The sequence below is a fragment of the Pantoea ananatis LMG 2665 genome, from assembly GCF_000710035.2.
In the GTDB taxonomy this organism is placed as follows: domain Bacteria; phylum Pseudomonadota; class Gammaproteobacteria; order Enterobacterales; family Enterobacteriaceae; genus Pantoea; species Pantoea ananatis.
On the sequence record NZ_JMJJ01000006.1, the window covers coordinates 287,833 to 401,993 of the forward strand.

At 55.1% G+C, this 114,161-nt stretch carries 109 protein-coding genes, 1 tRNA gene, 1 pseudogene and 1 riboswitch (1 of these 112 running past the window's edge); of the genes and pseudogenes, 42 read left to right on the forward strand and 69 right to left on the reverse strand.

Going from position 1 to position 114,161, the window contains the following annotated elements; all coding sequences use genetic code 11:
* From EL29_RS14835 to EL29_RS14845, 3 genes are all read right to left on the reverse strand, one after another.
* Nucleotides 1-1,008, reverse strand: partial view of an LLM class flavin-dependent oxidoreductase gene (locus tag EL29_RS14835; protein WP_033766210.1) — the 5' portion only. 306 nt of this gene lie to the left of the window's left edge; 1,008 of the gene's 1,314 nt are visible here — the first part of the coding sequence; its start codon is at nt 1,006-1,008; its stop codon lies off the left edge, out of view.
* A 76-nt stretch (nt 1,009-1,084) separates the two neighbouring features.
* Nucleotides 1,085-2,239, reverse strand: a complete 1,155-nt coding sequence (locus EL29_RS14840) for an amidohydrolase (RefSeq protein ID WP_019104824.1) — start codon at nt 2,237-2,239, stop codon at nt 1,085-1,087.
* A 26-nt stretch (nt 2,240-2,265) separates the two neighbouring features.
* Nucleotides 2,266-3,267, reverse strand: a complete 1,002-nt coding sequence (locus tag EL29_RS14845) for an LLM class flavin-dependent oxidoreductase (RefSeq protein ID WP_019104825.1) — start codon at nt 3,265-3,267, stop codon at nt 2,266-2,268.
* Between the two features lie 295 nt (nt 3,268-3,562).
* Between EL29_RS14845 and EL29_RS14850 the strand changes: the two genes are divergently transcribed.
* The 3 genes from EL29_RS14850 (at nt 3,563) to EL29_RS14860 (ending at nt 5,581) form a co-directional block, all read left to right on the forward strand.
* A complete protein-coding gene (locus EL29_RS14850; protein WP_028715800.1) occupies nt 3,563-3,802 on the forward strand; it encodes a hypothetical protein in 240 nt (79 codons plus the stop codon).
* A 53-nt stretch (nt 3,803-3,855) separates the two neighbouring features.
* Nucleotides 3,856-5,022, forward strand: a complete 1,167-nt coding sequence (locus tag EL29_RS14855; RefSeq protein ID WP_013027197.1) for an amidohydrolase — start codon at nt 3,856-3,858, stop codon at nt 5,020-5,022.
* 76 nt (nt 5,023-5,098) lie between these two features.
* On the forward strand, nt 5,099-5,581 hold the full coding sequence (locus tag EL29_RS14860; RefSeq protein ID WP_014594608.1) for a YlaC family protein: 483 nt from the start codon (nt 5,099-5,101) through the stop codon (nt 5,579-5,581).
* On the opposite strand, the gene EL29_RS14865 is transcribed toward EL29_RS14860, so the two are convergent.
* Together EL29_RS14865 and EL29_RS14870 are read right to left on the reverse strand one after the other, a co-directional pair.
* Nucleotides 5,578-6,981: an aminotransferase-like domain-containing protein gene (locus tag EL29_RS14865; protein WP_024471042.1), complete on the reverse strand. Its 1,404-nt coding sequence runs from the start codon at nt 6,979-6,981 to the stop codon at nt 5,578-5,580. The two genes, EL29_RS14860 and EL29_RS14865, sit on opposite strands and share 4 nt — an antisense overlap.
* Nucleotides 6,982-7,051: 70 nt before the next feature.
* The gene (locus EL29_RS14870) at nt 7,052-9,148 is read right to left on the reverse strand and encodes a putative bifunctional diguanylate cyclase/phosphodiesterase (protein WP_022623167.1); all 2,097 of its coding nucleotides are present in this window, start codon (nt 9,146-9,148) and stop codon (nt 7,052-7,054) included.
* A gap of 694 nt (nt 9,149-9,842) precedes the next feature.
* Between EL29_RS14870 and EL29_RS14875 the strand changes: the two genes are divergently transcribed.
* From EL29_RS14875 to EL29_RS14895, 5 genes are read left to right on the forward strand one after another with little or no spacing between them, the layout of a single operon-like run.
* The gene (locus tag EL29_RS14875) at nt 9,843-10,409 is read left to right on the forward strand and encodes a spore coat protein U domain-containing protein (protein WP_014594610.1); all 567 of its coding nucleotides are present in this window, start codon (nt 9,843-9,845) and stop codon (nt 10,407-10,409) included.
* Nucleotides 10,410-10,433: 24 nt separating this feature from the next.
* Nucleotides 10,434-10,955 (forward strand): Csu type fimbrial protein, encoded by a 522-nt coding sequence (locus EL29_RS14880; protein WP_013027201.1) that lies wholly within the window; start codon nt 10,434-10,436, stop codon nt 10,953-10,955.
* A 23-nt stretch (nt 10,956-10,978) separates the two neighbouring features.
* Nucleotides 10,979-11,677, forward strand: a complete 699-nt coding sequence (locus EL29_RS14885) for a fimbrial biogenesis chaperone (protein WP_028715801.1) — start codon at nt 10,979-10,981, stop codon at nt 11,675-11,677.
* A gap of 6 nt (nt 11,678-11,683) precedes the next feature.
* Nucleotides 11,684-14,128, forward strand: coding sequence for a fimbria/pilus outer membrane usher protein (locus EL29_RS14890; RefSeq protein WP_028715802.1), 2,445 nt, complete (start codon nt 11,684-11,686; stop codon nt 14,126-14,128).
* Nucleotides 14,125-15,096 carry a Csu type fimbrial protein gene (locus EL29_RS14895; protein WP_014605046.1) on the forward strand — a complete coding sequence of 324 codons (972 nt, stop codon included), beginning with the start codon at nt 14,125-14,127 and terminating at the stop codon, nt 15,094-15,096. Before EL29_RS14890 ends, EL29_RS14895 begins: the two co-directional genes overlap by 4 nt.
* Here the strand turns inward: EL29_RS14895 and tcuC are convergent.
* The 3 genes from tcuC to exbB all read right to left on the reverse strand — a co-directional run bounded on the left by tcuC (nt 15,093) and on the right by exbB (nt 17,888).
* The gene (gene tcuC, locus EL29_RS14900) at nt 15,093-16,415 is read right to left on the reverse strand and encodes an MFS transporter (RefSeq protein WP_015699511.1); all 1,323 of its coding nucleotides are present in this window, start codon (nt 16,413-16,415) and stop codon (nt 15,093-15,095) included. The two genes, EL29_RS14895 and tcuC, sit on opposite strands and share 4 nt — an antisense overlap.
* A 319-nt stretch (nt 16,416-16,734) precedes the next feature.
* Complete coding sequence (gene exbD, locus EL29_RS14905; RefSeq protein WP_013027206.1) at nt 16,735-17,157, reverse strand: TonB system transport protein ExbD; 423 nt, start codon at nt 17,155-17,157, stop codon at nt 16,735-16,737.
* 5 nt (nt 17,158-17,162) lie between these two features.
* Nucleotides 17,163-17,888 carry a tol-pal system-associated acyl-CoA thioesterase gene (exbB, locus tag EL29_RS14910; RefSeq protein ID WP_014594615.1) on the reverse strand — a complete coding sequence of 242 codons (726 nt, stop codon included), beginning with the start codon at nt 17,886-17,888 and terminating at the stop codon, nt 17,163-17,165.
* A gap of 415 nt (nt 17,889-18,303) precedes the next feature.
* Here exbB and EL29_RS14915 point away from each other — a divergent pair, with 415 nt between their 5' ends.
* The 3 genes from EL29_RS14915 (at nt 18,304) to EL29_RS14925 (ending at nt 21,751) form a co-directional block, all read left to right on the forward strand.
* Nucleotides 18,304-19,800, forward strand: a complete 1,497-nt coding sequence (locus tag EL29_RS14915) for a PTS transporter subunit EIIC (protein ID WP_013027208.1) — start codon at nt 18,304-18,306, stop codon at nt 19,798-19,800.
* Nucleotides 19,801-19,872: 72 nt separating this feature from the next.
* On the forward strand, nt 19,873-20,889 hold the full coding sequence (locus EL29_RS14920) for a Mal regulon transcriptional regulator MalI (RefSeq protein ID WP_013027209.1): 1,017 nt from the start codon (nt 19,873-19,875) through the stop codon (nt 20,887-20,889).
* 244 nt (nt 20,890-21,133) lie between these two features.
* Entirely contained in the window at nt 21,134-21,751 is a 618-nt protein-coding gene (locus EL29_RS14925) for a hypothetical protein (RefSeq protein ID WP_231858597.1), read from the forward strand.
* A gap of 41 nt (nt 21,752-21,792) precedes the next feature.
* Here the strand turns inward: EL29_RS14925 and EL29_RS14930 are convergent, their stop codons facing one another.
* Both EL29_RS14930 and EL29_RS14935 read right to left on the reverse strand, forming a co-directional pair.
* Entirely contained in the window at nt 21,793-23,169 is a 1,377-nt protein-coding gene (locus EL29_RS14930; protein WP_014605042.1) for an MFS transporter, read from the reverse strand.
* Between the two features lie 284 nt (nt 23,170-23,453).
* A complete protein-coding gene (locus tag EL29_RS14935) occupies nt 23,454-25,346 on the reverse strand; it encodes a bifunctional sugar phosphate isomerase/epimerase/4-hydroxyphenylpyruvate dioxygenase family protein (protein WP_014594619.1) in 1,893 nt (630 codons plus the stop codon).
* Nucleotides 25,347-25,574: 228 nt separating this feature from the next.
* On the opposite strand from EL29_RS14935, the gene pcaH reads away from it, so the two are divergent.
* From pcaH to EL29_RS14950, 3 genes are read left to right on the forward strand one after another with little or no spacing between them, the layout of a single operon-like run.
* Nucleotides 25,575-26,315, forward strand: coding sequence for a protocatechuate 3,4-dioxygenase subunit beta (gene pcaH, locus EL29_RS14940; RefSeq protein ID WP_024471045.1), 741 nt, complete (start codon nt 25,575-25,577; stop codon nt 26,313-26,315).
* Nucleotides 26,312-26,932 carry a protocatechuate 3,4-dioxygenase subunit alpha gene (gene pcaG, locus EL29_RS14945; protein ID WP_013027214.1) on the forward strand — a complete coding sequence of 207 codons (621 nt, stop codon included), beginning with the start codon at nt 26,312-26,314 and terminating at the stop codon, nt 26,930-26,932. Before pcaH ends, pcaG begins: the two co-directional genes overlap by 4 nt.
* A 60-nt stretch (nt 26,933-26,992) precedes the next feature.
* Nucleotides 26,993-27,925, forward strand: a complete 933-nt coding sequence (locus EL29_RS14950) for a LysR substrate-binding domain-containing protein (RefSeq protein WP_028715803.1) — start codon at nt 26,993-26,995, stop codon at nt 27,923-27,925.
* A 9-nt stretch (nt 27,926-27,934) separates the two neighbouring features.
* Here EL29_RS14950 and pcaDC read toward each other — a convergent pair whose 3' ends face one another.
* Genes pcaDC through EL29_RS14975 form a run of 5 tightly spaced genes read right to left on the reverse strand, consistent with a single transcriptional unit; the run spans nt 27,935 to nt 32,984 of the window.
* Nucleotides 27,935-29,077 (reverse strand): bifunctional 3-oxoadipate enol-lactonase/4-carboxymuconolactone decarboxylase PcaDC, encoded by a 1,143-nt coding sequence (gene pcaDC / locus EL29_RS23135; protein ID WP_028715804.1) that lies wholly within the window; start codon nt 29,075-29,077, stop codon nt 27,935-27,937.
* Nucleotides 29,074-30,414 (reverse strand): 3-carboxy-cis,cis-muconate cycloisomerase, encoded by a 1,341-nt coding sequence (locus EL29_RS14960; RefSeq protein WP_014605040.1) that lies wholly within the window; start codon nt 30,412-30,414, stop codon nt 29,074-29,076. The genes pcaDC and EL29_RS14960 overlap by 4 nt, the downstream gene beginning before the upstream one ends.
* Before the next feature lie 3 nt (nt 30,415-30,417).
* Complete coding sequence (gene pcaF / locus EL29_RS14965) at nt 30,418-31,620, reverse strand: 3-oxoadipyl-CoA thiolase (RefSeq protein WP_028715805.1); 1,203 nt, start codon at nt 31,618-31,620, stop codon at nt 30,418-30,420.
* A gap of 10 nt (nt 31,621-31,630) precedes the next feature.
* Nucleotides 31,631-32,284 carry a 3-oxoacid CoA-transferase subunit B gene (locus EL29_RS14970; protein ID WP_013027219.1) on the reverse strand — a complete coding sequence of 218 codons (654 nt, stop codon included), beginning with the start codon at nt 32,282-32,284 and terminating at the stop codon, nt 31,631-31,633.
* Between the two features lie 10 nt (nt 32,285-32,294).
* A complete protein-coding gene (locus tag EL29_RS14975; RefSeq protein ID WP_014594624.1) occupies nt 32,295-32,984 on the reverse strand; it encodes a 3-oxoacid CoA-transferase subunit A in 690 nt (229 codons plus the stop codon).
* Nucleotides 32,985-33,170: 186 nt separating this feature from the next.
* Here EL29_RS14975 and EL29_RS14980 point away from each other — a divergent pair, with 186 nt between their 5' ends.
* From EL29_RS14980 to EL29_RS14990, 3 genes are all read left to right on the forward strand, one after another.
* Nucleotides 33,171-33,977 (forward strand): IclR family transcriptional regulator domain-containing protein, encoded by an 807-nt coding sequence (locus tag EL29_RS14980; protein WP_013027221.1) that lies wholly within the window; start codon nt 33,171-33,173, stop codon nt 33,975-33,977.
* Nucleotides 33,978-34,054: 77 nt separating this feature from the next.
* Nucleotides 34,055-35,245 carry a cystathionine beta-lyase gene (gene metC, locus EL29_RS14985; protein WP_013027222.1) on the forward strand — a complete coding sequence of 397 codons (1,191 nt, stop codon included), beginning with the start codon at nt 34,055-34,057 and terminating at the stop codon, nt 35,243-35,245.
* 217 nt (nt 35,246-35,462) lie between these two features.
* Nucleotides 35,463-36,125, forward strand: a complete 663-nt coding sequence (locus tag EL29_RS14990) for a DedA family protein (protein ID WP_013027223.1) — start codon at nt 35,463-35,465, stop codon at nt 36,123-36,125.
* A 12-nt stretch (nt 36,126-36,137) separates the two neighbouring features.
* On the opposite strand, the gene EL29_RS14995 is transcribed toward EL29_RS14990, so the two are convergent.
* Nucleotides 36,138-37,046: an AraC family transcriptional regulator gene (locus EL29_RS14995; protein ID WP_014605038.1), complete on the reverse strand. Its 909-nt coding sequence runs from the start codon at nt 37,044-37,046 to the stop codon at nt 36,138-36,140.
* Nucleotides 37,047-37,238: 192 nt separating this feature from the next.
* On the opposite strand from EL29_RS14995, the gene dkgA reads away from it, so the two are divergent.
* Both dkgA and EL29_RS15005 read left to right on the forward strand, forming a co-directional pair.
* The gene (gene dkgA / locus EL29_RS15000) at nt 37,239-38,066 is read left to right on the forward strand and encodes a 2,5-didehydrogluconate reductase DkgA (RefSeq protein WP_014594626.1); all 828 of its coding nucleotides are present in this window, start codon (nt 37,239-37,241) and stop codon (nt 38,064-38,066) included.
* A 503-nt stretch (nt 38,067-38,569) separates the two neighbouring features.
* Nucleotides 38,570-39,505, forward strand: a complete 936-nt coding sequence (locus EL29_RS15005; protein ID WP_014594627.1) for a flagellin N-terminal helical domain-containing protein — start codon at nt 38,570-38,572, stop codon at nt 39,503-39,505.
* A gap of 56 nt (nt 39,506-39,561) precedes the next feature.
* On the opposite strand, the gene ftsP is transcribed toward EL29_RS15005, so the two are convergent.
* From ftsP to parC, 3 genes are all read right to left on the reverse strand, one after another.
* Complete coding sequence (gene ftsP, locus EL29_RS15010; RefSeq protein WP_013027227.1) at nt 39,562-40,992, reverse strand: cell division protein FtsP; 1,431 nt, start codon at nt 40,990-40,992, stop codon at nt 39,562-39,564.
* A gap of 145 nt (nt 40,993-41,137) precedes the next feature.
* Entirely contained in the window at nt 41,138-41,875 is a 738-nt protein-coding gene (locus EL29_RS15015; RefSeq protein ID WP_014594628.1) for a 1-acylglycerol-3-phosphate O-acyltransferase, read from the reverse strand.
* Between the two features lie 44 nt (nt 41,876-41,919).
* On the reverse strand, nt 41,920-44,193 hold the full coding sequence (parC, locus tag EL29_RS15020; protein ID WP_022623174.1) for a DNA topoisomerase IV subunit A: 2,274 nt from the start codon (nt 44,191-44,193) through the stop codon (nt 41,920-41,922).
* Nucleotides 44,194-44,585: 392 nt separating this feature from the next.
* Here parC and EL29_RS15025 point away from each other — a divergent pair, with 392 nt between their 5' ends.
* The 6 genes from EL29_RS15025 to EL29_RS15050 all read left to right on the forward strand — a co-directional run bounded on the left by EL29_RS15025 (nt 44,586) and on the right by EL29_RS15050 (nt 49,885).
* The gene (locus EL29_RS15025; RefSeq protein WP_014594630.1) at nt 44,586-46,148 is read left to right on the forward strand and encodes a BglG family transcription antiterminator; all 1,563 of its coding nucleotides are present in this window, start codon (nt 44,586-44,588) and stop codon (nt 46,146-46,148) included.
* Nucleotides 46,149-46,166: 18 nt separating this feature from the next.
* Nucleotides 46,167-46,637 carry a PTS sugar transporter subunit IIA gene (locus EL29_RS15030; RefSeq protein ID WP_014594631.1) on the forward strand — a complete coding sequence of 157 codons (471 nt, stop codon included), beginning with the start codon at nt 46,167-46,169 and terminating at the stop codon, nt 46,635-46,637.
* 22 nt (nt 46,638-46,659) lie between these two features.
* On the forward strand, nt 46,660-46,974 hold the full coding sequence (locus EL29_RS15035) for a PTS fructose transporter subunit IIB (protein WP_013027232.1): 315 nt from the start codon (nt 46,660-46,662) through the stop codon (nt 46,972-46,974).
* 11 nt (nt 46,975-46,985) lie between these two features.
* The gene (locus EL29_RS15040; protein ID WP_028715806.1) at nt 46,986-48,077 is read left to right on the forward strand and encodes a PTS fructose transporter subunit IIC; all 1,092 of its coding nucleotides are present in this window, start codon (nt 46,986-46,988) and stop codon (nt 48,075-48,077) included.
* 9 nt (nt 48,078-48,086) lie between these two features.
* Nucleotides 48,087-48,938 (forward strand): class II fructose-bisphosphate aldolase, encoded by an 852-nt coding sequence (locus EL29_RS15045; RefSeq protein WP_028715807.1) that lies wholly within the window; start codon nt 48,087-48,089, stop codon nt 48,936-48,938.
* A gap of 86 nt (nt 48,939-49,024) precedes the next feature.
* Nucleotides 49,025-49,885 carry a ketose-bisphosphate aldolase gene (locus tag EL29_RS15050; RefSeq protein ID WP_028715808.1) on the forward strand — a complete coding sequence of 287 codons (861 nt, stop codon included), beginning with the start codon at nt 49,025-49,027 and terminating at the stop codon, nt 49,883-49,885.
* 327 nt (nt 49,886-50,212) lie between these two features.
* On the opposite strand, the gene EL29_RS15055 is transcribed toward EL29_RS15050, so the two are convergent.
* Complete coding sequence (locus EL29_RS15055) at nt 50,213-51,025, reverse strand: transporter substrate-binding domain-containing protein (protein ID WP_028715809.1); 813 nt, start codon at nt 51,023-51,025, stop codon at nt 50,213-50,215.
* 113 nt (nt 51,026-51,138) lie between these two features.
* Between EL29_RS15055 and EL29_RS15060 the strand changes: the two genes are divergently transcribed.
* Both EL29_RS15060 and EL29_RS15065 read left to right on the forward strand, forming a co-directional pair.
* Entirely contained in the window at nt 51,139-51,720 is a 582-nt protein-coding gene (locus EL29_RS15060) for an NAD(P)H-dependent oxidoreductase (protein ID WP_015699497.1), read from the forward strand.
* Between the two features lie 31 nt (nt 51,721-51,751).
* Nucleotides 51,752-52,060 carry a putative quinol monooxygenase gene (locus EL29_RS15065; RefSeq protein ID WP_013027237.1) on the forward strand — a complete coding sequence of 103 codons (309 nt, stop codon included), beginning with the start codon at nt 51,752-51,754 and terminating at the stop codon, nt 52,058-52,060.
* 60 nt (nt 52,061-52,120) lie between these two features.
* On the opposite strand, the gene parE is transcribed toward EL29_RS15065, so the two are convergent.
* From parE to nudF, 5 genes are read right to left on the reverse strand one after another with little or no spacing between them, the layout of a single operon-like run.
* Entirely contained in the window at nt 52,121-54,016 is a 1,896-nt protein-coding gene (parE, locus tag EL29_RS15070) for a DNA topoisomerase IV subunit B (protein WP_014594634.1), read from the reverse strand.
* A gap of 48 nt (nt 54,017-54,064) precedes the next feature.
* Nucleotides 54,065-54,646, reverse strand: coding sequence for an esterase YqiA (yqiA, locus tag EL29_RS15075; protein ID WP_013027239.1), 582 nt, complete (start codon nt 54,644-54,646; stop codon nt 54,065-54,067).
* Between the two features lie 3 nt (nt 54,647-54,649).
* A complete protein-coding gene (gene cpdA / locus EL29_RS15080; RefSeq protein ID WP_028715810.1) occupies nt 54,650-55,477 on the reverse strand; it encodes a 3',5'-cyclic-AMP phosphodiesterase in 828 nt (275 codons plus the stop codon).
* A gap of 42 nt (nt 55,478-55,519) precedes the next feature.
* On the reverse strand, nt 55,520-55,945 hold the full coding sequence (locus EL29_RS15085; RefSeq protein WP_014605031.1) for a DUF1249 family protein: 426 nt from the start codon (nt 55,943-55,945) through the stop codon (nt 55,520-55,522).
* On the reverse strand, nt 55,942-56,577 hold the full coding sequence (gene nudF, locus EL29_RS15090; protein WP_028715811.1) for an ADP-ribose diphosphatase: 636 nt from the start codon (nt 56,575-56,577) through the stop codon (nt 55,942-55,944). The genes EL29_RS15085 and nudF overlap by 4 nt, the downstream gene beginning before the upstream one ends.
* Nucleotides 56,578-56,788: 211 nt before the next feature.
* Here nudF and tolC point away from each other — a divergent pair, with 211 nt between their 5' ends.
* The 3 genes from tolC (at nt 56,789) to EL29_RS15105 (ending at nt 60,241) form a co-directional block, all read left to right on the forward strand.
* Entirely contained in the window at nt 56,789-58,258 is a 1,470-nt protein-coding gene (gene tolC, locus EL29_RS15095) for an outer membrane channel protein TolC (protein ID WP_014605030.1), read from the forward strand.
* A 142-nt stretch (nt 58,259-58,400) separates the two neighbouring features.
* Nucleotides 58,401-59,072, forward strand: a complete 672-nt coding sequence (locus EL29_RS15100; protein ID WP_013027244.1) for a DUF1190 family protein — start codon at nt 58,401-58,403, stop codon at nt 59,070-59,072.
* Between the two features lie 8 nt (nt 59,073-59,080).
* Nucleotides 59,081-60,241 (forward strand): glutathionylspermidine synthase family protein, encoded by a 1,161-nt coding sequence (locus EL29_RS15105; protein ID WP_014594637.1) that lies wholly within the window; start codon nt 59,081-59,083, stop codon nt 60,239-60,241.
* A gap of 38 nt (nt 60,242-60,279) precedes the next feature.
* On the opposite strand, the gene ygiD is transcribed toward EL29_RS15105, so the two are convergent.
* Nucleotides 60,280-61,062, reverse strand: a complete 783-nt coding sequence (gene ygiD / locus EL29_RS15110; RefSeq protein ID WP_019104845.1) for a 4,5-DOPA-extradiol-dioxygenase — start codon at nt 61,060-61,062, stop codon at nt 60,280-60,282.
* A gap of 183 nt (nt 61,063-61,245) precedes the next feature.
* Nucleotides 61,246-61,902 (reverse strand): 3,4-dihydroxy-2-butanone-4-phosphate synthase, encoded by a 657-nt coding sequence (gene ribB / locus EL29_RS15115; protein WP_013027247.1) that lies wholly within the window; start codon nt 61,900-61,902, stop codon nt 61,246-61,248.
* Nucleotides 61,903-62,014: 112 nt separating this feature from the next.
* A riboswitch (FMN riboswitch) is annotated at nt 62,015-62,163 on the reverse strand.
* A 171-nt stretch (nt 62,164-62,334) separates the two neighbouring features.
* On the opposite strand from ribB, the gene ubiK reads away from it, so the two are divergent.
* Nucleotides 62,335-62,667 carry a ubiquinone biosynthesis accessory factor UbiK gene (gene ubiK, locus EL29_RS15120; protein ID WP_013027248.1) on the forward strand — a complete coding sequence of 111 codons (333 nt, stop codon included), beginning with the start codon at nt 62,335-62,337 and terminating at the stop codon, nt 62,665-62,667.
* A 36-nt stretch (nt 62,668-62,703) separates the two neighbouring features.
* Here ubiK and hldE read toward each other — a convergent pair whose 3' ends face one another.
* From hldE to EL29_RS15135, 3 genes are all read right to left on the reverse strand, one after another.
* A complete protein-coding gene (hldE, locus tag EL29_RS15125; protein ID WP_014605027.1) occupies nt 62,704-64,128 on the reverse strand; it encodes a bifunctional D-glycero-beta-D-manno-heptose-7-phosphate kinase/D-glycero-beta-D-manno-heptose 1-phosphate adenylyltransferase HldE in 1,425 nt (474 codons plus the stop codon).
* Nucleotides 64,129-64,198: 70 nt separating this feature from the next.
* On the reverse strand, nt 64,199-67,051 hold the full coding sequence (gene glnE / locus EL29_RS15130) for a bifunctional [glutamate--ammonia ligase]-adenylyl-L-tyrosine phosphorylase/[glutamate--ammonia-ligase] adenylyltransferase (protein ID WP_014594639.1): 2,853 nt from the start codon (nt 67,049-67,051) through the stop codon (nt 64,199-64,201).
* A 29-nt stretch (nt 67,052-67,080) separates the two neighbouring features.
* A complete protein-coding gene (locus EL29_RS15135) occupies nt 67,081-68,391 on the reverse strand; it encodes a CYTH domain-containing protein (protein ID WP_028715812.1) in 1,311 nt (436 codons plus the stop codon).
* A 266-nt stretch (nt 68,392-68,657) separates the two neighbouring features.
* On the opposite strand from EL29_RS15135, the gene EL29_RS15140 reads away from it, so the two are divergent.
* Together EL29_RS15140 and EL29_RS15145 are read left to right on the forward strand one after the other, a co-directional pair.
* Nucleotides 68,658-69,278, forward strand: a complete 621-nt coding sequence (locus EL29_RS15140; protein ID WP_013027252.1) for a TIGR04211 family SH3 domain-containing protein — start codon at nt 68,658-68,660, stop codon at nt 69,276-69,278.
* Nucleotides 69,279-69,434: 156 nt separating this feature from the next.
* Nucleotides 69,435-70,652, forward strand: a complete 1,218-nt coding sequence (locus EL29_RS15145; RefSeq protein ID WP_028715813.1) for a multifunctional CCA addition/repair protein — start codon at nt 69,435-69,437, stop codon at nt 70,650-70,652.
* A gap of 34 nt (nt 70,653-70,686) precedes the next feature.
* Here the strand turns inward: EL29_RS15145 and bacA are convergent, their stop codons facing one another.
* Nucleotides 70,687-71,505 (reverse strand): undecaprenyl-diphosphate phosphatase, encoded by an 819-nt coding sequence (gene bacA / locus EL29_RS15150; protein WP_028715814.1) that lies wholly within the window; start codon nt 71,503-71,505, stop codon nt 70,687-70,689.
* A gap of 194 nt (nt 71,506-71,699) precedes the next feature.
* On the reverse strand, nt 71,700-72,059 hold the full coding sequence (gene folB, locus EL29_RS15155) for a bifunctional dihydroneopterin aldolase/7,8-dihydroneopterin epimerase (protein ID WP_013027255.1): 360 nt from the start codon (nt 72,057-72,059) through the stop codon (nt 71,700-71,702).
* Between the two features lie 108 nt (nt 72,060-72,167).
* Between folB and plsY the strand changes: the two genes are divergently transcribed.
* Nucleotides 72,168-72,767 carry a glycerol-3-phosphate 1-O-acyltransferase PlsY gene (gene plsY, locus EL29_RS15160; protein WP_013027256.1) on the forward strand — a complete coding sequence of 200 codons (600 nt, stop codon included), beginning with the start codon at nt 72,168-72,170 and terminating at the stop codon, nt 72,765-72,767.
* Between the two features lie 35 nt (nt 72,768-72,802).
* Here the strand turns inward: plsY and tsaD are convergent, their stop codons facing one another.
* Entirely contained in the window at nt 72,803-73,816 is a 1,014-nt protein-coding gene (gene tsaD, locus EL29_RS15165) for a tRNA (adenosine(37)-N6)-threonylcarbamoyltransferase complex transferase subunit TsaD (RefSeq protein WP_013027257.1), read from the reverse strand.
* Between the two features lie 278 nt (nt 73,817-74,094).
* Between tsaD and rpsU the strand changes: the two genes are divergently transcribed.
* The 3 genes from rpsU (at nt 74,095) to rpoD (ending at nt 78,580) form a co-directional block, all read left to right on the forward strand.
* A complete protein-coding gene (rpsU, locus tag EL29_RS15170) occupies nt 74,095-74,310 on the forward strand; it encodes a 30S ribosomal protein S21 (RefSeq protein WP_001144069.1) in 216 nt (71 codons plus the stop codon).
* Between the two features lie 116 nt (nt 74,311-74,426).
* On the forward strand, nt 74,427-76,172 hold the full coding sequence (gene dnaG, locus EL29_RS15175) for a DNA primase (RefSeq protein ID WP_014594644.1): 1,746 nt from the start codon (nt 74,427-74,429) through the stop codon (nt 76,170-76,172).
* A gap of 563 nt (nt 76,173-76,735) precedes the next feature.
* On the forward strand, nt 76,736-78,580 hold the full coding sequence (gene rpoD / locus EL29_RS15180; protein ID WP_013027259.1) for an RNA polymerase sigma factor RpoD: 1,845 nt from the start codon (nt 76,736-76,738) through the stop codon (nt 78,578-78,580).
* A gap of 72 nt (nt 78,581-78,652) precedes the next feature.
* Here the strand turns inward: rpoD and mug are convergent, their stop codons facing one another.
* Complete coding sequence (gene mug, locus EL29_RS15185; protein ID WP_028715815.1) at nt 78,653-79,168, reverse strand: G/U mismatch-specific DNA glycosylase; 516 nt, start codon at nt 79,166-79,168, stop codon at nt 78,653-78,655.
* 299 nt (nt 79,169-79,467) lie between these two features.
* On the opposite strand from mug, the gene EL29_RS15190 reads away from it, so the two are divergent.
* A tRNA-Ile gene (locus tag EL29_RS15190) sits at nt 79,468-79,543 on the forward strand.
* Nucleotides 79,544-79,848: 305 nt separating this feature from the next.
* Entirely contained in the window at nt 79,849-80,481 is a 633-nt protein-coding gene (locus EL29_RS15195) for a DUF6338 family protein (RefSeq protein ID WP_085980261.1), read from the forward strand.
* 1,135 nt (nt 80,482-81,616) lie between these two features.
* On the opposite strand, the gene EL29_RS15200 is transcribed toward EL29_RS15195, so the two are convergent.
* Both EL29_RS15200 and EL29_RS15205 read right to left on the reverse strand, forming a co-directional pair.
* Complete coding sequence (locus tag EL29_RS15200) at nt 81,617-81,919, reverse strand: DUF1889 family protein (protein ID WP_019104854.1); 303 nt, start codon at nt 81,917-81,919, stop codon at nt 81,617-81,619.
* 803 nt (nt 81,920-82,722) lie between these two features.
* On the reverse strand, nt 82,723-82,914 hold the full coding sequence (locus EL29_RS15205; protein ID WP_019104856.1) for a toxin-antitoxin system HicB family antitoxin: 192 nt from the start codon (nt 82,912-82,914) through the stop codon (nt 82,723-82,725).
* Nucleotides 82,915-83,051: 137 nt separating this feature from the next.
* Between EL29_RS15205 and EL29_RS15210 the strand changes: the two genes are divergently transcribed.
* On the forward strand, nt 83,052-83,582 hold the full coding sequence (locus EL29_RS15210; RefSeq protein ID WP_019104857.1) for a hypothetical protein: 531 nt from the start codon (nt 83,052-83,054) through the stop codon (nt 83,580-83,582).
* Between the two features lie 421 nt (nt 83,583-84,003).
* Here the strand turns inward: EL29_RS15210 and EL29_RS15215 are convergent, their stop codons facing one another.
* The 26 genes and pseudogenes from EL29_RS15215 to EL29_RS15335 form a co-directional block, all read right to left on the reverse strand.
* Nucleotides 84,004-84,225 (reverse strand): ogr/Delta-like zinc finger family protein, encoded by a 222-nt coding sequence (locus EL29_RS15215; protein WP_014604972.1) that lies wholly within the window; start codon nt 84,223-84,225, stop codon nt 84,004-84,006.
* Between the two features lie 73 nt (nt 84,226-84,298).
* On the reverse strand, nt 84,299-85,456 hold the full coding sequence (locus tag EL29_RS15220) for a contractile injection system protein, VgrG/Pvc8 family (protein WP_028715817.1): 1,158 nt from the start codon (nt 85,454-85,456) through the stop codon (nt 84,299-84,301).
* Between the two features lies 1 nt (nt 85,457).
* Nucleotides 85,458-85,961: a phage tail protein gene (locus EL29_RS15225; protein ID WP_028715818.1), complete on the reverse strand. Its 504-nt coding sequence runs from the start codon at nt 85,959-85,961 to the stop codon at nt 85,458-85,460.
* Nucleotides 85,962-85,967: 6 nt separating this feature from the next.
* Nucleotides 85,968-88,034, reverse strand: a complete 2,067-nt coding sequence (locus EL29_RS15230; protein WP_028715819.1) for a phage tail tape measure protein — start codon at nt 88,032-88,034, stop codon at nt 85,968-85,970.
* Nucleotides 88,027-88,149 carry a GpE family phage tail protein gene (locus EL29_RS15235; protein ID WP_013027268.1) on the reverse strand — a complete coding sequence of 41 codons (123 nt, stop codon included), beginning with the start codon at nt 88,147-88,149 and terminating at the stop codon, nt 88,027-88,029. The genes EL29_RS15230 and EL29_RS15235 overlap by 8 nt, the downstream gene beginning before the upstream one ends.
* 32 nt (nt 88,150-88,181) lie before the next feature.
* Entirely contained in the window at nt 88,182-88,478 is a 297-nt protein-coding gene (locus EL29_RS15240; protein ID WP_013027270.1) for a phage tail assembly protein, read from the reverse strand.
* Between the two features lie 54 nt (nt 88,479-88,532).
* Nucleotides 88,533-89,045 (reverse strand): phage major tail tube protein, encoded by a 513-nt coding sequence (locus tag EL29_RS15245; protein WP_013027271.1) that lies wholly within the window; start codon nt 89,043-89,045, stop codon nt 88,533-88,535.
* Between the two features lie 12 nt (nt 89,046-89,057).
* Complete coding sequence (locus EL29_RS15250; RefSeq protein WP_014594650.1) at nt 89,058-90,227, reverse strand: phage tail sheath protein; 1,170 nt, start codon at nt 90,225-90,227, stop codon at nt 89,058-89,060.
* Between the two features lie 101 nt (nt 90,228-90,328).
* Nucleotides 90,329-90,562 (reverse strand): YciI family protein, encoded by a 234-nt coding sequence (locus tag EL29_RS15255; RefSeq protein WP_028715820.1) that lies wholly within the window; start codon nt 90,560-90,562, stop codon nt 90,329-90,331.
* A gap of 357 nt (nt 90,563-90,919) precedes the next feature.
* A complete protein-coding gene (locus EL29_RS15260) occupies nt 90,920-91,459 on the reverse strand; it encodes a tail fiber assembly protein (RefSeq protein ID WP_019104863.1) in 540 nt (179 codons plus the stop codon).
* Between the two features lie 1,208 nt (nt 91,460-92,667).
* Nucleotides 92,668-93,294 (reverse strand): annotated as a pseudogene (locus tag EL29_RS23140) (phage tail protein); the annotation flags it as partial.
* A gap of 69 nt (nt 93,295-93,363) precedes the next feature.
* The gene (locus tag EL29_RS15270; protein WP_019104865.1) at nt 93,364-93,897 is read right to left on the reverse strand and encodes a phage tail protein I; all 534 of its coding nucleotides are present in this window, start codon (nt 93,895-93,897) and stop codon (nt 93,364-93,366) included.
* A complete protein-coding gene (locus tag EL29_RS15275) occupies nt 93,890-94,798 on the reverse strand; it encodes a baseplate assembly protein (RefSeq protein ID WP_013027277.1) in 909 nt (302 codons plus the stop codon). Before EL29_RS15275 ends, EL29_RS15270 begins: the two co-directional genes overlap by 8 nt.
* A gap of 3 nt (nt 94,799-94,801) precedes the next feature.
* Nucleotides 94,802-95,152: a GPW/gp25 family protein gene (locus EL29_RS15280; protein ID WP_013027278.1), complete on the reverse strand. Its 351-nt coding sequence runs from the start codon at nt 95,150-95,152 to the stop codon at nt 94,802-94,804.
* A complete protein-coding gene (locus tag EL29_RS15285; protein WP_013027279.1) occupies nt 95,149-95,733 on the reverse strand; it encodes a phage baseplate assembly protein V in 585 nt (194 codons plus the stop codon). The genes EL29_RS15280 and EL29_RS15285 overlap by 4 nt, the downstream gene beginning before the upstream one ends.
* Before the next feature lie 92 nt (nt 95,734-95,825).
* Nucleotides 95,826-96,296, reverse strand: coding sequence for a phage tail protein (locus tag EL29_RS15290; RefSeq protein WP_028715821.1), 471 nt, complete (start codon nt 96,294-96,296; stop codon nt 95,826-95,828).
* Complete coding sequence (gene lysC / locus EL29_RS23145; protein WP_227008744.1) at nt 96,226-96,501, reverse strand: Rz1-like lysis system protein LysC; 276 nt, start codon at nt 96,499-96,501, stop codon at nt 96,226-96,228. The genes EL29_RS15290 and lysC overlap by 71 nt, the downstream gene beginning before the upstream one ends.
* On the reverse strand, nt 96,383-96,817 hold the full coding sequence (lysB, locus tag EL29_RS15295; protein ID WP_015699480.1) for an Rz-like lysis system protein LysB: 435 nt from the start codon (nt 96,815-96,817) through the stop codon (nt 96,383-96,385). Before lysB ends, lysC begins: the two co-directional genes overlap by 119 nt.
* Nucleotides 96,814-97,323 (reverse strand): lysozyme, encoded by a 510-nt coding sequence (locus EL29_RS15300; protein ID WP_028715822.1) that lies wholly within the window; start codon nt 97,321-97,323, stop codon nt 96,814-96,816. The genes lysB and EL29_RS15300 overlap by 4 nt, the downstream gene beginning before the upstream one ends.
* Nucleotides 97,307-97,531, reverse strand: coding sequence for an HP1 family phage holin (locus EL29_RS15305; RefSeq protein ID WP_014604962.1), 225 nt, complete (start codon nt 97,529-97,531; stop codon nt 97,307-97,309). The genes EL29_RS15300 and EL29_RS15305 overlap by 17 nt, the downstream gene beginning before the upstream one ends.
* A gap of 5 nt (nt 97,532-97,536) precedes the next feature.
* A complete protein-coding gene (locus EL29_RS15310; protein WP_014604961.1) occupies nt 97,537-97,740 on the reverse strand; it encodes a tail protein X in 204 nt (67 codons plus the stop codon).
* Between the two features lie 692 nt (nt 97,741-98,432).
* Nucleotides 98,433-98,627, reverse strand: a complete 195-nt coding sequence (locus tag EL29_RS15315) for a hypothetical protein (RefSeq protein WP_015699478.1) — start codon at nt 98,625-98,627, stop codon at nt 98,433-98,435.
* 237 nt (nt 98,628-98,864) lie between these two features.
* Complete coding sequence (locus tag EL29_RS15320) at nt 98,865-100,928, reverse strand: replication endonuclease (RefSeq protein WP_028715823.1); 2,064 nt, start codon at nt 100,926-100,928, stop codon at nt 98,865-98,867.
* The gene (locus EL29_RS15325; protein ID WP_014594660.1) at nt 100,925-101,152 is read right to left on the reverse strand and encodes a TraR/DksA C4-type zinc finger protein; all 228 of its coding nucleotides are present in this window, start codon (nt 101,150-101,152) and stop codon (nt 100,925-100,927) included. The genes EL29_RS15320 and EL29_RS15325 overlap by 4 nt, the downstream gene beginning before the upstream one ends.
* Nucleotides 101,152-101,370, reverse strand: coding sequence for a DUF2732 family protein (locus EL29_RS15330; protein ID WP_028715824.1), 219 nt, complete (start codon nt 101,368-101,370; stop codon nt 101,152-101,154). Before EL29_RS15330 ends, EL29_RS15325 begins: the two co-directional genes overlap by 1 nt.
* 66 nt (nt 101,371-101,436) lie before the next feature.
* Entirely contained in the window at nt 101,437-101,805 is a 369-nt protein-coding gene (locus tag EL29_RS15335; protein ID WP_014604958.1) for a hypothetical protein, read from the reverse strand.
* Between the two features lie 423 nt (nt 101,806-102,228).
* On the opposite strand from EL29_RS15335, the gene EL29_RS15340 reads away from it, so the two are divergent.
* On the forward strand, nt 102,229-102,813 hold the full coding sequence (locus tag EL29_RS15340; protein ID WP_014594661.1) for a phage repressor protein CI: 585 nt from the start codon (nt 102,229-102,231) through the stop codon (nt 102,811-102,813).
* A gap of 206 nt (nt 102,814-103,019) precedes the next feature.
* On the opposite strand, the gene EL29_RS15345 is transcribed toward EL29_RS15340, so the two are convergent.
* From EL29_RS15345 to EL29_RS23150, 7 genes are all read right to left on the reverse strand, one after another.
* Nucleotides 103,020-103,877 (reverse strand): ketose-bisphosphate aldolase, encoded by an 858-nt coding sequence (locus EL29_RS15345; protein WP_014594662.1) that lies wholly within the window; start codon nt 103,875-103,877, stop codon nt 103,020-103,022.
* Nucleotides 103,878-103,880: 3 nt separating this feature from the next.
* A complete protein-coding gene (locus EL29_RS15350) occupies nt 103,881-105,290 on the reverse strand; it encodes a PTS fructose transporter subunit IIC (RefSeq protein WP_028715825.1) in 1,410 nt (469 codons plus the stop codon).
* A 20-nt stretch (nt 105,291-105,310) separates the two neighbouring features.
* Nucleotides 105,311-105,784: a PTS sugar transporter subunit IIA gene (locus tag EL29_RS15355; protein WP_014594664.1), complete on the reverse strand. Its 474-nt coding sequence runs from the start codon at nt 105,782-105,784 to the stop codon at nt 105,311-105,313.
* A complete protein-coding gene (locus EL29_RS15360) occupies nt 105,777-107,282 on the reverse strand; it encodes a BglG family transcription antiterminator (protein ID WP_235193335.1) in 1,506 nt (501 codons plus the stop codon). The genes EL29_RS15355 and EL29_RS15360 overlap by 8 nt, the downstream gene beginning before the upstream one ends.
* Before the next feature lie 212 nt (nt 107,283-107,494).
* Nucleotides 107,495-108,973: a SulP family inorganic anion transporter gene (locus tag EL29_RS15365; protein WP_013027296.1), complete on the reverse strand. Its 1,479-nt coding sequence runs from the start codon at nt 108,971-108,973 to the stop codon at nt 107,495-107,497.
* 455 nt (nt 108,974-109,428) lie between these two features.
* A complete protein-coding gene (locus EL29_RS15370; RefSeq protein ID WP_013027297.1) occupies nt 109,429-110,973 on the reverse strand; it encodes a methyl-accepting chemotaxis protein in 1,545 nt (514 codons plus the stop codon).
* Nucleotides 110,974-111,171: 198 nt separating this feature from the next.
* On the reverse strand, nt 111,172-111,525 hold the full coding sequence (locus tag EL29_RS23150) for a hypothetical protein (protein WP_232285064.1): 354 nt from the start codon (nt 111,523-111,525) through the stop codon (nt 111,172-111,174).
* Nucleotides 111,526-112,025: 500 nt separating this feature from the next.
* Here EL29_RS23150 and EL29_RS15380 point away from each other — a divergent pair, with 500 nt between their 5' ends.
* The gene (locus EL29_RS15380) at nt 112,026-113,954 is read left to right on the forward strand and encodes a methyl-accepting chemotaxis protein (protein WP_014594668.1); all 1,929 of its coding nucleotides are present in this window, start codon (nt 112,026-112,028) and stop codon (nt 113,952-113,954) included.
* The last annotated feature ends 207 nt before the right edge of the window (nt 113,955-114,161 follow it).

A 114,161-nucleotide genomic window follows, 5' to 3' on the forward strand; every position in this document is an offset into this window, starting at 1 on the left:
CTCGTCGGTGGTACTGCGGAAACTGTTCTGGCCAATATCACCGAGATCGGGAAAAGGCGCATCGAGTGGATACTGTGAAAAATCGTGATGGTCGAAGAAGCGACCGAGATAGTTGAGCGCATCCTGGATGGAAACCAGCGCGGCGGTGGTTTGATATTGCTGCTCCACCTCCTCTGCATCTCTGCCGACAATCACGCTTACGCCCTGAAAAATATGCAGATCCTGTGGCTGACGGCCGTTTTTCACCAATTGCGCTTTAACATCCCGGTAAAAAGCCTGGGCTTCTTCTCGCGTTGGCTGATGCGTAAAAATGGCATCGGCATGACGCGCCGCCAGCTTTTTGCCGTCCTCCGAGGCACCTGCCTGAAAAATGACCGGTCGGCCCTGCGGCGTGCGGGAAATATTGAGCGGTCCCTGCACCTGAAAGAAGTCGCCGTGATGGTTAAGCGTGTGCAGCTTCGCGGGATCGAAAAACTGACCACTCTCTTTATTGCGAACAAAGGCATCCTGTTCCCATGAATCCCACAGCCCTTTCACCACCTGCAGATATTCGTCGGCAATACGGTAACGCAAGGCATGTTCAGGGTGCTGCTGGCGAGAAAAGTTCTTCGCCGACCCTTCCAGCGGAGAAGTGACCACGTTCCAGCCCGCACGTCCGCCGCTCAGGTGATCCAGGCTGGCGAACTGGCGCGCCACGGTAAAGGGCTCGCTATATGAGGTGGAGACGGTGCCTACCAGCCCCAGATGTTCGGTGACGCCAGCCAGAGCCGACAGCAGCGTTAAGGGTTCGAACCGGTTCAGAAAGTGGGGAATCGATTTTTCGTTGATAAATAAGCCGTCGGCGACAAACAGAAAATCCAGTTTGCCCTGCTCCGCTTTACGCGCGATTTTTTTCGCGTAGTCAAGGTTAATGCTGGCATCTGCCTGGGCTGCCGGGTGGCGCCAGGCCGACATGTTTCCAGAGGCGCCATGCAGAATGGTGCCCAGTCGAAGCTGTCTTGTGGTCATGATGTGCTCTCTTTTGTGCATCAGGATGCCAGGCAGCTGTCCGGGACAGCCACACAGGCACTTCAGGCGGTTGAAATCAATTCAGGGCGGGTTCACGACATCGGTCGTGAAGATGGTGCAATGCCTGCCGGGCGAGTTGCGCAAAATAGTGAGCGGCGGGCGCTATCGAAGCTTCGTCGGGGGTGAAACCGGCATGATGCAGGCCAAAGTCGCTGGCGCTGCCAATGCTGACAAACGCGCCCGGCACCTGCTGGAGGTAGAAGGCGAAATCTTCCCCACCCAGGTGTAGATCGGCAGTCTGAACCCGATAGCCTACCTGGCGAGCCACCTCACTGCTGAACTGCGCCCAGTCCGCGTCGTTAACCAGTACGGGCGGTCCGGCATGCCAGTGCAGACTGGCCTGAGCGCCATTCGCCAGGGCGATGTTCTCCACCAGCGTGCGAACACGTTTTTCCAGTTCCGCCCGCAGTTGCAGATCGTGGGTGCGGGCCGTACCGCCAAACTCCACCGTTTCCGGCAGCACGTTCCAGGTCTTGCCGCCGTCAACGCGGGTGATACTGAGCACCAGGCTATCGAGCGCATTAAAGCTGCGACTGGTCAGCGCCTGCAGTGCCTGAATGATCTGGCTGGCGACCACGATGGCATCAACGCCCTGCTCGGGATGCGCAGCGTGCGCGCCCTTACCTGTCACGTGGATAACAAACTTGTCGGCATTGGCATAAAACGCCCCACCACGCGTGGCGAAGGTCCCGCTCGGCAAGCCTGGCTCGTTATGCATGCCAAAAATGGCCTGTACCTGATCCAGCACGCCAGCCTGAATAAACTGCCTGGCACCGCACGCAATCTCTTCGGCTGGCTGAAATAAAATACGCACCCGTCCACGAAGCTGATGTTGCTGAGCCTGCAGTTCGAGCGCCGCCCCAAGCATCACGGCACTGTGTAAATCGTGGCCGCAGGCGTGCATGACTCCCGGCTGGCGAGAGTGAAAACTGACGCCGCTGGCCTCGTGGATAGGCAGCGCATCAATATCGGCACGCAGTGCAATCAGGTTTTCACCGCTGCCGATTTCCGCGACCACGCCGGTTTCCAGTGGATAATCCAGCAAGCGAATGCCGGCATTCTGAAGCCACTGGCGTAACCGCGCGGTCGTCGCAAACTCCTGGCCGGAGAGTTCAGGCCAGGTATGTAATTCACGTCGCCATTCAATTAACTGTGCTTCGTTCAGACTCATGGTTTACCTCGGCTAACACATCGTGCTCAGGCGGCGACCCACTGATGGGTGGCCAGTAGCTCCAGCGATCGGTAACGCGCGCGGGGATCGGCAATCGGCGTGTCGATAACAAACTCGTCAATGCTAAAGTTGCGCTGCAGGGCCTCCAGTTGGGCGTGGACCTGTGAAGCGGTGCCTTTCAACAGGGACGGCGTACGAGGCTCAATCAGGTAGTCCGTAAAGCCGCCCTGACGAACATAACGCTCCGCCTGTTCCAGGCTGGCGACGTTCACGCCTGGCCCGTTTTTGACCTGCACGTGAAAATGCCTGAGATCGGCCACCAGCAGCTCGGCCTCGGCGGGCGAGTCAGCTACGACCACCTGCACCGCCACCAGCGCCCGTTTGCCCTGAGCCTGTTGTGAATAGGCCCGCAGAGATCGCGCCAGAAGCTGACGATCGCCGTTGATATGCGCGGCAAACACGAACTGCCAGCCCAGCCGGGCCGCCAGCCGTGCACTCTCTTCGCTCCCGCCTAACAGAAACCGCTGAGCCGGACGGGCCGGTAACGGCGTCGCGCGCACGGCTTCGTCATCGTCCCGCGGTCCTGTCTCAGGCTTCAGCCAGCTGTCCAGTTGCCTAAGCTGTTCGTCAAAACTGCCCTTTTCGTCCTGGTGGACCCCAAGCTGCAGTGCCCGAGTTGAAAGCGGCAGGCCGCCCGGTGCTTTACCGATGCCCAGATCGATCCTTCCCGGCGCCAGCGACGCCAGTAAATTAAAGTTTTCTGCCACTTTGTAGGGGCTGTAGTGCTGCAGCATCACCCCGCCAGAGCCGATACGAATATGTTGAGTTTGCGCCACCAGCCAGGCAATCAACACCTCAGGTGACGGGCTCGCCAGCTGCTCAATATTGTGGTGTTCAGCCAGCCAAAAGCGGTGATAGCCCCATTTTTCAGCCTGTTTCGCCAGCTGCAACGTGCGCTGGAGCGACGCCGCCGGTGTTTCACCTTCCGCTACGGGGGCTTTGTCTAACAGACTTAACTGATATGCCATTCACCTGTCCTCACTCATTTCCGTTATGGGCCAGTGTGGCGATGAGGATATATTTCGTAAAACAATAAATATGAGAATATGAAGTTAAAAAACGGCAATAGAATTTAAATAATAAAGTAATTAACCGAGGAGATTATTATTTCCGCGCGTAAAACATGATCGCGGAGAAGAGTAAAAAATCGCTCAATCACCATTTGCGTATTTTAACTAAGCTTTGATTAATTCCTTATTTTATCCGCGAAAGATCTCGCCTGATGATGATTCATCAAACTCACGATCTCAAGGCAAGAAAAGCATGGCAAAATTCAGCATGTTATTACACCGTCTCTTTTCAGGTAAACAGGGTTCAGACTGCCAGCACAGCGCAGTAAAAGCGCAGACGGCGCGGGCGGGCTCAGCCTCTGACAGCGCGTTATCCCCCCGCCATCATGTGTCGCGAGATAATAATCAACCTGCCGGTGCGCCGGTTTTATTTACCCATGAAAACGCCCCGACGTTATTACGCGATTACCCCTGGCAACCGAATCATCTTTAATCACCCGTCAGCAGCCTCAGATAAGGCGTTGGCCTGTTTAAATAAGGAGACTCATGACGTCATTATTAACGGAACAGCTGGTGCAGTGGCGTCGGGAATTGCACCAGCATCCCGAACTCTCTCATCAGGAGTTTGCCACCACGGAACGTATTACACGCTGGTTAAAGCAGGGTGACATTCGTTTGCTGCCCCTGCCGTTGAAGACCGGCGTGGTGGCGGAAATCGGCCAGGGAGAACCGTTGATCGCCTTTCGCGCCGACATTGATGCCCTTCCCATCGATGAAGGGGTGAACGTACCCTGGCAATCCCAGCGGTCAGGCGTAATGCACGCCTGCGGGCACGATATTCATACCGCGGTGATGCTCGGCGTGGCACATCAGCTTAAGCAACGCGAAGCCACGCTGCCGGGCCGCGTGCGGCTTCTTTTTCAGCCCGCAGAAGAGACGTTTGAAGGGGCCAGCCAGCTGCTTGCCGCAGGCGCGCTGAACGGCGTAAAGGCCATCTTCGGCATGCATAACGCGCCCGATTTGCCGCTGGGCACGCTGCGAACCCGGCCAGGCGCGTTTTACGCCAACGTTGACCGCTTTACGATTCGGGTGCATGGCAAGGGCGCCCATGCCGCACGGCCTCAGGAGGGTATTGACGCTATCGTCATTGCAAGCCACATCGTCACCGCCCTACAGACGCTGCCTGCGCGGGTGTTTAGCGCTCTGGACACAGTCGTTTTGAGCGTCACGCGTTTTACGGCGGGGAACACCTGGAATGTCCTCCCGCAGCAGGTAGAGCTGGAAGGCACGGTCCGCACCCATAATGCAGCGCTACGTCAGCAGATACCTGAGCGTATGACCACGCTGATTCAGGGCCTCGCAGCAGGCTTCGGCGCGCGGGCAGAACTGGAGTGGATAGCAGGGCCGCCTGCCCTGATCAATACGCCAGAATGGGCAGAGGTTGCGCTGGACCAGGCCGCCCAAAGCGGCTATTGCGCGGAAGAGGCTGCAACGCCGCTGATGGGCGGGGAAGATTTTGCTTTTTATCTGCAGCAGGTACCGGGCGCCTTTGTGAATATCGGCAGTGCCAGCGCGTTTGGCCTGCATCATCCAGCTTTTAATCCCGATGAGGCACTGTTGCGGCCTGCTGTCGACTATTTCACCCAGTTGGCACCGCGCGCCCTGAACATCGTGGCGGCACAGTCCGTGCGTGAAAGCGAAACTGTTATATAAAAAATGGCGTCATCTGTGTCTGAACGGCTTGACTGTTATCTGTTCTAATTGCTATCAGTTGAAAGTGAGGGGAACGATGGACGCCATTAAACAGATCTTGATCGACGAAATTAATACGCTCAACCGTGAAGAACGCCGCGATAACCTGCCGCGTTTCAGCTTCTCTTTTTTGAAAAAGCATCCCGGGCTGTGGGCGGTGATGTACCTGTGCTACGGCCTGTGCGTGGCTCTGATTTTTTCCACTGAGATGCTGGGCTGGCCGGCGTTTTGGTTTGCCACCGCTTTTGTGCTGGTGATGAGCTTTCTGATGTTGCTGGACATCAATCCCAAATACCGCTTCGAAGATATCGATGCGCTGGACCTGCGGGTTTGCTACAACGGCGAATGGTATTACGTGCAGCCGGTGCCTGAACAGGCGGTCTCGCGCATTATGTCTTTACCAGATGCGCCAGAGCGCGTGAAAACAGGGATTGATCGTTTGCTGAAACAGAAAGGCGAAGTGGACTTTTACGACGTTTACTACCTGACATGGGGACATCGCCAGGCCGCGCAGGTTTAATCGCCGGCCATTTCCGCCATAATTTCACCCAGCGTAACGACTGCCGCCTCGGCCCGTGAATCCCAGGGCCAGGCGGTATTGAGCCGGAAACAGTGGCTGAACTGTTCACCTGCAGCAAACATCTGCCCCGGCGCAATACTGATGCCTTTCGCCAGCGCCCGCTGGTAAAGCTGCGTGGTGTTGATGCTGTCCGGCAGCGTGACCCATAAAAAATATCCCCCCGCCGCGTCACTTACCGTTGACTGCGCAGGCAGAACCTTTATCAGTGCCTGGCGGGCCAGCTGCTGGCGCTTGACCAGGCTTTGCCGCAGCCGTTTCAGATGATTATCGTAGCGGCGGGTTGCCAGAAAATCGGCCAGCGCCAGCTGCATCGGTGCGCTGGTAGAAAGCGTGCTCATCAGCTGCAGACGTTGAATGCGCTGTGCATGCTGACCTGCCGCCACCCAACCCACCCGAAATCCCGCCACCAGTGATTTTGAAAATGATCCACAGTGCAGCACGTTGCCCTCGCGGTCCCAGGCTTTGGCCGGCAGGGGCGGTGCGCGTTCGTCCCACAGCTCTGCGTACACATCGTCTTCAATAAGCGGCACCTGATGACGGGCCAGTAACGCCACCAGCTGCTGTTTACGCGCGGGCGTCAAGGTAACGCCTAACGGATTTTGCAGGGTCGTCATCAGCCAGCAGGCCTTCACCGGCCAGCGCTGAAGCGCATCCTCAAGCTGCTGTAAATCAATGCCGTTCTGGGCATCGCTCGGAATAGCCAGCGCCTTGAGCTTAAGCCGTTCAATCGCCTGGAGTGCGCCATAAAAGCTGGGCTGCTCAATCACGACATAGTCGCCGGGTTCGGTCAGGGACTGCAGACTGAGGTTCAGCGCCTCCAGCGCACCGCTGGTGATGACGATTTCATCGGGCGATAAGGTCATGCCCTGGCGGGCGTAGCGCTGGGCCAGCAGCTGGCGCAGCGTCGCATTGCCAGGCGGCAGGTTATGTAACGCATCGGTAGGCGTCAGCTGGTGGGAAACGTTCGCCAGCGAGCGCATAAGCTGGCGCTGGGGAAACAAAGCCGGATCGGGAAACGCTGAACCAAACGGCACGATGGCCGGATCGCGCGTGGCCTGCAGGATGTCGAAGACAAAGTCGTTGATATCTACCCGCTCGCTAATGGCCACGCTGAGCGGCGCGGCCGCCAGCGCCCGCGGCGCCACGTAATAGCCGGACTGCGGACGCGAGACGATCCATCCCTGACTTTCCAGCAATTCATAGGCATGCAGCACGGTCATCAGGCTCACCCCCTGCCGGGCGACCTGCTGGCGCAGCGAAGGCAGTCGGGTGCCTGGGGGCCAGATACCGGCTTCTATTTGCTGCTGAATGTCGTCCATTAATCGCTGATATTTCGCCACGGCATGTTGCTCCTGATGCTGAGGCGTCACTTTAGCATGTTGAACATCTGTAACAAAAAAAGCCGTGGCGCTAACACTCCAGTTCAGCGGGTTTGTCTGTTTCTGCGCGGGCAAACACGTCCATCTCTTCAATCCGCTCCGGTGGAAGGGGGCGACCGAGCAGATATCCCTGCAGAGTGTTGCAGCCAAGATCGGTAAGAAACGCCTGCTGTTCAGGCGTTTCGACGCCTTCGGCTACCACTTTTAAATGCAGTGACTGCGCCAGCGCAACGATCGCCGACACAATGGTGGCATCTTCTGACTGATGCTGAAGTTCGTTCACGAAGGCCCGATCGATTTTCAGCTCGCTGGCCGGCAGACGTTTGAGATACAGCAGGCTGGAATAGCCAGTACCAAAGTCATCGATCGACGCTTTGACGCCCAGTTCGGTGAGTTCGGTCAGAATGCGCACACTATCATCAGGATTGCGCATGGCCGTGGTTTCGGTCACCTCCAGCGTTAGCTGCGCGGCCGGAATATGGTGCAGCGCCAGCGCCTGCTTAACGGTATCGACCAGGTTACTCTGCTCAAACTGCATCGCCGACAGGTTTACCGCCACCGACCACTCAGGATGGCCCTGCAGGTGCCACTGGTGCAGTTGGCGGCAGGCCTCATTAATTACCCAGTTACCAATATTGACTATCATGCCGGTTTTTTCCGCCATCGGCAGAAAGCAGTCCGGCGACAGTAAGCCGTGCCTTGGATGCTGCCAGCGCAGCAGCGCCTCGAAGCCCAGAATCGGGCCATGCGGGGCACAGAATTTTGGCTGGTAATACAGGCGCAGCTCATCGTTATCCAGCGCATGCCACAGGTCGTTATTAAGCTGTAGCTGGCTCTGCGCCAGGATATTCATGGACGGCTGGAAGAAGGTGTAACCGTTTCGACCGTTGTTTTTAGTGTGATACATCGCAGCATCGGCATTAAACATTAGCTCGCGTTCATCCTCGCCATCGCCGGGATACACCACGATACCAATGCTTAACGACACCACCAGATCGTAACGGGAAATGGAGAACGGGCGATCGATGGCTTTCACCAGTTGATCGGCCACCGCTGCCGCATCGTTCGGTTCGGTAATTTCAATCAGCAGAACAAACTCATCGCCACCCAGCCGCGCCAGGGTGTAGTAGCCTTTCATCTGCTCACTCATCCTTTCCGTCACGCTGATCAGCAGACTGTCGCCAATATGGTGACCAAAAGCATCGTTTACCGCTTTAAACCCATCAAGATCCATGAACATCAGGGCAAACTGACTGCACTCCCGGTTGGCTTTGTTAATGGCCTGTTCAAGACGATCTTCCAACAGAATACGGTTGGGCAGTCGGGTCAGGTTATCGTGCAGCGCCAGCTGTGCCAGCTCACGATTGGCTTCCGCCAGCGAACTGGCCAGGATCGACGTTCGGGCCTGCATACGCGCATCCAGCATGGAAACCAGTAGCGTAATGCCGAGAATGGCAAGGGTCACCACGGTCACAACCATGGCTAACCAGTTGCTGTTAACGCCAGCGTCCATGCTATGGCTGCCCGCAGGGAATTCAGCCGCCATCATGCCGGTGTAGTGCATGCCGGCAATCGCGGCGCCCATCACCACCGAGGCGCACACTCGCAGAGTCGCGACGCGTCCCTCATGCCCTTCCCGTAGTTTAAATGCCAGCCACAGTGCGGCAACGGAGGCAGCCAGCGCAATGATCACCGATATCAGCACCCAGCCCCAGTTCCAGACGATCCCCTGCGACAGCATCAGCGCGGCCATGCCGGTATAGTGCATGGCTACAATGCCGGAGCCCAGCACGATGGCTCCGCCGGCTAAGCGCGGCAGAGGCAACTCCCCGTGACAGACCAGCCACAGCGCGAATATTGAGGCGCACACCGCAATACCGGCAGACAGTGCCGTCAGCCGGGCGTCGTAACTCATCATCATGTCCAGATCCATAGACAGCATGCCGATGAAGTGCATTGCCCAGATGCCGATGCCCATGGCAAAGCCGCCGCCAAGCAGCCATACGAGCGCCACTTTACCGGTTGAGGTTGCCACGCGTCCCGCCATATCCAGCGCAGTAAATGAAGCCAGCATCGCCACCAATACCGAAATGACGACAATAAATGCGTTATAAGAGGCCACTAACATAGGGTTTTCCGAACAGCGCCGAATACGCAGCTGTAATAATGGAGTTGAAAAAGATCTTTTGCCTTGTTTACCGTTTATCGGCGCAGAAAAATACTAACTTAGGCTTTTTTAATAGAAGATATCGATGCTTCCGAGCGTCAGGATCAATCAATCCTCTTTACAGGCAAAATACATGATAGTCATGCAGCGCGATTTTGCCCGGACGGCTGGGGTGCCGCTTTCCCTTCTCCGCTATCCGCCCATGCGTCTCAGTGACATAGAGCCACCTAAAAACGAGACTTTTTCAACAAGTTAACAGGCGAAAACACCCCAATATTATCCTTGACGTTCGCCCGTAACCGAAGCGTTTCGGTGAGCGTTTCAGACCGGTGCGAAAACATATCATCGAAACCGAAAGTGGGATAGAGGGCCGGCAGTTTCGCCTTTTTTATTTTCATGCATTAACGGGCGAGGCAGATGAAGGGGGCTGATGTAACAAAATAATAAAAATTTTTACGCGGAGTTTCGCCACAGCGCATAAGCTGATGTATAGTAAAAAAAACTAATATAAAACGATCAACCCGATGACGCGGTTATCGTCAAAACACTGGCAGGATGCTAATAACTTACAGCAAGATTCTAATTTTTCTGGTTTTTCTGTATTACGCCATCAGGTGAAAAAGCACTGATCCTCAATAATCGGTAAGGAATGGTTATGAAATTCAAGCTTTTTCTGTTCGTTGTCGGGTTGACTACGGCGCTGCCTTCCGCGACGTTTGCTGCCACCACCACGGGTGCGATTAACGCGACGCTAACATTAACCACGGGTTGTCTGGTGAACGGGCAGTCCGCCACCACTGGCGTAAATTTCGGTTCGTTAAACTTTGGCAGCAGTGCCGCGACCTTCGATACCCTGAATGCCACCTTAGTGGGCGCGGCGGGTAACGGTATCTACGTGCGCTGCACAACCGGTCAAACCTTTAACGTCCAGGTGACCAGCAGCAATGCGGCACCGGGAACCGTCTACGGCACCGTGTCATCCGCTCCACGCTACCTGGTGCTGGGGGCGGATAATACCCAGGGTATCGCTTATACCCTCTATAGCGACGCCTCCTTTAGCACCGCCATCGCAAATAACACCAATATTGCCCCCAGCGGCACCACCGATCCGACGCTTGGTACCAATTACGCCATCTACGGGCGCGTCGTGGGCGGCGGTTTTAACCCTGTGATACCGGCCGGGACTTACACCGATACGATTAACGTCGCCGTGAACTATTGAGTGCTCGTGTTTGAGTAGCTACAGATGACGGCAAAGTGGTCACCTGTTTCGGTCACCGTTGGCGGGCTGCTGCTGTGGGTGAGTGGTAATGGGTGGGGCATCACGACCAGCTCCACCACATTCCAGGTGTCAGCGTCAATCGTTGCGGGTTGCGTGGTCTCAGGCACGAATACGGGGATCTTTGGCACGCTTAATTTTGGTACCCAGTCGGGGCTGGCCACGAACAGCGTTAGCGCCAGCTATGTACAAAGTTCCACGATTAACCTTGCCTGCACACCGGGCACCACGCTGAGCATGACCATCAATGGCGGCAGTAACTATACCTCGACCCGTAATCTGAAGCTGGCTAACAACACCAACACGGTTCCCTATTACCTCTACAGCAATGCTGCACGTACCACGCCGATTCCGGTGAACACGGCAGTGCCGTTGAGCTACAGCAATGCGAATAACATCACGTTACCAATATATGGCTCGCTGCAGTTACCCGGCCCGACGCGCGCCGGGGTTTATTCGGACACCCTCAGCGTCACGCTGACCTGGTGATAAAAGGACAAAGGAGCTTTACCATGCCATCCCTGCGCGCCCTGTTTTTTCTGTTCACATTTCTGCTGTTGCCTCAGGCTCAGGGCGCTAACTCCGTCATGATTTGGCCCATCGATCCGGCGATTAACCCGGAGGAAAAAGCCAGCGAGCTGTGGCTGGAAAACCGTGGCAGCAGCACCACCCTGATGCAGGTGCGCATCTTCGCCTGGCAGCAGACGCACAATCAGGAGCAGTATCAGACCCAGCAGCAGGTTGTCGCCAGCCCGCCGCTGATACGCATCGAACCCGGGCAAAAGCAGCTCGTTCGCCTGATTAAACAAGTTCCGCCCGTGGCAGGAAAAGAGATGGCCTACCGCGTCGTGCTGGATGAGATCCCCACCCCACGGTCGGTCGGCGATAATCAGGCCGGACTGAATTTTCAGATGCGCTATTCAGTTCCCCTGTTTGTCTACGGCAACGGACTGGTTCGCGATGACGCCAAATCTGTACTGAGCTGGCGCCAGGTCAACACTGGCGGTCAGCGTTATCTGGAGCTGACTAATCGCGGTAACGGCCACGCACGTCTCAGTAATGTCACCGTGGGCGGTCAGCGACTCGGAAACGGACTTTACGGTTATGTGCTGGCTAACAGCACCCAGCGTTTTCCTCTGAGAGCCGCGGTCAGCGGTGAACTGCGCGCAGAAACCAACCACGGGCAGTGGCGCAGCGCTGCGGCTCAGTAAAGTGTAATGATGTCGTTTTCGCCGCATCCCGTTGCGCTGGCTATCGCGGGGCTGTGCTGCCTGACACCCGGTTCTGTCTGGGCTGAAACCTTTACGTCGCTCCCGCCGCCGCCCGCCGTGGACAACAGCGCCGCCGGTCAGCGCTACATGTTAGAGCTGGTGGTGAATCAGCAGGCACGGGGCGATATCGTGCCGGCAGAGCAACAAAACGGTCACTTTCTGGTGCGAGCAGGCGATCTGCAGCGTGCGGGGATCCCGCCGGAAAAGTATCAGGGACAACAACAGGTTGATGTTAATCAGCTCGCAGAGGTGAAAGTGGACTATGACGATCGTCGCCAGCGCCTGCTGCTGACGGTACCGCCCGGCTGGCTGCCCGAACAGACGATTGGTGAGAGCAACACCGGACCGCGCTTTCCCGGACGCGTCAGCCCTGGGGCGCTGATAAATTACGATCTCTACGCCACGCGCACCGACGTTGCGGGTACACGTCTGGCGGCCTGGAACGAACTGCGCCTGTTTGGTGATGCCGGACACATCTCCAGCAACGGCGTCTGGCAACAGCAGCTGGAAGGACAAAATCGCTACCAGGATGATGGCTATATCCGCTACGACACCTGGTGGAGCAATGAAAACGAAAACGCCATCCTGAGCTGGCGGGTCGGCGACCTCACGACCGATGCGCTGGCATGGACCAGCAGCGTCCGGCTTGGCGGCATTCAGGTTGCGCGGGACTTCAGCGTACGTCCGGATCTGGTGACCTATCCCCTGCCCGCGTTTTCCGGTCAGGCGGCGGTGCCCTCAACGGTCGATCTGTTTGTTAACGGCTACCGCTCCACTCAGGCCAACGTTCAGCCCGGTCCCTGGTCGCTCACGAACGTGCCCTTTGTAAACGGCGCGGGCAACGCGGTGATTACCACCACGGATGCCGTCGGGCGTCAGGTGGTCACCACGCTGCCGTTTTATGTTTCCAGTAATCTGCTTAAGCCGGGCCTGTCCGATTACGCCTTTTCCGCCGGTGCGATGCGGCAAAACTACGGCATTAAAAACGCGGATTACGGTGCGGCGGCGATGAGCGGCTCATGGCGCTATGGCATGACAGACTGGCTCACCCTGGAAACCCATGGGGAGGGCAGTAACCACTTGGGCATGGGCGGAGCAGGCGCGCAGTTTAAAGTGGGCAGTTGGGGCGTGATCAATGGCGCAGCCGCGCAGAGTCAAATGGACGGGCAGTCTGGCGCGCAGTACAGCTGGGGCTATCAGTACAACAACAGTCGCTTTAGCCTGGGTACGCAGCACCAGGTGCGCAATGCCGGCTTTGGTAATCTGGCCCTGCTGAGCAACCAGCGCAACGGCGGTTCGGATTACCGTTACAGCCTGGCGCGGCGAACGGCGCAGTACAGCGCCAGCATATCGCTCAACCGTTATGGCAGCCTGGGTGCAGCCTATATTGATATTTCCGGCGGCGATAACCAGCGCACCAGCCTGTGGAACCTCTCCTGGAGTAAAAACCTGTGGGGCAATGCCAGCCTGTACGTTTCCGCCAGCCGTGACAGGCAACAGGGCGAATGGAGCGGCGCCGTCTCGCTGGTCATTCCGTTTGGTGAAAACAGCAATGCCTCACTGAGCGTTGAGCGCGATCAGCAAGGTCGACACAATCAACGGGCTTATCTGTCCCGCGCCATGCCCAGCGACGGCGGTTTTGCCTGGGACGCCTCCTGGGCCAACCAGGGCGGGAATAGCGGTGATTACCGGCAGGGCAGCCTGCGCTACCGTAACAATAAAATCGATACGTCTGGCGGATTCTACGGGGATGATGACAACACTACTCAGTGGGCAGATTTATCCGGCGCGCTGGTGTTAATGGATAACCAGGCCTTTGCCGCAAACACGATCAATGATGCCTTTGTGGTGGTGAAAACCAACTACCCGGACGTCAATGTCCGCTATGAAAACCAGTCGATGGGACGTACCGACAGCAAGGGCTATCTGCTGGTGCCCTCCATCAGCAGCTATTACGCGGCCAAATACGATATCGATACGCTCGACCTGCCCGCCGACATGACCACGCCCAAAGTCGAGCAGCGTTTTGCCGTGAAGCGCCAGAGTGGATTTTTGCTGAATTTTCCGGTTGAGCGTTTACGCGCCGCCAGCGTGATTCTGTATGACAGCCATAACCAGCCGTTGCCGGTATCCAGCCAGGTGATCCGTCCCGGCCAGGCAACGGGCTACGTTGGCTGGGACGGTATCGCCTGGCTGGACGATCTCAGCGAACACAACCCAATTAAGGTCATCGCGCCTGACGGCCGAACCTGTAAAACCGAACTGACCCTGGCGGGTGGCCAGCCGCAGGCATTGAAAACCTACGGTCCGCTGACCTGTCCCCTGCCGCCGCTGCCCGACGGCGCACCGGTACCCAACCCTGAAAACGCGACAGCCGGAATAACACCATGAAAAACCTGATGCTGCTTTGCCTGCTGCTGCTACCCTCGCTGGGCTATGCCGCCTGTACCCTTCCCGCGTCCAGCGCCAGCTTTGGCACACAAACCACGTTTGTTGCCAATACCAGCGTCAGCACGACCTCCACCAACGCTAACGTTAACTGCGGATCAGGCACGGCCCTGACTCTGCTGAGTAACAATCAGATTACGTTTCAGCTGACCAGCGCCAGCAACACCAACGGCACGCGCGGCACGCTCAAGCGAAGCGGCGATACCGGTAGCGACAATATTCCGGTGCGGCTGTGTACCGACAGCGCCTGCGCTAATGAGCTGACCATTGGCGGATCGGCTTTTGTGTATAACTCGGCCACATTGATCAACCTGGCGGGATTACTCGGCAGCCTGAACTTCGCGATTCCGGTGTATTTACGCACCGTCGCCGGGCAAACCGTGGCGGCGGGCAGCTATACGCTCACCCTGAACATGACCGTCACCTATAACATCTGCACCTCTGTTTCCGCCCTAGGCGCTTGTCTGACCCCGCAGACCGGCAGCGGCGTGATCCCCATTACCGTGACCGTCGTTCTGAGCAATGACTGTACAGCGATTACCGCCCCCAACATTAGCTTTGGCAGCGCGCCGCTGGTCGCCAGCTTTGGGGCAATTTCGCAAACCATCAGTGTGTTATGCAGTAAAGGCAGTACCTATACCGTGGGCTTAAGCAATGGCAACAACGCATCAGGCAGCGTGCGGAATATGGCGAGCGGAACCAATCGTTTGAGTTACGAAATCTATAAAGGAACCAGTAGCGATCGCTGGGGGCCGAGTGGCACAGAACGGGTGGGCAGTGCGGCGGCCAATACCGTCAGCACCGATGGACTGACGCGCAGCTATAACTACACTGCGCGCGTCCTCACCACGCAAAACACGCCGCCTGCGGGAAACTACAGCGACAGCGTGGTGGTGGATATTGCGTTTTAAAGGGATGTGCTGACCGGCGTGCTGCCGTGACGAGCGCGATACTGCTTAACCATGCGACCAATGAGCAGCGTACCAAACAGGCCACAGACGGCCGCAAAGGTCAGCCACGCGCCCGGCATCGCCTTGTCACCTGTGGCGTGAATCAGATAGCTGGATACTGCTGGCGTAAAGCCGCCAAACAGCGCCGTTGCCAGGCTGTAGGCCATAGAGAAGCCCGCGGCGCGCACTTCCGCTGGCATAATTTCCGCCAGATAAACCACCATGGCGCCGTTATAGCTTGCGTAGAGGAAGGAGAGCCATAATTCCGCCTCGACCAGATGCGCGAAGCTGGGCGAGCCCACCATCCAGTGCAGCACCGGCCAGGCGGTGGCAATCATCAGCACGGTAAACGTCAGCAGCAGCGGGCGACGACCAATGCGATCGGAGAGCGCGCCCATCACCGGTAGCCAGAACAGGTTCGAAATCCCGACAAACAGCGTCACCATAAACGCCTGGGTGTCGCTCATCATCAACACCGTTTTGCCGAAGGTGGGCGTAAAGGCGGTAATCATATAGAACATCACGGTGGTAGTGACGACCATCAGCATACCTGCCAGCACCAGCGCCCAGTTGCTGGCCACCGAACGCATAATTTCGGTCATGGCCGGGTGGTGTTTACGCTGACTGAAGGCTTCGGTTTCTTCCAGCATACGGCGGATATAAAACAGGAAGGGCACGATCAGGCAGCCCACCACGAAGGGAATGCGCCAGCCCCACTCGGTGACGTCATCATGAGAAAGCAGATGGTTCAGACCCAGTCCCAGCAGCGCAGCGAATATCACCGCAATCTGCTGACTTCCGGATTGCCAGCTGACAAAGAAGCCTTTGCGGCCTTTCGGTGCGACTTCGGCCAGATAGACCGACACGCCACCCAGTTCCACACCGGCTGAAAAGCCCTGCAGCAAACGCCCCAGCAGAATCAGAACCGGTGCCGCCGCGCCCAGCGTGGCATAACCCGGTACCAGTGCAATCGTGAGCGTGCCCAGCGCCATCAGGCCAAGCGTTAACAGTAGCCCTTTGCGACGACCATGGTGGTCGATGTAAGCCCCCAGAATAATGGCCCCCAGCGGACGCATCAGGAAGCCTGCACCGAAGGTCATCAACGTCAGCATCAGGGAAGAGAACGGATCGTCACCGGGAAAGAAGGTTTTGGCGATGGCCGTGGCGTAGTAGCCAAACACCATGAAATCGTACATCTCAAGGAAGTTACCACTGGTAACGTTGAAAATGGTTCTGGCCGCGCTGGCTGGCGGCTTTTGTAAAGTTTCACTCGGGTTCATCACGGCTTCCTTGGTTTTTTATCCGTTTTAGCCTGCGACAAGCCAGATTAATGTGACACCGATCACCATTGCAGTTTACAAGTCTATAAGTTTCCGTAACAAGAAATTAACAGGAGAGTTACAGCAGCATCTTTGCCTGTTATCAGGCGGAATGAGCAGAAGAAGATTCTGTGAAAACAGACATAAAAAAAGCGCGGCGGAATGCGCGCTTTTTAGCCGTGATAGCGTATTGACGAGGCGCGTTTACCACGCCTGAAGGCCCCGAATGTTGGCTGAATGCGTTGAGCGTTAAGCGGGAAAGCCCGACCGGCTCCAATCGCTATTTCTTGACCGTTTCCATTCCCATCAAGCCGATTTTTAAATACCCGGCCGTGCGCAGTTCGTCCATCACGCTCATCAGGGTTTCATAATCGACAGACTTGTCCGCCTGGAAGAAGATCGTGGTGTCCTTGTTGCCTTCCGTCTGCTGGGTCAGCACGTTGATCAACGACGCTTTATTCACCACCTCGTTACCCACGTACAACTGCTTGTCGGCTTTGATCGAAAGGTAAACCGGTTTTTCCGGACGCGGTTGGGGCGCACTGGTGGAAGCCGGAAGGTTAACACGGACATCAACGGTCGCCAGCGGCGCTGCAACCATAAAGATGATCAACAACACCAGCATCACGTCGATAAACGGCGTGACGTTGATTTCGTGCATTTCGCCATCTGTTTCGGCCTGGTCGTTTAATCGCATCGCCATAACGCTTACCCCAGACGCAGTTTTTGTGCGGCTGCCGGGCGGTTAACGTCAGGCTGGGCCAGGTTTCCCAGGTCGATATCGCGGCTTTGCAGCAGCATGATTTGCGCGGCCACATCGCCCAGCGAGGCTTTGTAGTTGGCGATCATGCGGGCAAACACGTTGTAGATCACCACGGCCGGAATGGCGGCGACCAGGCCAATAGCGGTAGCCAGCAAGGCTTCGGCAATGCCGGGGGCAACCACGGCAAGATTCGTGGTTTGCGTTTTGGCGATACCAATGAAGCTGTTCATGATGCCCCAGACGGTTCCGAACAGGCCGACAAACGGCGCGACCGAACCAATCGTGGCCAGGAAACCGTTACCGCGGCCTGCGTGACGGCAGAAGGCAGCCACCCGACGTTCAAGACGGAAAGCGGTACGCTCTTTGATCCCAGCGGTATCTTCAACGCCAGCAGAAAGTTCCAGCTCATTTTGCGCATCGTTAAGAAGTACCGCACTGTGGCTGGCGGTTTTGAACTGCTGGGCAGCGCGCGCGGCATCATTCAGGTTGCGGGCTTCACCTAACGCCAGCTGCTCGCGCTTGAGGCGACGTTTGGCCGCGCTCAGCTCAGCATATTTACCGAAGAAAATTGCCCAGGTCACGACCGAGGCCAATAACAGACCAATCATGACCACCTTTACCACGATATCGGCATGCTGGTACATGCCCCATACGGAAAGGTCTGCTTGCATTAAGTCACTGGCTACCACGCTGCTTCTCCAACTTCATCTACTACATGGGTGCGGAATGAAGTGCCGATGATAGCAAAAAACAATCGAATTGATAGTGGTTCTCATTAGTATTTACAATCTTGCAGCCACTGATGACGGTGAGCCAGCACCTGAATAAGCCGCGTCTGCCTTGCCGTTTCTCTAGTCCAATCCTGACGGGATGCCTGGCGTCGATCGTTTCGCCCCTGCTGGCGGCATCCCGCCCTTAAACGGTTAATTAGCGATCGCTCTCATAAAATAACTTTTTCGTTTCGATGAATGTGAAAATTATGTTGCAGCTAAAAACCGCCTACAGCAGGATAAGTAGAACGTTCTACTAAAACGTTCTACTTACAATAAAAACGCCAATAGGGGCGCAACATCGGGAAAACTCGGTATGACACTGCTATCAGGGTTGGTTAAATCGTTATCGAAGTTATCAATGATTGGTCGGGCGCTCATGCTGCCTATTTCGTTGCTGCCTGCCGCTGGCTTACTCCTGGCATTTGGTAATAAGTTCGAGTTACCGCTGATGATGAACGCCGGTGGGGTGATTTTTGATAACCTGCCGATGCTGTTTGCGATTGGCTCGGCTGTGGGACTGGCCGCCGAATCCGGGATAGCCGCACTTTCCGCCGCGGTTTCCGTCTTTGTCACCAACATCACCATTGGCACCATGCTGCATATCACTCCGGAAATGGCGGCCCAGGGAGGAAAATATGCCATGGTCGTCGGCATTCCGACGCTACAGATGGGCGTATTCGGCGGCCTTATCTGCGGCATCCTCGCCGCCTGGTGCTACAACCGCTTCCATACCCTGCAGCTCCCTGAGTTCCTGGGTTTCTTCTCGGGTAAGCGTTTTGTTGCCATTGCGACGGCATTTTTATCCTTTCTGCTCGGCCTGCTGATGCCCTATGTCTGGCAACATATTCAGGCGGGCATCGATGCACTTTCGGTGATCGTCAACGGCGATAATCAGGCGGCCTCCACCTTTATTTTTGGGCTGGTGGAGCGCGCCCTGATCCCGCTTGGCCTGCACCACATCTGGTATCCCTCGTTCTGGTACTCCTTCGGTGATTACGTCACCAAAACCGGCCAGGTGATTCATGGCGATCAAACCATCTGGTTCAAAATGCTGGAGGAAGGCGTGAAATCCTTTAGCAGCAACGGCTACCAAAATGCGGGCAAGTTTATGCAAGGTGAGTATCCGCTTATGCTTTTCGCCCTGCCTGCCGCCTGTCTGGCGATGTACCACGAAGCCCATACCAGGAATAAAAAGATCGCGTTCGGTATCCTGTTTTCAGCGGCGTTGACCTGCTTTTTGACCGGCATCACCGAGCCAGTGGAGTTTACCTTTATCTTTGTCGCGCCCCTGCTGTATGTCTTTAATGCCATCATGGCGGGCCTGGCCTATATGACCATGTATTTACTGCATGCCCATATCGCTAAATCTTTTTCCGCCGGATTGATTGACTACATTAGCTTTGGCATTGTGCCCTCGCTCAACGGTTACCAGACTCACTATCTCAGCGCGGTTATCGTGGGCGTACCGATGGCATTGATTTACTATTTCACCTTCCGCTTCGTTATTCGTCGGTTTAATGTAAAAACACCGGGACGAACGGACGTCACGGCGACGACCGATGATAAAACCGATGCAGAGCTGGCTAGCGAAATCATCGTCCTGCTGGGAGGTGAGAAAAACATCCGCTCGGTGGGCGCCTGTATCACGCGCTTACGGCTTGAAGTCGTCAACAGCCATGACGTTGACCGTGAAGGGCTGAATAATCTTGGCGCACGCGGCGTGGTTTTTGTCGGCGATAACGGTATACAAATTATTTTTGGCGCCAGAGCGCAATTTATTGCCCAGACGCTGTCCGGGATGACAGGCTGATGCAGGCCTGGCTTTCTGACGATGGCGGGCAAGGCGATAGCAGGCTGAGCAGGTGAATTTCAGGGAGCAGGTTTGAAGAGAGTCAGCATTACTGATGTGGCTAAACACGCCGGCGTGTCGGTTTCGACCGTCTCGCTGGTGCTGCGTCAAAAAGGAAAAATATCCGATGCCACCATCAGGAAAGTTCACGCCGCCATTGATGCGCTCGACTACGTTCAGAATGTGGCAGCCGCCAACCTGCGCGCCAGCACCTCTAACCTTATCGGTCTGATTCTGCGTGATTTCAGCGACAGTTTCTCCGTGAAGGTCATGGCAAGCCTTGTGCAGCAGCTGGAAAAGCAGGGCTATATGGTGTTTTTGGGGCAGCCCACTGACGACGGCGAATCGCTGACGCGCTGCCTGCTCTCCTTTAAACAGCAGGGCGTCGCTGGCGTTGTCTGTCTGGCGTCAGACAGACGAAATGCCAGCCTGCCGTCGCAGCTTCTCCACTGCCCTTTACCCCTGGTGGTGGTGTCCCAGTCGCTGCTGGCGGAGAAGTGTAATCTGGTCATGCGTGACAACCACCAGGCCGCCCACCTGGCGACCCGCTATCTGATTGAACGCGGTCACCGCAATATTGCCTATATTGGGGGAATTGAAGGGGACCTGATCCGTCAGCAGCGCTTACTGGGGTTTCGCAGCGCCCTGACTCAACACGGGCTGGCCGTAAGGGAAGGATTTACGCCATCCTGCCGTGACGATACCCACTCAGCCGCCTTTGCCACGCGTCAGTTACTGGAGCAAAACAACACCATTACCGCGCTGCTCTGTCACTCTCCGGATGCGATAATCGGGGCGATGTCAGGTATTCATCACACCGGTCGCACCGTGGGTAAAGACGTGTTTCTGACCCAACAGGTCGCTCTGATGGGCTTTGAGGACATGCTGCACGTGAACCTCACCTCGCCCTCTTTTACCTATGTTTCCTCCGCCAGTGAAGAAACCGGCCGCCAGGCGGCTGAGCTTATCCTGCGTCAGCTACAAGACCCTGAGCGCCCAAGGCAGCGTATTTTATTATCGGGCCAATTAATTACACGAGAGTCAGCATAAATCGGCATTTTGATTGTCAGAGAAGCGAGTATGTGAAAAATCGCTTTCGGGCGCAGCGGTAAGCCTCTGCGAACGGTGGGTGCGCAAACATAACGATAAACAGCCTATGAGCAACACAATCATAACCAGCCTAACGTCACTTTTACGTCGGAAACGACAGCAGCGCTTATTACGGGATCGCCGTATAGGCTTTAACCGTGCACGCGCGCAAGATCACGCATCACGCGCAGCGCACGCTTCGATATTGCCTGGTCCTGACGGCCATCGCGCTGACGCCACAGGGCCGCTTACTGCGCCCGCCCGTTCTGCAGACGGCTCGTCACCGCTTCCCATCACGACGCCAGACCGGACGATGCTGCTGTGGCTATCCCGCTGCCTGTTATTTGTGTCGCTGCTGCTGCCGGGTTCAAACATGATTTCATCCTGCTCTGGTGCCTGTTATGCGGCGACCAACACGCTGATCACCCTGCACTTTTTCAGGCGCTGTTATGAGTCAGGTAAACCCTCATCCGGCATCGTGAAGTGTTTCAGTCGCCAGTTGCGCAGCGTGGCCCTGATTCGTTTTATCCACGCCTCACGCAATGCGGCGCCGCCGGGCAGACTAAAGCGTTTTCACTACGGTCATCAGTCGGATAAAACGCGAAGGCGCAACGTGCGCCCGCCGTTCCGTGCGGCTCCCGAATCAGACTCAGCCATCCATGTCAGCCCGGCAGAGCCCTCTCTGTTTTCACCGGATGCCTTGCTCAGGTCGCCGCAGGCGCAATCGTTACCGCCCTGTACCACTCCGCACTACAACGCCGCTCCTCCGTTGATCACGCCGCCGCAGAACCCGCTGGCGGCATCCCCGGGCTGTCAGCCCTGAGCAGGCGACACGTCCACAAAGCCTGGCCCAGTGGCGGGTGATTAGCGGATATCGCCAGGGCTTATCCCCCAGCGGGAAGGCGTGCTTCTTTCGCCCGCCCGGCGCTGCTGACTGCGCCCCTTGGCCGTTATCATCGCCACCGTTAACAGGGCCGGGATGGCCAGCACGGCGAAAATAGTGGCGAACCCCCAGCCCAGCGCCAGCATCTCTGCCCCCACCAGCGCGCTGAGAATGGCCCCGATGCGCCCTACGCCGTGCATCCAGCTGGAGCCCGTTGCACGCGCCTCGGTGGGATAAAAGCTGGCCGAAAGCGCATTCATTCCCGTGTTAGCGCCACCGATGCAGAAGCCGATCATCATGGCGCAACCGCCCAGCAGCACCGGGTGCGCCAGCGAAAATCCCATCCCCACCGTGAACAGCGCGCCCGCGCCGTAAATCATCGACAGCGCCCGGTGCGATTCAATCCTGTCCATCAGCCAGCCCGAAAACAGCGAACCGCAGGTTCCGCCCGCCTGGAACAGAGCCGTGATAATGGCGGCCTGCACCACGTCAAAACCGTTATCCTTGATCAGCATGGGGAGCCAGCTGCCCAGGGTATAGAATAAAAACAGTGCGGTAAAATAGGCGCCCCACAGCATCAGGCTGCCAAACCGGTACTGGTCATTGAGTACGACTTTTACCGGCTGCGCCCTGGCCTTGCTGACCGGCGGCAGTTCGACGCTGCACTGCTGCAGATCCAGATCTGGTGCCAGCTTAGCCAGAATACGGTGAATTTTTTTGCTGGCGGCACGCCTTACCACTAAAAAGCACACCGATTCCGGCAGCGCCCAGAGCAGTAACGGCACGAACAGCATTGGCAGGATCCCGCCCAGCATCAGGACAGAATGCCAGCCGAAGTGCGGCATCAGCCAGGAGGCGGCAAAGCCACCCAGCGCTGCGCCAAACGTGAAGCCACAAAACACCACGGTGATAAGGAATGCCCGTCGTCTGGCAGGAGCAAACTCGGCCACCAGCGTGCCCACGTTGGGCATCGCCGCGCCTAATCCCAGACCGGTCAGAAAACGGAACAGGATCATCTGTTCCATATTTTGCGAAAAGGCGGTTATCAGCGTCCAGGCGCCAAAAAAGAACACGCTGTTAATAATCACGACTTTGCGACCCAGCCTGTCTGACAGCGGGCCGGAGAGCATTGCGCCCAGCGCCAGCCCCACCAGGGCAGCGCTGATGATCAGCCCCAGTTCGCGATTGGTGATGCCCCAGTCCGCTTTCAGTTCAGGTGCAATGAACCCCATGATGGCAATATCAAACCCATCGAGGGCGATGATGCAGAAGCCAAAAAGCACCACCATTTTTTGCCACATCCCCAGCGGGCGGCTGTCGATTAACGCCCGAACATCAATTGCTTTGCTTTCCGCCACGGTGACTCTCCGGTGAAATACGTAATGTGGGGTTACTATATGCAGGCGCTGTAATGCGTTAAACGGCGATAATCGAAATTTTGTGCGTTTATCGCACGATTATGCGCGAATTAAACGCCAACCCTGCGTTAATAGATTGTTAAAAAAGACAATTTTTCTGGCAGCATGGGTTCCGTTATCGGCAAAGGATTGTGAGCGGGATCGGGCGGATTTGAGCGGGCGAGAACAGGCAGAAAAGCGGTCTGAGCAGGATAGCGGGCCAGCGAAACTGGCCCATTAACGTCTTACCGCATGGCGGTCAGCCGCACGGGAGCATTGGCCGCGCCAAAGCCACGATAGCCGCCACGTCGTTCCAGCAGCTCAAAGAAGAAGCGGCCCTTTTCATAGGGAAGCGTATAGACGTGCAGCAGCTCCCCGCCCTGTTCGTCTCGATCGTACAGCACATCGTAACGCTGGAGCTGCGCCAGAAAATCGGCGTCGAGATCGAAACGCGCCATCAGGTCCTGATAATAGTTATCGGGAATGTGCAAGGTTTTCAGCCCACGTTCGCGCGCGGCCTTTACCGCACTGAACAGATCGTCACAGCCAAAGGCGACGTGCTGCAAACCTGCGCCCTGATAGGTCGTTAAAGCGCGGGCTATCTGGGTTTCCCGACTGACCGACATGTTTAGCGGCAGGCGAATCGCATCGTTGGGGCTTCGCAGCACGCGGCTACGCACCAGCCCCAGCGGATCGGGCAGTTCCCACTCGGTATCCTGCACAAAACCCGGCACGCTACGCAGGAACATAATCCAGTTATCGCGCGTATCATCCGGCAGGGCAATCGCCAGATGGTCGATGGTCTGCATCGCAGGCTGGGGCGCGGCGCGGTGCGTTAAGTGGAAGTCGCTGTGGTAGCCGTCCTGACCGGCAGGCTCATCTTCCACCAGATAAATCAGGCTGCCGTCAGGCGCACATAACGCCGGGATCTGGCGTTCGTTGGGGCCGGTTTCCCCCTGCCAGATGGCGTAACCGTAATCCTGCGCGCGCGTGATCAGCTTATCGACCCCGCGAACCCGCCAGGCCACCGCACACAGCGAAATACCGTGCTGATGATAATACCCGCTGGCCTGGCTCTCCGGCTGCGCATTCAGAATCACATGCACCTTGCCGTTACGATACAGCGACACCTGCTTGGAGCGATGATCGCCCGCATGAACCAGCCCAAGCTGCGTCAGCCACTGTCCGAGTGCCAAAGCGTCATTGTGGCTGACGGCAAACTCGATGAACTCCAGCGACAACAGCGGCGGCTGGGGCGCAGAGTGGAACAGCCCTTCCCCGGCCAGGGAGGCCAGCGCGCTCGGCAGCAGCGGCTGTCCAACCAGCCAGTCACGGGTTTGCTCCTCCAGCCACAGCAGCGATCGATAACCATCCTGCGCGGTAGGCACCACCGGTGAGGCGCGGAATCCATCGTTGAAAATTTCCAGCGACCAGGCATCCCGGTAGCCATGCGCCGACAGTTGCGTCATAAACTGAGTCAGATTGAATTCGCCCTGGCCGGGAAAACAGCGGAAGTGGCGACTCCACGACAGCACATCCATTTTTAGCAGCGGTGCATCCGCCAGCTGTACGAACACAATTTTCTCCGTCGGGACCGCTTCCAGCCCGTCCAGGCTGTCGCCGCGCGACAGAATATGAAAACTGTCGAGCACGATCCCCAGCGCGGGATGGTTGACGGCCTTGACGCGGGCCCAGGCGTCGCGCCACAGGCTGACGTGTCGTCCCCAGGCCAGCGCCTCATAACCGAGAGTAATACCGTGCTCAGCCGCCAGCTCTGCCAGAGCGGTGAGATCGCTGACCTGTGTGGCGAAGTCGTCACTGCAGTCCGGTGAGACATTGCTGCAGACCAGCATCCGCTGACAGCCCAGCTGTTGCATGACCTCAAACTTGCGCGCCGCGCGCGCCAGGTTTTGCGCCAGCCTGTCACGGGGGCCGCCTTCGAAGTCGCGGAAAGGTTGAAACAGCAAGATTTCCAGCCCGAGCGCTTCACACAGCTGGCGGATTTCCACGGGTGAGCCGGGATAATAGACCAGATCGTTATCGAAAATTTCAACGCCATCGAAGCCTGCGGCGGCAATTGCTCGCAGTTTTTCCGGCAGCGTGCCCGATACCGAGACCGTTGCGACAGAACGTTTCATTGTTGCCTCCTGATAAGCGGTCACGGGGTGACCTTAAAGCAGCCGGTCAGCAGCGAGGCATTCTGCTAACGGAGATTGGCAATTGTTATGAACCAGTTGGAACATTTCGTCAATGTGTAACTGGTCATGATTTTTGGTTATGACAAAGCCGACGATTTTTCACTTTTCTTTTACAAGTTGCGCTTCCTACACTTCCCGCTCTGTACCGAAAATAATAAGGATGCCTGGATGAAAAATGACTGGCCCGCCCGCGAACTGGTTCATCGTGACTATCGTGATCACCCACCGGCGCTTGCGCCTTTGTATAAAACAAGTCTGCTGCGCTCGCCACGCAATGCACTGATTTCTTTGCAGAATTCGCTATCCGAAATCACGGCACCGGTGTTCACCCAGCAGGAACTCGGACCACGAGACAGTGACCTTATCCTCAATTACGCCAAAGAGGGTTTACCCATCGGCGAACGGATTATTGTGCATGGCTACGTGCGGGATGCATTTGGTCAGCCGGTGCGCAACGCGCTGGTTGAGGTATGGCAGGCCAATGCCGGGGGGCGCTATCGTCACAAAAAAGATCAGTATCTTGCGCCCATCGATCCAAATTTTGGCGGGTGCGGTCGCATGCTGACCGACGATAACGGCTACTACTGCTTCCGCACCATTAAGCCCGGTCCCTACCCGTGGCGGAATCAGGTGAGTGACTGGCGTCCGGCGCATATTCATTTCTCACTCTCTGGCGAAGCCTTTGCCCAGCGCCTGATTACCCAGATGTATTTCGAGGGCGATCCGCTGATCGGCCGCTGTCCCATTGTTCAGTCAGTCGGCAGCGAAGCGGCCGTGCGCACGCTGATTGCCGAGCTGGATACCCACTCTGCCGTGCCACTGGACTGCTTGGCCTACCGCTTTGACCTGGTCCTGCGCGGGCACCGCGCAACCTGGTTCGAAAACCGCACTCAGGGGGCGGCATCATGAAACGCTATCTTGCCGAAACGGCGTCACAAACCGCCGGACCTTATGTGCACATTGGTCTGGCGCCCCATGCGGCGGGCTTCGACATTTTTGAAAACAACTTCAGTGAGGTGCTGACCCAGCCGGAAACGCGCGGCGAGCGCATTGTGGTAGAAGGCTGCGTTTACGACGGTTCCGGCACGCCGGTGCGCGACGTGCTGATTGAAGTGTGGCAGGCGAATGCCGAAGGGCGTTACAACCATCCCGCCGATCGGCAGCACGATAAGCCGCTGGACCCGGCGTTTCGTGGCTGGGGACGGACCTGCTCCGACTTCGACAGCGGGATCTGGCGTATCAAAACGATCAAACCCGGTAGCGTGACCGGGCGCGACGGTCGCCCCATGGCGCCGCATCTTAACCTGTGGATTGTGGCGCGCGGCATTAACATCGGACTGAACACCCGGCTCTACTTCGCCGATGAACAGGCGGCAAATGACGCCGATCCGGTGCTGAATGTGATCGAATGGGAGAAGCGACGTCGCACCTTGCTGGCGCGGCGTGAACAGCGCGGCGACGAGACGGTCTACCGGTTCGATATCTGGCTGCAGGGTGAAAACGAAACCGTGTTCTTTGATGTCTGAACCTTAATCTGCCCACGACAATGTCCTTGCCGCTTCGGCGGCAAATTCATAACATGAGTCATGGATAGGGTTTCCCGGTTTAGTCAGCGCGTGCGCGTGCGCCATCTTCACGCTTTTGTGGCCACTGCACAGCAGGGGACGCTGGGGCGCGCCGCGCTCCATCTGGGGATTACCCAGCCCGCCCTGTCCAAGACCCTCAACGAACTCGAATACCTTGCCGGTGAGCCGCTGTTGCTGCGCAGCCGCCAGGGGACGGAACTCACCGCCAGCGGCACGCGATTCCTGCACGATGCCATCCGTATTCTTGATGCGCTGAATATTGTGGACCAGGTGATGCGTCCCGGCAGTGTGCCGCAGCCCGGACCGATGCACATCGGCGCACTGCCTACCGCCATTGTCAGCGTGGTGGCGCCGGTACTAGCTGGCCTGCAGCAGCACTATCCGGGCTGGCGCATTCAGGTCAGCACGCTGGCGAATGATGCGTTGCTGATGGGGATAAAATCAGGGCAGATGGCGCTGGGGATTGGGCGCATGGCCGAACCCGTATTGATGGATGGCCTGAACTTCGAGCTGCTGTATCTGGAAACCCTGCGTCTGGTTGTGGCCCCACATCATCCTCTGCTGCATGCTGGCGTAACGCTGGCTGAAGCCCTGAGCTGGCCGCTGATCCTGTCTCCACGCGGTACGGTGCCGCGCCAGAATGCCGAATCGCTGATGACAAGCCATGGCCTGAGATTACCGGATGGCGCAGTGGAAACCCTGTCAACCACGCTGGCGCGCCGTCTGACGCTGAGTCACGGCTACGTCTGGCTGGTGCCCTACGGCGCGGTGCGCGACGACCTGACCAGCAACCAGCTACGCACGTTGCCGCTTCCCAGCCAGGGGATGGCTGAGGCGGTCGGCATCCTGACCCGCCAGCAGCACGCGCCACCACCCGAGCAGCTGCAGCTGGTGGCGGCCTTGCGGCAACGGGTGCTGGACGTGCCTGTCTGACAGCGCAGTTTACTGGGCGCTGTCCTGCTCATCGAAAACGCTCTGCGCCAGATGGAACGCGGCGTTGGATGCTGGCAGGCCGCAGTAGAGCGCAGCGTGCATCAGCAACTCTTTGATTTCATCCCGGCTGACGCCGTTATTGAACGCGGCCCGCAGGTGCATCTTCAGCTCCGCTTCGCGGTTGAGCGCAATCAGCATGCCGATGGTGATCAGGCTGCGCGTGTGGCGAGTCAGGCCGGGACGGGTCCAGATCTCGCCCCAGGCGTAGCGGCTGATAAAGTTCTGGAATTCGTCATTCAGCGGCGACAGGTTTTCGAGCGTCCGCTCAACGTGGGCGTCGCCGAGCACCGCCCGGCGTACGGTCATGCCCTGCTGGTAGCGCTGCTGCTGGGTCAGCTGTGCGTCAATAAAAGGCTGCAGCGCGCGGTTAAACGCCAGCCAGACCTCGACGCTGGACAAGTGCGAGGCGGGCAGCACGACACGCTGCGCACCCGGGATCTGTTCAACCATGCTGTCTGCATCGGCCAGGGTCGTAACCCTGTCGTCACGCCCGGCAATCACCAGCACGGGTAACGAAATCGCCGCCAGTTCGTGGCGCAAATCGGCTGTCGCCAGGGCTTCACAACAGTCAGCGTAGCTGTCGGCGTCACAGGCGCTGAGCTGGGATACCAGATGGTTTACCGTCGCAGGCGCACGTTCACAGAAGGCCGGGGTAAACCAGCGTGCCGCCGCGCCCTCTGCAATGGCGGCCATGCCGTACTGACGAGCCTGCGCGGCCCGCTCTCGCCAGGCGGCCGACTCGCCGATCTTTGCCGCGCTGTTGGCGATCGTGAGCGTGATCAGGCGTTGCGGATGAAAACGCGCCAGCCAGAGTCCGGTCAGCCCGCCCATTGAAATGCCGCAGAAGTGCACCCTGTCGATGCCCAGTTGGTCCAGCAGCGACAGGACCGCCATCCCCAGCTGTTCCAGCGAGCGGGTTTGTCCGTTCGGTGCCGAAGCACCGTGGCCGGGAACGTCGTAACGTAAAAGGCGATACGTCCCTATCAGCGCATCACGCTGCGGCTGCCACATCTCGGACGTTGTGCCTAAGGAGTTACTGAATAAAATCACCGGGGCATCGTCTGGCCCCTCAAGTATGTAATGCAGCATCATGTGGCCCTCGCAGCCGCTAAAACCTGGTGAATAAAGCGTGACGCGCTGCCCGTGGCGTTCGCCGGATCGAGCAGCCTCTCCAGTTCGGGCCGACTCAGGTGCGCGGCAACGGTTTCATCCGCGCACAGGACGGTCAGCAAACGCTGCTGCGTCGCCAGCGCCCGACGGCAGCACTGTTCAATATGATGATGGGCCTGCTGCCGTCCCAGCGCGTCTGCCAGCGCCAGCGTGACCGCTTCCGCCATGATGAGCCCCTGTGTCAGGCCGAGATTGCGTTGCATGGCTTCTTCATGGACTTCCAGTCCGTCGATCAGCTCTGTGCTGTGTACCAGCGCCGCGCCGCTGAGCATAATCAGCTGCGGCAGGCTCTGCCACTCGGCCTGCCAGCCGCCCAGCGCACGCTCGTGCTCCTGAACCTGACCGGCATACAGACCTGACATCAGGGCCGGCACCCGGTTGGCCGCGCTGAGAATCGCCGCGCTGAGCACCGGGTTACGTTTGTGCGGCATGGTAGAAGATCCCCCGCGCCCCGGCGCCAGGGGTTCACTGACTTCGCCGACTTCGCTCTGCATCAGAAGCGACATGTCCCGGGCCAGCTTGCCCAGCGTACCGGTAAGACCGGCATACCAGCCCGCCAGCTCGGTGATTCTGTCGCGCTGCGCATGCCAGGGCGTAGCGCTTCGCGGCAGCGCCAGCACATCAGACAACGCCTGCTCGACGCGTTCGCCCTTTTCCCCCAGGGATGCCAGCGTGCCCGCCGCCCCGCCAAACTGCAGCGCCAGCACCCGCGGCCGCATGGCCGCCAGTCGCGCACGAAAACGCACCAGCGCATCCAGCGTGCCCGCCAGCTTCAGGCCTAACGTCACCGGCAGCGCGTGCTGCAGCCAGGTCCGGCCGACCATCAGCGTCGTGCTGTGCCGCTCGCACTGAATCGTCAGGGCGGCAATCAGCCGATCCAGCAGCGAAGCCGTGTCGTTAAGCGCGGTGCGCAGTTGCAGCATCAGTCCGCTGTCGATCGCATCCTGACTGGTTGCGCCCCAGTGCACATAGCGCGCGGCCTCGGGCGACGTCGCCGCAACCACGGCAGTGAGCTGTTTAACCAGCGGAATCGCCAGGTTGCCCGCCAGGCCCGCCGCCTGCGTCAGCGCCGCCGTATCGATCGCCTGCGCCTGGCAACAGGCCTGAATACAGTGAGCGGCGGCGTGATCGATCACGCCTGCCGTGGCCAGCGCCTGTGCCAGCCCGGCTTCGAAATCCAGCATTCCCTGTAACAACGCCGTATCGCTAAAGCAGTCGTCAAGGGGAGAGGCCATAAACATGGCGCGGTAAAGAGACATTGGTTATACCCGTTCCAGAATGAGTGCGATGCCTTGCCCCACGCCCACGCACATGGTGCACAGCGCGTAACGGCCGCCCGTGCGCCGCAGCTGATACGCTGCGGTCATGGCCAGCCTGCCGCCTGACGCGCCCAGCGGATGTCCCAGCGCAATCGCGCCGCCGTTGGGATTCACATGGGCAGCATCATCGGCCAGTCCCAGTGCGCGCGTCACCGCCAGCGCCTGGGCAGCGAAAGCCTCATTTAATTCGATCACGTCCATTTGCGCCAGCGTCAGGCCACTTTGAGCCAGCACTTTACGCACGGCAGGCACCGGGCCATAACCCATAATGCGCGGCTCCACACCACAGGCCGCCATCGCCACCACCCGCACCAGCGGCGTGAGTCCATGTTCTGCCGCCGCGCGCTCGCTTGCCAGCAGCAAGGCGCAGGCCCCATCGTTAATGCCCGATGCGTTACCCGCCGTCACGCTGCCGTCCGGGCTGACCACGCCTTTTAAGCCCGCCAGCGCCGCCAGCGAGGTGCTGCGCGGATGCTCGTCACAGGTGACGTTCAGGGCTTCGCCTTTGCGCTGCGGGATGCTCACCGCCATCAGTTCGTCACTAAACAGCCCCATTTCCTGCGCCCGTGCGGTACGCAACTGACTACGTAGGGCAAAAGCATCCTGATCGGCGCGGCTGATAGCGAAATCACGCGCTACGTTTTCTGCCGTTTCCGGCATGGTTTCGACACCAAAGCGGGCGCGCATCTGCGGGTTGATGAAGCGCCATCCCATCGTCGTGTCTTCCATTTTCAGGGAACGGCTAAACGCGCTGTCTGCTTTGCCGGTCACAAAGGGCGCGCGCGACATGCTCTCCACGCCGCCCGCTATCATTATTTCGGCCTCACCGCATTTGATCGCCCGGGCGGCCGTGCCGATGGCATCCAGCCCCGAGCCGCACAAACGGTTGAGCGTGGTGCCCGGCACGCTGGACGGCAGCCCGGCCAGTAACAGCGCCATGCGCGCCACGTTACGGTTGTCTTCTCCCGCCTGATTTGCGCAGCCGTAAATCACATCGTCAATAGCCTGCGCCACCGAAGCCGGCTGGCGGGCTAACAGCGCCGCTAAGGGTAAAGCAGCCAGATCGTCAGCACGCAGGCTGGCAAGCGCGCCCGCGTAACGGCCAAAGGGCGTACGGAGTGCATCGCAGATAAACGCCTGTTGCATCAGCTTCTCCTCAGGCGGTAGCCAGTTCAGGTTGCAATAAACGCACCGGCGTTAACGCCTGCAGCGCATCAAAACTCAGCCCGGGGCAGCACTCCACCACCAGCGGGCCCTGTGGGGTAATATCGATCACGGCCATATCGGTATAGAGGCGACTGACGCAGCCCAGACCGGTAAGCGGATAGCTGCACTGTTTGACCAGCTTGCACTCCCCTTTTTTGGTCAGGTAATCCATCATCACATAGACTTTGCGCGCGCCGATGGCGAGATCCATCGCCCCGCCTACCGCAGGAATCGCGTCTTGCGCCCCAGTGCTCCAGTTAGCCAGATCGCCGCCGACAGACACCTGATAGGCCCCCATCACGCAGATATCCAGATGCCCGCCGCGCATCATGGCAAACGAGTCGCCGTGGTGGAAAAAACAGCCGCCAGGCAGCAGCGTTACCTGCTCTTTCCCGGCGTTGATCAGCTCTGGATCCTCCTCTCCGGCGACGGGAGCGGGCCCCATGCCGAGGAGCCCATTCTCGCTGTGCAGGAAGATCTCTTTATCTGCAGGCAGATAGTTGGCAATGCGGGTGGGCAGGCCGATGCCCAAATTGACGTAGGCGCCCTCAGGAATATCGCGCGCCACGCGCTGTGCCAGTTGGTCTCGGGTGAGTTTTTGCATAGCCTACTCCTCAGGCGGAAAGGGTCAGGGTCACGGGATTAGCCACGGCCACCAGCCGCTGCACAAAAATACCCGGCGTGACGACGTTTTCAGGATCGAGCTGGCCGAGCGGCACCAGTTCTGCCACCTGCGCAATCGTGGTCGTAGCGGCCATGGCCATCACCGGACCAAAATTTCGTGCCGCTTTGCGGTAAACAAGGTTGCCCCAGCGGTCGCCCTGATGCGCTTTGATCAGGGCAAAATCAGCCTTGAGCGGCTTTTCAAATACGTAATGACGACCGTCGATTTCACGGGTTTCTTTGCCCTCCGCCAGCGGTGTACCAAAGGCGGTTGGCGTGAAAATCCCCCCCAGCCCGCTCCCTGCCGCCTGCATTCTGGCGGCAAGGTTGCCCTGCGGCACCAGCTCCAGTGCAATTTCTCCCCGGCGATAGCGTTCGTCGAACACCCAGGAATCGACCTGGCGGGGAAAAGAGCAAATCATCTTCTCAACACAGCCGGCCTTCAGCAGCGCGGCCAGGCCACTTTCGCCGTTGCCCGCGTTGTTGCTGATCACCGTCAGCCCGCGCACGCCATGGTCAATCAGCGCATCAATCAGCTCCAGGGGCTGGCCTGCGGGTCCAAATCCGCCAATCATGATGCTGGCCCCGTCCGGTATCACCGCAACGGCCTCTGCCAGCGTTGCCACACTTTTATCGATCATCTGCTCTTCCTTTCGCCCGGCACAGGCCGGCTTGTCGTGAATAGCCAAAAAGTAGATCGCTCTGTGACAGCAAACAATACCGATAATCGAAATAGTGTGCGATTATCGGTCACTGACGGGATAAAACAGGACATTGTGATCGCGCACACAGGCGTGCGTGCATCAAGCCACTGACAGGAGAAAACCATGACGGATGAACAACAACGACTGCGCGGTAACAGCGATCCCTGGAAAGGCGATCCCAATTTTATGGCCTCCCTGGCGCGGGGACTGGAAGTGCTACAGGCGTTTACGCCACAGCGCCGCCTGATGTCCGTGTCGCAAATCAGTCAGCGTACGGGCATTCCCCGTGCGGCCGTGCGGCGCTGTCTGTATACGCTGAGCAAGCTGGGGTTTGTGTATGCGGAGGATGGCAAAAACTTTGAACTGCGTCCGCGCGTGCTCTCTCTCGGCCACAACTGGTTAGGCGCAACGCCGCTTGCCAGCGCCTCGCAGCCGGTTTTGCGTCAGCTCAGCCAGACGCTGAACGAGTCCTGTTCGATGGCGGTACTGGACGGGGACGACATTCTCTACATCGCCCGTGCGTCGGCATCGCGCATTATGACGATTGACCTGCACATCGGCAGCCGCCTGCCTGCCAGCACCACCTCCATGGGAAGAGTGCTGTTAAGCGGCCTGGCCAGTGAACCGCTTAACGATTACCTGGCGCGCTTGACCCAGCTGCGTTATACCAGTCATACGCTGGTAAGCAGCAGCGCGCTGCGTGAAGAACTGGCACGCGTCAGGCAGCAGGGCTACGCCATTAACGATCAGGAACTGGAAATCGGGCTGCGATCTCTCGCCGTGCCGCTCAGCGCGCCGGGGGGCCGAATAGTGGCCGCGCTCAACGTGGGCGTGCATGCCGGGCAGGTTTCTGCCGATACGCTGCGCCAGCACCATTTGCCGCTGCTGCAGGAGGCGGCCCGGGAAATCTCTCTGCTGCTGCGTCAATAATCTGTTTTGCCCCTCAACGTCGCTACAAAATTCGTGGTAACGTGAAGGCTGAGTTGCAAGCGGCAAAGTAGAGAGTTATGACCACGAAAAAAATTGATACCACCCTCGTCAGCGCTGGACGCAACAAGCGTTATACCCAAGGCTCGGTGAATGCGGTCATTCAGCGAGCCTCTTCACTGGTTTTCGATAGCGTTGCAGAGAAAAAACGGGCCACCGCAGGGCGCGCGAAAGGCGAACTGTTTTACGGCCGTCGCGGCACCCTGACGCATTTCGCCTTGCAGGATGCCATGACGGAGCTGGAAGGCGGCGCGGGCTGTGTTCTCTATCCTTGCGGCGCGGCAGCCGTCTCCAATGCCATCCTCGCGTTTGTCGAAGCGGGCGACCACATTTTAATGAGCGGCGCCGTTTACGAACCGACTCAGGACTTCTGCACAAAAATACTCAGCAAGCTCCAGGTCTCGACCACCTGGTTTGATCACTGTATTGGTCACGACATCGCCGCGCTGGTTCAGCCTAACACCCGCGTGGTTTTCCTGGAATCTCCTGCCTCCATCACCATGGAAGTGCAGGACGTGCCGGCTATCGTTGCGGCGATACGCGCTAAAGCGCCAGACGCCATCATTATGATCGACAACACCTGGGCGGCAGGCGTGCTGTTCAGCCCACTGGCCCTGGGCGTGGATATTTCTATTCAGGCTGGAACGAAATACCTGATCGGCCACAGTGACGCCATGATTGGCACCGCTGTCGCCAACGCCCGCTGCTGGGACCAACTGCGCGAAAACAGCTACCTGATGGGCCAGATGGTGGATGCCGATACGGCTTACATGGCAAGCCGTGGCTTACGTACGCTGGGCGTGCGCCTGCGCCAGCATGAAGAGAGTGCGCTGCAGGTCGCAGAGTGGCTTTCTGCGCGCCCTGAAGTGGCGCGGGTTAACCATCCGGCGCTGCCCTCGTGCCGCGGGCATGCATTCTGGCAGCGTGACTTCACCGGCAGCAGCGGTTTATTTTCATTCGTGCTGCGGCAAAAACTGAGCCGTGAACAGCTGGCGAATTATCTCGACCATTTTCATCACTTCAGCATGGCTTATTCCTGGGGTGGATATGAGTCACTGATTTTAGCCAACCAGCCCGAAGAGTTAGCGGCCATTCGCCCGGCCGGTGGCGTTGACTTTGAGGGGACGCTGATACGGCTCCACATTGGTCTTGAGCATGTCGATGACCTGCTGGTCGATCTTGAGGCAGGCTTTGATCGCCTGACGCGCTAAAATAGTAAACATGATATAAACCAGGCGCCGACCGTCGTGATATTACACCCGGTCATGGCTGGTTAGCTGTTAACATTCGATCTATAAAAAAGTGTTCAGTCAGCAGAAGAACCGCAACATTTTACCCCTTCACCGCGCAATGCTGTGGTGGGAAGTAAGAGGTCAGCCAGGTCTGAACAGAACAATTGAGTTTCATTTTGACGTAATGGGATAGCTAATGGGTGTTTTACACGAGATTGTGCACGCGCTTTGGCATCAGGACTTTGCCGCGCTGGCCAATCCAGAAGTGGTCTGGATCGTTTACAGCGTAATGTTTATGACGCTATTCCTGGAAAATGGTTTGTTACCTGCCTCTTTTTTGCCTGGCGACAGCCTCTTGCTACTGGCCGGTGCCATGGTGGCTAAAGGCGTGATGGACTTTTTCCCGACGCTGGTGATACTCACGGTCGCCGCCAGTCTGGGCTGCTGGCTGAGTTATCTGCAGGGGCGCTGGCTGGGCAACACGAAGCTGGTGAAGAGCTGGCTGATGCAGCTGCCGGCGCAATATCATCAACGCGCCTGGAATATGTTCAACCGCCATGGTCTGATGGCGCTTCTGGTTGGCCGCTTCCTGGCGTTTATTCGTACCCTGTTGCCTACCATGGCGGGCATTTCCGGACTGTCTAATGCCCGTTTCCAGCTGTTTAACTGGCTCAGCGGCCTGCTCTGGGTCGGCATCGTGGTCACGCTGGGTTACGGTATCAGCCAGGTGCCCTTTATCAAACGTCATGAAGATCAGGTCATGGCGATCCTGATGATACTGCCGATGGTGTTACTGGTGGTCGGCCTGGTCGGCAGCGTCATCGTGATCTGGAAAAAACGTCGCCAGAAACACGCCTGACAGCGGGTTGCGTCAGGCGGGCGGTTCGGCCACCGTCTGGCGCACCCGATTCACTTCCTCTCCCGGCGTCACGCCAAAATAGCGTTTAAACTCACGCGAAAATTGCGACGGACTTTCATAGCCAACCCGCACGGCCGCCACGCTGGCTTTCAGGCCATCGTGCAACATCAGCAACCGCGCCTGATGCAGACGATAACGTTTAAGGTACTGTAACGGCGACGTCTGCGTGACGGCCTTAAAGTTATGGTGAAACGCCGACACGCTCATGTTCACTTCCGCCGCCAGCGCATCCACGCTGAGGTTATCGGCATAGTGATTCTCAATGCGGCGCAGCGCGCGAGCGATCTGGCTGAACTGCGTCTGCCGACTCACCAGCGAGAGCAGCGCGCCGCCTATCGGCCCGGTCAGCACGTAATAAATAATCTCCCGCACAATATGCGGCCCCAGCACGCGCGCATCGCGCGGCTGCGTCATCACATCCAGCAGGCGTTCTGCGGCACACAACATGGGCTCGGTTAACCAGCCGGAGTGAATACCGGAGGTGAGCGGCTGTGGCTGAAACCCTTCGTCGTCACCTATATCCATCAGCAGATCCTGCAGACTGGCCGTGTCCACGCGTAAACACATTCCGGCCAACGGCTGCTCCGGTGAGGCCCAGGTTTCGCATTCGACCGGCAAGGGCACGGTCAGCATTAAATATTTTGTGGCGTCGTACTGAAAAACCGTACTGCCGAGATAGCCGGTTTTACCGCCCTGAAACAGAATGACGATGCCCGGCTGATACATGATGGGCGTGCGCGGACGATACTGATCGGCGTAGATCAGAGAAACGTTTTCTACCGGACAGCGCTGGTGACGGCCATGTGTCATCAGCGTGACCACCTGCTGAGCCAGACGTTGGCACAATGCGTCGTGAGGCATAATCACTCCAGAAAATAAAACAGCAGTTTGCCGCGCGCCTGGTTAATTCGCCAGCAAAATGGAGAATCAGGCAAGAAGTTTACAGGATCAGGCAGGGTTATCCTGTGCGGTTCACAGGCAGCCTGAAAATTGTTAGCTAGACTTAAGCACAGCGAGGATTCACTGGTTTACTGCAAATGTAAGGAGCATGTTATGGCAGACCAACCCATTATCAAACTGCACGATGGTAACATGATGCCGCAACTGGGACTTGGCGTGTGGCAAGCCAGCGTCGAAGATGCCCGTCATGCCGTGCTGAAAGCGCTGGAGGTCGGCTATCGCTCAATTGATACCGCCGCCGCGTATAAAAATGAAGAAGCCATAGGTCAGGCGCTACAGGAAACGGAGGTCGCGCGTGACGATATCTTTGTCACGACCAAGCTGTGGAACAGCGACCAGCAAAACGTTCAGCAGGCGCTGGAAACCAGCCTGGAAAAACTCAAGCTGGATCAGGTTGACCTCTATTTGATGCACTGGCCGTGTCCTGAGAATGATCACTACGTTGAAGCCTGGAAACACATGATCGCACTGCAGCAGCAGGGCCTGGTGAAGAGCATCGGCGTGTGCAACTTTAATCAGCCGCACCTGAAGCGACTGCTGGAAGAGACGGGCGTGACTCCGGTCATCAACCAGATTGAGCTGCATCCCATGCTGCAACAGCGCACGCTCCATGCCTGGAACGCCATGCACCAGATTCAGACTGAATCCTGGAGTCCGCTGGCCCAGGGCGGTGAAGGCGTATTCGATCAGGACATCATCAAATCGCTGGCGAAAAAATACGGTAAAACCCCGGCGCAAATCGTCATCCGCTGGCACCTGGACAGCGGCCTGGTGGTGATCCCTAAATCCGTCACGCCTGCGCGCATTGAAGAAAATTTCAAGGTGTTTGATTTCCGTCTGGATAAGACAGAAATGAGCGAGATTGCGAAGCTGGACAGCGGTAATCGCCTGGGGCCTGACCCGGATACGTTCAACGGCTGACCATCGCCTGCCTCGACTTAACAAGAGAGTGGGTACGCATCGCCTCTCCCGGCTGGGGGAGGCTTTTTTTATGGCTGCGCGGGAGCGGGGAGTTTTAAGATTTTTTAAAATCTGTGTCAAAGGACATCATTGATGATCAGCCTGCGTCAGGCGCATTCGTCTTCTCCGGCACAAGATGAGCGGCTCGCCAGCACATCGCCACATCCTGCGCCTCGTTAAGTCAAATCCCCCCTCTAAAACCTTGCCTTATCCGCCAGCAATACGGTTATCTGTGCCGTTTAAAAACGGGCTCAGCCTGCTGGTGGCCCTGTTCCCTGTTAGCGCGACACGCTTTGCAACACACCGCCGGGCTGACTGACTGTGCCGGTCTGATAACCGGGGTGATAATGATTAACGTTATGATCTTTTAGCCTGGCTCTGCTGCCTGCCCGCCCCCGTTCAAGGGATCGCGGCATTAAGGCGCAGTGAAGTAAAGCGTAACGTTATCAACCCAGGAGCCTGTCATGTCGGTTATCAATACCAATATCCTGTCATTGATCGTTCAGAATGACCTTTTCCTTTCGCAAAACGCGATGTCGACGGCCATTGAACGCCTCTCTTCCGGACTCCGCATTAACAGCGCTAAAGATGATGCTGCCGGGATGGCGATAGCTAACCGTCTGACCTCAAGGATCAACGGAATGACGGTTGCCACCCGAAACGCCGGTGAGGGTATTTCGCTGTCACAAACCGCTGAGGGCGCGCTCGATGAAATAAACAACAACCTGCAACGTATACGCGACCTGACGGTACAGGCACAAAATGGAAGCAACTCCGCTGCGGATATCGACTCGATTCAGACCGAAGTGAACCAGCGAATGGAGGAAATTAACCGCATTACGGCGCAAACGGATTTCAATGGCATTAAGGTGCTGAATACCGGATCGGGTGCGTCCGAGTATCGCTTTCAGGTCGGTGCGGAAGACGGTGAAACCATCAGCATCGATATTGACTCGAGTGACCGGTACAACCTGCTAAAAGCGGGAACAACCGGCACCACGCTCAACGTCCGGCAGATGACATCAGGTGACACCGTTAACGGGGCCGCACGTACGGTTGCCGCAGAGGGTTTTGACGTTCTGAAAGGCGCAGTGACTGGCGGAGCGAACGGGACAGCGACGGGGAACTCGCCTCTGACTGATATTGACCGGGCGATTCAGTTCGTTGACACGCAACGCAGCATGATGGGGGCAGACCAGAACCGCTTTCAGTCCGCTATCGCCAACCTGGGGAGCATGGTAACCAATCTCACTGCCGCACGGAGCCGGATAGAGGATGTTGATTACGCGACAGAAGTATCGGCGCTGTCACAGGCGCAGATTTTACAGCAGGCCGGCGTAGCGATGCTGGCTCAGGCCAACCAGATGCCCCAGTTGATGCTGCAGCTTCTTCGGTTTTAATCTCCGAAGGGCACGGGCAGGAGAGGCTCTCCTGCCCTGTTGAAGCACGAGTGCCGCTAAGACAGCGTGGGTTGCGTCAGCAGCTGACCTGCCGTGCCGCGATCCGCCAGTTCCAGCGTCTGGCTGTGATAGACAAACGGAAAATGCTCAGAAGAACTTTGCGTAAAGCTCACCAGCAGCTCTACATCCCCGTCCACCCAGACCGTGTCCTTCCAGCCGCGATCTTCGCCCATCGGCTGAGCGCCGTTTACGCTCTTAATCAGGAACATGACGCCCTGGATGTGGAAAGATTGCGGACGATCGGCGCGAATAATCCAGCGTTCGAACGTGCCCTGCTGTGCGGTAGAATCAATGCGGTTCATATCCCAGACGGCACCATTGATGCCCGGCAGGCTGTCGCCAATGCGGAACTCACGCGTGCGTACCGAGGCGCCATCCAGAATCTGATCGGCCAGCAAACGCATCGGCAGGTTATCCGTCACCAGCGGCAGCAGGCCGGTAGGCCGCAGCGTAAGCACCAGCGTTGAGGTCAGGATCGTAGAGGGCTCAAAGAAACCGCGCAAACGATCCATAATGCCCGCCGCCGTGCCTGCCGTGATGGAGACTTCATCCCCTTGCGACATATCCACTAAGACTTCACGCCGTTCGCCCGGCGCCAGAGTTAAGCGCTGTACGGCGACGGGTGACGGCAGAAAGCCCTGATCGCTGGCAATCACCGTGAAGGGCCGGTTGTCACTGAGGCTCAGTTCATAACGCCGCGCATTGGAGGCGTTAAGCAACCGCAGACGGACCCAGCCACGTGATACCTCGACAAAAGGGTTACGCACACCGTTAACCAGCAGCGTATCGCCGAGAAAACCGCCGTCGCCCGGTGGGTCATAAACCGGCGTGGCAAAGTTATCCAGCCGTTTATCCTGAATAATCAGGGGGAAATCATCCACGCCATAGTGTTTCGGCAAAGGTAGCTGCTTGCTGATGTCATCCTCAATCAGCCACATGCCCGCCAGGCCGTTGTAGACGTGCGGGGCCATGCGATTTGGCGTGTTGGCGTGATACCAGCAGGTCGCGGCACTCTGGCGAATGGGTAAAACCGGCGCCCAGTCGACCCCGGCTGACATCATGCGCGGCGCGCCGCCCATCAGTGCGCCCGGCACCTGCAGGCCACTGACCGTCATTGAAACGGGTTCATTGAGGCGGTTGCTGTAAATCAGTTTGACATCATCACCGCTGTACACGCGCACCGTGGGGCCGAGGTACATGCCGTTGATGCCCCAGACCGGGACTTTATTGTTATCGCCGTTAAACGACCAGTGGCTGCGCTGCAGGGTCAGAAACAGCGGCTGACCGCGGCGAGATTCCAGTAGCGGCGGGACAGGCAGGGGCGTATCACCGCCCGCAGAAGCGGCACGCGCCGCATGAGGCACAAGCGCGGCACTGAGCGCCGCACCGGCAGAAAGCTGGATAAACTGACGTCTGCTGAAAGACATTGAATTTCAGACCTTTTACGCGTGGCGCTGAACCGCCAACTCTGTTTTTATTGCTGTCATTGCTGTGCTGCGTGCACGGCGAGCAACGTCATGCTGACTCGCCGTGGGGCATCCATGCAGAATAGTCCGATAAAGGGCTTATCGGTTAGATTTTACCGTTTTTTTCGCGTTCTTCGACTTCGGCGTTCAGCTCTTCCAGCTTGGCCGCCATCAATTCCCGGCAGTGAGTCGCCAGCTTGCGCACCGAAGAGGATTCAAATTGTTTCACGTCCACCGGCGGCAGCATTTCCACAATCACCAGTCCGTTTTTCAGGCGGTTGAGGTTAATCTTGCCGTGAGTATTCGATACTACAATCGGAATGATCGGCACGCCTGCGGCAACGGCGGCATGAAATGCCCCGGTTTTAAAGGGTAACAACCCACGACCACGGCTGCGCGTGCCCTCCGGGAACATCCAGAAGGAGATGCGTTTTTTATTAAACTGATCCACCAGCTCACCGATCGTCCCGTGTGCTTTGGCGCGGTTGTCACGATCGATCAGCAGGTTGCCGGTCAGCCAGTAAAGCTGACCAAAAAAAGGTATCCACAACAGGCTTTTTTTACCGACGGTGACCGTTGTTGGCTGCACAATCTTGGCTGCGGTGACCATATCGTAGTTGTTCTGGTGGTTAGCGATGTAAATCGCGTTGCCGTAGTTATCCGCGCCTTCGGGGCGACGAAGCTCAACTTTAAGCCCAAACAGCGTCGATAATTTGCCAAACAGGTGACCAAAGGTCGCAACGTGGCGCGGATTACGTGGCGAGAACAGGCACCAGATACAGCCAAAAAAACTCAGCAATATTGAATAAATCACTACGATAATAGTGCGTAATATCAGTAACATATTTTCCTCAATGTGACACGGCTGGCCGGGGCCAGCCGGGTGAATTACGCGTCGCTGTCCGCGCTGCCGGGACGTGCCGGCGCATCCAGTTCGACCCGATCAATTTTTTGCAGGCCGCGCGGCAGCAGTGTGCCACGACGGCCGCGATCGGCACGGAACTTCTGCAACTCTTCACTGCGTAACAGCAGCTTGCGTTTGCCAACGTGCAGCGTAATCGCACTGCCCGGTGGCAGGATCATCAGCCAGGCCAGTTTATCCGCTCCCGACGCGGCATCCGCAGACGGAATCGAGATAATCTTGTTGCCCTTGCCCTTTGACATCTGCGGCAGTTCGCCGACCGGGAACATCAACATCCTGCCCGCCTGCGTAATGGCCAGCAGCATGTCATCTTCGTGATGGACAGCCATGGGCGTCATCACGCGGGCATTTTCAGGCAGCGTCAGCAGCGTTTTACCCGCACGGTTGCGCGAAATCAGATCGTTGAAGGTACAGATGAAACCGTATCCGGCATCAGACGCCATCAGCAAACGCTGCTCTTCCGGCTCCATCAGCACCTGCTCCATAACGGCACCCGGCGGTGGCGTCAGCTTACCGGTCAGCGGCTCGCCCTGCCCGCGTGCCGACGGCAGCGAGGTGGGATCCAGCGTATAGCTGCGTCCGGTGGAATCGATAAAGGCCACAGGTTGGTTACTCTTGCCGCGCGCCGCCGCCAGATAGCTGTCGCCCGCTTTGTAGCTCAGCCCTGCCGGGTCGATGTCATGTCCTTTAGCACTGCGCACCCAGCCCATCTGCGACAGCACAATGGTGACAGGCTCGGACGGCACCAGCTCGGTTTCACTCAGCGCTTTCGCTTCTTCACGCTCACGCAGCGGTGAACGGCGGTCGTCGCCAAAATTGTTGCTGTCTGCCTGCAGCTCTTTTTTCAGCAGCGTATTCATTTTGCGTTCGGACGCCAGAATCGCCTGCAGCTGATCGCGCTCTTTTTCCAGCTCGCTCTGCTCGCCGCGAATCTTCATCTCTTCCAGCTTGGCCAAATGACGCAGCTTGAGTTCAAGGATCGCTTCAGCCTGGGTTTCGCTAATGTCAAAGCGCGACATCAGTACCGGTTTCGGCTCGTCCTCGGTACGGATGATATGAATCACTTCATCAATATTGAGGAACGCCACCAGCAAACCGTCAAGGATATGCAAACGGCGCAGCACGCGATCTAAACGGTAGTTCAGACGGCGGCGCACGGTGTCACGACGGAACACTAACCATTCAGACAGGATCTCCAGCAGGTTTTTCACCGCCGGACGGTTATCCAGGCCGATCATATTGAGGTTGATGCGGTAGCTTTTTTCCAGATCGGTGGTGGCGAACAGGTGGTTCATGACCTGCTCAAGATCGACGCGATTGGATCGCGGCACGATCACCAGCCGGGTGGGGTTTTCATGATCGGATTCGTCACGAAGATCCTCTACCATCGGCAGCTTTTTGTTGCGCATCTGGTTGGCGATCTGCTCCAGCACGCGCGCGCCGGATACCTGATGCGGCAGCGCGGTAATCACCACTTCGCCGTCTTCTTTTTTCCACACCGCGCGCTGACGCACCGAACCGCGTCCGTTCTGATAGATTTTGCGAATCTCGTCACGAGGCGTGATGATCTCGGCTTCAGTCGGGAAATCCGGGCCCTGCACGATTTCCAGCAGCGCATCCAGGCTGGTTTTCGGATCGTCAATCAGGGCGATAGCGGCCTGCGCCACTTCACGCAGGTTGTGCGGCGGAATATCCGTTGCCATGCCCACCGCAATGCCGGTGGTGCCGTTCAGCAGGATGTTCGGCAGCCGCGCCGGCAGCATCTTGGGCTCCTGCATCGTGCCGTCAAAGTTCGGCACCCAGTCAGCCGTGCCCTGCCCCAGCTCGCCCAGCAGCACTTCGGCATACTTTGACAGGCGCGACTCGGTGTAACGCATGGCGGCGAAAGATTTAGGATCGTCCGGCGCGCCCCAGTTTCCCTGACCATCGACCAGCGGATAGCGGTAGGAGAACGGCTGTGCCATCAGCACCATGGCTTCATAGCAGGCACTGTCGCCATGAGGATGGTATTTACCCAGCACGTCACCGACGGTACGGGCGGATTTTTTAAATTTGGCGGTGGCGTTCAGCCCCAGCTCTGACATGGCATAGACAATGCGGCGCTGCACGGGCTTTAAACCGTCGCCAATATAAGGCAGCGCGCGGTCCATGATGACGTACATGGAGTAATTTAAGTACGCATTCTCAGTAAACGTATGCAGGGCAAGACGCTCTGCACCATCCTGCGTCAATTCGCTCATTAAGTCCTCATCCTCACATCGTGACCCGCAACGGCGGATCACCCGGCGGTTGTTTGGCGAGGATAGTACCTTATTCGTGGGTGTTAGTCACAGGCCAGACGCAGTCAGGCCTGGGGTTTTTTCCCGGTTGACCGATCGCCGAAAATCCACCTCAGGACAAAATGCCGAATGTCTTATTTCTAATAGTTTGTGACCGCGCTCGCAATTAATTACGGGCGACGTTATAGCGTATTAATCCTGTCCCGTTTCGGGGACAACATTTAGTATTGTTGATTCGCCTTCCACGCCCTACATTCGATATTAACGCTGTTACACACTTTTATTTTTTTCCAGGTTGGATTTAACGAATTGCCACTTAAGCACCGCTAACGAAATAATAGACAGGTGACTGAATGCAGAATCTGACTTCACGACAACACCGGTTACTGAAATTACTGCTCCAGGCGGGTACGCCGCTGGCTTTAACGCAATTAGCCCAGCAGTTAACCGTTTCTGAAAAAAGTATTTATCGCGATTTGCAAAGCCTGGAAATCTGGCTGGGCGCCTGGCAGGCACAGTTGATCAAGCTGCCCGGTCGCAGCGTGATACTGCAAACCGAGGATATCGCGCAACGCCTGCGATTACAGCAGCATCTGGCCAGTGAAGAGAACTGGTCTGAAGGTTTAAGCAACAATGCACGCCGGGTGAAAATTCTGTCACAGCTGCTGAGGGATGCGCCGCGTGAAACCTCAATCAGTAAGTTATCTGAACGCTATTTCATTAGTCACGCTTCTATCGTCAACGATTTAAAGGTCATTGAAGAGTGGCTACAACCGCTGGCGCTGGCGCTGGTCAGAAGTCAGAGCGGTACGCATGTCGAAGGCAGTGAGCAGGCATTACGTCAGGCGATGGTATCGCTGATTAACGATGTTATGCAGCATAACGGTGGCAGTAACACGGCGCTACCGCGGCTGGACCCGGGCAGTTACCAGGCGCTGATCCACTATTTTGGCGAGGAGGATGTGGCGTTTGTGCAGACCTTACTGCAGCAGATGGAGCAGCAGCTTGGCTATCCTCTGAGCGATGCGTACTACATCAATCTGTCCACCCACATCCTGATTATGATCCACCGCATGTCGCAGGGTAAGGCTTTATCTCTGCCCTTAGCGCTGAGCGCTCAGGAAATGGATAATCGCATTCTGAAGATTGCCCGCCAAATGGTGCGACAGGTTGAACAACGTTTAGACCAGTCAGTGCCGGCGGATGAAGTCGGATTTATTTATCAGTACATTATTTCGTCGGGCATTGTAGTTGAAGAACGCGGCAGCGATATGTTGCCGCAATATCAATTATCGAATGAAGCGTCGCGTAATATTACGGTTGAATTAATTCGCTGCTTCTCAGAACTGATTCAACAGGACCTCACTGCCGATCCTTTATTATTTGAAGGTTTACTTTTCCATATTAAGCCATTACTTAACCGGCTGAAATATCATATTAGCATTCGTAATCCATTGCTCGATGATATTAAAACGGAGCTGAGTGAAATTTTTACGCTGACTCAGCGGGCCATGCAGCTTACCGCCGCGCGTTTTCATTACGGGTCGATTGCGGACGACGAAGTGGGCTATTTATGTGTCCATTTTCAGGCCGCGCTGGAACGGCAAATCGCCCATAAACGCATTTTGCTGGTCTGTTCCAGCGGCGTCGGCACCTCGCATCTCCTGAAGAGCCGTATTCTGCGCGCGTTCCCGGACTGGATTATTGCGGGCGTCATTTCGGCCAGTAACCTCGGCGATTTTTGCCAACAGGAGCCGGTTGATCTGGTGATCTCGACTATTCACCTCGACACCTCGCTGTTTCCTACCGTGTATGTGACCGCGTTTTTCAATGACGACGATATTCGCCGTGTGACTGACGCCATGATTGGCAGCCAACTGCCGAAGGCCGTTAACAGCGCCCTGGCAGAACATTAACTGAATGAGGTCTGACTGATGGATATTTCTCGCATTCTTACGCCACGCCGCGTCAATCTCAACCTGCAAGCCAGCAGTAAAGAGGAGGCCATCATTGAACTGACCGATTTGCTGTTCAGTGACGGTGCGATTAGCGATAAACAGGCCTTTATCAAGGATGTCTGGCTACGCGAGGCAGAGGGTTCGACAGGGTTTGAAAATCACATTGCCATTCCCCACGGGAAATCGTCAGCCGTGAAACAGACCACGTTAGCCATTGGGCGCAGCCAGCAGGATATTCCCTGGGAAACGCTGGATGGCAGCCAGGTGCGCTGCATCATCCTGTTTGCCGTTCGCCTTGAAGATCAAAATACCCCCCATATTCGCCTGCTGTCCCAGGTGGCCAGTGCGCTGGCCGATGATGAGGTGATTGCGCAGTTGCTGGTGGAAAACGACCCCAGCGAAATCATTCGGCTGTTCAGTCAGTACGCCGAAACCGACCTCTGTTAATCCTACACGTCTGAGGTAGACCATGAACATTGTCTGTGTTGCCGCCTGCACGGCGGGTATCGCGCATACCTACATTGCGCGCGAAAAACTGATCAAGGGAGCCCATGCCCTTGGCCACACCATCCACGTGGAAACGCAGGGCACCATTGGTACTGAAAACGCCCTCGATACGGAAACCATCGCCGCCGCCGATGTCGTCATTCTGGCGGTGGATGTCAAGATCAACGGTGAGGAACGCTTTCGCGGCAAACCGATCGTCAGGGTGAAAACTGAAGTGGTGATCAAGTCGCCGATTAAGTTCCTGGAAAAAGTGGCGGATTCACTGGCGCGTGCCTGAGGAGATCCACAATGAACGATAACAAAAGACAGTACGGACAGGAGATCAAAGGTCATCTGTTGACGGGGATCTCCTGGATGATCCCGCTGATTGTCGCCGCCGGGATCTGTATCGCGCTGGGCCAGGTCATCGGTGGTCCGGACGTAGGCAAACATCCCGGCACGATTGCCTGGATGCTGAACCAGATGGGCGGCTGGGGCATGGGATTGATCGTGCCGTTGATTAGCGCCGCCATCGCCTACTCGATTGCCGACAGGCCGGGCTTTGCGCCTGGCTTAATCGTGGGCTTTATTTGCGGCCAGATCGGCACGGGTTTTATCGGCGGCATCCTTGGCGGCTTCCTGGTGGGTTATACGGTGATTCTGTTGCGCCGCAGCATTCGGCTGCCGCAGTCGATGCAGGGCCTGATGCCGATCATGGTGTTACCGGTGCTGAGCACCATTATCGCCGGGCTTTTGATGATGACCTTCATCGGCCAGCCCATCGTCTGGTTGCAGAAGGCGCTGATTGCGCTGTTGGAATCCATGCAGGGCGGTTCGAAGTTCGTTATGGGCGCCATTCTGGGGGCGATGGCCACCTTCGACTTTGGCGGGCCGGTCAATAAAACCATGTCGCTGTTCGCGGATGGCATGCTGGTCGACGGCATTTACGGACCGGAAGCAGTCAAATTTGTCGGTTCGATGATCCCGCCCTTTGGTATCACCCTTTCCTGGCTGTTAACCCGCCATAAGTACACCCGCGCGGAAAAAGAGGCGCTGAAGGCGGCCTTTCCCATGGGGATCTGCATGATCACTGAAGGTGTGATCCCGATTGCCGCCCGCGATCTGCTTCGTGTCGTCGGCAGCTGTGTGGTGGCTTCCGCCGTCGCCGGCGGGCTGATTATGGTCTGGGGCGTCGAAGCGCCTGTGCCTCACGGCGGCATGTTCGTAGTGCCCCTCTTCACCAAACCCTGGCTGTTCTGCCTGGCGCTCGGTATCGGCAGCACGATCTGTGGCGTGATGCTATCGCTGCTGAAAAAGCCGGTGACCGAAGCCGACGAAGAGTTTGACGACGTGGAAGACCACAGCGTTCGTGAAGACGACATTAAATTCACACTGGAATAAGGAGTGCGTATGTACGCGGCAATGAACGACCTGATCGCACGGGCTGCCCGTAACCAGTATGCGGTACTGGCCATCAACTGTTTCAATCTGGAGAGCGCACGTGCGGCAGTGAAGGCGGCGGAGGAGCAACGCGCGCCCCTGATCCTGAATGTTTATCAGGGTCACAGCCGCCATTTCCCGCCCGCTGTCGCCGTGCCCTTGGTTCAGGCGCTGGCAGCGAATGCCAGCGTGCCGATCGCGCTGGCGCTTGACCACGGAAAAGCCTTTCCGCTGATTGGACAGGCCTTTCGCGCCGGGTTTACCGGACTGATGATCGATGCCTCCTCCGAGCCGCTGGCAGAAAATATCCGCCAGACGGCAAAAGTGGTCGAGATGGCGCATACCGCCGGGGTTTGTGTGGAGGGCGAACTGGGGCATATCGCCGATGCCCCAACCTATGCGCTGGCAGACGCTGCGGTGAAAATGACCCAGGTGGCGGACGTGGTGCCCTTTCTGCAACAAACGGGCATCGATCTGTTAGCGGTGTCGGTTGGGACCGCGCACGGGCTCTATCCCGCTGGCGTCAAACCGCAAATCGACTTTCAGCGTCTGGCTGCGCTGCATGGGGTTTCGCCGGTTCCCCTGGCGCTGCACGGCGGCAGCGGCACGCCAGCCGACGATATTCGACGCGTCAGTCAGCACGGCGTCGCCAAGATTAACGTTGGCGCGGCGGTCTTTGATGCAGGCAAGCAGGCGCTCCATCAGGCGCTTAAGCAGCATCCCGCTGCTGAGCTGCCTGATCTGCTGGCGCTGATGGAGGCCGCCTGCTGCGAAGTCGTACATGACTATCTGAGCTGTTCCGGCTCCGCTAATCAGATCTGATTTTTTTCTGCTGTAACCCGGTGCGCGTCTCTGAACGTCAGCGCAGGGCATCCCTTTGTCGTAAAACAAGCTGAGGAAGATTTAACATGTTGATTTCAATGAAAGAGATGTTAAGCCCCACCCGCCAACACCGCTTTGCTATAGGCGCATTTAACGTGGCCGACAGCTGTTTTATCCGCGCGGTGGTGGAAGAAGCCGAAGCCACAAAAACTCCGGCCATTATCTCTATTCATCCCAGCGAACTGGCGTTCGTGACGGATGCGTTTTTTGGCTATGTTCGGGAGCGCACCCTGAAAAGTACCGTGCCCTTTACCCTGCATCTGGATCATGGTGCTTCGGTTGCCCACGTGCTGCGCGCTATTCAGTGTGGCTTTACATCGGTCATGATTGACGGCTCGCTGCTGCCCTATGAAGAAAACGTGGCGCTGACCAAAGAGGTAGTGAAGCTGGCGCACGCGGTGGGCGTATCTGTCGAGGGCGAACTGGGGACCATTGGCGATACCGGCACCTCGGTAGAGGGCGGCGTCAGTAAAGTGATTTACACCGATCCCGCGCAGGCGGAAGACTTTGTGCAGCGCACCGGCGTGGATACTTTAGCGGTGGCAATAGGCACGGCGCACGGTATCTATCCCAAAGATATGAAGCCCGAACTGCAAATGCATATTCTGCGGGATATCTCGCAACGCGTTTCCATTCCGCTGGTCTTGCACGGCGGTTCGGCGAATCCCGATGCCGAAGTGGCGGAGGCGGTTACGCTGGGCGTCGGTAAAATCAATATCTCCAGCGATATGAAATATGCCTATTTCCAGAAGGTGCGCGAAGTCTTAACCCGCGAAACCTGGTGGGATCCAAACTTGATTTATCCTGAAGCGATTGAGGCGGCCAAGGCGGTCATTCGCTACAAAATGAACTTGTTTGGCGGACTGGGAAAAGCCTCGCTGTATTGAGTACTTAAGGGTAAAAATGTGTGGTTGGTGTTCCGTGCGGTTCCCACCGCCACGGTATCGGATCTGACATCCTCGCACCGCTAACGCGGTGCCTTCGCGGCGTTCGTCAGCCTGACGAACCAGCGGAGACGGTACTTCCTGTACCGGCTCCGCTTTTTGCCCGCGTCCTGCGGGCAAATTCTGGCTTCCTCGCTTTGCTCAGCGCTGCGAATTGTCTGTTCCGCTCCCGTGGCGGTGGGCACAGTGACGCATGTGCGCCGTTTCGGACGGCTATCTGCAGTTTTGAAGCCCGGCGTTAACACATCAGATAAACCCCCTGCTTTCTCCTTACTTCATCACACCCATCCACTGCTGGGCGATCTGCGCATATTCCCCGGTCGCGGTGCTCAGGTGCAGCCACTGATCGATATACTGCTTCCAGCTCATATCATCACGCGGAATCATGTAAGCTTTTTCACCGTACTGCAGCGGTTTATCCGGGTTGAGCGCACACAGGGAAGGAAAGCGTTTTTGCTGATACAGCGCCTCTGAGGCATCGGTGATCATCACATCGGCTTTATTGTCCACCAGCTGCTGGAAGATGGTCACATTATCGTGAAACAGCGTTAACGCAGCCTGAGGTAAGTGGCTGTGAACAAACGCCTCGTTCGTGCCCCCTGCTGGCTCAACCAGACGCACGCTGGGCTGGTTCATCTGTTCGACCGTCTGGTACTTCGCCTTATCGGCGCATCGCACCAGCGGAATTTTACCGTCCACGCCTAACGGCTGCGCAAACCAGGCCGTTTGCTGGCGCTTCAGCGTGACCGATACGCCACCCAAGGCGATATCGCACTGCTTCGCGATAAAGTCCTGCATCAGGGTTTTCCAGGTGGTGGGTACCCATTGCACCTTCGCCCCCAGTGACGCGGCCAGGGATTCAGCCATGCTGATATCCAGCCCTTCATAGCTGCCATCCGCTTTCAGGAAGCTGTAAGGTTTGTAGTCCCCGGTAGTACAGACTTTCAGAGTTTTGGTGTTAAGAACGCTGTCCAGACGCGACTGGGCCTGAGCGCCGCCAGCCACCAGCAGTAACGTGATTACGAGTGTTTTTTTCATCATTGTATTTTTTTCGGCAGTGAGTTTGCGCTGGTATGGTGACATAACCTCGGGGGTTATTGCGCTATTCGCAAAAGTGTTGTGATCATTCTCGCATTTTTCTCCCGCCCGCCACGGCCTAAGCTACCCCCCATTGACGCATACGGGAGACAAGCTTAATGAGTAACATTTTAATTATCGATGGCGGTAAAACCTTCGCCCATTCGAAAGGCGAGCTGAATCATACGCTGACCGAGGTGGCCGCCAGCCAGCTGCGTGATCTGGGCCATGAGGTCACGATCACCGTTGCCGACCACGCGTATGTTGTGGCCGATGAGGTGCAAAAATATCTCGACAGTGACGTGGTGATTTATCAAATGCCGGGCTGGTGGATGGGTGAACCCTGGACCGTGAAACGTTACATCGATGAGGTTTTCACCGACGGCCACGGTAAGCTGTATGCCAGCGATGGCCGCACCCGTGCCGACGGCGCAAAAAAATATGGCTCAGGCGGACTGATTCAGGGCAAAAAATATATGCTGTCCCTGACCTGGAACGCACCACTGGAGGCCTTTACCGACCCTGAGCAGTTCTTTGAAGGCGTGGGCGTTGACGGACTTTATCTGCATTTCCATAAGGCGAATCAGTTCCTGGGCATGGAAGCATTGCCGACCTTTATCTGCAACGACGTGATGAAACAGCCGGATGTTCCACGTGATATTGCACGTTATCGCACGCACCTCCGCGAGATTTTTGCTTAAATAGATGTTCACCCAGAAAGAGGAAACGTGAATGTTAACCGTCGTTGCTGAAATTTGTGTTAAGCCAGGCTGTCGCCAGAAAGTACTGGATGCGTTTCACCAGGTGATCCCTACCGTGCTGGAAGAAGAAGGCTGCCATCAGTACAGCCCTCTGGTCGATCACCAGGCGCAGGTGCCCTGGAAACACAATTCACCTGATTCGATTTTTATGCTGGAGCAGTGGGAAACCCTGCGCCATCTTGATCAGCATCAGCAGATGCCGCATATGGAAGCCCATCGTACGGCGATTAAAGACTATGTGACTGACGTGAAAATTCTGGTGCTGGAGCCGGGTAAATAATCCTGGCGGAACACGCACAAAAAAAGCCCCGTTCAGGGGCTTTTTCCATCAGGCTGCGGATTACACTTCAATATCCGCTTTATCGCCTTTTTCCTGCAGCCAGTTACGACGATCTTCGGATCGCTTTTTCGCCAGCAGCATATCCATTACCCGCAAAGTCTGTTCAATGTCATCGTCACTGACGGTGAGCTGCACCAGACGGCGCGTGTTGGGATCGAGCGTGGTTTCGCGCAGCTGCAGCGGGTTCATTTCACCCAGCCCTTTAAAGCGCTGCACGTTTGGCTTGCCCTTCTTGCGCTTCAACTGCTCCAGTACGCCCTCTTTCTCGTCTTCATCCAGCGCGTAATACACTTCTTTGCCCAGATCGATGCGATACAGCGGCGGCATGGCGACATAGACGTGGCCATTTTTTACCAGGGTGCGGAAGTGCTTCACAAACAGCGCACACAGCAATGTGGCGATGTGCAGCCCATCCGAGTCCGCATCAGCAAGGATACAGATTTTGCCGTAGCGCAGCTGTGAGAGATCTTCGCTATCGGGATCGATACCGATCGCCACCGAAATATCGTGCACCTCCTGCGAGGCCAGCACTTCATCGGACGAGACTTCCCACGTATTGAGGATCTTACCTTTAAGCGGCATGATCGCCTGATATTCGCGATCGCGCGCCTGCTTGGCCGATCCGCCCGCCGAATCCCCTTCCACCAGGAAGAGTTCGGTTTTATTCAGATCCTGCGCGGTGCAGTCTGCCAGCTTACCTGGTAGTGCCGGGCCGCTGGTCAGTTTTTTACGCACCACTTTTTTGGCTGCGCGCATACGGCGCTGGGCGCTGGAGATCGCCAGCTCCGCCAGCTGTTCTGCCGCCTGCACGTTCTGATTCAGCCACAGGCTAAAGGCATCTTTTACTACGGCAGACACAAAGGCGGCGCACTGGCGCGAGGATAAACGCTCTTTTGTCTGGCCTGCAAACTGCGGATCCTGCATTTTCACTGACAGCACATAGGCGCAGCGATCCCAGATATCCTCTGCGGACAGTTTGACGCCGCGCGGCAGAATATTGCGGTATTCACAAAACTCACGCATGGCATCCAGCAATCCCTGACGCAGACCGTTGACATGGGTACCGCCCTGCATGGTGGGAATCAGGTTCACATAGCTTTCGGTCAGCAGCTCACCGCCTTCCGGCAGCCACAGTAATGCCCAGTCCACCGCTTCGATATCACCGGCAAAGGTTCCGACGAAGGGCTTCTCTGGCAGGGTTGGCAGGCCGTTGACGGCTTCGCACAGGTAATCCGTCAGACCATCTTCGTAGCACCAGCGCTGTTCGGTATTGTTCAGCTTGTCTTTGAAGACAATTTCCACCCCTGGACACAGCACGGCTTTCGCCTTAAGCAGGTGTGATAAGCGGGACACCGAGAAGCGCGGGCTGTCAAAGAAGTGCTCATCCGGCCAGAAATGGACGCTGGTGCCGGTGTTGCGCTTCGCAACCGTGCCCGTGACGGTCAGATCCTGCACTTTTTCACCGTTTTCGAAGGCGATACTGTAGATCTCACCATTACGCCGCACGTTGACCTCAACACGTTTAGAGAGGGCATTGACCACCGAAATGCCGACGCCGTGCAGGCCACCGGAAAACTGGTAGTTTTTATTAGAGAATTTCCCCCCCGCGTGCAGCCGGCACAGGATGAGCTCAACGGCCGGGACGCCTTCTTCCGGATGGATATCCACCGGCATGCCGCGTCCGTCGTCAGTCACTTCTAACGACTGATCGGCATGTAAAATCACTTCTACGCGCCTGGCATGGCCCGCCAGTGCCTCATCGACACTGTTATCAATCACTTCCTGACCCAAGTGGTTAGGGCGCGTCGTATCGGTATACATTCCCGGGCGACGGCGAACCGGCTCAAGGCCAGTCAGGACCTCAATGTCACCCGCATTATAGCTTGATTGACTCATGGTAACTGTCTGATTAGAAGAAGAAAATGGTTGCGATTTCCGCGTTACTCAAGCGTGATTCAGGCCCAGAAAGTCCAGAATTTGCGGGAAATGGCGTTCGAATCCAGTAAATGCATGATTTCCGCCCTCTTCCACCGTATGACGGCACGCGCTGTAGTAGTCGAGCGCCTGGCGGTAATCGAGCACTTCATCGCCGGTTTGTTGCAGCAACCACAACAAATCAGGTGCTTCCAGCGGTTCAATCTGCATCACTTTCAGATCGTAAATGTGGCGAGACTCTAACACATATTGCTGACCGGTGTAGGGATTCTGATTCTCCCCTAAAAAATCCACCAGCAACTCGAACGGCCGCACGGCAGGGTTGACGACCACTGCAGGCAACATAAAGCACTGGGACAGCCACGTCGCGTAGTAACCGCCCAGCGAGGAGCCCACCAGGCCCATTTCACGCCCGCTGTGACTTAACACGATGTCTTCCAGCATCGCCGCGGCCTCGGCCGGAAAAGTGGGAAGCTGCGGCACAATCATCTCTATGTCGGGATGATTGTGACTCAGCCACTGTTTGAACAGCGTCGCTTTCGCTGAGCGCGGGGAGCTGTTAAAGCCGTGCAGGTAAAGCAGCGCCTTCATCCGTCAGTATCCTTCGGCATCAAGATCGGGGCAAAACGCCTGAGTGCTGAGCCGGTTCACTTCTGTATCAAGCTGACCGTCATTGTGCAGCGTAAACCAGCGCCAGCCTGGCGCAAGGGTATCAATGGTAAAGCTGGTGCAGTGCGGTTTGAACTGCACGCAGGTGGAAGGCGTGGCCAGCACGCGGCGACCGTGCCACTCCACATCCATTTCCTGATGGATATGGCCGCACACCAGTGTCTTTGCCAGCGGATAGTGCTGTAACACGGCATCAAGCTGATGGGGATTGCGCAAACTGTGTTGATCAAGCCAGGTGCAGCCTGAAGCAAGCGGATGGTGGTGCAGCAGCACCAGCGTATGACGCAGGGGAAAGCGCGCGAGGGCGTTATCAAGCCAGTCGAGCTGATAGTCGCTTAACATGCCATGAGGCACGCCGAAGACCTGACTGTCCAGCAGCACGACCTGCCAGTGTTCGCCCACCAGCACATGCTTGTGCGCGTTGATGCCGGCTCTGGCCAGCGTATCCACCATTGCGGGCTGGAAATCATGATTACCCGGCAGCCAGACGCAGGGTTTTGGCAGGCGCGAAATGCCCTCAACAAAATGCTGATAGGCTTCGACCGAGTGATCCTGAGAGAGATCGCCGGTGGCCACAATGAGATCATAGTCGCGCTGTTGTGCGATGATCGCATCCAGCACGGCGTCATAACTCGACCAGGTATTCACTCCCAGCAGCGATTCGTGTTTTCCTGCGAACAAATGCGTGTCCGTCACTTGCAGAATCCGCACCCCAGATTCTGTTGCCGCAGGAAGAGTTAGCAGGCTATCCAAAGCGTTTCCTTCGTCTCTACGCCGTTCAATGCATTATACGTATCAGCAAGCCGGTACTGCCATGGCGCCATGCGTCAGACAGTAGCGTAACCAGTCAGCGAGGAACTGATTGATTTGATGCTTTTCATCACGCTGATTCATCTTTTTATTCGGGTAATCATAACGCGCTTTAAACCGATAGATCTGCTGTGTTGAACACACTTCAGCGACCATGGCGTCATGATACAGCCTGACAGACATGGAAGGCAGGCTCCAGTAACTCACCGCCGGTGCCGTCTGGCGAATTTCAACCAGAGTAGTGTAACGTGTTGATTCTTCTATTGTTAACTGATAGCGGGCGCCGCTCACCTGATAGCTAACCGATGCGCCTGCCTCGTCATCGCGCGGGAGCAGACGGCGTAACTGGGCGAAATTGGTTTCGCACAGCCGCATCATCTCGGGGAAATCAGGGATATAGCGCTGTTTCATTTTTGCGTCCACTCTTCTCGAAGTTCTTTATGGTGCAGTGCCAGCCATTGCAAGGTGATGACAGATGCCGCGTTATCAATAATCCCCTGTTCCACCCAGTGGTAAGCCTGTTCACGGCTTACGACATGCACAAGAATATCCTCATTCTCTTCCTCCAGGCCATGGCATCCTGTTGCCAGGCCGGCATCCACTTCTCCCACCATAACTGATAAACGTTCGCTGGTGCCGCCCGGGCTGGCAAGATAGTTCAACACGGGCTTCACCCGGCCAACGGTCAGACCGGCTTCTTCTGATGCTTCACGGCGTCCCACCTGTTCCGGAGTTTCACCGGGTTCAATAATGCCCGCAATCATTTCCAGCAGCCAGGGCGTGGGGCTGCAGTCGAAGGCCGGAATGCGGATCTGCTCAATCAGCACCACTTCATCACGGATGGGATCATAAGGTAGCAGGACGGCAGCATGGCCGCGCTCAAAAACTTCACGCGTCACTTCTCCGCTCATGCCGCCTTTAAACAGACGATGGCGAAAACGGTAGCGAACGATGGAAAAAAAACCGTCGTAGGCCGTTTCACGTGCAATAATTTCTACATCATTTTTTGTGAAAGTCACAGGTGATGTTTTATTGTCCTTCATCGTTTGGTTCCTTTTGCAGATTGGGATGACACAGATAAAACACAAGCCCGGGCACTATCTAAACAGTCATTACAGAGTTATTTACCTGAAACACGCAAATATGGCACGTTCAGCCACCTTATCTCACAGTTGCCCTCTGCTAGAATCTGCGATAATTTTTGGCTTACCGGCGGCACTATCATTGCGATTTGCTGCAACAAAAGGAATGCAAATGAAAAAACTGCTCCCATTATTTATTGGGCTGAGCCTGGGCGGTTTCAGCGTCGCCAGTCAGGCAGAAAACCTGCTTCAGGTTTACCAACAAGCGCGTTTAAGCAACCCGGACCTGCGGAGCTCCGCTGCCACTCGCGATGCTGCGTTTGAGAAAATCAACGAAGCGCGCAGCCCTTTATTACCACAACTGGGTTTGGGTGCAGATTACAGCTATGCAAATGGCTATCGTGATAGTAGCGGTATTCATTCCAACACGACCAGTGGCACACTGCAATTGACGCAAACCATTTTCGACATGTCAAAATGGCGCGCGCTGACCCTGCAGGAAAAAACCGCAGGTATTCAGGACGTCACCTATCAGGTTGCCCAGCAGGATTTGATTCTGAATACCGCGACGGCCTATTTCAACGTGCTGAAAGCCATTGATACGCTTTCTTACGTCGAAGCACAGAAGATGTCCATCTACCGCGAGCTGGATCAAACCACTCAACGCTTTAACGTGGGCCTGGTGGCCATTACCGACGTGCAGAACGCCCGCGCCCAGTATGACAGCGTGCTGGCCAATGAAGTCACGGCGCGTAACAATCTGGATAACTCGGTGGAGTCTCTGCGTCAGATCACCGGCATGGACTATCTGGCACTGGCCTCACTGAACATCGATCGCTTTAAAACCACCAAACCTGATGACGTTAACGCGCTGCTCAAGCAGGCAGAAAGCCGTAACCTTAATCTGCTTTCTGCCCGCCTAAATCAGGATTTAGCTCGTGAACAGATTCGTTCTGCGGAATCAGGCCACCTGCCAACGCTCGATCTGACCGCGTCTACCGGTCTGTCTAACAGCAAATACGGCGGAAGCCGCGCTGAACAGAGTGCAAACTCAACAGACTCGATTACAGGAAACAGTAAAGTCGGCCTGAGCTTCACGCTTCCGCTTTACAGCGGTGGCAGCGTGACCTCACAGGTGAAGCAGGCGCAATATAACTTTGTCAGCGCCAGCGAACAGCTGGAGGCGGCTCACCGCTCTGCGGTTCAGACGGTCCGTTCTTCTTACAACAACGTGAATGCGTCCGCGAGCAGCATTGCGGCGTACAAGCAAGCCGTGGTCTCTGCGCAGAGTTCATTAGACGCCATGGAAGCCGGTTATCAGGTCGGTACGCGTACCATCGTTGACGTGTTGAACGCCACCTCAACCCTGTATAACGCGAAACAGCAGTTGTCCGATGCACGTTACAGCTATCTGATTAATCAGCTAAATATCAGCTATGCGCTGGGCACGCTGAACGAGCAGAGTCTGGGCATTCTCAACAGCCAGTTAGGCAAAGAGATCTCCACCTCACCGGAAACCGTTCAGCCCCAGAACGTTCAGCAGGTACTGGGTGAAGATCACATCGCGAGTTCTTCTGAAACCGCGACGGCGCCAGTGCGCCCGGCCGCCCATAAAAGCAGCCGTAACCCTTTCGCTAACTGATCGCCCTGCGGGCCGCTTTGCGGCCCGCTTCTCTTAAAAACGTATAACTAAGTAAAGATCCCCGTCCTGCCTGGCCGTTAGCTTCATTTCTCGCCACTCATCCCCTATTCTATGCGCTACCTTTGGGCACAGGATATTTATAATGAAACGGACTAAAACGATCCGCTATGCCGCCTTTCGTAAGAGCTGGCAAGCAAGACACTTAACGCCTGTTGCTATCGCTGTATCAGCGGTATTTATGCTGGCAGGCTGTGAACAAAACGACGAAACCGTCTCGCTCTATCAGAACGCCGATGATTGTACGAAAGCCAATCCCGGCCAGAGTGCGCAATGCACCACCGCGTTTAACAACGCCAAAAAGGAAGCGGAACGCACCGCACCGAAATACGCCACACGTGAAGACTGCGTGGCAGAATTTGGTGAAAACCAGTGTCAGCAGGCGCCTGCACAGGCTGGCGTGGGCAGCACTAATGCCGAGTCGCAGCAAAGCGGCAGCTTCTGGATGCCGCTGATGGCGGGCTATATGATGGGCCGCATGATGGGCGGCGGCGCGGGTTTTGCGCAGCAGCCGCTGTTCTCACCTAAAACGCCAAACAGCCCGGCTAACGGTCAGTTCGTTGATGCGTCCGGCCGTAACTATGGTAACGCCACCTCCGGTAAAACCATGACGGTTCCTAAAACCGCCATGGCGCCTAAACCGACCACCACCTCAACGATTACGCGGGGTGGCTTTGGTGAAACGGTCGCGAAGCAAAACAGCATGCAGCGTAGCAGCAGCGCGTCCGGCACCTCCAGCCGTTCGCTGGGAGGCTAACCCCGCTTATGCAACGCATCGCGATTTCAGAGCGCCCGGGCTGGCGGGAAAAAGCCACGGAGTTTGGTTTTCGTTTTCACACCATGCACGGTGAGCCCTACTGGTGTGAAGAGGCTTACTATCAGTTCACGCTGGCGCAGATTGATTATCTTGAGGACGTCACCGCCGAGCTTCATCAGATGTGCCTGCAGGTCGTGGAAAAAGTGGTGAACAGCGAAGCGCTGCTCACCAAATTTCGCATTCCTAAGCATACCTGGGACTTCGTGCGTGATTCATGGCAACAGCGTCAGCCCTCGCTTTATTCGCGTCTCGACCTCGCATGGGACGGCAAAAGCGATGCCAAACTGCTGGAGAACAACGCCGACACGCCGACGTCGCTGTATGAGGCGGCGTTTTTCCAGTGGCTGTGGCTCGAAGACCAGCTCAATGCCGGTCAGCTGCCGCAGGGCAGCGATCAATTCAACAGCCTGCAAGAGAAACTCATTGAACGCTTTACGGTGCTTCATCAGCAACAGGGGTTTAACTGGCTGCATTTCGCCTGCTGTCGTGATACCGATGAAGATCGTGGGACGGTGCAATACTTGCAGGACTGCGCCACGGAAGCCGGACTGCCGAGCGAATTTCTCTACATTGATGAGATAGGGCTGGGGGAAAAGGGCCAGTTTACTGACGCCCAGGATCAGGTCATCAGTAATCTGTTTAAGCTTTATCCGTGGGAATTCATGCTGCGCGAGATGTTTTCTACCAAGCTGGCCGATGCGGGCGTACGCTGGCTGGAGCCGGCATGGAAGAGCATCCTGTCAAACAAAGCGTTGCTGCCGCTGCTGTGGGAGATGTTCCCCAATCACCCTAACCTGTTGCCCGCCTGGTTTGCCGAAGACGATGTGCCACCGATGGAGAAATACGTGGTTAAGCCGCTGTTCTCGCGCGAAGGGGCCAACATTCGTATTGTGGAAAACGGCAAAGAGATCGCCCGTGTGGACGGTCCTTACGGCGAAGAAGGCATGATCGTCCAGCAGTTCCATCCGCTGCCGAAATTTGGCGACAGCTATACCCTGATTGGTAGCTGGTTGATTGACGATCAGCCTGCGGGCATCGGCCTGCGCGAAGATCGCGACCTGATCACCCAGGATCTTTCGCGTTTCTATCCGCACGCGTTTATCGAGTAGCGCTTTCCTCCAGGCCAGCACGCTGGCCTGGTTTCCCGCTAGCCGACCTGTACCGACAGCATACTGATTGCGCCCATTTCCATACCTTCAACAGGGACGGTTACGGCCTCACCTGGCTGACGGGACCCCAGCACGTACAGCAACGGCAGGAAGTGCTCCGGCGTGGGATTGGATAACGCCGCATCCGGATGCTGCATAAAATTCACCAACGGATGTGCATCCGCCTCAGCCTGAACCGCCAGATTATCGCGCACATAGTCGTTAAATCCGGTCGCCCAGTCATAAGCGTTTCCGCCGCCCCACAGCACCTTACGCAGGTTGTGTACCACATTGCCGCTGGCGACGATCATCACGCCGCGATCGCGCAAGGCAGACAGTTTTTGCCCTATTTCAAAATGCCAGGCCGCAGGCTTGCCGCTGTCGATACTAAGCTGGACTACCGGAATATCCGCCTCAGGATACATTTTAATGAGTACGCCCCACGAGCCGTGATCGAATCCCCATGCATGATCCTGATGAACCGGCACGGGCGATAAAATCTCAGCAATTTCATTTGCCAGTTCAGGCGAACCCGGTGCGGGATAGCGGGTATCAAAAAGCGCCTGCGGAAAACCGCCAAAGTCATGAATGGTGCGCGGGTTTTCCATCGCTGTGACCGCCGTTCCCTGGGTATACCAGTGAGCCGAAATGGCCAGGATGGCCCGCGGTCGTGGCAGCGTGGCACCGGCTTTACGCCAGGCTTCGGTGTAACGGTTTTCTTCTAACGCATTCATCGGGCTGCCGTGTCCCAAAAACAGTGCTGGCATACGTAACTGGCTCATAGCGATCCTTAATGTGTTCACTCTATGAGCACTACGATACGCTGTTTGCAGGGGTTATCACGCGGATAAGCATGATGTTCTCTGTCAGGAAATTTGAACGAAAGAGATGGGTCAGATAAGCAGGATGGATGGGGGAAGAGGTAAAGCAATCAGGCCAGTATTTCTGGCCTGACAGTAAGCCGCTTAGCTGGCCTGACGCGTTTCGTGCTCGCGACGATAGGCAACCAGATCTTCGATCGTCACGACCGGCATCGCATGCTGTTTAGCGAACAGGATCACTTCAGGCGCATGCGCCATAGAGCCGTCGTCGTTGGTCAGTTCACACAGGACGCCTGCAGGTTTAAAGCCCGCCAGCGTGACCAGATCGATGGTCGCTTCAGTATGACCGCCGCGGGTCAGAACACCACCATCATGGGCACGCAGGGGAAAAACGTGGCCCGGACGGTTCAGATCTTCGGGTTTGGCGTTATCGGCAATCGCCGTGCGAATGGTTGTGATGCGATCCTGCGCGGATACGCCGGTGGTGACGCCCTTCGCCGCTTCGATGGTCACGGTAAACCCTGTGCCATAGGCGCTGGTGTTGTTTTCCACCATCATCGGTAATGCCAGCTGCTGGCGGCGTTCTTCGGTCAGGCAGAGGCATACGATACCGCTGCCGTGGCGAATGGTGAGAGCCATCTGCTCGACGGTCATGGTTTCGGCAGCGAAAATCATATCGCCTTCGTTTTCACGATCTTCATCGTCGAGCACCATCACACCGCGTCCTTCACGGAGTGCGGCGATAGCACGTTCTACACGCTGTTTCGGCGTGCCAAATTCAGAAAGTAGAGTCTGATTCATGGTAATAAAACCTTTTAAATGTATTGGGTTACCAGAATCAGGGCAAGCTTAGGAGTGACGCCGTGTATAGACGTAGCAATGACGCAAAACAGACATAATGCCTGACAGATGTCGTTACCCTCTCCCATCCGGACTTTAACCGTCGGCCCCGGAATTTCACCGGATCTGCTGACCTTCACCATCACAGTGAAGCGCTCGCGGGCTGTCAGCCTGGGCTGATTTACCGCCGGTGGGGAATTTCGCCCCGCCCTGAGAATAAGCGTTTTAACTATAACGCTTCCTATTCGGGGCGGCAATCCACAAAGCCATTATTGCTTTAGCATTTTTTGCGCTAAGGATTTCAGGTTTAACCTTTTCAATTCAGGCATTACACTTAAGTGACTCTAGCGTTGGTACAATGCTGCCATAGCAACCCGTAACCAGGAAACCATCATGATCGACACGAAAAAAATTGAACAAATGGCCCGTCAGGTTCATGACGCGCTGCCGAAGGGAGTTCGTGAATTTGGCGATGATGTCGAGAAGAAAATCCGGCAGACGCTGCAGGCACAAATGACCCGCATGGATCTGGTCAACCGTGAAGAGTTTGATGTCCAGACTCAGGTTTTACTGCGTACGCGTGAAAAACTGGCGGCGCTGGAACAGCGTCTCGCTCAGCTGGAAAGCAAGAGTTCAGCGTCTGCCGCGCCCGCTGCCACCAGCACACCTGGCCCGGCACCGGCCATCGTGCCAGCCGCACATCCTGCTGACAAACCGGCTAAATAAAGGGCGGGCGGGAGCCCGGGCTCCCGCCGCCATGACTCAGTCGCCGCGAATGGTTTTGATGATATTGGTGGTCGAGATGCCATCTTCAAAGTTCAGCACCCGCACGTCACCGCCATTGGCCCAGACTTCCTGGCTGCCCGCGATATCTTCCGGTTTGTAATCCCCGCCTTTTACCAACAGATCGGGCAATACGCTGGCGATTAAGCGCTGTGGCGTGTCTTCTTCAAACAGCACGACCCAGTCCACCGCTTCCAGCGCACCCAGCACGATCATACGGTTTTCCTGCGGGTTCACCGGACGGCTGTCGCCTTTGAGGCGTTTGGTGGACGCATCGCTGTTTACCGCGACAATCAGGCGATCGCCCAGCTTGCGCGCGTTGGCAAGGTAGGAAACATGGCCGGCATGCAGAATGTCGAAGACGCCGTTGGTCATCACCACTTTTTCGCCGCGCTGACGCGCCATGGCGACGGCCTCTTTCAGCTCGGATTCAGTCATGATGCCAAAACCGCGCTCTGGACGCGCACGAATGGCGTTTTCCAGCTCCACGATGCTGACGGTTGATGTCCCCAACTTCCCAACCACCACGCCTGCAGCGGCGTTAGCCAGGAAGCAGGCTTCTTCCAGCGAATCCCCTGCGGCTAAGGCAGCGGCCAGCACGCCAATGACGGTATCCCCGGCGCCGGTCACGTCAAACACTTCCTGCGCCTGGGTCGGCAAATGCAGGGGCGCTTTACCCGGCTGCAGCAGCGACATGCCGTTTTCAGACCGCGTGACCAGCAGGGCGGAAAGGTCGCAGTCGGCGATCAGCTTCATGCCACGTTCCACAATCTCATTCTCTGTCTTGCATTTGCCCACCACGGCTTCGAACTCAGACAGGTTGGGCGTCAGCAGCGTCGCCCCGCGGTAGCGCGCAAAATCCGTGCCTTTCGGATCGATTAACACCGGTACATTCGCCTCGCGTGCCAGCGCGATCATCTGCTGAACGCTGTCCAGTGCGCCTTTGCCGTAATCCGACAGCACCACCGCACCGCTACGGGACAGTGACTGGCGCATTTTTTCGTGCATCGGGGCGGCGTCCACCTGCTCAAATCCCTCTTCGAAGTCCAGACGGATGAGCTGTTGGTTGCGAGAGAGGACGCGCAGTTTGGTAATGGTGGGATGGCTTTTTAAGGTGACAAAATCGCAGTCAACACGAACATCCTTCAGCGTTTTACTCAGTACCTGAGCCGCATCGTCTTCCCCGGTCAGTCCGATCAGACGGGAACCCGCCCCCAGCGCAGCAATGTTCATTGCCACGTTAGCGGCGCCGCCTGGGCGTTCTTCAACGGTTTCCACCTTGACCACCGGCACCGGCGCTTCAGGCGAAATACGGCTGGTGGGGCCGTACCAGTAACGATCCAACATGACATCGCCAACGACCAGCACCGAGGCCTGGCCGAACGCGGGCAGAGTAACTTTCATTCCAGACACTCCAGACTGCATTCAAAATAGTGCGCGGATGATAACACAGTTGCGACAGGTGCTATCAGCATCACGCCGTGAGAGAGTGTGGTGACTGTAGCCATCGCTGCCAGCTGGTGTTCACCGACTCTTTTTCCTGCGCAAAGGCGTCAGGTTCAACATGCCCGGGCTGCTCCTGAAGCGCCAGATGATGCAGCGCATCGCGCAGCGTGACATAAGCATGCGTGAGCGCTGCCGCTTCCTCGTCAGACATTTTGTGGTGGATTGCCATCCGTTCAAAAATCCGCACATTGTCTGACCAGCGCGTCAGGTCGGGCTGCTCCGCCGCATAGCGCAGCACCAGGTACTGGGCGATGAATTCAATATCCGTAATGCCGCCTTCGTCCGTTTTGATCTCCCAGCGGCCCTTGTGCTTGTTGCTCAGGTGCGCGCGCATTTTGTCACGCATCTCTCTGACTTCCGTTTGCAACGCTGCTGCATCGCGCGGCAGACAGAGGATCGCACGGCGAATGGCGCTAAAACGCGCGCTCAGATCGGGCTCACCGAACACCACGCGGGCGCGGACCAGCGCCTGATGCTCCCACGTCCAGGCTTCGTTGCGCTGATAGTCGTCGAAGGCTTCAAAAGTACTGACCAGCATGCCAGCCGCGCCCGAAGGCCGCAGTCGCGCATCCACTTCGTACAAAATGCCGGACGACGTACGGGTGCTGAACAGATGCATGATGCGCTGCGCCAGCCGCAGGTAAAACTGCCGTCCGTCTATGCTGCGCTCGCCCTGCGTGACGGCTTCCATCGGGCAGTCGTGCAGGAAAACCAGATCGAGATCGGAGCTGTAGCCCAGTTCCCATCCGCCCAGCTTGCCATAGCCCAATACCGTGAAGCCCCGCTCGTGTTCATGCACAAGGTGTGACGGTCGGCCATAGCGCTGCACCATCATATTCCATGCCTGCTGCACCACCGATTCGATAATGGCCTCGGCCAGCCAGGTTAAGTGATCGCTCACTTTCATCACCGGCAGCGTTCCCGCAATATCCGCCGCCGCGATGCGTAATAACTGTGCCTGTTTAAACTGGCGTAATGCTTCAAGCTGCTGCTCTTCATCATCCGCAGGAATGCGCATCAGGTACTGACGCAGCTCATCCCGGTAGGCATCCGTAGCGGTTGGCTGATAGAGCGTGGCGGGATCAAGCAGCTCATCCAGTAACAGCGGATAACGTGCCAGCTGGCTGGCCACCATCGGTGAGGCTGCGCAAAGACGAATCAGGTGACGCAACGCGCCGTGATACTCGGTGAGCAGCTCAAGGTAGGTACTGCGGGTCAGAACGCTCAGCAGCAACGGCGCCAGGCGACTGAAGGTCACCGCGGCATCGCTGCGTGAACAGACTTCACTCAGCAGTTGAGGCATCAGCTGATCCAGCGCCTGACGGCCGCGCGGGCCGATAGTGCGGTGACCGATATCCTGGCGAAACGCTTCCAGCGCCTGATTAAGAGCATGACACTGCGTGGTATCCAGTTGTGGCACCAGCGGGGCCAGCTCAGTGTCCTCCAGGCTGTCGTGCCACAGCATGTTAAAGTCGGCCAGTTCGGGGCGATCGCCCACATCCGGCGTATCCTCACCGATTAACTCATCGAAGATGGCACGCACGGCGGCCATATGCGTTTCCAGCCGGGCGCTCAGCGCAGCCCAGTCATCACAGCCCATCGCCCACGCCAGCCGGGCGCGGGGTAACGCCTCTTCCGGCAGCGTTTGCGTTTGTTCGTCCGCCAGACTTTGCAACAGGTTTTCCAGCCGACGCAGAAACAGATAAGCCGCGCGCAATGCCGCAACCTGCTCGGGTGGCAGTAAGGCCAGAGATTCAATAGCAGACAGCGTAGGTATCAAGGCCCGGAGCTGAAGCGAGCGCTCACGTCCGCCACGAATCAACTGAAAAACCTGCACGATAAATTCTGTTTCGCGAATCCCGCCTGCGCCCAGTTTGATGTTGTTTTTCAGCCCGCGGCGACGCACTTCACGCGCGATCATCGCTTTCATATTGCGTAACGACTGGATGACGCTGAAATCGATGTAGCGGCGATAAACAAAGGGCCGCAGCATCTGCTGCAGTTCCTGGCTCCAGCGATCCTGCTCATCGCCCATCAGCCGCGCCTTCACCATGGCGTAGCGCTCCCAGTCGCGGCCCTGCTCCTGGTAATAATCTTCCAGGGCGGCAAAGCTCATGACCAGCGGCCCGCTGTCGCCAAACGGGCGCAGGCGCATATCGACCCGGTAAACAAAGCCGTCGGCCGTGGGCTGATCGAGTACTTTGATCAGACGCTGGCCCATGCGGGTAAAAAACTGCGCATTGTCGAGTTCGCGGCGACCGCCGCGCGTGGTGCCGTTTTCCGGCCAGGCAAAAATCAGATCGATATCGGAGGAGAAATTCAGCTCGCCGCCGCCCAGCTTGCCCATTCCGAGGATCAGCAGCGGCTGTGGTTCACCCGCGGCATTGCAGGGCGTGCCGAATTCGCGACAGCAGTCCTGATAAACCCAGTGGCGCGCGGCGTCGATCAGCACCTCGGCTAATACGCTCAGCTGCTGCAGCGTCTGCTCTGTCGTGGCAAGCTGCAAGCACTGCATCCAGGCAATGCGAACCAGCATGCGGCGGCGAAACAGGCGCAGCACGCGCATCAGGCTGGCTTCACTGTCCACTGCCGCCATGTCTCTGCCCAGCCACTGCGTATACTGCTGCCACTCGTCGGCCACGGGTGACTGTGCGGCAATCTCCTGCCACCAGTGCGGATTCTGCTGCAGGTTATCCAGCACAAAGTCGCTGAAGGCCAGACCGGCAAGCTGCGCCTCGCTGAGAGCGGTATCCGCAAGACCGAGCTGTTCAACTGCCCGCGCGGCCTGGGTGCGCAATACGGTGGGTAAGGATGGCAACATGTTCTCTCCCTGATAGCGTGCTGTATGACTTAGCGTGGCGAACCGCTGGTTAACCAAAAGGGTGACTGTTTCATCGCCTGCGCCGTTAACCAGTCCAGGCTGGCGTGCTGCTGTTCCCTGATTGCGCGCTGCAGCTGCTGCCACGGCGCCAGCCAGTCGTGAACGGCATCCGGCGAGTAAGCGCCCGCCAGCAAATGCACCGCCAGCAGCTGTCGATCCAGACGCGTGGCCTTGTCCTGATACTCATTCACCTGATGGACGGTGCTGAAGGTTTCTTTCAGATCGGCATTGATGCGGCCCAGCATGATATCGCCAAAGCGTTTAAAGGAACCGTTGAGCTTAGTTTGCCCCTTTTCATCAATCCACTGCCGCCAGTGCGCCTCGGCTAACCAGTGAGTAAGTGCTAACTGGGCCTCTACCGAGAGAGCCGAAAAACAGAAGCTGTCGGCATCGACATCTTCATTTAGCAGCGTTTCTTCCAGCGTGGTCAGCTTCTGACGCAGCTCGCTACTGGCCTTGCGCGGGACTACCGCCCCAAACAGCGCAAACGCCTGACGCAGAACATCCAGCGCCTCACGAACCGCTTCTCTGGCGCGCTTATTGCCACGCAGCCACACTTCTTCATGATATTGCCAGTGGTGAAGGCCTGCCGCCATGGCCGCCGTCATGCCCTCTTCCACCGTGGCTTTCGCCCCGGCTTTTAACAGCGGAAAGGCGGTTACCTCACGCGAGGGATTACCTTTGGCTAACTGATAGCCGCGCGCCGCCTTGCTCAGGCTGCCCATCCGCAGGTCGCCCACGGCCACTAACTGCTGAGCAAACGTCAGCAACTCGCTGCGCTGGCCACCTTTTAGCTCAAGCTCAACCTCTGACAAAGGTTCGCTCAACTCTCCCGCCGTCACGTCGCCCCGATCGCAGGCAATTTCTATTTCACTACTGCCCGCCGTGACTACCCAGATCTCTCGTTCAAAATGGGTACTGAACAGCGGCTGCAGGCGCTGCTGTAGCGCTGCTACATCCGTTCCTTCCGGCCAGATGTCTGCGGGCAGACGGCTGATGTCCAGCGTTGGCTCAGTGAGGTCAACGTTGTATTCGCCGCGCTGATGTAGCCCACCCAGCGTTTTGCCGGCGGTTTTCAGCGTCATTTCGTAGCGTTGATCAACGCCCCGAATGCGCAATCCCATATTCCAACGACGTAACTGATTATCGTCGGTTTCAAAATAGATATTGGTCAGCTGACGGGCAGCCTGGTGCTGATGCGGAAACGCCGCCAGCCGTTCTGCCAGTTTCCCGGCAGCATTGGGTTTAGCAATGAACTTAAGTTCGATTTCGATGGTCATATTTTTTTATTCACTAACGCCGCTGGCACTTAAGGATATATTCCCTGCCTGTTTAAGGTTATCTTCTGCTGCATCCACTGAGCTGAAGGTTAGGGTTTTCAGGCGAAGAGTAATGCACAGAAGCCGGACTGTCTCTGCTTTCTTTGTGCTTTCGCTACCCTTTTCGCACTGTCATGAGACCAGGATAGTTCTCATTCAGATTTACGCGAAGCCTCTACAGACTGTGCCGGTAAATTATCTTTAATTTTTAAGCAAAACGAAATCTAATGAAAAAAATCACACTCGCTGGAATCACTTTGCTGGCCCTCAGCACCCTTGCACCTGCTCACGCCGATGAAAAACGTTACGTTTCTGACGAATTATCCACCTGGGTTCGTAGCGGTCCCGGCGACCAGTTTCGCCTGCTGGGCAAGCTGAATGCGGGTGAACAGGTACAGCTGCTGCAGACCAATGATGCCACCAAATATGGCCAGGTACGCGATGCCGAAGGCCGCACCGTCTGGATCCCCCTGTCGCAACTGAGTGAAAATCCCAGCCTGCGCACCCGGGTACCGCAGCTGGAACAACAGGTTAAAGACCTGACCGCCAAGTTAGCCAATATTGATAACAGCTGGAATCAGCGCACCGCCGAAATGCAGAACAAAGTGGCCAGCAGCGACAGCGTGATCAACGGCTTAAAAGAGCAAAATCAGAAGCTGAAAAACGAACTGATCGTGGCGCAGAAGAAAGTCAGCGCCGCTAACGTTCAGCTGGATGACAAACAGCGTACGATCATCATGCAGTGGTTTATGTATGGTGGCGGCGTGCTAGGCGTCGGCCTGCTGCTTGGGCTACTGTTGCCGCACATGGTGCCGCGCCGTAAGAAAAACGATCGCTGGATGAACTAGTTTTACCACCGCTCGCTATCAGGGGATCGTAAGATGCCCCTTTTGGCCTGTCTGCAATATGTCGAATTTGTGCAACAATAGAGTTTGTGCCCGTCTGGATTCAGGTGCCGGAAGCCCACAGACGCGCAGATCACTTATTTATCTCTGGAGTTGTGCGTGAAGACGTTTCTTGTTGGCGGTGCAGTGCGCGATGCGCTGTTGAAGTTGCCGGTTAAAGACAAAGACTGGGTGGTGGTAGGCGCGACCCCGGAAGCCATGCTGGAACAAGGCTACCAGCAGGTCGGCCGCGACTTCCCCGTGTTTCTGCATCCCGACAGCCGGGAAGAGTATGCGCTGGCGCGTACCGAACGGAAGAACGGCAAAGGCTACACCGGGTTCACGACCTGGTCAGCGCCAGACGTCACGCTGGAGCAGGATTTACAGCGCCGCGATTTGACGATTAACGCCATTGCGCGCGACGATCAAGGCGAGCTTTACGATCCCTACCACGGACAAAAGGATATTGCCGACCGGCAGCTGCGCCACGTTTCCGATGCCTTTAGTGAAGATCCCCTGCGCGTCCTGCGCGTCGCGCGTTTTGCCGCGCGCTTCGCCCACCTTAATTTTCGTATTGCCGACGAAACGCAGGCGCTGATGCGACAAATGGCAGAGAGCGACGAGCTGGCCGATCTCACGGCCGAACGCGTCTGGAAAGAGACGGAAAAAGCCCTGTCCTCCCATAATCCCCAGGTTTACTTCCAGGTACTGCGCGACTGCGGCGCATTGCAGGGACTGTTTCCGGAAATCGATAACCTGTTCGGCGTGCCGGCGCCCGCCCGATGGCACCCGGAAATTGATACCGGGGTTCACACGCTGATGGCGTTAACCCTGTCTGCTGGCCTGTCGGAAGCGATTGACGTGCGCTTTGCGACGCTGTTTCACGATGTCGGTAAAGCCCTAACGCCGGTTGAAAAATGGCCCAGCCATCACGGACATGGCCCGGCAGGCGTTCCGCTGGTCGCCGCGCTGTGTCAACGGCTACGCGTGCCGAATGCGATCCGTGATCTGGCGCTGCTGGTCACGGAGTTTCACGACATGATGCATACCATTGAGCAGCGCCCTGCCGACGCGTTGATTGGCTTATTTGACCGCCTTGACGCCTGGCGCAAACCCGAGCGGGTTAACCAACTGGCGCTGTGCAGCGAAGCGGATGCCCGCGGACGCGGTGGCCTTGCCAACATGCCTTATCCCCAGGGCAACTACCTGCGACGTGCGTTTGCCCTGGCTCAGGCCGTGTCATCTAAGGCGGTCGTGGAGGCGGGATTTAAAGGGATAGAGGTGCGGGAAGAGCTCACGCGACGTCGTATTGAGGCTGTCGAACAGGGCTTAGCGTAACGCGGCCAGTCGCCCGACCGCGTTACCCTGTGGCTTACATGAAAATCATGTACACCGCGCCCGCCACGATAAAGCGGTAGATGGCAAATGACACGAAAGAGATGCGTTTGATCAGCTCCAGGAACACTTTGATGGCCAGCAACGCGACAACGAATGCGGTGATAAAGCCCACCGCAAACATCGGGAAGTCGGCCATCGTCAGGAAGCCGAGGCTTTTATAGATATCCAGCCCTGTCGCCCCGATCATCATCGGTACGGCCAGGATAAACGAGAACTCGGATGCGGCATAGCGGCTCACGCCCATCAGCATCCCACCTGAAATGGTGGCGCCCGAACGCGAGAAGCCCGGCCACAGCGCCAGACACTGGAAGCAGCCAATCATAAACGCCTGACGATAGGTGATATCATCAATACCTGGTGATTTTGGCTGTTTCGGTTTCAGGAATTCCGCTGCCAGCAGCAGTAAGCCCCCGACCACCAGCGCATACATCACGTTAATCGGATTAAACAACGTTTTAATCTGATCGTGCAGCGCCAGACCAATCACCACCGCAGGGATCATGCCCAACAGGATATGGATCAGGGTTAACCGACCTGTCCCGACACCTTCATGTTTGACTTCACCAAAGTGAATGCCGATCAATCCAAACAAACGCCGCCAGAACATCACGACGACGGCAAGAATGGAACCTAACTGAATGACCACTTCAAAGGTTTCTGCTTTGTCGCCCTCAAAGCCCAGTAGGTGCCCCACTATAATCATGTGCCCGGTAGAAGAGACCGGTAAGAACTCGGTTAACCCTTCTACCACGCCCAGGATTGCAGCTACCCACAGCTGATGAAGATCTGCCATCAATGTATTCCCTCTGTCCGTTTTAAAACCATGAAAAAGGCGCTAGCTGTTTCGCTATCGCCTTAAATCTTATCTGCTTAAGTCTGAGTAAAACCTTAAGCTCAACTGCCGTTTAGTCTGTCGTAACGAAACGGCACGTGCTGAGACAAACAGTAATTTGGTTTGGTTTCATTGTGATGGCAATCACATCGTAACTATTTAGGAATAGTCCCGCGCTCAATTCGCACGCCAACCTGCGCTGCCTGAGCCACCGCGCCCGGTTTTGCTACCCTGATGCGCACGCCAGGTGAATTGAAACGGTTCATCAACAGATCCGCAATTTCTTCCGCTACGCGCTCCACCAACGCAAAACGCTGTCCCGTCAGATGCGACAGAATCGCTTCTGAGACATCGGCATAGCTCAGGCAGTCTTTCACATCGTCGCTGGCGGCGGCCTGACGGTTATCCCACGCCATTTCTACATCGATCACCAGCTTCTGCTGAATTCCCTGCTCCCAGTCGTAAACCCCTATCGTGGTGAAGACGGTGAGTTGTTCTATAAAGACGATATCCATGATGATGCTCTCTGTTTTTGGTCGCGCCGGATACCACTTCCGGCAGATTGTGCGTATTATCCATGGTAGACGTGATCAAAACGACCCCAAAGGAAACGGGACGGTGTTATGAGTGCTTTCGCGCTTGGTATGATTATTTTCGCGTATCTGTGCGGTTCAATTTCCAGTGCGATTCTGGTTTGCAAACTCGCCGGTTTACCCGATCCCCGCACCCACGGTTCAGGCAACCCGGGCGCAACCAACGTACTGCGTATCGGCGGCAAACTGGCGGCTGCGTCTGTGCTGGTGTTCGATATTGTGAAAGGTATGCTGCCCGTGTGGCTGGCCTATCTGTTTCATGTGCCCCCGCTTTATCTGGGCTTAACCGCCATTGCTGCCTGTCTGGGCCATATTTATCCGGTGTTTTTTCGCTTTCGTGGCGGGAAAGGCGTGGCGACGGCGTTTGGTGCAATCGCCCCCATTGGCTGGGACCTGACCGGACTCATGACGGGAACGTGGCTGCTGACCGTGCTGCTGAGCGGCTACTCATCGCTTGGCGCGATTGTCAGCGCGCTTATCGCGCCGTTTTATGTCTGGTGGTTTAAGCCACAGTTTACGTTTCCGGTTTCCATGCTCTCCTGCCTGATTTTACTGCGTCATCATGACAACATTCAGCGCCTGTGGCGCGGTCAGGAAAGCAAAATCTGGAAGCGAAAAAAGAAAAAGTAAGCGTAAAAAAAGCCGGTTAACCGGCTTTTTGGATCTCAGATGGCGGGCAGTTCCGACAAGGGCCAGCGCGGCCTGACGCTCACGCCCAGTTCTCCCCGCGTGCCGCCTTTAAGGCGCACCATGCCCGCGTAGGCAATCATGGCCCCGTTATCGGTACAAAATTCAGGACGGGCATAGAACACCTCACCGCCCCGCTTTTGCATCATTACGGCCATCTGTTCACGCAGGGTGCGGTTAGCGCTGACGCCGCCCGCAATGACCAGACGTTTAAAACCCGTATGATCCAGCGCGCGTTTGCATTTAATCGCCAGCGTATCGACAACCGCATCTTCAAACGCCCGGGCGATATCGGCGCGGGTTTGCGCGTCATCGTCATTGCCACGAATGGTATTCGCGGCAAAGGTTTTCAGCCCTGAGAAACTAAAATCCAGCCCCGGACGATCCGTCATCGGGCGCGGGAAGGTGAACCGCCCGGCGGTGCCCTGCTGCGCCATTTTCGACAGCATCGGGCCGCCAGGATAATCCAGCCCCAGCAGTTTGGCGGTTTTATCGAAGGCTTCACCTGCGGCATCGTCAATCGACTCGCCCAGCAGTGTGTATTCGCCAATACCGGTGACGCTGATTAACTGCGTGTGACCGCCTGAAACCAGCAATGCGACAAACGGGAACGCGGGCGGATTCTCTTCCAGCATCGGTGCCAGCAGATGACCTTCCATATGGTGCACCGGCACCGCAGGTACCTTCCACGCAAAGGCCAGCGCGCGTCCAACCGTTGCGCCCACCAACAACGCGCCCACCAGGCCCGGTCCGGCGGTATAGGCGACCGCATCAATTTGCTGCGGTGCCAGGTTGGCCTGCTTCAGGGCCGCCTGGATCAGCGGCACCGTTTTACGCACGTGATCGCGCGATGCCAGTTCCGGCACCACGCCGCCGTAATCGGCATGCAGTTTTACCTGGCTGTACAGTTGGTTAGCCACCAGGCCAGCCTCGTCATCATAGATTGCGATGCCGGTTTCATCGCACGATGTTTCAATACCCAGAATTCGCATTGCTTCACCTCATTCTTGCGGCGCGCAGTTTAGCATAGCCCTTGCACGAAAAGGGGATGCAATCCACGCAAAAAGTCATTTTCTGCTGCCTAAAGAGTGCGCTATACTCCCGCCCCTGGAAAAAACCGGCAGCCGCACAGGCAAACGCTCCTGTTGGTTCTAAATTATCCATGGTGCTTTACAAGCCGACGCGAGTTGGAGTAAAATGCTGCACCATTTTGAAATGTGCTGGCGCCGCAGTCAGCAGCAAAACCGAATTTTATTGAGGTGAGAGTTACATGCCGGTAATTAAAGTACGTGAAAACGAGCCGTTCGACGTAGCACTGCGTCGCTTTAAGCGTTCCTGCGAGAAAGCAGGCGTTCTGGCTGAAGTTCGTCGTCGTGAGTTCTATGAAAAACCAACGACCGAACGTAAGCGCGCTAAAGCATCTGCAGTCAAGCGTCATGCCAAAAAACTGGCTCGCGAAAACGCACGCCGCACTCGTCTGTACTAATTTCCCGGAGGTTCGCCTCCACAGCGTGATAAACGCAGACCGAGTCAAGTAAAAGGCCGTGCTTTCCGAAAGGAAGCGCGGCTTGTTGTCGTTTATGAGCTGAAAAAACGGGGCTTATGGCAGGACGTATTCCACGCGTATTTATCAATGACTTACTTGCCCGCACGGACATCGTGGAGTTAATCGATGCCCGCGTTAAGCTGAAAAAGCAGGGAAAAAATTATCATGCGTGTTGTCCTTTCCATAATGAGAAAACGCCCTCTTTTACCGTAAATGGCGAAAAGCAGTTTTATCACTGCTTTGGTTGCGGCGCTCACGGTAACGCAATCGACTTTCTGATGAACTATGATCGTCTTGAGTTTGTTGAAAGTATTGAAGAGTTAGCCACTTCCCATGGTTTAGACGTACCTTACGAAGCGGGCAATGGGCCAAGCCAGATGGAACGCCATCAGCGCCAGAGCCTGTACCAGCTGATGGAGAACCTGAACGGTTTTTATCAGCAGAGTTTGCAGCAGTCCAGCGCCCAGTCAGCACGCGATTATCTTGAACATCGTGGTCTGAGCGCCGACATCATCAACCATTTTTCGATTGGCTATGCGCCCGCCGGTTGGGACAACGTCCTGAAACGCTTCGGCAAGCAGCCTGAAGATCGTGAATCGTTGATGGAAGCGGGGATGCTGGTCAGTAACGACAAAGGCCGGGTTTATGACCGCTTTCGCGAGCGCGTGATGTTCCCGATTCGCGATAAGCGAGGCCGCGTCATCGGTTTTGGTGGCCGCGTGCTGGGTAATGATACGCCTAAGTATCTGAACTCACCGGAAACGCCGGTTTTTCATAAAGGCCGTCAGCTCTATGGCCTGTATGAAGCGTTAAAAAATCATCCTGAACCTAAACGCCTGTTAGTGGTGGAAGGCTATATGGATGTGGTTGCCCTGGCGCAATTCGGCGTGGATTACGCGGTTGCGTCACTGGGGACATCAACCACGGCTGAACATATTCAGCTGCTGTTTCGCAGCACGGACAACGTGATCTGCTGTTATGACGGCGATCGGGCCGGGCGTGAGGCAGCATGGCGTGCACTTGAAACCGCATTGCCTTACATGAATGACGGTCGTCAACTACGCTTTATGTTTCTACCCGACGGCGAAGACCCGGATACGCTGGTTCGCCAGGAGGGTAAAGCCGCATTTGAGACGAGGATGGAGCAGGCGATGCCGCTCTCTTCGTTTCTGTTCGACAGCCTGCTACCTCAGGTAGATTTGAGCTCTCGCGACGGTAAAGCACGTTTAAGTACGTTGGCGTTGCCGCTGATCACACAGATTCCCGGTGAAACACTGCGTATCTATATGCGTCAGGCGCTGGGTAACAAGTTAGGTATTCTGGATGACTCTCAGCTTGAAAAGCTGATGCCAAAGCAGGCCCCGGGCGGAAGCGCACCGGTCGCCCCACCGCTTAAACGCACCACGATGCGCGTTTTAGTGGCGCTGCTGATTCAGAATCCGCAGCTGGCAACCCTAGTGCCGTCACTGGACGGGCTTGCCGAGTCGAAAATTGCCGGTTTACCGTTATTTATTGAATTAGTGACGCGCTGTAATGAGAATCCTGGATTGACCACCGGTCAGCTACTAGAGTTATATCGCGGAACAAATTTTAGCCAGACGCTTGAAACACTGGCCGTCTGGAACCACATGATAGTGGATGAGGAAAGCGAGGCGGTATTTCAGGACTCCCTTGCCAGCGTTTATGACTCGGCGTTGGAAGAGCGACTGGAGTTCCTGATTGCGCGTGAACGTACGCACGGGCTCAGTACCGACGAGCGACGCGAGCTCTGGGCGCTGAGCCAGGCCTTCGCGAAAAAGTAACGCATTATCCGGCCTGCGGCTTCCCTTAACCGAAGCGGCAGGCTGAAAAATTGAGGGGCGAAGCACGTTTTGTTTCTGTTGGCGCACAGTCACCGGAGCGTACTGATGTACGTGAGGATGACGAGCACTTGGCAGCGGCAAAAATGGCGAGTAAGCCAGCTTCCGCCCTCGGGCCGTCGGCGTCGAAGCAAGTTTTGTCGCTGAAAGCGCGCAGTCACCGGAGCGTACTGATGTACGTGAGGATGACGAGCACTTGGCAGCGGCAAAAATGGCGAGTAAGCCAGCTTCCGCTTTCGGGCCGTCGGCGTCGAAGCAAGTTTTGTCGCTGAAAGCGCGCAGTCACCGGAGCGTACTGATGTACGTGAGGATGACGAGCACTTAGCAGCGGCAAAAATGGCGAGTAAGCCAGGCCCGACATAAAATTTGCGGCTTAAGTGCCGATTACTGATGGGCAAAGCCCAGGCCGCGACGAAGGCAGCGGCGAGAATAAATGCCTTCACTGTTATTGTTGGCACGCTGCCGACCAACACCAATCTAATTAACAGAAGTGTGGATACCGTCTTATGGAGCAAAACCCGCAGTCACAGCTCAAGCTTCTTGTCACCCGTGGTAAGGAGCAAGGCTATCTGACCTATGCTGAGGTCAATGACCATCTGCCGGAAGATATCGTCGACTCCGATCAGATCGAAGACATCATCCAGATGATTAACGACATGGGCATCCAGGTGGTTGAAGAAGCCCCGGACGCCGACGATCTGATGCTGAATGAAAACAGCTCCGATACTGACGAAGATGCCGCGGAAGCTGCCGCTCAGGTATTATCCAGCGTTGAATCTGAAATTGGCCGCACCACTGACCCGGTTCGCATGTACATGCGTGAAATGGGTACCGTTGAACTGCTGACCCGCGAAGGCGAAATCGACATCGCGAAGCGTATCGAAGACGGTATTAACCAGGTTCAGTGTTCCGTTGCTGAATACCCGGAAGCCATTACCTACCTGCTGGATCAGTACGATCGCGTTGAAGCAGGCGAGTCGCGCCTGTCAGATTTAATCACTGGCTTTGTTGATCCTAACGCTGAAGAAGACCTGGCACCGACCGCCACTCACGTGGGTTCTGAGCTGTCTGAAGCCGATCGTAATGACGACGAAGATGACGACGAAGAGAGCGATGACGACAGCTCTGACGACGATAACTCTATCGATCCAGAACTGGCGCGCGAGAAGTTCTCTGACCTGCGCACGCAGTACGAAACCACGCGTGACGTGATCAAAAGCAAAGGACGCAGCCATGCTGCCTCGGTTGCCGAGATCCAGAACCTGTCTGACGTCTTTAAGCAGTTCCGCCTGGTACCGAAGCAGTTCGACTACCTCGTGAACAACATGCGTGAAATGATGGAGCGTGTCCGTACTCAGGAACGTTTGATCATGAAGCTGTGTATTGAAGTGTGCAAAATGCCGAAGAAAAACTTCATTACGCTGTTCACCGGTAACGAGACTAACGAGAGCTGGTTCAAAGCCGCACTGGCCATGAACAAGCCGTGGTCTGAAAAACTGCTGGACGTGCAGGATGACGTGATGCGTTCTCTGCAGAAACTGGCCCAGATTGAAGAAGAAACCGGCCTGACCATCGAGCAGGTTAAAGACATCAACCGTCGTATGTCGATCGGTGAAGCGAAAGCCCGCCGCGCGAAGAAAGAGATGGTTGAAGCTAACCTGCGTCTGGTCATTTCAATCGCGAAGAAATACACCAACCGTGGTCTGCAGTTCCTGGATCTGATTCAGGAAGGTAACATCGGTCTGATGAAAGCGGTTGATAAGTTCGAATACCGTCGCGGCTATAAGTTCTCAACTTATGCCACATGGTGGATTCGTCAGGCGATTACCCGTTCTATCGCTGACCAGGCGCGTACCATCCGTATTCCGGTGCATATGATTGAGACCATCAACAAACTCAACCGTATCTCGCGCCAGATGCTGCAGGAGATGGGACGCGAGCCGACGCCAGAAGAACTGGCTGAGCGCATGTTGATGCCTGAAGATAAGATCCGTAAGGTGCTGAAGATTGCCAAAGAGCCTATCTCTATGGAGACGCCGATTGGTGATGATGAAGATTCACATCTGGGTGATTTTATCGAAGACACCACGCTGGAGCTGCCGCTGGACTCTGCCACCTCTGAGAGCCTGCGTTCTGCGACCCATGACGTGCTGGCTGGCCTGACCGCACGCGAAGCCAAAGTGCTGCGCATGCGTTTCGGTATCGATATGAACACCGACCACACGTTAGAAGAAGTGGGCAAACAGTTTGACGTTACCCGTGAGCGTATCCGTCAGATTGAAGCGAAAGCCCTGCGTAAACTGCGCCATCCGAGCCGCTCGGAAGTGCTGCGTAGCTTCCTCGACGACTAAGTCAGTTAAAACCCCGGTTCGCCGGGGTTTTTTATATCTGCCGCCCTGCCCTTTTCCCGCAAACCGCCAGCATTAAGGCCGCAGCTGTAGCGCATCGTACATCTGACGATATAGCGCCACCATCTCTTCCAGCGACGCACGATTTAACCCACTCGGATTCGGCAGCACCCATACCTGGGTTTTCCCCATATATATGGGCTGCTCGCCCCACTCCACCTTGCTCTGCCGAAACGCGCGTTTAAAGGCATCCTTACCCAGGATAGCCAGCGCAGCAGGTTGATAACGTATCACCTTATCCATCAGCCGCTGACCGCCATCGCGAAGCTCATCACCACCCAGTTCATTCGCCTGAATGGTCGGACGCTCGACCAGCATCGTGATACCGCAACCGGTTTCCAGTAAGCGCTGCTCCTCTTCCGGCTTCAGCTGCTGCTCGGTAAACCCTGCCAGATAAATCACCTTCCAGAAGCGGTTACCCGGATGCGCAAAGTGATAGCCGGTGTGCGCCGTCGACTGACCGGGATTGATGCCGCAGAATAGGACATTCAGGTCCGGTGCGATGATATCGGTGATGTTGTGTTCGCTCATGGGGCTCCTGGCTTTGCGCTGCGCCTTACAGCCGCTCACGCATCCTTATTCATCATAATCTTGCCACTGATTAAAGCGCATTTGCCGGTTAACGTCCTGGCCTGAGTGGGCTTTTTTTATTGTTAAGCGGGGAAAGACATTTAAGGATAACAGCGTCAGTTGCACCGCCGCCCATCAGCCAGAGATTTTCGTCTGTTTTATCATAGTTATCAGCAAGTAAAACATTGCTGCTTATTTCAGCAACCAGCCGAACAACGCTGGATTGCCCCGGACAGATACTTTATAATCCCCGCTCCATTGGCCCCTTAGCTCAGTGGTTAGAGCAGGCGACTCATAATCGCTTGGTCGCTGGTTCAAACCCAGCAGGGGCCACCAGATTTTATCTTTAAAATCATATAAAAAGCCACTTAAGCTCTAAGTGCTTTTTTTTATTACTGCGCCCAACATTCACTTTTTGTCCCCCCACAATCCCCTGACCAGGCAATGGATCGCGGCTCAGACATGCAAAAAGGAATTTACATGGCCCTCATTAAGTACAAAGAATGTAAAAAGCGGTCTCAACACCTGCAGAAACTTACTCGTATTGTCTAAAAACCAAGCAAATTATTGGTGTCAGGGCATACGATGGAAAGCTATAATCTTTACTTTTGGCCATTCAATGATTTTCACACGCGGAAGGAATGACTGTGGACGTACTTGAAAAAGGTAAATTACTATTATTCGTACTTTTTATTATGCCCGGTTTTATCAGCATGAGAGTTTATCGACTTTTTCATCCTGCCACAGATAACGACACATCAAAAATATTAATCGACGTAGTTTCATACAGTTGCATTAACTACTCATTTTTACTAATACCCATTTATTTAATCGAAATAAATAAGATTATCGATTCACATCCATTCTGGTATTATATTTTTTATCTCTTAGTTTTAATTATTATTCCCGTTTTTTTACCCATACTCCTGCTGATGATTCGACGAAGCAATCGAATTAGGCAGATACTCCCTCATCCTATGGGACGTGCGTGGGACTATTTTTTCTCAACCAACCAATGTTGCTGGGTTTTGGTAACACTCAAAAATGGGAAAAAATATGGCGGTTTATATAGCTATAACTCTTTTGCATCAAGTAGGCCTGAACCAGAACAACTCTACCTAGAAAAACATTGGGCATTGGATAACGATGGCGACTTTGATCATGAACTAACCGATACATTAGGTATTATCATATTGACTAATGAGATAGAAAGTGTTGAGTTTATTAAGTTGCAAGAACCTACAACCAGCGATAGAGAGACGAAAGATGCCTGAAGAAAAATCAGCCAGCAAACCAGGGTTTGCAAACGACGGTTGGCAACCTGTGAACAAAGGTAATCAACCAACTAGTAGACCAAACCAGCAAAATAACGGGTATCAACCTCCAAGCCAAACTCAACAGACACAACAGGTTTCTCCACCTCCTAAGAAGCGCTAATTTAAATGTTAGCCAATTGTTAGTTGAATTATTTCAGTCAATAACGAATCTTACAATACTGCAAAGCCCGCAAACCCACTGGTTGAGCGGGCTTTTTAAGTTATCCCTTACTTACAGGCAGTTCGATACTCACACATCACATAAATAACCCCTCTTAATTATTAATTAAACCAATTTCCGCTATGTATTAGATTATCTAAATCTGAAAAGCATTGAAATTCTTTTCAATTTTTTCAGTTTTGATTTTCCGCAAAGCCGCCAACAATGACGCGGTCAGGCGATGTGGTTTGGAGAAAAATAAACCTGAAAAATTTTTTTGATGCAAAACCTGCTGGCGGGTGCGGTATAGCGCCTTTTTTGTCAGTGGGGGTTTATTTTTTTAGGGCTGTGGATGCGCTAGCGCAACACTGTGGGCACGATCCAATAGAGTGTAAACATCAATGATTGCACAGGTACGGCGCTCTAAAGGCGTTATGTGCAGTCTGGTGAAAAGAATAAAAAACCCCGCTGCGCTAGTGGTTCTAATTGACTTCCCCCTGAAAACACTAAAAGTGCCACGAGTCTGGACTCCTGCTCCCAACTCATTAAGAGACGGCAAAAACCATAATGGAGGTATTATATTCGACTCAATTATGGGCTCAGACCTGCTGTCTAAGCATGCACAATTAATCGCTGTACAGTTTACGGCATTCGCTGCAGGCGAGGTTGCTCCGCTTTTAGCAATGTTTTTAGCAGCCTGCCTTTCTTATGTTTTGCATAAATAGCGTAAAAAGCCCGCCCGGCGTAAGCAGGGAACCCCCTCCGGGCATCTAAAAATATAATCATCATCTATGCTATTGAATTAAAAGGCAATAACCGTCAAGGGGAAGTGCCTTTTCATTATAATTTATACGGATGTTTATACATCATAAAGTGAAAAAATGAAAAAGCACCAGAGCATAGTGGTGCTTTACGTGTTGTTTAGCGATCATATCATTCGAGAAGCGAACGCAACTCTTCCTGTATATTCTCTGAAAGGTATCCAGGGTGTTTCACCTGTACACGCCCACCTGCGGCAACCTTATCAGCCCACTCTGCCATTTTTTTTGTAAATCCTGAATTCCAACCATTTTGAGCACCATAATTGTGGATATAAACACCGCTAATTGGTTGCCCAAGCTTGTTGATGAATTTAAATAATTCTTTTGCGCAACTTTCATCTACAGGATGCGGCGCGGATGAAGAGGTGTTCATGCTGTCAATGTAATCAAGGGCCTTATCAATGATTGCTGACATTGTATTCTCCTTATCTAACTTATTGCCTCAATCTGAGACTAACAAAAAATCGAATGCAAAAACATTCATCTGCCAGAAAATTGAGACATCAGCGACATTAGCAGGATAATAGTTTGTGACAAGTAAACGAGGCAGATTAAGAGCATGGCCTGACTCTTAACTATGACGCTGGCAAGCCAGGATTCTTGTTACTAATCCTCTACTCATCACATCGCCTATCCGACTGATAATGAAATACCGTCCTGCTTAGCTGACTTTCTCCCCGTTGATTAATTTACCGCGATGCTAGTGATTTTTTATAAGTCACATGAGGTCATCCCCATGAAGAAGCGATTTTCCGACGAACAGATCATCAGTATCCTCCGCAAGGCCGAAGCCTAAATCGGATCTGGGGCACGGGAACTCTGCCATTCGGCCTAAGAGACATAAAATCATTAACTAATTGATTTACCTTATTTAAAGGTGAAGATCATAATAGAGTTACATTGACCAATAAGATAACGAGAAACGAAGTTACTAAAGTAGATGTAGCTAAAAATTAATTTTTGAGGTGAATTTTTTAATTACAACAAGAAAAAATCGCACATTAGAATAAACACCAACAGAAATCACAATAAATTTCTTGAGATAAAAACTGCAGCAACCACATAATAAATGCTTATCTAATTATAGTTTCATATAAATTCTCAGCTATTTTATCAACAATTTAATAAATTATTTTCACGGTGTTTACAATACCGCATTTTCGTTTTTTATTTTCTTGAATATTGCGCACATAAAAAACTAACATCTCAATCACAAACTCACCCCTTCGGCTTAATTCCCCTTGCCTTTAATGCCTCCCTCGCCAAATTCTTCAACCAGTTTGCCAGACTAATTCCTTCTTCAGTTGCAACCGCATCGAGCTGTTTTTTCAAGGCGGGATCAATGCGCATTTTAAATTGTGGGGACTTGCCTCCACCTTTTGGTTTTTTTTCACGCATTATTATTGACATGTGGCTACCTACTCCTTCAGTTTAGCCCTATAAAAGACCACACTAACACGAGGCCTTTTAAGAGAGCAACGCTCCGGCAGTGATGCAACACATACCGGAGCGTTTAACCACAACGTTCAGTGTTAAGGAACAACGCTATGGCTAACACCGATAGTAACACAACCGCCCATCATCAAATCGTGGACATTCAGCCAGTTATCGAATCTGCGATCTCAAACCTCTTGAAAACGCCGCTCGGCACCACGCACGATCTCTTTCAGGTGCTGGATACGTGCGTGCGCTATGTCGATGCCTTGGTTGAATGTAACGATATTGTAGATCGCATGGCGCTGTGCGGTCGTCTGCTGGCTGCACTGGAAGTCCTGAGGGTTCTGTTGGACCAGCCACTGCCAGAACACCTGATTGAGCGCCTCACGCTGGAGAAAGGTGATGACAAAGCCTGTCGCACCAAGGATTTGATAGACTCGGAAGAGATGCGGCAATATTGCAGCGCATTGACGTTAGTGTTGCTAAATCAGCAGGCCTCGACGGATTTGCAGAAACATATCACCGGCTTGTTATTCCAGATGGTTAACATTATGAGTGACGACTTAACCGCGCCTCGCTTTGTGCGAACAGAGTCGGGGCTGGTGATGATAGAGAGCAAATTTACACATATCGTTCACTGATTTTGAACCCTTCCCTTCTTCCGCAGGGAAGAAGGGAATTCGCATGCAAAATTTAAAATCTCACTGTTGACTCACTCTCAGTGCCAAAATGCTTTATAGCCCTGAGTTTTCTTCTGCCGAAAATACCGCCACAATTCATCTCCATTCACTGGACATATATTTTGTCGTGCTGACACTCCTGAAATCTTTTCATTCCCGTACAGTTATTGTCATTGTCCCCAAGGGCCCGCGCCCTACCCGCCGTACAGTTATTAACAGAACTCCAAGGGCCCGCGCCCTACCCGCCGTACAGTTATTAACAGAACTCCCAGAGGCCGCTGTCGCCCCCTTAAACGTCAACGGCTCGCTGGCCTTCAGCCTCATCTCCCTGCGATCCCATCCAGGCCGCAGCCATAAAAAAACCCGCTTTCGCGGGTTGGGCTTACAGCAGCTGCGGTGACGGATTATTGCTGCCTTTTGCCATCATCGGCACCGTATTGATCTGCGCCGGTTCGACGATAATCCCGGACACGCTCTCCAGGGTTTTAAAGGTACAACTGCAGTTAATGTTCTGGCACTGGTGATAACGTTCTTTCGTCTCTTTCGAAACGTAGCGACTGCTTTTCGTATGGGCGGCGGTCTGACATTTTGGGCAATGCATCATGGTGGTTCTCCTCTCTGGCATACGACAACATTAGCCAAAGGCTAAACAAAAAGCAACTTAAATTAGACTTAATCTAACCAGCCTGTTTTTCCACTAAGACGTAATCCACGTTTTCAACCATCAGCTCCAGGTTCAACAAGGTGGTAAATCCACTTTTATCGATGGTATGCACGATATTGGTAATCAGCCATTTTTGATTATCGATGACCGATTTAAAGCCCTGGGCTTTGACCGGCGTTTCAGGAATCAGCTTTGCAGCGCCCAGTGCCAGTAGGATCTTCAACGTAGCCCGGTTGCGTTGCAGATCCTGCCACTTCGCTTTAGCCGCCTCCTCTGCTTCCTCCTGGCTACTGAAATGCGTATTCAGTACGAACAGCTTCTTATTGCTGCCAAAAACATAGGTTTTTCCCGGGTCTTGTTGCCCGATTGTGGGGATATTTTTGGCCGCCGGATGGACAGGGTTCACCGCCGGTGTTGCTGGCGGTATCGTGTTGACGGTTATCCCTTTCTGCTGCGCCTTTTTCTGATCGTACCATTTTGCTTCAACGCCACTGTAATCGTCGCGCTTAAACAATTTGTACTCATACTTATCGCCATCCTGTCGGTTCAGATTCAGGAGTGGAATCGGCTTTCCGCTCACGGTCACGCCCTGCCCGGGGGGAAAGAACAGTAGCGTCTTATCTTTTATTGCCGCCACCGCGCCAACCAGCATAGCCAGCCGGGTAATGAACGTGCCGTCCGTTTCCTGCGTCTGATCGATATGCTTAATCTTTTTTTTGGCTATCTCCGGCCGCACGTCGGAGGTAAGTCCGTTACGTTTCGCGATTTTGTCCACAACCTCGCCAACCGTCATGTCTGGATATGAATCAGTGATTTTAACATCGAGCGAACCGCTAAAATCGGCGCTTCGGGCGACAACCGTTATCGTGTCCGGCGCGCCCTGGTAGGTGACCTGATCAATGATGTAGGAGCCCTTATCTGTAAGCGGCTGCCCCTTCCAGCCTATCTCTAAGACCACTTTCGCGCCAAAGGGCGGCATGACCAACTGGCCGTCACTGTCGTCGAGCACCAGGTCTAGCTGATCGACCTCCAGGCCGCGGTTGTCAGTCAACTTCAGAGAAATCAGCCGTGGGCGAATATCTTCCGTTTTATCCTTCGTCTCAATTTTGATAGTAAAGTCCGGCGTAGGCGCAACGCGCAGGGGCACCGGAATCGGGACGATATCGCTCATCTCAGCGCCCTCCATTCAGCGCAGAGGTGGCGCTTTTGATAACAGAGCCGACCCGTTGCGCTGCGTCGCTGGCCCGGTTTTGCAGTTCTTCCGCCTGCCTTTTTAAGTCCCCGAACATACTGGTTAGTGAATCGTCTACCCGCAGCAGGTTGAGGGTAAAGCCTATCTTGCGCGCGCTGCCGTCGCTGTAGAACTCCGTATGCGTGGCCGAGAAATCCGTCACAACAAACATGCCGTAAATAATGCCATTGCCGCCAATCAGCGGCCACGCCAGCCCTTCATCGGCCATAGTCTTCAGCGCCAGCAGCGTGACATTGCCGCCGGTGATTTCAGGCCGGAGTTCGCCAGACAGCTTGATTTTATCGTCGCCGCCGCCCAAAAACTGGGTCGACTCACGGCGCCCCACGCGGCTGTTTTTCGCCCAGCGATAGGTAATGTCATGCTGCAAATTGTCGAAGGGAAGGGTTTGCCGTACAAACGGCATCATGCCTAATATCATCATCATGGTTAATTAATCCAGACTAAACATGGAGTTATAGCTATGGTCAGACGTGGACCACGGCGAAACCGTGGAAGCCTGCGCGACGGCCTGTCCAATCGCCTGAGGCTCACTTGTTGTAAAGATATTGTTGGTGACCGTGTGCTGACGGTTATCCACGTTTGAATTGTTAACCGAGGGCAAAGGCTGATTGAGCGTGCTGTTCAGGCTGGCACGCGATGCAGCCGGACGGGCATCCGCGTTATCCTCATCCTCTTCATCCTGCTCACGCATTTTGGGCGGAGGCAGCTTGTCTTTCACCTTGTCAGATTTCTCATCGATGATGCCAAGCTTGCCCAGCACCCAGTCAATGCCGCCCCGAAGCTGATTCAGGGCTTCACCGGGTAATTTGAGTGCCGTCGCCAGCATATTGCCGAAGCGCTGTCCCATCTCACCTGCCGAGGCCAGTTCCTGCTGAGAAAACTTCACGGGTTCCAGCAGCTTTGAGAACCAGGCCCCCAGCTCGGACACTTTATTACTGAACCACTCAAATACCGGCTTCAGCGGCGCGAACGCGTCGCTTATCGGCCCCATCGCTGCACTAAAGCCCTGAGCGATGCCGCTGATAAAGGCGCTGATGGGTTCCCAGTACTGATAAACCAGCATGGCCCCCGCCGCGATAGCGGCACCAAGCACCACCACCGGCAGCGTGATCGCTCCCAGCGTGGCCGTAATGGCGCCGCCGATGATGGCAAATGCACCGCCCAGCAGCTCCACGCCCGCCATGATGGTGCTCAGCCCGCTAATGACCGGCCAGGCAATGTTCCCGACGCTGGCCAGGGAATCCACCAAGGTCAGCCCACCGGCCGCCAGCGTCAGCAGGCTGTCAGAAAGTTGAGGATTGAGATTCATGACGCCGGTCAGAACAGACTGAACGGATAAGCCGTCCTGACTGATAGCTTGCAAGTTAGTATCCACAGAGGCATCTGCTGCAGGCGGCTGGGCAGCGGGCGCCTGAGACAGCTGATCCAGCCGGCCACTGGCCGCGCCCTTCATCAATGCTGCGGCAGGTGTGGCGCCCTGTTCACCAAATATTGCCTGCAGATAAGTGGCCTGCTGGGCAGCGTCGAGCTTGTTTTTCTCAAACGCCGCCTGCACCTGGCTGAGCACCGCGAAAATGGGCTGACTGTTGCCCTGGTCGTCAGCGGTTTGCACATTCAACGCTTTAAGCGCGCTATCTGCGCTGGCATCAGGCGCCTGAACGTGCGTTAACATCGCACTGGCGCCTGCGCCTGCCTGGCTGCCCGTTATACCGTTTTCCGCCAGCACGCCCATCATGGCTGAGGTCTGGCCAACACTCAGTCCCGCCTGTTTTGCCACCGGGCCGACACTGGCCATCGCCTTATTGAGTTCTGTGATATCGCCCGCGCCCTGCCCGCCAACGCGTCCCTTGCCGTCTTTCGCGTCGCCGGGTGACAGGTAATCGATAACTTTGCGGCCCTTCTCGACAAAGTCTTTGGCTTTCGAACTGGCGCTTTGTACGTTATCTGCCAGCGCCATGCCCGCACGGTAACGTTCACGGGTGCGGTTGAGCTTGTCCTGACGCTGATTTAGCAGATTCATGGACTCACCCTGCGCATTAAGGGTGGATGTCGTGCGCTCTGTTTGTTGATTTAGCTTCTGGCGCTCGCTGCTCAACCGGCGCGTGGAAATTCCCGCCTCGTTCAGGGACTGGCGCTGATCCTGCACTGACTGACGCAGTTGAAGGTTTTTTTGCTGCAGCGCGTTAGCCGACTGACGCAGCTTATCCAGCGCCTGGGTTTGTTCCGCGGTAGGGTTTTGGGTGTTTTTAAGTTGAATGGCAAGTGCCGCTGCTTCTGCCCGGGTATTTTTAAGATTTTGTTGGGTCAGCGTCAGTTCTTTGCGGGTTTCACGGAACCCTTCAATCTGCGCGGATTTGGCATTGAGCTCGTCCAGGCGATCCTGCGTTTCCTGGATATCCGCAGACAGCTTTTCGGTTTCTTTACGTACGGCATTAAACGGGCGCGTAGCCCGATCAACCGCTTCCAGCAGCACTTGCAGCTTGAGCGTGTTACTCATCTGAGGTTACTCCACTGCGGATCATCACTCTATGCCGCCAGTCGAGTAACTCTTCCAGCGACATGGGATACATTTCTGAGGGTGGCCAGTGAAAAACGCTGGCAATATCGGCCATCAGGTCATTGACCGTCAGATCGCGGGGCCAGCTTACGCGGCCGATTTCGCTGACAAAAAACCAATCACCTTGCCGCCCAGGGCAATCAGGTCAACCGGGTCCAGTGCGTTGCACTCTGCTTTGGTCAGCGATGGCATGGTGATGCGGGGCAGCACCATCAACAGGGCATCCACATCGGACGAGGCCAGATCAGCCAGCCGCACACCGCGCAGCGCGCCGGCGGTCGGTTTCACCAGCTCAACCTGAGCGATCACCACATCGCCACGTGAAATCGGGCTTTCCAGCACCACCAGGTTTTCTTTCAGTTCTGGCTTATCAAGCTGTTCCATTTTTTCTCCATCCCAATCAAGAGGGGCCAGCGCAGGACGCGCCGGCCGTTGTTATTACACCAGGCCGAGGTTTTTACGGCGCTGTTCCAGACGATCGACGCCGTTGACCTTCTCCACCATGTTGACGGTGTCGATTTCAATCAGCTCTTTGCCATTCCAGGTCAGTTTGAAATAGGTGTTTTTACTGGTGATTTTGGTTTCGGTGTTTTCGCCCTGTTTGGCTTCACCGAAGTCAAAGGACTGGTGCTTACCGCGTACTTCGATTTCCACGGCGATTTCTTCGCCGGTGTCATCACGCTGATAAGAACCGGTGAAACGCAGCGGTACGTTCGCCATCGCGCCCCACTGGCTTAATACCAGCTCATCCATACCGCCCAGCGTCCACTCCATATCGAGTGCCGCATCGTCCAGGCCGTTATCAATGAATGCCGCACCGTTCATACCGCCGGCGCGGTAGGTATCCAGCTTGCGTGACAGCTTCGGCAGCGTAACTGCGGTGACGATGCCCTGATAGCTGTTTGAATCGTTGAAGAGGTTCAACCCCTTGAGTTTACGTGGCAGTGCCATTTATCCGGCTCCTTAGCTGTTTACGGATGCGGCGAAGTTCGCCAGATAGGTATCGGTGATGCGCTGACGCAGGGTCAGATCTTCCAGCGGCGGCACCGGCGTGTAGTCGTAATCGATAAACAGTTTGCCCGCCTTCAGGCTCTCTTTATCGTTGGCGCTTTCGTCGTACCAGCAGTTGGCGCCCAGCAGATAACCGGCGCTGACCAGCTCACGGAACTTGGCATTGATACCGGCGATGATTTCGCGTACCAGTACTGGCGTCAGCGGTTTGTCGTTGGCCCACATGTGCGCTTCCGCCATGGTATCGGCCAGCACCTGTGCTGAACGGGTGTAGTTTTCAAAGGCAAAAAGTGGATCGTCACTGCAGGTGCGGTTGCCCCAGAAACGGAAACCGTCCTTGCGAATCAGCGTGGTCACACACTTTTCGTTCAGCAGATCGGCATCGGTGCCGGTCTGTTGCAGATCCCAGAAAACATCTGCAGAGATACCCGTCACGCCATTGACGCCCACGTTAGACAGGGTTTTATGCCAGCCGGTGTCGTTGTCAATTTTGGCGCGCAGGCCCAGCGCACGTGCGGTGGCATAAGCCATTTCAGATTTATTGGTTGCCGTGTTCCAGGCAATAAAATCTGGCCAGATCACCATCAGCTCGCGCTGGCTGAAGTTTTCGCGGTACTTCATGGCGTCAGAGATGGTTTTGCTGTTCCAGGCGGACACGTAGGCAAAGCCACGCAGCTGCTGGGCAATGCTGGCCAGCGCTGTCGCCACTTCCAGCGAATCCAGACCCGGCACGCCAAGAATGCGCGGTTTAACACCCAGCTGCGTTTGCGCGCTGAGCAGCGCCTTCATGCCGGTGTATTTACCGTTCGCATCCGTCGAGCCAATCAGGTTAGAGGTGGTTTCAGCCTGGCTCGCGCCTTCTGCAACGCGAACCACGACGGTTACCGGCTTCGCCTGGTCAGCAATCGCCTGCAGCGCGGCCGCTAAGGTGCCTTTGGTACCGGCTTTACCGATAGCTGCCTGCACGTTGGTCAGCAGAACAGGTGTGTTAAGAGGAAATGCCGTTGCATCAGCATCTTCTGCGGTGCAGATCATGCCAACAATGGCGGTTGAAACTGTTGAAATGGTGCGTGTACCGTCATTGACTTCGACGACGCGGACACCGTGATGAAAATCAGACATCTGTAGCACTCCGTGTTGTGGGTGTGCTCAGAGTGTCAGGTCAATGAAAAGGATGCATGCGATTGCGGTTTGCTGGCGCGTGGCTAAACAGCAGCGTTTATTTATAAGGTGACGGGACGGTCAAAAGCCCTCCTCCAGAGCCGAATCTCAACGTTTTGACGCAATCCCTCTAACCAGAATGGATCCTGTTTCAGTAGGGCTTCAACGGCTTCTTTAGAAGCAGCTTCCACAATCCATAAAGCGTCATCCGGATGGGCCGTGGCATGCTCTCTGAGCGAGACTGCAATCAGTACGCTCGATCTCACGCTCTCAAGCCACTGCAGGTAAGCTTCCATATAATTTTTTGTATGCCAGCGCGATCTGCACGATAATATAACCTTAAGTTACAATACATCTTTTAATTAATATTTTTCGCTGCGATTTTGACATTACTGAAGAGTATGAAGGCAAAAGAGAAGAAGTAATTGAAAGCGAACGCTCATTAATAAAATATAATACCAACCAATCAAAAAACACTAAAAATAAAAATAACACACCCTACCATAAACCACATAAATCAATCAAAAGGCGATTAAATAAAATAAAATGAGCGCACTCAATGTATTTCTTTAATCATAAGCAATGGGTATTTTGAAGGATTGAAATGAGTGATTGAAATTTTAAGAAAATGGCAATCACTCACTGACTTTGTATTAAGCAGGCACCTCTGGCCAGACAGGTCTAGTAGTATCAACACGATTGAGAGCCACCCTGTATTTTTTCCAGGTAAGCAAACGTGCTGCTTCTTCATCTGTAGCCATATTTAAATCTACTGCATCCTGTAATGGCGCTATTGCGGTCGCCGCGCGCGCAAGCTTCTGGGCAAGTTCAGCTTGCACTTGCCGTTGTTGCTCTTCTGGCGTATAAATTCTAGGGACAATATTGAAACCATCGAACTGCCATTCCTGTCCAGATAGTGGAATGGTAAAATTTTCAGGGACTCGATCTAGCGGTATTTCAGCAATAAAGGCATCTACTGGCCATAACGCACTAATGTCATAACTGGCCTGTGTAATAACACCTGAATCTATATAAACCACTTTCAGCATTTTTTCATTAAAAGTAGCCTGTAGTTTATACCAATCCATCCCATCAGGAGTACTAATATATTGAGCATTAATGTATTTCGCTAATTCATCCGAAGACGTATCTTGCGCAGGTGTATAAATTTTGAATGGTCCGTATTTTTTCATGCGTATGCCACCGTATACCAGTTGCCATTAACGTATTTTTGCATGTAGCGAAAATACATATATCCTAATTGACTACCTTCGTTACCATTACCACCAGTAATAACTGCTCCTCCGGGAGCTTCAGCCATCACTCCATCTGTGAGCAATTGGCCCCTACTGACTAACCTGATGTCTCGTACAAAGTTCTGGTCAACATAAGACCAAGTGGCGCGATTACTAATATTGTTATCACGACCAGATAATTGCGTATTAAGCCAGTCGCTCAGCCATCCTCCCCAGGCCGCTCCATTAATGTTGCCATTTGTATCAATTACAGATCCGCCAACATACACAGCACCCGGCGAGTTAAAATTACCTGTGTGAGGATCAAACAACCATGCCTGTGAGAAGCCATTATCACCTATGACGTGAATACAACCATTAGCAAAATGGCCGTCACCCAACGTCAATGCACCAAAACTGACTGAAGTCCCATACCCTAACCCTTCAGTTTGTATGAGGCCTTTAATGATGGGGGAATAGCAGCTATTACCTCTGGGCGCGGCATATCCAAATGGCTTAACGAATGGCGCTCTCGGATCTTTATATTGGTCAGCATAAGCACCGGATGCAGGCCAGCTGGCATTCTGTGTAGCGTAATGTTCCGCACCATCAAGATACGCTACAGACCCGCCAGTTGCCGGAATGGCCCCCACCTGTGCTGGAGTCGGTGGATTTTTTTCATAAAACATGGCGCCTAGCGAATAGCTGTCAACCTGACCAACAAGTTTGTGGCTATCCCAACCCAGAATTATTTGGTTAGTTCCCTCAGAGGCCATTCCCTCACCGCCGCCCGCCTGAACCGCATTTATGTCTCTTGCCGTAGGTTTGTTGCCAGTATGGTAGAACTGATTCCATTTCTGCCATTGCTGGTCGTCACCATTCATTCCGCGAAAAGCAATACGGTTACCCGTTTGATATTCCACAGACAGCTGTACTTGGTAATCACCATTAAGCCCGGCATAGCTTAGTAATGAACCATCAAAGCCGGGTGAATTTTTTGCAGACGTATAAACGAAACTAACCGCATTTGCTGGTAAATCGTTGGCGTCCTTGTACTCGAACCCTTCAACACTACTGGCAGCAACCGTTTGAACTGCAACTGCGCCACCGTTGACCAAAACTCGTCCAGCAGTAACGTCGTTTTTTGATGTCTGCAAATCACTTAAGGCCGCACTACCTAATTCGAGGTTTTTTCGAGCCTGAATCACCAGCCCCGCATCTTTGATTTCTGCCAACGCTTTGGCCGTTTGCAAATACTGGCCGTGAGGATTCGCCGCATCGATATGCTTCTTCATCACATCGTCGGTGTGAGCTTTTACCTCGATGACTTTGTCATCCACATACTGGCGCGTGGCCAGCACGACAGACGGGTCAATCTTTAACGTTACAGCACTGGTGCTGTTCACGATCAAAATCATACGTACAGTCTGAGTACGGCCGCTGCCTTCCTGTAGTTGCGGTTTATAGGTTTCCGCGCAGTTCGCAACGGCAATCAGCACGCCATCGGCGTCATACAGGCCAATCTCACGGATCCAGAAGCCGCCTTCGCCTTCAGGGATAATCTGTTCAGCGATAATCTGGCTGCTGTTCGCGGCATCCACCTTCAGCGAATTCAGCGCGGCACGGCGCTTTTCGCCCACCAGTTTGGTCTGCGCAGGATCGGGCGTAGGCAAAACACCGCCGCCGTCACCCACCGCCATCTGGGTAATCTGCAGTTGGGTTCCCAGGGCCGCGGCATTGGCCAGCTTTGCCGCGCCCTGATTGGTCAGTAGGGCAAAATATTTCGTTGTCATGCTCTCACTTCCGTCAGGTCATTAAGATGGATCGCTGCACGGTATAACTCGAACCGCCCGCGGTGTTATTCAAGGTCTGTAGGGGTAGACGGTTAACTCGTCACCGCTATAACTGGCGACTGTCACAGGTAAAGACCCCTTTGAATCCAGATTGATAGATAGTCCAGTCAAATGGCGACTGACCGGTTTCGCATCGGCAATTAACCGCTCCAGCTCGTTGTACATTGCCTCATCAATCCCGGCTTCCTGCACGCCGACATCAATGCGAAAGGTTCCGGGGATGCCATCGTTTTGCCACCATTCGGTGAAGCGAATCAGGTAGCCAATCGGCTCCACCACACGTCGCAGAGAGCCAATCGTGCCTTTGTGTTTATGGATATATTCCGATGCAGCAACCACGCTGCGTTTCGTGCTTTCGCTCCAGCCCGAATCCCAACGATCCACCGACCAGGCCCAGGCCAGGTAAGGCAGTAGCTCTACCGGACAGGTCTGCGAATTCCATAACTGGCGCAAAGGAACAGGAATGGATTCCAGCGCTGCGCAGGCTTCAGCCGCGGCAACTTCCAAGGCTGATGAACCCGTTGGCAGCAGGCGTTTACTCATCGGAACCTCCTACCGTGATCTGGTAGCCGGTGCAGAACGCGGCTTGGGTTTTATCCAGCACCACATCGGCCACCGGCTGGGCCAGTTCGACGCGCTGTACACCTTCTACATGCAGCGCGGCATACAGCGCAGACTTGCGAATATCGCGGCCTAAACGTGCCTGGGTGTTTACAAATGCCTTGAGCTTCGCCTCGGATGCGGCACGGATGGGCTCCGCCTCGGGACCGGGATACAAATACAGCGTGGCGTCAACGCGATAATCCACAATCTGAGCCGACTGGACGGTGACCCGATCGGCAACCGGACGAACATCTTCGTCATTTAGCGCGGCATTCACGATCGCCAGCAGGTCGCTGCCCGCCGCACCGTTGCCTTCGCGGGACAGCACGGTAATCGTGACGCTGGCGGGAGAGGGACTGATAGCCGAAGCATCGGCTACGCGGCCATCGGCGCTGCGTGCATGAAATTCGTAAGCACCGGACGGCCCCGCAACACTCAGCCCCTCAAACGCGGCTGCAATGCGGGCGCGGAAGTCTTCATCCCGCTCCATTACCGCCTCAACCGGCGGCGTAACGGTATTATCCGCGGGCGTCAGCACCAGCCGCGTCACGCCGTTGTTGGCGCCCAGTTGATCCAGATCGCTGCCGTTGGCCCAGGCCACCATCACCGCCTTGGCCGCCTCGTTGATGCGTTGACGCAGAATGACTTCCCGGTAGGCGTTCTCCTGCAGGAGTTTCACCAGCGGGTCGGACTCCAGCGCCAGAACCCGGGCAACCGATGCCTGCTCGTCTGCAGGATAGAGCGAAATCAAGGTGGCTTTGCGTTCGGCAAGCAGCGTTTCATAGTCCAGCGTTTCCACCACGTTTGGCGCAGGCAGCTGGCTCAGGTCGATAGTAGGCATGATTCAACTCACAGGGACGGTTAACGAAAAATCCTGCGCGGTGTCCGCACGGTTGCCGGTGATTTCCACCACCATCCCGCCGTCAAACGCAGATTCAAAATTAATGGCAGTCAGGCTGATGCGCGGCTCCCACTGCAGAATCGCCATATAACAGGCCGACATGATTTGCAGGCGCAACCGGTCGTTCTGCGGCTGGTCGATTAGCGCCGACAGCAGTGAACCGTAGTTACGGCGCATCACCCGCGATCCCAGCGGCGTCGTCAGAATGTCACGGACGGACTGGCGGATATGCTCCAGCTCAACGAGGGTTACGCCTGTTTCGCGGCTCATGCCGGTGTAGCGTGCTGTTGTCATAATGGTGCTCCTGTGGTGCCACCGCTGTCGCCCGGATGCTGGTGCGTATGCAGCACTTTGCCGTTGGAGGCGAAGCTGCCGCCGCTGTGCGACACATCGCCCTTCATGGTGCCGCCCTGGGTCACTTCCAGCGTGGCGGTTTTCAGTAACGTGGTGCACTCCACCTCTGGCGTATCCAGCAGGATTTTGACAGCCGCCTTGATCGTCGCCGTCTGAATCCCTTCGGCTTTCAGCGCGCCGGTTGCAGGCTCGTATTCAATGACCGCACCATCGGGAAAAGAGTAGTGCAGCGCATCGGCAGAGGCCGAGGGCGCCGGGCTGGCGTCAGAGAACACGCCGGGTAACACGAAGCCGCTGTTCAGCTCACCGCCCAGGCTTATGATCAGCACCTGCTCGCCTGGCGACGGCGCATTCCATGAACGGGTTCTTCCCGCCCGGGCACTTAGCCAGTGCAGCCAGTCAGTGGTGTTATCGCCGGTTTTTACCCGGCAGGTTCCCGCCTCCAGATTGATGGCGGCAACGGTGCCAATGCGGACCATGTTGCGCAGCAAGCGCTTGATTTCTAATATTTGCTCGTTCATGGCATTAGTTTCTCGTTGCAGGAGAAAAGCGGCAATCGAATGCCGTTTACCCAGGGATGGCTAAACAGCGCGTCAGCGGATAAGGGTTATCGCTATGTTTTCCATTCGCTGACCAGCTTGCCTTTGATGTACAACTGCCAGGGGCGCTCAACATTTTCCGGCATAGCCGGTTCTGGCAGATGCGTGATGTGTAATGCGCCGTTCTGCTGCTCAACCCAGACGCGTTCGGTCAGTTGCAGAGTGATATTCACCTTACTGCGCCCATCGCCGGTTGCCTCAAGGGTGAAGGTAAAGCCGGTGCGACGTTTCTCATCCGAAACCATGATGTCGGGCTGGTTTTCCCGGAGCCATGTCAGCAGGGGAACCATGATCAGATCGATATCCTCTGCGTAGTCAGTAATCGTGACGGCCAGCTGGAAGTGGTATTCAAACGACAGCGAGCTGGCCAGCGTGGAAACCAGGTTTCCGGACTGAATCGCTATCGTCAGGTTGTCAGGATTTTGCTGAAGCAGCGGAACGCTGTTTATCAGCACCTGGCGTAGTTGGGTCACTTTCAACATCATGCTGCTCCTGGCACGCTTTAATCATCTCAATCTGCAACCCGCACGATGCGAGCGCAGCCTCTAACTGGCGGTTATCCGCCGCCAAATCACCCTGCGTCTGCAGGTTGTTTTCCGGAATGGGGCAACTTGTCACGCGTGGACAACCAGTCCAGATAATCTCGGGCATTGCTGAAGGCCGGACGGCTGTGCAGCCGGATAACGTCAGCAGGCAAAGCAGCAGCGCTCCAGGCACGTAAAGCGGGATTGGCATCGGTTTCTCTTCTGATAATGGTTTCACGATGGAGCGCCTGCGCGCTGGCCTGGTTCTGAAGCAACCGCAGCGCCGCCTCGCGTTTTCGGCTAGCCTGGATATCCGCATCGAGTTGGGCCAGCGCCTTGTCCCGGCTGCTGACGTCAGCCGTCAGCGTACTCACCCTGCGCTGTGCCTCATCCCGTTGATGAGTCATCACGCTAAGGCGCCAGCCGGTTAAGCCCAGGGCAATAAGCAAAATGGCGATCGCCAGTGCAACCAGTCGCATCATGCCGCTCCTTTTAAACACCACGCCATTTCGCGCTGACGACGGTTATCCAGGCCCGGGTTGTAGGTGCCTTTGACATATACCCAGCGCTTAAGCTGCAGGCAGGCATCGTGCCAGCGGCCGCTGTTGATCAATCCCGCCAGCGTTGAGTGACAGGCGGCGTGCACGCCAACGTTAAAACCGAATGACACCACCGCGTCATAAACCTGGAATGGCATTTCACGTGGCATGCACTGGTCGATCCCGCGTTCAACGCGCATCACGTCGTAAACCAGGTTTACTGCGGCCTGGCGCTCGTTCACCACGCTGGTCGGGGTAACACCTTGCGTGTGACCAATGCCGTTGGTCCAGACGCCGGCGCTGCACTGATAGGGCGAGGTGCGGCAGCCTTCTGCATCGGCAATCAGCTTCAGGCCGGCTTCAGAGGTTTTCAGCATCTTGATTTGCGGTAGCAACGCGGCCAGGGCCAGTACGGCCGCCACGGCGCAACGTTTAGCGGTCTGGCTCAAAGTTAAGCCCCTGTAAGTTGCGCTGCTGTAGCTCGTAAGTTTTGCGACGGTAGTGCCAGTTGATAAAAAACGTCGCAACGTTGGTGCACATGGTCAAAACGGCGACGCCAGAGCCAACCATAAAGGCGATATCCTGCGGTGTGTGACGTCCAAACCACATCAGGACGATCCCGATGAGGTAATTAATCAGAGAACTGATTTTTTCCATTGGCGCTAATCCCACAGATTGAGGGTTTCACCCGTGGCCGCCTGAGGCAGCTCCGGTAACACCACTCTGCATCCGTGCGGTAATGTTGGGCCTTGTTCTGCCAGGCCAGGATTGGCGGCATAAACCTGTTCAACCGCCTGCTGCGTGCGTCCGTAGTAACGCCAGCAGATCTCATCAACGGTTTCTTCCTGTTGTGCGTAAATCAGCATTGATTGGCCCCTTATGAGCGTAAAAGCCATGGTCGAGTAGGCGATAAGTTGAGAACATCCGCTGTCGTGGTGACAGGCAATAAAGGCCCCGTTGGCCAACAGAAACCTGTTCAGAGAATTGCACCGTCGGGCCACCAAACCGCCCTGAAGCCGAATCCGGATAACCCGGATACGCGATGTGCATTGGCCTTCGCGCAGAGCGATCCAGAGATTGCTGTGCCTGCCGCTTGTCAGAAGTAGTGTGTGCCTCAGCAGGCGCTTGCTCAACGCAAGGCCGTCCGCTCAAGGCTGGGCGGGCAGAGGCTTACACCCTGAATGCGGGCGCCGATGGAAGGGTCGCGAAAGCGCTGGGATGACGTGAGCACATTTGCTTTCACAGCGACGACCGGGAGAGGTCGTAAGCCAGCAACAGGAAAGGGGCAGTAACCAAAAGATTGCCGCGAACGCTGACAGGAAAGCGGCCGGGATAACGTTATTCGGTAAAGGTGGGGGAAGACTACGCCTGGCGAACAGGGGTTGCTGCACACGCCTGCAGGCAGCAGATGCCCGGCGTTTTCGGTCGGTCATGACGCAATGTCAGCGATAAAACGCACTGGCGCGGTTTTGCTGTTGCCGGCGCCTGAACCCTCTCATCCGTTAAGATGGCTCAGGCAACGGACAACCGTCCTGATGTCACAGTGAACGCGTCGCCATCATGATTTTTTTAAAGGCGTCGCCGCAAAGACAACAGAAAAGTGGTTATCGGAAAGGGTGTAGTTCGCAGCGATTTCAGCGATCAAATTTAACGCGATTTCCCTGTCACGCTCCCGGCAGGCTCCTTCACTGGTAAGCCTGGCGATAAGTTCGACGCGTTCAAGCATGACTCGCTCATGTAATTCATTTCCCACAATTCCCTCCCCCAAATAAATACTGTACATACATACAGTAGCATAGCATTCGTTAACTGTGGAAGCGTTTTAAGATAGTTCGTAAAAAATTATATCATGTTGATAGGCATCAACTTTTGTTGTACTGCCTGCCAGACAGGTGAAGGCACACTTACGCCAGAAGCGTAAGAAAAATCAATAGATTTTCTTCATTTACCTATCCAAAACAGCAGGTTTTCACTCCGCCTTTTCATCACGTCAGGGCGAAAAAGAAATCCTCACCGTTGGCTGGGCCGCAGGAGAAGCATCGCCTCTGTCGTCGCCTGAAACAGGGCCAGGAATGCGTAAAGGCGAAGCCCGGCAGATAAACCTGGAAGCCCTTTCGCCTTGGTGACCTCTGCGCCACGGATCTGTGCGCAGATCGCCAGATACCTCACTTCCGGCATAAAAACGGCTTACGAGATCCGTACAGTTATTAACAGAACTCCAAGACAACGAAGCGGACTGGCTTTTTTCGTCGCCCGCATCTTCAGCACGTTTGGGCACCAGCTTCCATAGCTTTAACCGCGTCAGGACTGGCGTATCAGCACCAACAGCAGTGGCGTAAACGCCCTTAATTGACTGGATTTCCTCACCAAACGCATTACAGCTTTCGGCGGGCTGGTACCAGGTGCGCACCGCAAGCGCGTCGCGTTTAACGAACGGGCCGCCCTGGGCATTGATGTAGTCGGCCCATTGACCGGCATCGGCCGCATCATGCACCGCGGCGAATTCCACGCTCAGGCCATGCGCGGTTTCGGTGTCCGCCATGCGGCGAAGTTCGCGATAAACTGTTACGGGCGCACCTCCAATAAACTGAAACTGGCGGATGTGCCAGCGTGCTGCCCATGCCGACACCGCCATCGCTGTCTCTCTTAGCGGTTTACCGCTCTCGTTATCCCGCTCGCCCTCTAGCGCATAGCCGTCAATGTTTTTAGAAACATATTTGGCAACATAGCCGGTCGCGCTGCCTTTCGCCGGATCGATCGCTTCGACGTGAAAACGGGCTTTGCGCGCCTTTGCGCTGTTCAGTTCCTCACTGTCCTGCTGGCAGGCGTAATGGCGCAGGATCTCGTCTACGCGATTAACGTCTTCAGGGCGCATAAACATCAGCAGATGCCAGTGGGGCGTGCCATCATGATGCGGCTCCGCAACGCGTAAACCAAAAATACTGATCTTTTCACGGTGCAGTTTGGCCCGCACTTTTTGCCAGAGTGAGCAGAGATAGCGCTGTGTTTCGGCCGGGCTGGCCCCCGTCCATTTAGCGTTACGGTGACCACTCTGCAAGGTCGCGTGATAGCGTGACGGCGCGGTTAACGTGTAGAAGCAGGCCCGAAAGCCCATATCCTGACAGATGGTTTCGAAGCCACGAATACGCGTCATCAGTTCAGCACGACGAATAGCCGGATTGGCTACGCTGCCGTCGTATTTTTCAATCAGGCTGATGCGGTTGCCCTCTTCATCCTCCAGATCCATTCCCTGGAGGAAATCACGGGTACGGCGGCGTTGCTCACGCCATTCCGCTACGGCCATAAGGCTGGCATAAGGGGAATGCGTTTTATTGACGTTTGCCAGGGCGATATGCAGATGTTCACGCCAGAAGGCACTGATACGACGCAGCTGGCCTTTCCACCATTTTTCCGCCTGCATACGCAGAATGGCTGAGGTCACCGCTTCAGGGTAGAATACGCGGGCGCTGACGGTTTCCCATAAAGGCGGCGTCTGACCCAGCTCACGGGTGATCACCGCCGCGGTCATATACAGTCTGTGGGTATAACGGTAGTCCGTATCGGTTTGGGCGTGAGTGTGCAGTTGCACCAGCTCCGCGTGAATGAAATGCGCGATATCCCCTGCCAGCACATCAGTGTCGGCACGGGACATATCCGGAAGGCGGTTAAAGCGTTTCATCAGTTCCCACAGCGTGCCGGCGGCTCTGGCTGCGCCCTGCGGGCATGACATGCTGCGGGTCAGCTGTGCGACAACGCCCGTGCGCATATCATGCAGTTGATAACGTCGGTTAACAGCGTCAACACGTGGCAATGTGCGCTCAACAAAGGTTTTTGCTAAGTAGGCATTGGCCCGGGCTGTTCCCTGCTGCTGCTCCAGACTGGCAAGACGACGCTTCACGTCCATCTGGACAATGCCGGGCTGGGCACGAAGAATTTTCTGTCCGTGCAACCACGCCGCAATCTGTCGATGACGGTGCTGCTGCTGGTCATGGGTCAGATACGGGCTGGCTATCGCCAGCCGCGGGGCATTCCACGGGTAAGCGAACGACATCATCGCGTATTCCCGTAGTGAAGACGTGCTCTCAGCTCGCTCAACTCCTGACAGGAGAGGCAGCGGGTCACGCCCTGCAGCGCACGACGGCGCGCTTCAGGAATCGGTGCGTCGCACTCTTCACAGAGCGAGGCGCCGATCGCCACAGGACGTTGCGTAACCTGCGCGATATTTTGCGCCAGGATTTCCTCGCTGCGCTGCTGCGCAATATCGATTGCATCTGCCATTAGCGCATCTCACCTGATTCGTTTTCATAACGCTCAGCTTCAGATCGCAACAGCTCTGCTGCTTCGATGCCGTTTAGCGTCTGCCGCGTAATGTGCGCTGCCATCGCACTCAGCCGCTTCGCCACGGCCAGCGCGCAGGCTTTACGCTCATTATCGAGCAGTTTATTGAGGGTAAAGGCCATGGCGTCGTTCATTGGATGTGTCTCTTTATTCATCATTTCTCTCCAGATTTTGGGCAAAGGCATGCCCGACGGGTTTACGTCATCACGTCAGGGGTGATTTATTTATTCAGGCAGAAAGCAGTCAGCCGTTGAGAACTGACGCGGCAACATGTTTCCCCAGCGGGCCAGCTTATTCATTGCTAAAATGATGTGCTCACGGCGCGCCTGGTCAAAAAACTGGAAAGGCCTGCCAATGTCTTCCAGCCTGAACATGCCCGGGCAGTCGCGGTTAGCCAGGGTTAATACGCAAAATTTAAAGTCATCATTTTGACGATTAAAATAGCGAAGCGATGGGTTTCGGTTGTGATCGCGCAGCAAGCGCCAGTGTTGTCGAAACGCATCAAACGTCATTTTTTCGCTGTGGCAGTCTTGCTCTGCGGTGAAACGTGGCCCGGCAGATGACTGACTGATGACCTGGACGGTGCGGTTCATAGGCTCCTCCGAAAACGTTGCAGCGGGTTTTGACGAATCAATACCCTCATCGTTATTACAGTGACGTTTTACTGGCGGCGGATTCGCGCCTGTCTCATCCATAACGCTCGTTAAGCATTAAGCGAAACGGCAGGTGCGCAGACGGTTTCCCCCCAGATTGCCCCGGACAGGGCGCGTTGCTGCGCCAGCCGCGGCCTGAGAGCGCTTTCGACCCTGAAAGCGCGCTTTTACGCGCCTCTCCACGTGCGCTGACTGCATTAGCCCTGCATCTCATTGCGACAATAAGGTTCTGGCTTGATGATTGTAAAAATGAGCCTCATCAGGCAAAATCCTGAGTTATCAGATAAAGCCGCACCCTGTTGCATCATTCAAAGGCTAACTTAAACTGGAGGATACTTAGACTAAATCTAAGTGTCAATAAAAATGAGCGTTTATACTAATTTCAAATTTCCGAACTCGAGCGCAGAAGCTCTGGATCGCGTTGTCGATGCCTACGGCTTTACCATGAAAATGCAGCTTGCAGATCACCTTGGAATTGCAGCAAGTAGCCTGTCTGCACGCTATAAACGTGATGTTTTTCCTTCAGATATCGTTTTACAGTGCGTGATGGAAACGGGCGCAGACCTGCAATGGTTGATCACAGGCAAAGGCTCAAAATTCTCTGAAAGCAAACCCGACACGCCCACGCTGATTAGAAAAAAGCTAATCAGCGGCAAAATCGAGGAAGCGGGTTATGTGATGCTGGATAAAGCGTTATACGCGCCATTGAAACAGGAACCGCGCAGTGCTTTCTTACTGTTGGCGGAAACCACCCAGTACATCATCGATACCGATTTTGAAGATATGCATGACGGCGTCTGGTTGGTCGAAATTGAAGGAACCGCCAGCGTCAGGACACTAACGCGCATTCCGGTCAGGAAGGTGCACGTCAGCGGCATCGGCGTAGCGTTTGATTGTGGGATTGATGATATCAGGCTGATTGGCCGCGTGGTTCTGACAATTCAATAAACCGGCGTCTTGCGCACGGCAACGCCTTATCACGGCCTCAGCGTTACTCACAGAATGCGGTACAACGCGGGCCGCCTGCCTCAGGCCGCCCGCTCCGCTCTTAGCGGCAAGGGGTTCCCACTAAAGCGGCTTGCTGATCGCTGAGGTTGGCTCCCCGGTCGATACAGGTTTAACCGTGGCTCGCCCGTTACCGCCAGCGTTAACGCTTAATACAGTCCGGCCTTCCCCGCTGAAGAGAAAAGCCGCATCTTGTGCTCGACAACGGCTTTCGCCGCCGCCATCGGGCGCACGTAGAGTGCGCTGGGTTCATGTCCGTTTGACTGCAATTCTTCCTGCAGCGCGACATAAAACGCCTTCTTCATATCGCTGGAGATATTGATTTTCCCTACGCCATACTTAATCGACTCCGCGACCTCGCTGTCTTTGTTGCCCGAGCCGCCGTGCAGAACCAGCGGAATTGTCAGCCGCTGTCTGATGGCTTTGAGACGGTCAATATCCAGTACAGGCTGTTTACCCGCAGGATACAAACCATGCGACGTGCCGATGGCCACGGCAAGCGTATCCACTCCGGTTTCTCTGGCAAACCGCTCCGCCTGGTCGGGATCGGTATAGAGAATTTCACTGTGCCCCCCTTCCGCGCTCCCCTCTGCCACGCCAATCGTTCCCAGTTCGGCTTCTACCGAGACGTTAACCTTGTGGGCAATGGCGGTGATTTCACGCGTCAGCGCGATATTCTCTTCAAATGGCAAGCCTGAGGCATCGATCATGACCGAAGTATAGCCGGTGCGGATGGCGGTTAAAATATGCGCCAGCGTCTGGCCGTGATCCTGATGAATCACCACCGGCACGGAAGCGTTAACCGCCAGCTCCCTGAGATAGGCGATGAAACTGTCGCCGACGAAAGCGTGCTCATCGGGATGCACTTCCAGGATGACGGGAGATTGCAGGGATTCCGCCACCTCAATGACCAGCCGGGCAAACTCAGCGGAGGCGATGTTGAAGGCACCGACGCCGAACTGATTCTCCTGCGCCACCTTCAGTAACGCCTTCATATTTATCAACATAATTCACTCCTGCGGTAAATGTTGCGGATGATCTTTTTTAATCACTCTGAGGATCAGTGCGGTAAACAGCGCACCGGCGAGAATGGCAAACAGGTAGGCTGAGACATGGGTAATGACGTTCGGTATGAACATAACGAAGATCCCGCCATGCGGTGCGCGGGAAGCACAGCCGAGCATCATTGACAGTGCGCCAGCCAGTCCCGAGCCCGCCACAATGGCGGGAATGACGCGAAGCGGGTCCGCCACGGCATACGGAATAGCCCCCTCGGTGATAAAAGAGAGGCCGAGCACGTAGGTGACCTTGCCGGTTTCGCGCTCCTGAACGCTGAATTTCTTTTTAAAAAGGGTGGTGGCAAGGGCAATGCCCAAGGGAGGAACCATTCCCGCAGCCATACATGCTGCGATGGGTTCGTAGATTCCGGTCGACATCAATCCAATCGCGAACATACAGACGGTTTTGTTAAGCGGCCCGCCCATATCGAAAGCCACCATCATTCCGATAAGCAATCCGAAGATAGCAGCGTTGGCATTTCCCATATCCGTCAGGAAGGTAGTCAGGCTCTGTAACAGCAGCTTAATGGGCTGGCCGACGACCAGAATCATCAGCGCACCGGTCAGGAACACGCTCAACAGTGGCACAATCAGAATGGGTTTGAGTCCGGCAATGGCCTTGGGTAAGTTGATGTACTTCACCACGAGCAGCGTGATGTAACCCGCCATAAAGCCCGCCAGTAAGGCGCCAAGAAAACCCGATCCGGTATGAATGGCTAACATGCCGCCCACCGCGCCCGACACAATTCCCATATTGCCACTAATCGACTTGCTGATGCCCAGTGAAAGAATCGGCAGCATTAACGCAAAAGCGGCACCGCCACCAATATCGGACAGCATCTTCGCAATGGGGTTATAGAGGGGATCGCCTGGCGTGGCGGCAGTGATCCCAAAAGAAAAACTGAGGGCAATTAATATCCCGCCAGCCACGACAAAGGGGATCATCAGGTTGACGCCGGTAATCAGATGCACATAGATGCTCGACAGCGCCGCTTTTTTGTCTTTGTCTCTATCCTGCAAGGTTACGTCTTCTGATGAGGCAGAACAGATTTCGCCGGTTAAGGCCCCGGATAAAATGTCGTCCAGTAATCCATCGGCATCTCTCGCGGCTCGGGTAACGGACACGGTAATCATGCTTTTGCCGATAAAGCGGGAGCAATCAATCTTTTTATCCGCGGCAATAAGCACGATATCAGCACGTTTAATATCCTCTTCAGTGAAAATATAGTCACTTTCAACGGCACCCTGTGTTTCAACAAGGATCGTTATGCCTTTTTTCTCTGCGCTCTTTTTTAAATTGGCTTCCGCCAGATAAGTGTGTGCTACGCCTGTGGGACAGGCGGTAATCGCAATAATATTCATTTTCCCTCCCGGTGAAAGGCTTACTCCTGGGTGTTATTGACTAATAAATTAAATAAGGCCTCTTTTGTCTCTGCGTTTAGTAATGCCTCAACGACTTCATCATCGCCAAGGGCAATTGAAATTTTTGCCAGTAGTTTTATATGTCCCGCGCCGCTGTCGGCTTCTTTAACCGCAAACAGAATCACGAGGCTGACCGGCGAATCGTCCATGGTTTCCCATTCCACGGGGGACGCCAGTTTGGCTACCGCGATCCGGGTTTCGTTCACCCACTGCGATTTTCCATGCGGGATCGCTATCTGATTTTCGAAGCCGGTAGAACCTAATGCTTCGCGCAGCATGACGTCATGAATAAAACCTTCTTTGTTGCTGATAATATTTAATTCACACAAGCTTTGCGTTAATTTCTCAATAACCTCATCTTTATTTTTTGCATTTAGATTCATAAAAACACAGGTCTGACTTAACAGATCGGCCACAACAATTTTATTATGCATCCGTTACTCCGTTAGCATTATCTTCTTTATTAAGGCACTCCATCACCCGCAAAACATCTCTGTTTGAAAACAGGGCAGAAACATAGGCCACAGGATGTTCAGTCTCCTCCAGTCTGATCGTGGAGATAATTAAATCGCACCTGACTTTCTTAATGGCTTCGTTCAGGCGGGCACCCGGCACAATATCCACGATCTCCCATTCGGGAAAGGCCCGGCTGATTCGGCTGGAAAGCAGCTGAGATGTACCAATGCCGCTGGAGCACACCAGCATGACGCGTTTAGTTGCATGACACTTTTCTAACGCGTTCTGGATGTAAATAGTCAGATAGGCAATCTCATCATCCGACGCTGTCGGAAGCCCCCACTGCTGATTAAGGTGCAACACGGCCTGTTTGACGACGTTAAATACCGCGGCAAACTCTTTACGTATCTCGTCCAGCAACGGGTTGTGAATAACAATGCGGTAGGCCAGCCGATTAAGCATGGGCTTCACATGTGACACCAACGCGTTAAGCAGCACGCTGTCGCTGCCAATATTCTGTCTTAATAACGAAGAAAGCCGGGTGATTAAGGTCGTGGCGTAGTTCACAGCGTCTTCGTCGTAGTGCGATGGAGAGGGAAAACCGGCGCTAAACGGATGCCGCCCCGACGAGATGAGGTATTGATAAATATAGTGAACCTCAACGGCCGCGAAGGAGACCGCGTAATTTTCCTCCAGCCATCTGACCGCTTGCCGGGCGACTGACCATTCGTGATTGTTGTAACCTGCCATGTCCGACTCCGCTGGCGCGGGTGGCGTGCCGTTAAGCGCTCTTTTAATCGTCACCAGCAGATGGGAAAACAGGTTGGTATAATAGGGCTCGCTAATGGCGCAGTGCAGCGCCTCTTCAATGTAGGTGATCAGATTAATGCAGCAGGCCACATTGTCGCTGCCAAACTCCGCCACCAGCTGAACGCGCGAAAAACGATCGATGCGGCTGTCGGCGACAGGGTAACCACTCATCACGCTGAAGGTAATAATCTCTTTCAGCGCCAGACGAATATCCCGGTCGCTGCCGGTAATACAGGTTCCGCTATGGCTACGCGCGATGCGCAGTGAAAAAGGCGCTAACCAGACCTCAATTTTTCGTAAATCTGCCACGATGGAAGAGCGGCTGATAAAATATTTTTCCGCCAATGCGCTCAGCGTGAGCGGTGATGGAGAACAGGTAAGCAAGTCTGTTGTGATGGCGACCAGCCTTTTATTTTTCAACAAACCTTTTACCTCTTCCCCATGCAGATCCACAGGTAAGGCGACGCCATTTTCCAGCAACAATCCCAACCCGGGTTTGCTGAGGATTCGGCTCTCCTTGTCGGCGAAATAGTGATTAACGGAATCCACATCGCGGCGCAGCGTACTGGCTGAAACCTTCAGCGTCCGGGCAATATCTGTTGCCGAGCGCCATTCGCCCTGAGAAGCTAAAAGATGAATTAATGCCTTTTGTCTTTGGGTCAGCACGTTGACTCCCGGCTTCGCTAGGTGATCCAGATGCTCGGTCATTACCGTTATATCTGCCTTGTTCCGGTAGAGAAATACCAAACCATGGCGTCGATATGACCATAATAGTGAACAGTGCACCTGCAATGCTGCTAACCCGGTTCCATTCGTGCAAACTCCAGCGTGTCGCGGCGTGACAGAAAGAGCGGGCCTGAACATCAGGCCCGATGCGGTTAATGTCCGCCAAAGACTTTTTCAACTTCTTCGGGTTTGTCATGTACGCCAAAACGATCGACAACGGTTTTTGTCGCCTCGTTCATGCCACGAATCTCGACATCCGCCCCTGTCCGACGGAATTTAACCACCACCCGATCAAGCGCGTTAACAGACGTGATGTCCCAGAAATGGGCATGGGTTACGTCAATCACCACCTTTTCCAGATCCTCCTGAACGTCAAAGCTGCGGACAAAGCGATCGGCGGAGGCGAAAAATACCTGCCCGGTAATGGCGTAATGGCGACAATCGCCTGATCGCGTGGAACTGACCGCCATAAAGCGTGCCACTTTGGTGGCAAAATTTAATGCAGCAATCAGCACGCCCACGATGACGCCAAAGGCAAGATTATGGGTAAAAACCACGACCAGCACGGTAGCTATCATGACGACGCTGCTTGAGAGAGGATGGGTGCGTAACGTCGCCACCGAACGCCAGGAGAAGGTACCTATCGAAACCATTATCATGACCGCGACCAGTGCCGCCATGGGAATCTGAGATACCCACTGGCGCAGAAACACCACCATCACCAGCAACGTGATACCCGCCGTGAGTGTGGAAAGCCGTCCACGACCGCCTGATTTTACATTGATCACCGACTGACCAATCATCGCGCAGCCTGCCATTCCGCCGATGAAGGAGGTACAGATGTTGGCGATGCCCTGCCCCTTACATTCGCGGTTTTTGTCGCTCGCGGTGTCCGTCATGTCATCAATAATGGTCGCCGTCATCATCGACTCCAGCAAGCCAACCACGGCCAGACCTGCGGAGTAAGGCAAAATGATCAACAAGGTGTCGATGTTCAAAGGCACGTCGGGAAGCAGAAAAATGGGCAGGCTGTCAGGCAGTTTGCCCATATCGCCCACGGTTCGCACATCCAGGTGCAGAAACAATGAAACTGCCGTCAGAATCACAATGCAGATCAGCGGTGACGGCAGTGTTTTGTCGAACAGTGGATAAAGATAAATAATCGCCAGGCCGGCGGCGGTGAGCGCATAAACATGCCAGGTGACATGAGTGAGTTCAGGCAACTGCGCCAGGAAAATCAGAATGGCCAGCGCATTAACGAATCCCGTGACCACCGAACGCGACACATAGCGCATCAGGTTGCCGAGTTTACAGTAACCCGCAATGACCTGAAGTACGCCGGTGAGCAACGATGCGGCAAGCAGATACTGCAGCCCGTGCGTTTTGACCAGCGTCACCATCAGCAACGCCATCGCGCCGGTGGATGAGGAAATCATCGCCGGACGCCCACCAAAAAAAGCCATGACAACCGGAATACAGAAGGCGGAGTAAAGACCCACTTGAGGATCGACACCCGCGATGGCAGAAAAAGCGATCGCTTCAGGAATCAGCGCGAGCGCGACAACAATACCAGCCAGCACGTCACCACGGACGTTACCCAGCCAGTCCTTACTCGTCGAGGACAGCAACATAGTATTTTCTCAAATTTTGAATGCAGTTCGCCCAAAAGGGCAGATTTCAGACAGAAAGCGTCACATCCACAGACGGGATGTCAATGAGGTGCGTCCGAATGGGATCGGGACGACAGGGAAGGGATAAAACTCAGGGTGGCGTGATACGCATGACGGTTAAAAACTCCTTATCAGCATGGGCTGGCTGCAGCAAGGCACTGCAGTAACATTGCCGGGTCATCTCAGGCAACGCCCTGTTCAGCTGACTACTTTACACAAAAAATCACCCGCACTGGAAGCCTGAATTTGCCTTACAGCCCAGGCACTCCCGGCCAGCGGCGGGAGAAATCCTCAATAAGCGCTTGTAAAACTGCTGTTTATTGATTTTATAACATTGCGTGCCGCAGGCGCATATAGCCTGACTGACCGCATAAATGAACGGTCAGCCAGGCGTGACGCATCGCTTCGGCGCGTCGTTACACTCTGAATGCCTCAACCATACCGCGTAATGAATGTGCCTGTTCAGACAGGGACTGCGAAGCAGACGAAGACTCTTCGACGAGTGCCGCGTTATTCTGGGTGACCCCGTCCATCTGGCTGACCGCAATGCTGACCTGAGAAATGCCCTGCATCTGCTCCGAGGACGCCATCGAAATCTCATCCATTGCGCCCGCCAGTTCGTTCACCATGCCCACGACTTTTAAGATGCTTTCACCCGTACCGGCCGCGACGTGCACGCCGCTGTCCACCTGCTCTACGGCACGTTCGATAAGTTCTTTAATCTCTTTCGCTGCGGTGGCGCTTCGCTGCGCCAGCGTTCTGACCTCGCCGGCAACAACGGCAAATCCGCGTCCGTCTTCACCCGCCCGCGCCGCTTCGACAGCGGCGTTCAACGCCAGGATGTTTGTCTGGAACGCGATACTTTCAATCACGCCGGTGATGTCACGAACCTTGGTAGCACTGGATGCGATTTCATTCATGGTGTGAGACATCAACTGCACCTCTGACTCACCAGTGCGTGCCAGGGTTGCAGCCTCTCTGGCAACGGTGGCGGTATGCTGAGCACTGGCAGTATTACTTTTCACCGTCGCGGTCAACTGTTCCATACTGGCCGCCGTTTCCTGCAGGGCTGCGGCCTGCTGTTCAGTGCGTGATGACAGCTCAGTATTGCCCTGGGCGATCTCGTCTGAGGCGGAGGCGACCGAACCTGCCGATTCTTTGATTTGCGTAACCAGACTTCGCAGGCTGGACTGCATGTTAGCCAGCGAGGCAAGCAGGCTGCTGGAATCGTTGTGGCGGAGTATGACCGGCGCTGTGAGGTCGCCGCTGGCGATGGCCGCAGACAGTGCCTGGGCCTGGGCCGGTTCCCCGCCCAGTTGGCGCATCAATACTCGGGTAATGATGAAGCCCGCCGCAATTGAAATCGCCACGGAAAGCGAGGCCAGAATCATTAAGATTGTGGTTGCTCTGTGAACGTTTTGACTGGTGTTTTCAACCGACCGCTCACTGTCTTCCATTTGAATATTCGTCATTTCCTTGAGGGCTTCCAGCAACTGGCCCTGCAGCGGCCTGACCGTTTTTATCAGGTAGCTTATCGCTTCTTGCTGTTTATTTTGCAGGCCTAACTGCCCTGCGTGATCCAGCACGGCCAGAACGGGGCCTTCGCTGCTGACGATCTTGTCGAAGGCTTCCCGGGCCTGCGGGGTTGAATCTTCGGCGACCATGGCAGCAAGCCGTTCGCGGTTTTCAATATAACGGGCTTTTTGCGTGACAATACGCTGCCATTCCTTCTGCATCTGGTCGGCTTCGGTCAGCAGGGCAAGGTTACGAACGATGACGGCCATATCACGTAACCCGCCGTACATTTCCATCCCCAGACGGTATTTCTTCATTTTGACATTGACGGCATTGTCCATGCCATTACGGGCATTATTCAGGCCGTTATAGGCCACCGAGGTGCAGATAATGAATAACGTAATCAACAGGCCAAAGCTGATAGTGAGACGCGTAGAGATTTTCATGGGGACTCCTGTTTATGTTAGGAAACAGGTATCGGTTGAAATAATAAAAACCACAGTAAAAAAATCATAAATAATAGTTATAATAATGTAAGACATTGATAATCATGTTATTATAATAATTTCCTTTAATAATTTGACGAATGCGACTTTATATTCTATCGCGCCATGAAAAAATAAATATCACCAACCAACCCTTTATTAAAAAATATTCCATGCTTCCTTTTCGATTAAGAAAAATAATATAAAACGTCGTTGCTGCGGCATACTCTGCTGATTGATGGGCTTAACGCTATGGATTTTTGCTGTCAGCCGCGATTGTCCGGTCAGGAAGACCCGCAGACTGTCCAGGGAGTGGGTTTGTGCAACGGACAGGATAACGAAAGGATAAGTCACTGGCTGTGCCTGACGATCACCGCTGCTATCATGGCAACGAAACCGGTAGCGATGACGGTTTGGATTTGGGTTTGGGTTTGGGTTTGGGTTTGGATTTGGGTTTGGATTGAGGTTTGGGTTTGCGGGTGAGATAACAGGAGCCAGACTGCCGCCATTCATAATTAGCGCTGCGCGAGAGAAATGGAGTAGCGTTGAGCGTTATCACTTTAATTTTTATGCATGCGCATGCCAGCATCCCGACAAGGGCGCTTTTTTAAAACACACAGAATAATTAAACGGGGATATTATCGGCACATTTTTTAAAAACTTTACTGTTTTTGTATTTTTTAATAAATGAAAAGGTTTTCATTTATCACAACCCCGGACATACCTATTTATGATTAGCCTGAGGTTATCGAAAAAATATTAATTTGGCTTAACCGGATCCAAAAGAAAATATTGTGCATTTCTAACGTGGAAAATAACACACCACATTCTATAATCTCCTCTACTATGGAAAGTAGATTTTCCCCTGCGCATTTCAACAGACACATAGTGACCAAGAGTCACGCGCAAGGCCTTGATAAATAGAAATTTAACAAAGATTATTATAAATAAATTACACGAATAATATTTGATGGCATTCATCAAAAAACACCATTTCACCTGGAATTCAATAAATGAAAAACATTCTCAATAACATTAGTCTGCCGACTAAGTTCCTGATCCTGGGGATTTTCGCGTTGGTATTATTTGTCTTTCCCACCTATTTATTTATCCAGACGGGTAATCAGGCTATTGATGCGAAGAAACAAGAACTGCAGGGCGTACCGGTCGAAAAAGATATCCTGACGTTGCTTAACCTGATTCAGCGTCACCGTGCTGAAAGTGCAATCGCCATTTCATTGAATAAACCTGATAATGCGCCGCGCCTGGCACTTGCCTCTCAGATAGATACCCTGACAGATACTATTGCCGCAGAATTACGCCAGTATGATGCCAGTGCGCAGCCGACCCAGCGCTTCAACGGCGTCAAAGCCGCCTGGTCTCAGCTTCAGCAAGATGTTGCATCGGGTAAACTGACGCTGGCTACCAGCCTTTCGCATCACGCGCTGCTGATTCAGAACTTACTGGACACCAACCAGGACATTCTTGATTTATATGGTCTTTCTTTGGACGCGGACCTCAATACGTATCAACTTATCATGAGTATCTATGGTCGGTTACCTGAACTGACCGAGACGCTTGGACGCATCAGAGCCAGCGGTACCTCTGTGATTGCCGCGGGTGCCAACGCATCCGATTCTTCACGCGGCACGATGGAGTACCAGATTGAAGGGGGTAATGCGGCGCTGGAAAAATTCAGTAATGTGTTAAATAAAGCGTTTGCCGTAGAGCCGGATCTCAAATCTGAATTTACCGCGCTGGCGAATGATGCTTTCCAACGTTCCGCCAGCGTCCTTAAACTGGCTGAAGATGTCTTTATTACAAAACGTGTTCAAATTACCCCTGTTGAATATGTAAAAGACTTCACCCAGGCTATTAACACTTATAACGATCTTGGCATGAAACTCAGCCTGCAGCTGGGAAAAACACTGAACGACCAAATCGACCAACGTCGTCGTTCACAATATATATTGCTGGCTTCACTGATCGCCGTGGCCTTGCTGGCCGTATGTGTGGCGGTGATGATCAGCCGGTCCGTTACCCGTCCGGTAAAAGAAGCGGTTTTACTTGCCAGTAAAGTGGCCGCCGGTGATTTAACGACGACGATTACCGTGTCAGGTAAAAATGAAATTGCTGAGTTGCTCAATGCGCTCTCGCAAATGCAGCAACGTCTTGCGCTTCTGGTATCGAATATTAAAAACAATGCGTCAACCATCGCAAACTCCTCTGAAGAAATTGCGATGGGCAATAACGACCTCTCTTCCCGAACTGAAGAACAAGCGGCCTCACTGGCGGAAACCGCGGCCAGCATGGAGCAGCTCTCTTCTATCATCAAGCAGAATGCTGACAACACGCGCTACGCATCAGATATGGCGGTTTCAGCCACTAACGCAGCGCTGAAGAGCGGCGAAGCGATGACTTCTGTAATGACTACTATGCAAAAAATTCGCAGCAGTTCGGGGCAAATCGAAGAAATCACCTCCGTTATTGACAGCATCGCCTTCCAGACGAATATTCTGGCGCTGAATGCGGCCGTGGAAGCAGCGCGTGCGGGCGAGACGGGCAAAGGTTTTGCCGTGGTTGCCGCTGAAGTCCGGGCGCTGGCCCAGCGTTCGGCCAGCGCAGCGAAAGAAATTAAGGGCCTGATTGAGCAGTCCGTTGGGCATTCGAATGAGGGCTTAATGCTGGCGCAGGATGCCGGCAGCAAAGTAAAACAGAGCGTCGAAGCAATTGAACAGACATCTCAGTTGATTCGCGATATCTCCTCATCCTCTGAAGAGCAAAGCAGCGGCGTAAGCCAAATAAATATTGCGGTTAATCAGATGGACCAGGTCACGCAGCAAAACGCCGTGCTGGTTGAACAGTCGGCGTCTTCTGCTGACGAGCTGGCAAAACGTGCAAGCGATCTGCGCGACATGGTCTCTGTGTTCCGCACCGCTTAATCTTCTCCTTTTGCCACTGCCGTCAGCCTTTGGCTGGCGCAGTGGCCGTTATAATCCCTCATGCCCGGCGTTAGCCAGGCAACTTTCGACCAGAAAAACAGCGAAATCACACGGATGATTAATTGAATGATTACCGAAAGAAACTTATTCTGTTCGCCGTAAAAAAACAGTAAGCGGTCAACGGCACTCTGCTAATGTCCGAAGGCT

Excerpts from the sequence above, each read along its gene's own strand:
- EL29_RS14840 (WP_019104824.1), bottom strand. The coding sequence starts at position 2,239 with ATGAGTCTGAACGAAGCACAGTTAATTGAATGGCGACGTGAATTACAT.
- EL29_RS14845 (WP_019104825.1), bottom strand. The coding sequence starts at position 3,267 with ATGGCATATCAGTTAAGTCTGTTAGACAAAGCCCCCGTAGCGGAAGGT.
- EL29_RS14850 (WP_028715800.1), top strand. The coding sequence starts at position 3,563 with ATGGCAAAATTCAGCATGTTATTACACCGTCTCTTTTCAGGTAAACAG.
- EL29_RS14855 (WP_013027197.1), top strand. The coding sequence starts at position 3,856 with ATGACGTCATTATTAACGGAACAGCTGGTGCAGTGGCGTCGGGAATTG.
- EL29_RS14860 (WP_014594608.1), top strand. The coding sequence starts at position 5,099 with ATGGACGCCATTAAACAGATCTTGATCGACGAAATTAATACGCTCAAC.
- EL29_RS14870 (WP_022623167.1), bottom strand. The coding sequence starts at position 9,148 with ATGTTAGTGGCCTCTTATAACGCATTTATTGTCGTCATTTCGGTATTG.
- EL29_RS14875 (WP_014594610.1), top strand. The coding sequence starts at position 9,843 with ATGAAATTCAAGCTTTTTCTGTTCGTTGTCGGGTTGACTACGGCGCTG.
- EL29_RS14880 (WP_013027201.1), top strand. The coding sequence starts at position 10,434 with ATGACGGCAAAGTGGTCACCTGTTTCGGTCACCGTTGGCGGGCTGCTG.
- EL29_RS14885 (WP_028715801.1), top strand. The coding sequence starts at position 10,979 with ATGCCATCCCTGCGCGCCCTGTTTTTTCTGTTCACATTTCTGCTGTTG.
- EL29_RS14890 (WP_028715802.1), top strand. The coding sequence starts at position 11,684 with ATGATGTCGTTTTCGCCGCATCCCGTTGCGCTGGCTATCGCGGGGCTG.
- EL29_RS14895 (WP_014605046.1), top strand. The coding sequence starts at position 14,125 with ATGAAAAACCTGATGCTGCTTTGCCTGCTGCTGCTACCCTCGCTGGGC.
- tcuC (WP_015699511.1), bottom strand. The coding sequence starts at position 16,415 with ATGAACCCGAGTGAAACTTTACAAAAGCCGCCAGCCAGCGCGGCCAGA.
- exbD (WP_013027206.1), bottom strand. The coding sequence starts at position 17,157 with ATGGCGATGCGATTAAACGACCAGGCCGAAACAGATGGCGAAATGCAC.
- exbB (WP_014594615.1), bottom strand. The coding sequence starts at position 17,888 with ATGCAAGCAGACCTTTCCGTATGGGGCATGTACCAGCATGCCGATATC.
- EL29_RS14915 (WP_013027208.1), top strand. The coding sequence starts at position 18,304 with ATGACACTGCTATCAGGGTTGGTTAAATCGTTATCGAAGTTATCAATG.
- EL29_RS14935 (WP_014594619.1), bottom strand. The coding sequence starts at position 25,346 with ATGAAACGTTCTGTCGCAACGGTCTCGGTATCGGGCACGCTGCCGGAA.
- pcaH (WP_024471045.1), top strand. The coding sequence starts at position 25,575 with ATGAAAAATGACTGGCCCGCCCGCGAACTGGTTCATCGTGACTATCGT.
- pcaG (WP_013027214.1), top strand. The coding sequence starts at position 26,312 with ATGAAACGCTATCTTGCCGAAACGGCGTCACAAACCGCCGGACCTTAT.
- EL29_RS14950 (WP_028715803.1), top strand. The coding sequence starts at position 26,993 with ATGGATAGGGTTTCCCGGTTTAGTCAGCGCGTGCGCGTGCGCCATCTT.
- pcaDC (WP_028715804.1), bottom strand. The coding sequence starts at position 29,077 with ATGATGCTGCATTACATACTTGAGGGGCCAGACGATGCCCCGGTGATT.
- EL29_RS14960 (WP_014605040.1), bottom strand. The coding sequence starts at position 30,414 with ATGTCTCTTTACCGCGCCATGTTTATGGCCTCTCCCCTTGACGACTGC.
- pcaF (WP_028715805.1), bottom strand. The coding sequence starts at position 31,620 with ATGCAACAGGCGTTTATCTGCGATGCACTCCGTACGCCCTTTGGCCGT.
- EL29_RS14970 (WP_013027219.1), bottom strand. The coding sequence starts at position 32,284 with ATGCAAAAACTCACCCGAGACCAACTGGCACAGCGCGTGGCGCGCGAT.
- EL29_RS14975 (WP_014594624.1), bottom strand. The coding sequence starts at position 32,984 with ATGATCGATAAAAGTGTGGCAACGCTGGCAGAGGCCGTTGCGGTGATA.
- EL29_RS14980 (WP_013027221.1), top strand. The coding sequence starts at position 33,171 with ATGACGGATGAACAACAACGACTGCGCGGTAACAGCGATCCCTGGAAA.
- metC (WP_013027222.1), top strand. The coding sequence starts at position 34,055 with ATGACCACGAAAAAAATTGATACCACCCTCGTCAGCGCTGGACGCAAC.
- EL29_RS14990 (WP_013027223.1), top strand. The coding sequence starts at position 35,463 with ATGGGTGTTTTACACGAGATTGTGCACGCGCTTTGGCATCAGGACTTT.
- EL29_RS14995 (WP_014605038.1), bottom strand. The coding sequence starts at position 37,046 with ATGCCTCACGACGCATTGTGCCAACGTCTGGCTCAGCAGGTGGTCACG.
- dkgA (WP_014594626.1), top strand. The coding sequence starts at position 37,239 with ATGGCAGACCAACCCATTATCAAACTGCACGATGGTAACATGATGCCG.
- EL29_RS15005 (WP_014594627.1), top strand. The coding sequence starts at position 38,570 with ATGTCGGTTATCAATACCAATATCCTGTCATTGATCGTTCAGAATGAC.
- ftsP (WP_013027227.1), bottom strand. The coding sequence starts at position 40,992 with ATGTCTTTCAGCAGACGTCAGTTTATCCAGCTTTCTGCCGGTGCGGCG.
- EL29_RS15015 (WP_014594628.1), bottom strand. The coding sequence starts at position 41,875 with ATGTTACTGATATTACGCACTATTATCGTAGTGATTTATTCAATATTG.
- parC (WP_022623174.1), bottom strand. The coding sequence starts at position 44,193 with ATGAGCGAATTGACGCAGGATGGTGCAGAGCGTCTTGCCCTGCATACG.
- EL29_RS15025 (WP_014594630.1), top strand. The coding sequence starts at position 44,586 with ATGCAGAATCTGACTTCACGACAACACCGGTTACTGAAATTACTGCTC.
- EL29_RS15030 (WP_014594631.1), top strand. The coding sequence starts at position 46,167 with ATGGATATTTCTCGCATTCTTACGCCACGCCGCGTCAATCTCAACCTG.
- EL29_RS15035 (WP_013027232.1), top strand. The coding sequence starts at position 46,660 with ATGAACATTGTCTGTGTTGCCGCCTGCACGGCGGGTATCGCGCATACC.
- EL29_RS15040 (WP_028715806.1), top strand. The coding sequence starts at position 46,986 with ATGAACGATAACAAAAGACAGTACGGACAGGAGATCAAAGGTCATCTG.
- EL29_RS15045 (WP_028715807.1), top strand. The coding sequence starts at position 48,087 with ATGTACGCGGCAATGAACGACCTGATCGCACGGGCTGCCCGTAACCAG.
- EL29_RS15050 (WP_028715808.1), top strand. The coding sequence starts at position 49,025 with ATGTTGATTTCAATGAAAGAGATGTTAAGCCCCACCCGCCAACACCGC.
- EL29_RS15055 (WP_028715809.1), bottom strand. The coding sequence starts at position 51,025 with ATGTCACCATACCAGCGCAAACTCACTGCCGAAAAAAATACAATGATG.
- EL29_RS15060 (WP_015699497.1), top strand. The coding sequence starts at position 51,139 with ATGAGTAACATTTTAATTATCGATGGCGGTAAAACCTTCGCCCATTCG.
- EL29_RS15065 (WP_013027237.1), top strand. The coding sequence starts at position 51,752 with ATGTTAACCGTCGTTGCTGAAATTTGTGTTAAGCCAGGCTGTCGCCAG.
- parE (WP_014594634.1), bottom strand. The coding sequence starts at position 54,016 with ATGAGTCAATCAAGCTATAATGCGGGTGACATTGAGGTCCTGACTGGC.
- yqiA (WP_013027239.1), bottom strand. The coding sequence starts at position 54,646 with ATGAAGGCGCTGCTTTACCTGCACGGCTTTAACAGCTCCCCGCGCTCA.
- EL29_RS15085 (WP_014605031.1), bottom strand. The coding sequence starts at position 55,945 with ATGAAACAGCGCTATATCCCTGATTTCCCCGAGATGATGCGGCTGTGC.
- nudF (WP_028715811.1), bottom strand. The coding sequence starts at position 56,577 with ATGAAGGACAATAAAACATCACCTGTGACTTTCACAAAAAATGATGTA.
- tolC (WP_014605030.1), top strand. The coding sequence starts at position 56,789 with ATGAAAAAACTGCTCCCATTATTTATTGGGCTGAGCCTGGGCGGTTTC.
- EL29_RS15100 (WP_013027244.1), top strand. The coding sequence starts at position 58,401 with ATGAAACGGACTAAAACGATCCGCTATGCCGCCTTTCGTAAGAGCTGG.
- EL29_RS15105 (WP_014594637.1), top strand. The coding sequence starts at position 59,081 with ATGCAACGCATCGCGATTTCAGAGCGCCCGGGCTGGCGGGAAAAAGCC.
- ygiD (WP_019104845.1), bottom strand. The coding sequence starts at position 61,062 with ATGAGCCAGTTACGTATGCCAGCACTGTTTTTGGGACACGGCAGCCCG.
- ribB (WP_013027247.1), bottom strand. The coding sequence starts at position 61,902 with ATGAATCAGACTCTACTTTCTGAATTTGGCACGCCGAAACAGCGTGTA.
- ubiK (WP_013027248.1), top strand. The coding sequence starts at position 62,335 with ATGATCGACACGAAAAAAATTGAACAAATGGCCCGTCAGGTTCATGAC.
- hldE (WP_014605027.1), bottom strand. The coding sequence starts at position 64,128 with ATGAAAGTTACTCTGCCCGCGTTCGGCCAGGCCTCGGTGCTGGTCGTT.
- glnE (WP_014594639.1), bottom strand. The coding sequence starts at position 67,051 with ATGTTGCCATCCTTACCCACCGTATTGCGCACCCAGGCCGCGCGGGCA.
- EL29_RS15135 (WP_028715812.1), bottom strand. The coding sequence starts at position 68,391 with ATGACCATCGAAATCGAACTTAAGTTCATTGCTAAACCCAATGCTGCC.
- EL29_RS15140 (WP_013027252.1), top strand. The coding sequence starts at position 68,658 with ATGAAAAAAATCACACTCGCTGGAATCACTTTGCTGGCCCTCAGCACC.
- bacA (WP_028715814.1), bottom strand. The coding sequence starts at position 71,505 with ATGGCAGATCTTCATCAGCTGTGGGTAGCTGCAATCCTGGGCGTGGTA.
- folB (WP_013027255.1), bottom strand. The coding sequence starts at position 72,059 with ATGGATATCGTCTTTATAGAACAACTCACCGTCTTCACCACGATAGGG.
- plsY (WP_013027256.1), top strand. The coding sequence starts at position 72,168 with ATGAGTGCTTTCGCGCTTGGTATGATTATTTTCGCGTATCTGTGCGGT.
- tsaD (WP_013027257.1), bottom strand. The coding sequence starts at position 73,816 with ATGCGAATTCTGGGTATTGAAACATCGTGCGATGAAACCGGCATCGCA.
- rpsU (WP_001144069.1), top strand. The coding sequence starts at position 74,095 with ATGCCGGTAATTAAAGTACGTGAAAACGAGCCGTTCGACGTAGCACTG.
- dnaG (WP_014594644.1), top strand. The coding sequence starts at position 74,427 with ATGGCAGGACGTATTCCACGCGTATTTATCAATGACTTACTTGCCCGC.
- rpoD (WP_013027259.1), top strand. The coding sequence starts at position 76,736 with ATGGAGCAAAACCCGCAGTCACAGCTCAAGCTTCTTGTCACCCGTGGT.
- mug (WP_028715815.1), bottom strand. The coding sequence starts at position 79,168 with ATGAGCGAACACAACATCACCGATATCATCGCACCGGACCTGAATGTC.
- EL29_RS15195 (WP_085980261.1), top strand. The coding sequence starts at position 79,849 with ATGACTGTGGACGTACTTGAAAAAGGTAAATTACTATTATTCGTACTT.
- EL29_RS15200 (WP_019104854.1), bottom strand. The coding sequence starts at position 81,919 with ATGTCAGCAATCATTGATAAGGCCCTTGATTACATTGACAGCATGAAC.
- EL29_RS15205 (WP_019104856.1), bottom strand. The coding sequence starts at position 82,914 with ATGTCAATAATAATGCGTGAAAAAAAACCAAAAGGTGGAGGCAAGTCC.
- EL29_RS15210 (WP_019104857.1), top strand. The coding sequence starts at position 83,052 with ATGGCTAACACCGATAGTAACACAACCGCCCATCATCAAATCGTGGAC.
- EL29_RS15215 (WP_014604972.1), bottom strand. The coding sequence starts at position 84,225 with ATGATGCATTGCCCAAAATGTCAGACCGCCGCCCATACGAAAAGCAGT.
- EL29_RS15220 (WP_028715817.1), bottom strand. The coding sequence starts at position 85,456 with ATGAGCGATATCGTCCCGATTCCGGTGCCCCTGCGCGTTGCGCCTACG.
- EL29_RS15225 (WP_028715818.1), bottom strand. The coding sequence starts at position 85,961 with ATGATGATGATATTAGGCATGATGCCGTTTGTACGGCAAACCCTTCCC.
- EL29_RS15230 (WP_028715819.1), bottom strand. The coding sequence starts at position 88,034 with ATGAGTAACACGCTCAAGCTGCAAGTGCTGCTGGAAGCGGTTGATCGG.
- EL29_RS15235 (WP_013027268.1), bottom strand. The coding sequence starts at position 88,149 with ATGGCCGATATTGCCAGCGTTTTTCACTGGCCACCCTCAGAAATGTAT.
- EL29_RS15240 (WP_013027270.1), bottom strand. The coding sequence starts at position 88,478 with ATGGAACAGCTTGATAAGCCAGAACTGAAAGAAAACCTGGTGGTGCTG.
- EL29_RS15245 (WP_013027271.1), bottom strand. The coding sequence starts at position 89,045 with ATGGCACTGCCACGTAAACTCAAGGGGTTGAACCTCTTCAACGATTCA.
- EL29_RS15250 (WP_014594650.1), bottom strand. The coding sequence starts at position 90,227 with ATGTCTGATTTTCATCACGGTGTCCGCGTCGTCGAAGTCAATGACGGT.
- EL29_RS15255 (WP_028715820.1), bottom strand. The coding sequence starts at position 90,562 with ATGGAAGCTTACCTGCAGTGGCTTGAGAGCGTGAGATCGAGCGTACTG.
- EL29_RS15260 (WP_019104863.1), bottom strand. The coding sequence starts at position 91,459 with ATGAAAAAATACGGACCATTCAAAATTTATACACCTGCGCAAGATACG.
- EL29_RS15270 (WP_019104865.1), bottom strand. The coding sequence starts at position 93,897 with ATGAGTAAACGCCTGCTGCCAACGGGTTCATCAGCCTTGGAAGTTGCC.
- EL29_RS15275 (WP_013027277.1), bottom strand. The coding sequence starts at position 94,798 with ATGCCTACTATCGACCTGAGCCAGCTGCCTGCGCCAAACGTGGTGGAA.
- EL29_RS15280 (WP_013027278.1), bottom strand. The coding sequence starts at position 95,152 with ATGACAACAGCACGCTACACCGGCATGAGCCGCGAAACAGGCGTAACC.
- EL29_RS15285 (WP_013027279.1), bottom strand. The coding sequence starts at position 95,733 with ATGAACGAGCAAATATTAGAAATCAAGCGCTTGCTGCGCAACATGGTC.
- EL29_RS15290 (WP_028715821.1), bottom strand. The coding sequence starts at position 96,296 with ATGATGTTGAAAGTGACCCAACTACGCCAGGTGCTGATAAACAGCGTT.
- lysB (WP_015699480.1), bottom strand. The coding sequence starts at position 96,817 with ATGATGCGACTGGTTGCACTGGCGATCGCCATTTTGCTTATTGCCCTG.
- EL29_RS15305 (WP_014604962.1), bottom strand. The coding sequence starts at position 97,531 with ATGGAAAAAATCAGTTCTCTGATTAATTACCTCATCGGGATCGTCCTG.
- EL29_RS15310 (WP_014604961.1), bottom strand. The coding sequence starts at position 97,740 with ATGCTGATTTACGCACAACAGGAAGAAACCGTTGATGAGATCTGCTGG.
- EL29_RS15320 (WP_028715823.1), bottom strand. The coding sequence starts at position 100,928 with ATGATGTCGTTCGCTTACCCGTGGAATGCCCCGCGGCTGGCGATAGCC.
- EL29_RS15325 (WP_014594660.1), bottom strand. The coding sequence starts at position 101,152 with ATGGCAGATGCAATCGATATTGCGCAGCAGCGCAGCGAGGAAATCCTG.
- EL29_RS15330 (WP_028715824.1), bottom strand. The coding sequence starts at position 101,370 with ATGATGAATAAAGAGACACATCCAATGAACGACGCCATGGCCTTTACC.
- EL29_RS15335 (WP_014604958.1), bottom strand. The coding sequence starts at position 101,805 with ATGAACCGCACCGTCCAGGTCATCAGTCAGTCATCTGCCGGGCCACGT.
- EL29_RS15340 (WP_014594661.1), top strand. The coding sequence starts at position 102,229 with ATGAGCGTTTATACTAATTTCAAATTTCCGAACTCGAGCGCAGAAGCT.
- EL29_RS15345 (WP_014594662.1), bottom strand. The coding sequence starts at position 103,877 with ATGTTGATAAATATGAAGGCGTTACTGAAGGTGGCGCAGGAGAATCAG.
- EL29_RS15350 (WP_028715825.1), bottom strand. The coding sequence starts at position 105,290 with ATGAATATTATTGCGATTACCGCCTGTCCCACAGGCGTAGCACACACT.
- EL29_RS15355 (WP_014594664.1), bottom strand. The coding sequence starts at position 105,784 with ATGCATAATAAAATTGTTGTGGCCGATCTGTTAAGTCAGACCTGTGTT.
- EL29_RS15365 (WP_013027296.1), bottom strand. The coding sequence starts at position 108,973 with ATGTTGCTGTCCTCGACGAGTAAGGACTGGCTGGGTAACGTCCGTGGT.
- EL29_RS15370 (WP_013027297.1), bottom strand. The coding sequence starts at position 110,973 with ATGAAAATCTCTACGCGTCTCACTATCAGCTTTGGCCTGTTGATTACG.
- EL29_RS23150 (WP_232285064.1), bottom strand. The coding sequence starts at position 111,525 with ATGAATGGCGGCAGTCTGGCTCCTGTTATCTCACCCGCAAACCCAAAC.
- EL29_RS15380 (WP_014594668.1), top strand. The coding sequence starts at position 112,026 with ATGAAAAACATTCTCAATAACATTAGTCTGCCGACTAAGTTCCTGATC.